This window comes from Hufsiella ginkgonis (assembly GCF_009834915.1).
Taxonomy (GTDB): Bacteria; Bacteroidota; Bacteroidia; order Sphingobacteriales; family Sphingobacteriaceae; genus Hufsiella; species Hufsiella ginkgonis.
Window position 1 is genome coordinate 806025 of the sequence record NZ_WVHS01000003.1, and the last position, 115343, is coordinate 921367.

A 115343-nucleotide genomic window follows, 5' to 3' on the forward strand; every position below is an offset into this window, starting at 1 on the left:
AACGGAACGGCAGCGCCTTGTTATACCGGTGCAAAGGCCGGCTTCCGGAAAGTGGAGATCCGCAATGCCCGGCTGCTGGTGAATGGTATGCCTATTATGGTAAAAGGCGTGAACCGCCACGAGCACGACGACATACAAGGCCACGTGCCTGTGTTGGAAACCATGCTGAAAGACATTAAGCTGATGAAGCAGTTTAACGTGAATGCCGTAAGGACCAGCCATTATCCCAACGATCCGCAATGGTATAAGCTCTGCGACCGATACGGGCTGTACCTGGTAGACGAGGCGAACATAGAAACCCACGGCATGGGCGCCGAGTTCCAGGCATGGTTCGATAAGAGCAAGCACCCCGCATACCTGCCCGAATGGGCGCCGGCGCATATGGACCGTACCGTGCGGCTGGTGGAGCGGGATAAGAACCACCCTTCGGTGATCATCTGGTCGCTGGGCAACGAATGCGGGAACGGCCCCGTATTTACGCAGACCTACCAATGGATAAAACAGCGCGACAATACCCGGATGGTGCAGTTTGAGCAGGCCGGGGAGGCTGCCAACACCGATATCGTATGCCCGATGTACCCGAGCATTACCAATATGAAAAGGTATGCCGCGGCGGAAAAAACACGGCCCTATATCATGTGCGAATATGCCCATGCCATGGGCAACAGCAACGGCAACTTCCAGGAATACTGGGACATCATTAACAGTAGCCAGCACATGCAGGGAGGCTTTATCTGGGATTGGGTGGACCAGGGCATCCGTTCGGTAAACGCAAATAAGGACCTTTACTGGGCGTACGGCGGCGACCTGGGCGCTTTTCATCTCCAGAACGACGAAAACGGCGTGGCCGACGGCCTGTTAAGCTCCGACCGTACGCCCGACCCCGGGATCTACGAGGTAAAGAAGGTCTACCAGGACGTGCTGTTTACCGCCAAAGATATCAGCAAAGGAATCTTTACTATTAAAAACCTGTTCAACTTTACCAACCTCGACCAGTTCAATTTTAAATGGGTGCTGTACCGGAACGGCGAACAGGTAAAAGAAGGCTCCTTCGCGGTAGCGCTGGCGCCGCATGAGCAGAAGGACGTTTCGCTGCAGGTCCCGCTGATGAAATCTGCAGAAGGATCCGAGTATTTCGTGATACTAAGCGCTTCGGTAAGAACGGCGACCGAAATGCTGCCGGCGGGCCACGTAATCGCCGAAGAGCAATTTAAACAGGCCGGTGATTTTTTCGCCCCGGCATCGCCGAAAGGCGCCCTGAAAATAACCAGGCAGGAGGGTAAGGTGAGTTTTACATCGGGCGACGTTTCGGGCGAGATCGATCTTCGCCAGGGTACGATAAACGCTTATAAAAAAGGCAGCCAGCAGGTACGGCAGTTCCCGGAACCCTATTTCTGGCGTGCACCTACGGATAACGATTTTGGCAACCACATGCCGCAAAATATGGGGATCTGGCGCAATGCGCATGTGAACCGGAAAGTAAAGAACGTAATGGTGGGTGAGCAGGATGAAGCCGGCCTGCCGGTGATCGTCGGTTACCAGCTGGAAGGCATTAACGTGCCTTATACGGTGACCTACCTGGTGCAGAACGACGGTTCGGTGAAGATCACCGCGGCGATAGATATGACCGGCCGCGACCTGCCCGAGCTGCCCCGCTTCGGTATGCGGATGCAGCTGCCGGGATCTTTTGATAACCTGAGTTATTATGGCCGCGGCCCCTGGGAAAATTACAGCGACCGCAATACCGCCGCCTTTGTGGGCAAGTACACCGACAAAGTAGAGAACCAGTTCTATAAAGGCTATATCCGTCCCCAGGAAAGCGGCTATAAAACGGATGTGCGATGGCTCAGCCTGCTGAACGCCCAGGGGAAAGGACTGAAAATTGAAGGAGCACAGCCGATCTGCTTCAGCGCACTGAATGTGGACACCGAAGAGCTTGATCCCGGTTTAAACAAGCGGCAGCAGCACCCTGCAGACCTTCATTACGGGAACACGGTATTTTTATCCATCGATCTGAACCAGCGCGGGGTGGGCGGGGATGATAGCTGGGGCGCATTACCCCACCTTAAATACCGGTTGCTCGACAAAAAATACAGTTATAGCTATGTATTAAGCCTTATCGATTAACGCCATGAAATTGAAATTATACGGGGTTGCGGTTAGTATGCTGGTAATCGCTTTGTTAGGCGGCCCGCTTGCTTACGGGCAGAAAAAGAAACCGGCGGTTACTGCGCCCGTACAAACCGACCGGCAGTTCTGGCTTGCGCAAATGGACAAGATGGTGCGCCCCATATTTGCGGGCCTTGCGCACGACAGCCTGCGGATATCCATGCCGGGGGTGGTTTCAAAACGCGTAGATAACCGCCAAAACCGCCTGGACGTCATGTATGTGGAGGTGCTGGGCAGAACGTTGAACGGCATCGCCCCATGGCTGCAACTGGAAGATGGTGATGTCGCAGAGGTGGCGCTGAGAAACCAGTACCGCAAGTGGGTGATAGCCGGCATGACGCACGCGCTTGACAGTAACTCGAAAGACTTTATGCGTTTTACGCTGGGCGGTCAGCAGTTGGTAGATGCGTCATTCGTGGCCTTCGCGTTCGTTCGTGCGCCCTGGCTGTGGCAAAATCTGCCGCAAAAGGAACGTGACCTGCTGGTTAAGTCTGTAACGGCTACGCGCAGGTTTCGCCCGGTGTTTTCTAACTGGCTCCTTTTTTCGGCCATGAACGAAGCTTTCCTGGCGCAATACGGTTACGAATGGGACCCCATGCGCGTTGACTATGCCATACGGCAGCTGGAACAATGGTACGTAGGCGATGGAATGTATACCGATGGCGAATCTTTCGCCTACGACTACTACAACAGCTACGTGATCCATCCTTACCTGGCTGCAATTTTAAACGTGATGGGCAAAAAGAACAATACTTATGCGGCCATTGCGGCGAAAGTAAAACAGCGGAATGAGCGGTACGCCGTGATCCAGGAGCGGCTGATCAACGCCGACGGTACTTTCCCGGCTACGGGAAGGTCTATCGTTTACCGGGGCGCCGCGTTCCAGCACCTGGCAGATATGGCTTTGCGCAAAGCGCTTCCGCGACAGCTGGCCCCGGCACAGGTACGCTGCGCGCTTACTGCCGTGATCCGCAAAACGCTGGAAAGCCCCACTACTTACCGCAATGGCTGGCTTACCATTGGCCTGTATGGCGAGCAGCCCGACCTTGCTGATGTGTACAATAACCAGGGGAGCCTGTACCTGTGCTCAAGTATTTTCTTCCCGTTAGGGCTGCCGCCCACCGATCCCTTCTGGGCCGACCCGGCGATGAAGTGGAGCGCACAGCGGATCTGGAGCGGGGAGGACTTCCCGAACGATCACGGGGTGGATTTGAGATAGGCTGCCATGGCGTCGAGCTCCGGCTTATGATACACTTTCCCGTTGGCGATCACCGAGCTGAGGTGATCGATGGCGGAGATGTCCTGGAGCGGGTTGGCGGTCAGCATGATCATGTCGGCGCATTTGCCGGCTTTGAGGCTGCCGTAAAACCGGGATACCCCGAAGAACTTCGCCCCGTTGATGGTCGCCGTGGTAAGCGCTTCGCGTGGGGTTAACCCGGCTTTCACCAGTAGTTTTATTTCTTCGTGAATGGATTGCCCGGGGTATACGAATGAGTTGGACGCGCCGCAATCCGAACCGGCCACGATGTTTACCCCTGCCGCATACATTTGCGGAACCAGGGCGGTACAGGCTTCATTAAATTTCTTTGTAAACGTAGTCGCCTCGGCTGTTTGTCTTTTTGCGCTGTTTACGCGGCCCTGGTAGGTTTCGCGGATGACGGGATCGATGTATTTAAGCAGGCTGTCTTTATTATGGTCGGTGTCCTTGATCCCGGCCAGTGTCTTGCTGATAAAAAGCGTTGGGGTAACGGTAAACTGTTTCCTTGCCAAATACTTAAACAGCTGATCAGCTTTATCCTGGCTGAATGTTTCTACTAACGATGGCAGTGCGGCAAACAACCCGATGGGACGTGTTGTATGTTCGCGTTCCCGGATGAGGGCGGTAATGCTGTCTTCTTTGGCTGAACAGGCTTTAAAAATGTAGTAGAGGTGTTCTGATCCGTCCATTCCCAGGTCGGCAGCTTCCGTTAGCTTCACCGTGAAGGGCATGTGCCCGCTTACTTTCAGGTTTCTTTTTTTTGCCTGCGCGATGATTTCCAGGTAGGCGCCTGCTGAAATCTTACTGTCGTAGATCTTTACGAAATCGGATGGGATCCGCTGCAGGGAGTCGAGTGCGGCAGCGACCTGCGCCGGCGTTTCTACTTCGATAGACCCTGCCCAGGTCGACTGTGGGCCATCCAGCTTGGGCCCGGAGGTGAAGATCCTCGGTCCGGCGAGTTCGCCCTGGCTGATCCGCTTGCGCCAGTCGAGTACTTGCGGGGTTATGTCGCCGCCGCATTCTCTTACGGTGGTAACACCATAGGCCAGGAACAGCGGCAGGAACGCCTTATTGGCGGTTACGGTGGCCGGCCCGCCACGGAAATGGATGTGCATGTCCCATAAGCCCGGCATCACATATTTTCCGGCAGCGTCAATATAACGGTCGGCCCGGTAACTGGCGGCCGTTTTTGTGTCGGCAACGACTTTGATAGTGTCACCGGATATGGCGAGCAGTTTTTTATACAATATTTTGCCGGCGGCCACATCCACGATGTTTGCATTGGTGACTACCAGGGAATATTTCTTCTTAGCAGGTTGTGCGTAAGCGCTGACGGCCATAAACAGGACCGTACAGGTAATGAAAATTTTTTGCATAAATAAAACGCAATATACAATGCTTTAAGGATATGGATAAGCTTTACCTATCTCCTGGGGGGAATAAGCGAGAAAAATAAACGCGGCGATGAGAGGTTTCCGGAATTAGCGCCCATATTGTAACTTAGCCTGCCATACGGATAGGCGTAAGTCACTATAACCGGTAATCAGCATGAATATACTCATAAAGACCCTCGCCATTATTACGGGTTATGCTATTTTTGTCGTTTCCTCGCTGGCTTTGTTCCAGCTTTCGGGGCAAAAGCCGCACGATCCGGCAACAGGCGGGTTTAGGGTGCTAACCGCTTTCTATGGCGCTTTTTTCTCGATCGTTAGCGGACTGGTGCTGCAGCTCATCGCCCGGACAAAAACGCTTACGCTCAATATCGTCCTGGCAGTTATTATCGCCGGTTTTGCCACGTTCTCGCTGCTCAAGGCAGGCGGCAGCCATTGGACGCAATGGATGGCCATCCTTATTTTCGCACCGGTGTCTATCGTTGGCGGTTTATTTTTAATCTGGAGGCGTAGCGCCGCTCGTTAATTTTGGAATGAAGTCAATATGCCGTGCCGGCGGTTTATGTATTCAACAATCCCTGTGGGGATGCGGTGTTTACCGGACGTTTCTAACGTGGGCGGACCCACACTTTCGGCGCCGGCAATGTATATTTAAAATATATTTAAGATTTTTAACTAAAATAAAAATTATTGAAATATATTGATTACCTTTGCCGGTGTAAAATATAATACAATGAAAAAAGAAGGAACAGTTAAGTTTTTTAACGGAACAAAAGGATTTGGATTTATCACCCAAAATGATGATCGCAATGATATTTTTGTTCACTCAACAGGCCTGATCGATGAGATCCGCGAAAACGATAGAGTATCGTACGACGTGGAGACCAGCCAAAAAGGTCCTAACGCGGTAAATGTACAGGTAATCTAACACCCTATAAGTTATTCGTAATGAAGCCGCCCGGAAGGAGCGGCTTTTTTTATGACCGGCGGGTAACGCTGCTCTGGTAAACCAGGGTCGATTCGCAGGGATCCGTAGTGCCTTGAACTGGCGCGGCGTCTTCCGGCCGGGGTGTGCAGGCAAGGGGAATGTGGCCGTTCCCGGCAAAAAGCCCTGAAGTAGGATCCAGGCCCAGCCAGCCTGTTCCGGGCAGGAACACTTCCGTCCACGCGTGCAGATCTACCGTATCCCCGCCGCCGCTGTCTGACAACTGTACCAGGTAGCCGGATACGAACCGGCTCGCCAGGCCGAGGTGCCTCAATAATTGTACGAGCAGCCATGCCGAATCGCGGCAGGAGCCAAGAGCTTTGGCTAAAGTTTGTTCGCTGGTCTGGATACCCGGATCTAACCGGATGGTATATGCAACTTCCCGTTTGATCATGGCGGTGATATTTACCATCATGTTTATGGTTGGGCCCTGGTAAGTACGCGCCTTTTCTACCAGCGCCGCCAGGCGCGGCCCGTATTCATTTACTTCCAGGCAGGAAAATAGGTCTTTGCAGAGCGTTTCGGGATACCCGAACGGGTAAGTGAGTGCATATTCGTCCGTAAAGAAATTAAACGGGTTAAAGTCGGGCAGCCGGGTGGAGAAGGTCACGTCGACGGACATTTCTGATGTTGGCGCCATGAAATCCACCCTTGCGGCAAAGTTGCCGAATACATCCTGCTGCCAGTGAAAGTGGATATTGGAGGGCGTAACCGTTAGCGTAAACGCTTCGGGCTGAGCCGGACTATGCCCCGAGGGCCTGAGCCTGAACAGGTGCGTAGTGAGAAATACAGGTTTGTCGTACCGGTAAGCGGTACGGTGATGGATGGTGATGTGCATGGGGTGAGGTAGCGATGTGAGGTAATATAGCATTTTTTGATCATGCAACCAGTATAAAATAGCTATAGGCGAAATAAGTGCGCGCAAAATGACCCGCCGTTTGTTATACTTGTCAATGATCTTTTAAAAGTATGTATAAAGCCCTTATTTTCGACCTCGACAATACCATTTATCCCGTAGCCTCTGTGGGCGACAAACTCTTCGCCCCGCTGTTTGAATTAATGGAACCCTACCGCGACCAGATCGGGGAGGAAGCCATGGCGGCGGCCGAAACGGAGATCATGCGCCGTCCATTCCAGAAAGTAGCCACGGCGAGCGGTTTTCCGCCGGAGCTGTTAGCGAAGGGCACCGAGCTATTGCGCAACCTCGAATATAACGGTCCCATGCAAACCTACCCTGATTACGCGCTCACCCGGGAGTTTGCGCACGACAAGTTCCTGGTAACCATGGGTTTCATGAAGTTGCAGCGCAGCAAGGTCAGGCAATTGGGTGTCGAGCTGGATTTTAAAGAAGTGATCATTGTCGACCCCGACCAGTCTGATCAAACCAAAGCCGACGTTTTTGCCGGTCTCCTGGAAAAATACGGTTACCACCACAGCGAAGTGCTGGTGATAGGGGACGACCCGGAATCAGAAATCCAGGCGGCGCGGAAGCTCAGGATCGATACCTTCCTTTACGACCCGGAAACCAGGTACCCGCATGCACAGGCTACACACCGGGGAGAAAAGTTCGGAGATCTTCAGGCGTTAATCAAAACGTCTTAGGTTATGTTTAGTCAGGTCCTGTAGTTTCCCACATTTACAACAAATTACTACTCTTAACTGTATTTTAGAGCGATATGATCGTAAACTTATATGGTGGATCCGTTACCCATAAAACTACCCCGAAATGAGTAAAGTGTTTACCATAGCAGAAGGACTGGAAAACCTGGGCGCCCTGCGAACGGGCGGGCAAGGCTCGGTATACAAAGGCAGGCGAACGGGAAGCATTTATTCGGCCATTAAGCTGATCCCAACACCGGTTGCTACGGAAGATGAGCAGGATAAGAACTACCGTAATTTCCGCAGCGAAGTAGCAAAGCTGGAGAAGGTGAATGCCGACCCGAGCCCGCACGTGGTAAAGATCCTGGGTTGGGGGATTACCGAAAGCGGCTCGTTCCCCTATATCGAGATGGAGTATATCGAAGGCCCCGACCTTTGTGAGCTCCTGCAGCCGCCCAATGCAAAGATCTTTACCCTTAAAGCGCTGATAAAGGTCGCCGAACAGCTGGCCGACGCACTGGCACACTGTCACAAAGTAGGAGTGAAGCACGGCGATATTAAAAGCAACAACGTAAAATACAACATTCATAACGGTAACTACGTGCTGCTGGATTTCGGGCTGGCCATTATGAGCGAGGAGCAGCGCAGGAGCAGCATCCGCCATGCGGGTGCCATCGAGTTTATGGCGCCTGAACAACATGAAGGAAAAATGCTGCCGCAAACAGATGTGTATAGCTATGGCGTGATCCTCTACGAGCTCTTTACCGGTTCGGTGCCTTTTCCCCTCCCGGGAAGTGGTGATAGCGGTCGCAATGCCGTAATGCTTAGCCATATGGAAGCACAGGTGCCCGATGCGATGGTAGCCCGCAAGGCAAATCTTCCCGCGGAATGGAGCGCCGAAAAACAGGTACATGAAATGCAGGTGCCGGCCTGGCTGCTTAATTTACTGTCAACCTGCCTGGCCAAATCGCCGGCAGAGCGCTATGCCGATGGAATGGAACTGCAGGAAGCGGTGGTGAACGGCAGCCTGCAGGCGGCCAATACGGATGCAGACGCCTTGCGGAACGAGAATGAACAGCTAAGAGCGGCACTGGATGTTTACCGCAATTCGGTGCAGGAAAACCAACGGAGCGAACAGTCGCACGTAATGCTTTCAAAACCGGTATTCACCGCCCTGGTCACTATGGTGGTGCTTGGCATCGCTTTCGGCGTTTTTGCCTTTTATACCAACAGGGACCGGCGCGATTTTACTTCGGCTCCGGTAGACTCCCTTAAAAGCGGGCAGGACACGCTGGCCGGTGGGGAAAACGATCAATCTTCCGGTTACCCTTATACACCCGTGCAGAAAAACGCGGACAGTACAATTGACAAGAGCCCGGGTGAGCAGGTTTTGCCACCGGAAACAGCCGAGGAAGAGACGGATACCGTGATCCGCGACGCACCACAGGATACTACGGTACACATTCCGCTGCCGCATTAACGATTGCCGGTCAGCCTGCGTAATTAAGCAAACATCAGAACGGCATTATGCGTTGAGATACCATAATTTTAACATAAGCAATGACACCCACCCCGAGTTTTTGGCAGCGTATAGGTATACAGGATTGGTTTTTAACCAATGAAAATACCGCGATCACCGGGAAAACCGCGGCGCTCACTCCCGAGGTGATCTATGACTACATCATTGAGAAGTTCCGCGAATCGGTGAATGAACTCTCCTTTGCAGGCCGCGTTGTGTTTTACCACGAATTTATTATCAGCTTTAACGCGGATGACTACCACGATTTCGTGGAAAATAAACAAGGTATCTTTGGGCTCATTGTGCAGGAATGCGTAAAGAAATTTTACGGCATCCTGAGAGAATACCGCGCGGCGGGCAAAGTAGTGGCCCCAACAGGCTCGAAATGGGTGTTCCGGCTGGTATCGCACCCGGATTATGTACGTGGCGACAAAGGGTTTATCGGTAAGCTGCTTCCCGGAAACAACGAGAAAGCAGAGAACCTGCGCGTTACGTTCATACCGCGCCAAACCGGTATCGCCCAAACTTTTGACGTAAACCAGGATATCCTGACCGGCTTTACCTATTATAGTGACGGCTATCTCGAAATACCGTACGACGATGAACTGGAAATGACCGGCGACGACAACCCGCCGGCAAAAAAACAGGCGGTGGCGCGTTTAGAGACCATCATTCCGGATAAGCAATTCGCGGGAAAAAAGGTAGAATACCTGATGCAGGCAGATGACCTGATCGTGTCAGGAAACGACGATCCCCGCGATGATGCCGGCATCTTTAAGGTCCCGTCAGACTGGGTGAACGCGCCGCACCTGCATATCCGTTATAACCGGGCGGATGGTAAATTTTACCTCGCGTCATTTGGCGAGGTGACCACGCTGAACGAAGTGGCGGTTCCCAGAAGCGATGTAAACACACCCGTGTGGACAGAGGTCCCCGTAAACTCGCGGATGCTGCTGAACGGGATCATTGGCCTTAATCTTTTCAAAGCATGACGATGCTTTCGCAGATCCTGTCTGTTTGCCTGCTGGTTACGGTGGTGGGATTAATGGCTGCTCATTTTATCGATATTAAAAACTCCCGGAGAAACAATGGCTGAGAATTATTTTGGGATGACCGACCAGGGCCGGCAGCGCAGCAATAATGAAGATACTTTTATCGCCGCGAAGATCCTGGACAACCGCTTCGTACTGGCCTGCGTGATCGATGGTGTAGGGGGGTACGAAGGTGGGGAAGTAGCGGCCGCCCTCGCCGAGCAGCAGTTTCTGGCTGCCATGTCGCACGCAGATGGCGAATTGATCCCTGCCATGATCCAGGCATTCGGGCAGGCGAATGATGCCATTTACGAGCAAAGGAAGCGGGATAAGAATCACGAAAATATGGCCTGTGTAGCCACGATGGCCGTGGCGGATGTGGCGCACAACGTGTTTTATTACGCCCATGTGGGCGATACGCGTCTGTACTTGCTGCGCGACGGATCGCTGATCAAGATCACTAAAGACCATTCTTTTGTGGGATTCCTGGAGGATTCGGGAAGGTTGTCTGAAAACGCCGCGATGACCCACATGAAACGCAACGAGATTAATAAGGCGCTCGGGTTTACCCCGAACGTAGACGATGATGAGAGCTACATCGAAACCGGGCAGTCGCCTTTTTTACCCGGCGACCTGCTATTGCTATGCAGCGACGGGCTCACCGACCTGGTAAACAAGAGCGAGATCAGCCTGGTACTTTCTTCGAACACCACCTTGGCGGCAAAGGCATCGGCATTGGTACAGGCCGCTAACGACCATGGCGGGCGTGATAACATTACCGTGGTGCTTGTGGAGAACGACAAAGCGCTGGCCAAACCCACCGTTACCCGGCCGGCCGGCGCGGCGCAGGATTACGTATTGCCGGCATCGGCCGCCCCGGTGGCTGAACCCCAAAATAGGCCTTCTGCGGGAGCGACCGCCACCGCAGCCAGGAAGAAGGCCAGTATGACCCCGGTTTTTGCTTTCCTTAGTTTGCTGTTCCTCGCGTCCACCGTTTGGCTGTTCGTTAAATGGCAGGATGCCAAAGCCGGGGAACAAACGGCCGATAGCGTATTCCCGCCACGGAATGCGCAGGAGATAAGGCTGCAGGAGGCCATTGACCGCGCATCAGGTGACACCCTTCTGCTCCCTGACTCCGTTTACAAAAGTCCCATCCTGATCAGCGACACGCTGTACGTGCAGCAGGATTCGCTGTACCTGTTATCCAAGAATGGCATGGTGCTCAAGCGGGATCCGGGGTATAACGGTCCGGCGCTTGTGCTGGCCGGCAACTGTAAATACCTGGTACTTGACAGTGTAAAGCTGGAGGGTTTCGCCACCGCAGTACATGCCAGGAGCGGAGCCCCTTTCACCCCGCATAAGCGGCAGGCACGAACCGTACGGCCAGTCTCCAAAACCCCGCACCATGCAGCCAGGTAACGCAAAAGCTGCCGGAAGGGGTACGGAAAGGTTTTTCCTGCTGCTTATCACCCTGATACTTTCCCTGCTGTTCTACCGCTTGTATACCGTGCTGCAAACACGCATGACGGATGTAGACAAGCGTCTTGCAGGCGGCACGATGGTAAACCTGAACGGCAAAGATCCGGCGGGCCGGCTCCGGCAGCTGCTCGAACGCGGATTCTATTTCGAAGATAAACGCGACATAGATCTCGTTGAGACCACCGTAGCGCAAAATATGACAAGTCGCCAGAAGATCGAGAACATCGGCGAGCTGAATAAACGCAAATATTACATCGATGCCGACGTAGCCTTCAGGCAAGGTGGCGAATCCTACAAAAGGAGGGTAACCGCATCGCGTGCGTTACTGGGTTATACCGGCGACGATTCCCTGCGGTTTAACCAGGAGCGAAGATCGCCGCCCCCGCTTACTCCTGGAATCGACGCAGCCCTGGGCAACTATCGCATCGGCGGCGTGATACTGGATACAGGTAAGCCCGTAGCCGGGGTATTGGTGCGGCTGGACCTGGTTTTGCCGCAGGATAGCATTTACAGTGACGAGCCTACCGAAGCCATCAGGCCATATACGGTAAAGCGCGCCGGGTTGGTGAGCACTTATATCCCCGACAGCGCCGGGCGGCGTACCCTGCAATCCCTAACCGCCTACGCGCGTACCGGCGACGATGGGAAATATGCCTTTAACAACCTGCCGAATGGCAAAGCGTTTAAGGTACTGCCGCTGCAGCCGGGATTCCAGTTCGGATCGTCACAGGGCATTCAATCGCTGGAAGAGGATGTTTCGTTTACTTTTAACCGGCAGCCGCATACTATCCGGCTGTTATCGACCCGCGATTTTAATATCCTGAAAAAAGAAAAATCGCTGATCATCCGAACACCGGCGGAGTTTAATTCCTGGTTTATAGTGATAGCCATTTCCTTCCTTGCGGGATTCCTGGTGCTTCACTGCCTCTTATCCTGGAAATTCAATGCAGCAGACCAGGTGATCCTGCCTGTGGTGATGACGTTAATCGGTTTGTCGCTGCTCACCTTATTAAGCTTACAAGACCCGTTACGCGACCGTTTCCTGGCCAGGGACACGTTGGTATACCTGGGCATCGGCTTTGTGCTGCTGTTCCTGGTACCGTTCCTGAATATGCGGCGGTTTAATGCCGATACCTGGATTTACCGGATGATCGTGTTTAAGAACGTACGTAGCGCTGCCAATGGATGGCCTTGGATCGTTACTGCCGTGATACTGCTGGCGCTTACCATACTCTTCGGTACCGGCCCCGAGGGAAGCGGGGTAAAAGTGAATCTTTTCGGGTTCCAGCCCAGCGAGATCGTCAAATACCTGGTGATATTCTTCCTCGCGGGATTTTTTGCGATTAACGAGAAGCTCATCAGCGAATATGCCACACTCCGTAAACGCTGGTCGTTCTTTTCTTTTGCCTTGCTGGCGATCCTGGTTACACTGATGCTGTTCCTGTTGCTGGGCGATCTCGGTCCGGCCATGGTGGTGTGTTTCACTTTTATTACGCTGTTCTCCTTTTCGAGAGGCGATTTTATGTTCATGGCCGGCGCTGTGGTAGCTTACGTACTTACTTCGTGGATCGTAAAAAACGTGTGGTTCTCTGCCCTCATCACCGGGGCGCTCGTTGCCGGCATGATGCTGTTTAAACGAAAACAGCTCAGCGAATCGGCGGTGATGGTGCTCGTGATCATGGCCGCTTTTTTAACGATCGACCAATTGCCATACCTTGATAAGCTGTTCCAGGGTCCGGTACAGCGGTTAACAGACCGCAAAGCGATATGGGAAGATACGTGGAATAACGAGGTGTTCGGCGGCGACCAGGTGGCCAACGGGCTTTGGGCCATGTCGAGCGGCGGCTTAAGCGGGCAGGGCGTGGGTGAGGGCTTTGCCAAAACCATTCCGGAAGCACATACCGATATGATCCTTCCCTCGATGGGCGAAGAATTTGGCTGGACCGGTATTGTCTGTATCTTCCTGCTGTTCCTCTTATACCTGCACCGTGCCATTATCATCGGCAGGCGGGCGGGCTCACCGTTCCTTTTTTACCTGTGTGCGGGCATCGGCATTTCTACGTTTGTCCAGTTCCTGCTCATCGCGGGCGGCTCCACGGGGGCATTGCCGCTTTCGGGGGTATCGCTGCCGTTTCAGAGTTATGGAGGGTCGTCGCTGGTGGCTAATTTCCTGGCGTCGGGATTTTTGCTGTCGGTCTCGCTGGTACGAGGTACGCCGGTACAGCTGGAGTACCTCTCCAAACAGCAGGACCGTAACCTGGTGCCGGCGCTGGTGGCCGCCTGTATGGGCATCCTGCTGCTTACGGTAAATGTTTCGCGGTACCTGTTTAACAATAAAAAATGGGTGGTACAGCCGGCGTTGGTGGCCGACAGAAGCGGTGCGCGTATGTTCAGTTATAACCCCCGCATCGCTATCCTGATGAACAGGCTGCAGGCCGGTTCATTATATGACCGTCGGGGCGTGCTTATAGCCACCAGCGACCCGGCGCTGGTCAGGAAGCAACGGGGAAAGATCCGGGAGGCAGGCGCCACCGGGTACAGCCTCGACTCGGCTATGCACAAACGCCTCGACCGGTATTATCCCTTCGCAGAACAACTGTTTTTCTGGACCGGCGATGCCAACACTGGCGTGTTTAATGGCAGCACGAACGGCTATTATGCAGAATATGAGCATGCTGCGGAACTGAGGGGATTTAAGCTCCCCACCACGAGCTATGACGTGGTTTCGCGCCGCTACCGCGAAGATCGTTTCCTGGCACGCGGCGTGCGAGAAATGACGGTAGTGAAAAAAGATTACGGTGCCCTGGCGCCGCTATTGCTTGCCGGGATTAACAGCGATGAAGTGAAGGCCTTTAAAAAACGTAACCGTGACGTGCAGCTCTCCATCGATGCCGCCCTGCAAACAAGCATCCAACGGTCGATCGCCAAGGACACCTCTTTGCTGGACAACCGTGTTTCGGTAGTAATTATGGAATCCGGTACCGGCGACGTACTCACATCGGCCGTGTACCCGCTTCCGCCTGTGCGTAACTGGGAGAAGCTGACGATGACTACCGCCGAACAAAACCAGCTGGATGGCTGGATCACCACCTCCGATCTCGGTTTTACGCATTTTACGCAGCCCGGCTCCACCGCCAAAGTGCTCACGGCTATGGCCGCCTTTAATAAGCTGGGCATGGCCGCCGCCGATAAGAAATTCCACGTAAGTGCCTGGGAGCGGATCCGCACCAAAGGAATTGAGCCCGATGAAACCGGCGTGATCAGCATGGAACGCGCGGTGGCCAAATCCAATAACGTGTACTTTATTAAACTGGCTAACGAGGAGCACCTGCAGGAGGAAATGGGCGACCTGTACCTTAAAACAGGCATGTTTCTCCATGGCGCCGGCGGTTATTATTACTCGCGGCAGGAAAACAACACCGCCCGGGAAAACAAATGGAAAGAACTGTGGCGCAAAACGGAGTTCAACACCCGCCCGCGTTACAATCCTAACAACATTCGCCGTACACGTGCCAAAGGGATTTCGGGTATGGCATGGGGGCAGGGTGAGCTGATCGCCACACCGGCCGCCGTAGCCCGTCTCGTTTCGGGCGTAGCCAACCGGGGGGTATTGTTGCAAAACAGGTTCGTGCTTAAGGTAAGCGATTCGGTGCTCCCGGTAAAACCGGGCGTTAAACTGGCCAACGACCCGCGTTACGCCGCTTTACTGCGCAACTATATGATCGCGCAAAGCGCTCCAAAGGTACCTATTCTTAAGATCGCGGTAGCCGGCAAAACCGGTACGCCGGAGCGTATCTGGAAAAAAGAACAGATCAATGACGGGTGGTACGTTTTCTTCGCGCCATCGCTGCACGGTAAGGGCAACCTGGTGGTTTGTGTGCGGGTGGAAGCTACCAAAGGCTCGTCGGATGCGGTGAGGCTTGCGGGGAATCATGTGATCCCCTTCCTGCTGAAAATGGGTTATATAACTGGCATTAAACCTCAAACAATAGAATAAAGCGGGGGTTTATGGAGTATAGTTCCGGTGCCCGCTCCCGGCTCCTTAAGTAGTTACAACAGCATGATATTTGATTTATTTAAAACGACCAGCGGCGACCATCAGCCAGATGTAAAAGGCACGAGGCATGCCCTGCTGCAATTTATTAAACAGGAGCTTCAAAAAGCCGAAGGAGGTGAGGGCGGGAACATCAGGGGCCTTTTGCTGTACCTGTCATGCGGAGACAGGGAACGGCATATCTACGAGTCGGCGGTATATGACGATGAGCCCGGCAGACTGAAAGCGGAGGTCCAGCGCATCGCCGATGATTACGCCCTGGGATTGCCCGACACCTGGACACTGGAGGTGCTGTTTGAAAAGAACGTGCCGTCAGAAGCCACCAAGGCGGCCGACCTGGATGCCGCGTTCTTTATCAAAACGAATAAACATTTTATCAGGCGCTCGGTCACAGCCTACCTGCGGGCCCTGAGCGGGGAGACCGTCCATAAAGAATACACTATCACTTCTGAAGGGGGAAAGATTAACATCGGCAGGGACCAGAAGGCGCAGGTAGACGACGGTTTTTTCCGCACCAACCACATCGCTTTCCCATCGGAGAGTGCCAGTGAAAGTAACCGGTTTATCAGCCGGCAGCACGCGCATATCGAATGGAGCGCGGAGTCGGGCAGGTTCCTGTTGTTTGCCGACGACGGCGGGATCCCGCCACGCAACAAAGTTAAGGTACGATCGGAGGAGAGCGAGCACCTGGTTAAGCTGCATTCGTCAGACATCGGCCACGAGCTAAAGGAAGGCGACCAGGTAGTACTGGGCGAATCGGCAGTGCTCGAGTTTAGTTACCGTCCTTTACACGATGAGTAAGGTATTTACCATAGCGGAAGGTTTAGAGAATCTCGGTGCGCTGCGCACAGGCGGGCAAGGTTCGGTGTACAAAGGTCGCCGCACGGGCAGTATCTATACCGCGGTGAAACTGATCCCCACGCCGGTAACCGTTGAGAACGAGGAGGATAAAAATTACCGCAACTTTCGCAGCGAAGTAGCGAAGCTGGAGAAGGTGAACGCCGATCCGAGTCCGCACGTGGTGAAAATGCTGAGCTGGGGCATCACGGAAAGCGGTTCGTTCCCCTACATTGAGATGGAATACATCGACGGACCGGATCTTTGCGACCTTCTGCAGCCGCCAAACGACGGGATTTTTACGCTGAAGGAGCTGCTGAAAGTGGCTTTACAGGTATCGGCAGCGCTGGCCCATTGTCACCGGGCGGGTGTAAAGCACGGCGACATTAAGAGTAACAACATAAAATATAACAGGCACACCGGCAACTACGTGCTGCTGGATTTTGGCCTGGCCATGATGAGCGAGGAACAGCGCCGCAGCAGTGTGCGCCACGCTGGCGCTATCGAGTTTATGGCCCCGGAACAACTTGACGGTAAAATGTTGTTTCAAACCGATATTTACAGCTTCGGGATAATGCTGTACGAGCTTTTTACCGGCACCGTACCATTCCCTTTATCGGGAAACAGCGATACAGGCAGGAATGCGGTAATGCTGAACCACCTGGAAACGGCCGTACCCGATGCCCTGGCAGTAAGACGCGCAAACCTGCCGCAGGCGTGGAGCGCAGAAAAACAGGCGCGTGAAATGCAGGCGCCGGCATGGTTTCTTTCGCTGCTCGACGTTTGCCTGGCCAAATCTCCCGATAACCGGTATAAGAACGCAATGGAGCTGCAGGACGTAGTGATAAATGGCAGTCTCTCATCAGCAGACGGCTATACCGCAGCCCTGCACAACGAAAATGAGAGCCTGCGGGCGCAATTGGAAGAGTCGCGACAGGCGAAACTGAACGAAACGATGAAGCTCGCCGGTTTACAGGCCATCGCGGCCAAAGCGGGCATCATTTACAACGAACAGCATGGCCGGTTTGAGCAGAGCCGAAGGATCATGCAAACCACCCGGCCTGTATTTATGACGGTATTGGCGTTGGCGTTAGGATCTGTTGCATTTTTGCTGTACTCATTCTTCGCGAAACCGGACCCTATGCCGGTTTCTGCAGCCTTTCCTGTCGGAATAAAATCGAACAAGCCTTATTACTCTCCCTATATCTTTATTAAATCCTATAACTATGACAGCGTGTTTAACGCCAATCGAAAGGTGGCAGCTAAGAAACCCGTTTCCCTAAAACGCGACCAACTACCTAAAAAGGACTCAGGGAAAAAGAAGAAAAGGAAGCGGTTCCTGGGCGTGTTTTAGTGTGTATGCGTAATCTCTTGATCGTTCGGATAAGTTAACTTTAAAATGATGCCAGGTAAACACGTTCCCGTTAACATGCTCGTTATGGCGCTTGAAAATCTCACAGGTGATTACACGAACAAGGTCCTTACGCGTGTGAATGACCATGTAATCCGGGTCAGTGTGATGACGAAGGAATTCTACTGGCATTATCACCCCAATTCTGACGAGACCTTCCAGGTATTGGAGGGCGGCATTCGTATAGATCTTGAAGATGAAACGATTGAACTACAACCCGGTCAATTATTTACCGTACCCAAAAATGCCGTTCATCGTACGCGGCCGGTGGGGGACAGGTCGGTAAATATTACGTTCGAAAGACAGGATATGGAAACCATAAAAGTGCGGCAGCCAGAGCGGTCTATTATTTAGCCGAGAGTTCGTTTTTTACTTCGATCACAAAATCAACTACACATTAAGCGTTTAATATTCGCGACCTGGAAAGCCGTTCACCGGTATACTCAGAACGCCGGTATCCGGTTTGGGAGTTTTCATGGAAAGACCACAATTCCTGTTATAGAATCGCGGTCCGTTCACACACCTATTTATAACAACAACACAACACGTTTCTAAAAGATTACTTCACCTTTGAGAATTTAATATTACTCACTACCGGGTTACTAAAATTCAGCCCGGTAACTCTCCCGGTTTTATCCCGCGTAAAGCGGAAAAAGATACCAGCCACCTGGAAAGTATCCCGGTCTACGGGCTTACATTCCGGGTTGTTGCCCGGTGAGTCATTGAGGCGCGCTACGAGTACGCCGTTGCCGGGAACGATTTCCAGGAAGGCGCCCAATTCGTCGCTCTGGTAATGCCCGGCAAACGATCGCAGGTCTGCTTCACTTAGCGCAGGAGCCTGTGCGCGGCGGTAGCGGGTGCTTTTTCCTTCCATCGATTTAAGCTCGAACTGGTTCGCCGAAAGAAAATTCAGTTCGAACCGGTCCTGCGACAGGAAGAAAACCGAGTTAGCCCAGCGGCGGAACCGGCCTTTAGAGATCAAGGCAAGGCCCGGACCACCGGCTACGCGGAACCTGTCGCGGTCTACGGCCAGCGTGATGGCATCGCCGGTTTTCTCATTGAAGTATAGCCCGGCATATTGGTTGGCTTCTGCGAGGGCTTCGCCCGTAAGGGTGGGAGGCGGACCGTCTTCGGCGACAGGGGCGGCCGACGATTTTGCGTACAAGGCCAGCAGCCGGTTAGCAACGGAAGTTGCGCTCATGGCGTCAGAATTACAGGTAATGGCAATAGACAGGCCCTGCGATGGAATGCGCCCAATCCAGGTGTGGTAACCCGCGGCGCCCCCGGAGTGCCATACGAGTTTGGTGTCGCGGTACGGATCGAGCGCCAGTCCGCGTGCATATCCGAGTTTCCGGCCGTTGTTGAGCGTGGCTGGTTCCTGGAGCTTTTCGGTAACAAAAGCACCGATACGCCCGCTGGTGAGGGCATCGTTCCAGGTGAGGAGGTCGGTTACGTTGCTAAAGATGGCGCCGCCGCCGCGGTCATTCCCGAGGTACATATTTACTTTCCAGCTGCCGCCGTCCCTGGCATAACCCAGGGCCCGGTTTGGAATTACCTGCTGCATATCAGATACGTAAGTAGTGGCCGTCATGCCAAGCGGTTCGAACACGCGCAAGCGGATCAGCTCAGGAAACGGGGTCCTGGTGGCTCGTTCGGCAATTTCTGTAAGCAGCACGAAGCCGCTGTTGGAATAGCTCCATTCTTCGCCGGGGGCAAAATTAACGCTGCGCTGGCGCAATATGAGGCTTAACGCAGTAGGGTCTCCGCCTGCCAGCGGAAGGAGCCCGGTCCAGTCGCGGATGCCGCTGGTATGGGTAAGCAGGTGATCGATCGTGATCTTGTGACCGTAATCAGGAAGCTCGGGAAGGTATTTATGTACATCGTCAGATAGCGATAACTTTTTATCCTGCACCAGCAGGAGGATTGTTGCTGCGATGAACTGCTTCCTGGTAGAGCCGATATCGAACGTAGTGGCCGCATTGATGGCGACGCCTCGTTCAAGGTCGGCCGATCCGTAAAAGCGGTTTGCTAACACGTTTCCGTTTTGCGAGATGGCGCAGGCACAACCCGGTGTGGCAGGTGTGGCCCAGCTAAAGATCTTATCAATATCGTTAGTCTTATCTTGCGGATACGCGAACTGAGCGGCAGCCAGGGTAAGTACCAGGAGGGAGCATAAAAATTTCATGGTGTTATTAGGTTAAAGCGTAAAGGAATTATTTAAAATATAATTTATAAAGTACTTTGTTTTGCAAAGTTAATATTATGCTTTGTTATTCAAAGTAAAATAAGAGATTTTATGGGTCGGCGGCCTTTTTGGGTGTGTCGCCGACTTCAGGAGCTGGATTTCGAGAAATTTACCGCCGGGAAATATCTTAAAGGTTGCGATCTCTCCTGCGGCCTGCCGGGAAATACCGGGTAGTTGAGAATTGATGAGCTGCCCTCCGGAATTTTTGATTAATATTGCTTTAATGAAAAAATTAACCTTTGTTCTGGTGAGCGGAGCCTTGCTTACGGCTTCCACCTACGTTTCTAAAGCGCAGCAATCGGTTCCCGCTTCTGTGGAGACAAAAAGCCCGAATTCTGATTACAAGCCCGCTTTTGCAGGCCAGACACGAATCGTCCGGGTGACTACGAAATCAGCCTATGAAAGCAAGATCGTGACCTCGTCGCTGCGGTTTCCCTGGGGAATTGCGCCACTGCCGGATGGCCGGTTCGTGGTAACGGAGAAAGAAGGTAACATGCGGATCGTATCGGCCGCAGGCCAGGTGGGCGAACCCATCAGCGGAGTTCCGCAGGTTAACAGGAACGGCCAGGGAGGTTTATTGGGCGTTTGCCTGAGCCCGGCTTTTACCAGGGACAAGATGATTTACTGGGCGTTTTCCGAGAAAAGCGAGCAGGGGAACGTAACTGCGGTAGCCAGGGGAAAGCTTTCGGCTGATGAAAAAAGCCTTGAAAGTGTTACAGTAATCTACCGGGCAACACCGGCTTATAACGGAACACTTCATTATGGAGGCCGGGTGCTGTTCTCAAAAGATGGCAGCCTGTTCCTGAGCACCGGCGAGCGTTCAGACCTGGAGACGCGTCCCCAGGCGCAAGACCTTAATTCGGGATTAGGCAAAGTGATCAGGATCACTACCGAAGGTAAACCGGCGCCCGGCAACCCTTTTATTGGAAAAGCGAACGCACGTCCTGAAATATATTCATACGGCCATCGGAATGTGCAGGGCCTTGCCTTACATCCCGTTACCGGGGATTTGTGGGAAACTGAGTTCGGCCCGATGGGCGGCGATGAGCTTAACCGGATAGTGGCAGGCAAAAATTATGGCTGGGCAACCATTACATATGGCATCGAGTACAATGGAAAGAAAGTTGGCGATGGGATCCAGCAAAAGCCTGGTCTTGAGCAACCTGTGTATTATTGGGACCCGGTGATCTCTCCGAGCGGGATTACTTTTTACAGCGGCAGCGCGATACCGGAGTGGAACAATAACTTATTTATCTCCTCACTTAGCGGCATGCATATCTGCCGGATCGTGATAAAAAACAATAAAGTAGTGGGTGAGGAGCGGCTCCTTTCGGGAGAGACCCAGCGTTTTAGGGATATTAAACAGGGCACGGATGGCGCATTGTACGCCATTACCGACCAGGGAAGGCTGTACCGGATCGGCAAAAAATAAGCGGGGGATTAAAGGATCTCCACGTAGCCTTCCGTCCCGTTTACGCGGATAGGCTGCTCGTCTTTGATCAGCGTGGTGGCGTTTTCCACGCCCACCACTGCCGGTAAACCGTATTCGCGTGCGATCACTGCACCGTGCGTCATCATCCCGCCTACCTCGGTTACCAATCCCTTGATGGAGACAAGCAAGGGTGTCCAGCTTGGATCGGTAAAGGATGTGACCAATATATCGCCCTTTTCAAGGTCGGCTTCTTCCATGTTCAAGATCACGCGTGCGCGCCCCTCTACTACCCCCGAAGAAACCGCCAGGCCCGCCATTGCGCCGGCCGGAATGTTTTCCCGCTTGTATTTCCCGGTAAAGATTTCGCCGTCAGACGTGATCACCCGCGGCGGAGTGAGCCGCTCATAATGCTTATATGCGTCTTTACGTTGTATAATATACTGGTAATCAGTATTATGTGTTCGAACCACCTCCCGGAATTCTTCGAACGTGAGGTAGTTTACGTCTTCTTTGTCAAGGATCACGCCGGCTTTTACAAGCAGCCCGGCTTCTTTCAGTAAAGCCTGCTTATACACGAAGTACCGGTTAACCTTGGCGTATTTCGGGTATTCGCGGTAGCCGGCGAACTTCCGGATCATACGGATCTTTCGCCGGGTCTCGCCGGCTTTTTGTTCACCATCGGGCAGCTGCGTTAACCGTTCGAGCAGGTCTTGCTCTTTTTTCAATGCCTCCAGTCGTCCCTGTTCAAATTTAAGGGTGCTGGCACCAGGCTCGAAGTTCCTGATGTCGCTCAGGATCATGGGGACCAATAACGTTGGTTTCTCGGTCCAGCGGATCTTAGTAATATCGATCTCGCCGACACACCGCATGCCGTATTTGTCAAGGAAGGCAGCGATGGCATCCTTGCTTTCCTGCCCACCGGTAAACTGTGCGAGTTCATTCATGAAACCATCGTCTTTTACTTGCGCCAGGTACGCAACCACCTCCGGGTACCGGCGAACCACATCTGCTACATCCATCAGCGCCAGGCCCATTTCTGAAGTGATATTATTTGGCACTGATTGGGACAGCGTGTCGGCCGCATTTTTTTCGCCTAACCACGCGTACATTTTTTCGTTAATCCAAAATGCGGCGTCCATCGCGGCGATGATCACCGCCAGGCTTCGCGGGTCGAACAAGCTTTTTTTTAGTTGCTGGAGATCCTCCAGGATGAAATCAAATACCGCGGTTCCCGATTTCGACCGGATATGTTGCTTTAACTCCGCTAAGGAAAATTCGCTGTCGCGGATCAGTTCAGCAACTATTGCCGGATCGTTTTCTATTTCTGCCTGCGGAACCTGCGAAGACAGCACAGTATTACCGTTCCCCTGGCTGTTTCCCGGAGCATCACCGGGCAGCGACGTAATAAAATCTCCCCGCCCGAGGATGGTCATCAGTGCGTCTTTTATCAGCGGATCAGATTTACCCAGCATCTCCACGATCATGGTCCTGGTGTCGGGCGAAGCGAGGTTTGAGGCGATATCGACAAATAACCGTCCTCCGGCATGGAACATGGGACGAATGCTGGTTAATTGCCACACCGACAACCCGAGCGGCTTTATAGGATCCGTCATCATTTGCTGGTGTCCCACAGATACGTACACGTGATTATCTGCATCGTTCGCCTCGGGGACGGGGAATAACGTGGTGATCGGCCGGCTCTGGACGATGTAAAAGGTATCGCCGGCAAGGCACCATTCGATGTCCTGCGGGCTGCCGAAATGTGCTTCGATCTTTCTGCCGATGTGCCCGATCTGTAAGATCTGCGCATCGGTGAGTGTTTGGCTGGCCTGTTTACCAGGTTCGATCTCCTGTTGTTCCGTTCCCCCGGTTTTTAGCGGGGATATAGCCAGTTTCTTGGTTGAGATGATCTTGCCGGTCACCTTTCCATTCTGCACTTTATAGTTATCGGTATTTACAAGGCCCGAGACCATGGCTTCACCCAACCCAAAACCGGCGTCGATGGATAACACGTTCCTGTTGCCGGAAAGGGGATCGGCCGTGAATAAGATCCCAGCCGCGGCAGGAAATACCATCTGCTGGACCACCACAGCCAGGTGGACCTTGCGGTGATCGAAGCCGTTTTGAATGCGGTAGACGATCGCTCTTTCAGTGTACAGGGAGGCCCAGCACTTGCTGATGTGTTTTAAGATAGCGTCTTTGCCGATAACGTTGAGATAAGTATCATGCTGGCCCGCAAACGAGGCCGTGGGAAGATCTTCGGCGGTAGCGCTGGAACGTACGGCAAAGGCATTTTCTTCACCCAGCGCAGACAGGTGACGGATGATCTCTTCTTGAATGTCGTAAGGAACGGCCGCTTCTTCGATGGTCTTCCGGATCGTATCGCCCAGTATGCAGATCTTATCGCGGTTTTCGGCCTTAAGCGGCGACAACTGCGCTAATAGTTCCTTAACCGGCAACGCTTCCGCAACGATCCTTTTAAAGGCTTCTGCGGTAATACAAAAACCGCCCGGTACACGGATGTCGTCGACCCGGGTAAGTTCTCCCAAGTTGGCGCCTTTGCCGCCGGCCTGGGTTTGCATTGTTTTATCGATGTCGTAAAGATCAAGCAGGAAGGGCCTCACGTTCTTATTTTTTGTGTTAAGTGAAGTCAAATATATTCATGCATTTAATGATGAAATTGGTTTTCGGACTATATTTTTCCAGACGAACTAACGATCTGATTTCTGCGTTAATCAATTAGATCTCCCTCAGCATACCGATCCAATAACTTTCTTTTTTTCTTGCAAAAGTGAGATCTTAATAACAACTTTGCAAAACAAAGTACTTTATAATATATAAAATGACATTAGACAAAAGTTTAGCACCAAGACCACTGGTTACGCCCGCTTTAGGTAAGCGCACGCTGACAGGGGCAATCATCGCGTTCGTTATGATCAGCATTTTCGTTATCCTTGGCGGTAAGGGAGACCCGGCATGGGGAGCTTACTGGCGTATCAAGCCTTTGCTGTTGACGCCTGCATTGGGAGCCCTGATCGGCGTATGCTACGATGTTACCGAACCACTGCGCCGCCTTGACGGCTGGATGGGAAAACTATTCGTAGCGTTGAGCCTGTTTGGCTATGCGATCGGGTTGTGGATGTCGCTGATACTCGGCCTCGCAGGTACGATGTGGAACTAATTGACGGCAAAAAACTGCCGCGGTGACGGTTATAAAACCCGTCCAAAATACAGCAGGTATCCGTCTGCATCCTTCACTTCAAAGCCCCGCAAGCCATCGTCGTCGTTTGCGAGCGGCCGGAAAAAGGCAACATTGCGCGAGGCGAATTCTTCGGCTAATGCATCAGGATCAGGAACATAAAGGTATGCGTCCCAACGGGCGATACCTTTTTTTATGTCGCGTGTATAGTTTGGCACAGGCTCCACGCCGATGTCTTTCAGCATAATCATAGCGGCGCCACGCTGCACGATGCCAAAGAAGATATCATCGCCAGGCCCCTGGAAGGTGATGTCGAAACCTAGGTAATCGTGGTAAAACGAGAGCGCTGCAGGCACGTTCCTGACGATGAAGAACGGTGCGATCCCGGAAATTTCCGTTTTGGTCATTTGAATCGGCGGGGGATTAGGTCATCCATTTTACAATCCCTAATTTAGCGATAAAACCAATTGATATGACCTTTAAACATGCAGTAAGCTGGTTCGAAATTCCCGTGGATGACCTCGACCGCGCCCAGAAGCTTTACGAAGCGATTTTTGATGCCGGGCTCATTCCCATGACCGTGCCCGATTTCGAAATGCGCATGTTCCCCATCATCGACCCGATGAACGTGTGCGGCACGCTGGCAAAAAGATCTTAACTAATTATTATGAGACACTTATCTACGCGCCTTTCGCTTTTGTTTGTCCTTGTTTTTGCCGCAAAAGCCGCCCGGGCGCAGCCCGCTTCCGGTGCACCGGCCACCATCACCGTGGACCTGAACAAGGAAACCGGCCCAATGAATCCTGTTTGGGCATGGTTCGGTTATGACGAGCCGAACTATACCTACATGAAGGACGGTAAGAAGCTGCTTTCCGAGATCGCGGAGCTTAGTCCCACGCCCGTTTATGTACGTACCCATAGCCTGCTGGTAACCGGCGACGGACAGGCGTCGCTAAAATGGGGTTCCACCAATGCGTATACCGAGGATGCCAACGGCAACCCGATCTATGACTGGAAGCTGGTAGACAGTATCTTCGACACCTATATAAGCCGTAAAATGAAGCCATTTGCACAGATTGGCTTTATGCCGCAGGCGCTTTCATCGCACCCGGACCCGTACCGCCATTACTGGAAACCCGGCGATAACTACAACGATATCTACACCGGTTGGGCGTATCCGCCGAAAGATTACAGCAAATGGGCGGAGCTGGTTTACCAATGGGTAAAGCACAGCGTGGCGCGGTATGGCGAAGCCGAAGTGGAAAGCTGGTACTGGGAGCTTTGGAACGAGCCCAACATCGGTTACTGGAAGGGCACCATGCCCGAATTTTTTAAGTTATACGATTACACCGCCGATGCGGTTAAACGCGCGCTCCCCACGGCCCGCGTGGGTGGCCCCGAGATCGCGGGAGCAGGCAGCGCAGGAGGCATTAAGTTCCTTACCGCGTTCCTGGAGCATTGCGCCACCGGCACCAACTACGTAACAGGCAAAACCGGATCGCCGCTCGACCTGGTTTCTTTTCACGCCAAAGGCCAGCCGAGACTGGTAAACGGCATGGTGCGTATGAACGTGGGCACGCAGCTCCGCGATATCCAATCGGGATTCAGGATCGTGGCATCTTTCCCGCAATTCAAAAACCTGCCGATTATCATCGGCGAGTCGGATCCCGAAGGTTGCGCGGCATGCGGCATGGCCACCAATCCCGAAAATGCTTACCGCAACGGCACGCTGTATTCGAGTTATACCGCCGCTTCTTTTGCGCGTAAATACGCCCTGGCGGATGAGATCGGCATCAACTTTAAAGGCGCGGTTTCCTGGTCGTTCGAGTTCGAGAACCAGCCATGGTTCTATGGCTTCCGCGACCTGGCGACCAACGGTGTGGATAAACCGGTACTGAACGTGTTCCGTATGTTCGGCAAAATGCGGGGCACACGGGCCCTGGTAAACGGTAACCGGATGTACCCGACAAAAGCGGTGGTCGATTCCAGCGTACGCCGGCCGTATACCGACGTAGGCGGCATCGCGTCGAAGGATACGAAGAGCGCCGCTGCAATGATCTGGAATTACCATGATGAAGATATCAAAACCCCCGGCGAGCCTCTCGAGGTAACTTTTAACGGACTGACCACCAGGAAGGTAAAAGTTACGCAATATATTATCGACCAGGCGCACAGCAACTCCTACGAAGTATGGAAGAAAATGGGATCGCCCCAAAATCCAACCACTGCGCAGATCGCCGCGCTCGAAAAAGCCGGTCAGCTGCACACCCTGGGCAAAACAGCCACCATGAGCGTTAAAAACGGCCGCATCCTGGTTAAAACCGCGCTATCACGTCAGGGTGTACTGCTCGTAAAATTGGATTGGAATTAAGTGTAACCTTCTATAACATGCCAATTACAGGTAACGATATAAGTGATGCGAAGCGCGAAAATTCAATGTCATTCCCCGACCGGTGAACGGCGCGCAGACAAACGGGTCTCTTAGAAATCACCGAAAGTGTCTATATTCACCTGCAGGTATTCGCTTTTGTACTGCTGGGGTGTTTGCCCCATCGTTTTCTTAAACTGTTTGTTAAAATTAGACAGCGTTTGGTAACCGCAGTCGTAAGCTACCCGGTTGATCGGCGTTTTCTCGCCATGCAGCAGCTTGCACGCGTGGTCGATGCGCATCTCCTGGAGAAAGTCTGAAAAAGACTTATTTACCCGCGATTTAAAATAACGGCTGAACGAAGTAGGTGTCATGTTGCAAAGTGCGGCTACCGCTGCCAGGTCGATCTTTTCCCGGAAATTTTTTAATACGTATTCGTACACCCCGTTCATGCGGTCGGTTTCCGCCTGTTTGCTGATGGTTACATAACGGGTATGGGTAATCGGGTGACAATCTGACGAACAGGCAAGCGTATCCAGTATAGTTAACAGCTTGATGATGCTTTTCGCGCCTTTCGATTGCAGCAGCTCTTCCATCATCTTAGCCACCACGCGGTTGGTTTTACCGGCGATCTCCAGCCCCCGGGAAGCCTTTTGAAAGAGGTGGCGGATGCCGTCCATTTCCTCCTTGCCGAGTACGGACTCGCTCAGGAAATCCTCGTTGAAGTAGATCACGATCCCTTCGGTCCCGGCCGCCTGTCCGCCCCCGGTATGTTCGGCATCGCTTCGCCATACATGCGGCAGGTTGGGGCCGGTTAACACCATATCGCCTTTGGCAAATGACTTGATGTTGTCGCCAACGAACCGCGAGCCATGTCCCTTAAGTACCAGGAATAACTGGTATTCGGGGTGAAAGTGGAAGGTCCTGTCGAAAAACGGCGCGATCGTTTTTTTTACCACGAACAATTTCGATTCAGGAATGGCCGATTTGGCGATGCTGTTGATCATCTGGCTTAACGTTAAAGGTGCGCGGTTATATCGATATCGCGCTTATAAAACAGGTGCACCCAGTTCTCCGGCGCGACTTTTGTCTCTTAGCGTTCTTTCCCTTTTCAGGATCATGGTCTGCCGGGATCGACCGCTCGATGTAATAGTCATAATTGGTGGCGAGATAGTGCTGGTAATGATCGCTTTGTACCAGCCCGGGGTAACGCGCATGCAGCTGCAGCGAAAGGGCCTTACCGCCGATAAATTTCTTTAACGCCTTAATATTTTCCCCGACGCGGCGGTTAAAGTTATATTTAAAGGACATTTCTTCGAAGAACAGGGGGTAGGCCTTGTTTCCCCGGGTGATGTTCACTTTCGCCTTTTTGCAGGCTTTAACCAGCAGATGGCCCCAGGAAACTGCGCCCAGCTGCAGCTGGTTGATCCCGTTGCCAATGAACAGGTATTTTTCGTTATCCGCATAGTGGGATGTAAGAGAACGATATTTTCTTTTCGCCATGTTCAGGTCACCGTGTTTAATTTCCTGGTCGGGGAGGATGAACCCCCGTACTAAAATACGAAGATGCGCGCAAACTTTTCGCTTAACGGGGAACGTAAAACGCATAATGTCCTACGTTTACCTACTAAAATCTGCTCGGTTACCGTGCTTATCTCCCAAGTTTTTCTTTTCTTTAGCGCATGACCGATAATACGATCAACAACCTCCGCGATGCGCTGGCGTATTCGCCTGGAAATATCCCGCTCCGGCTGCTCCTGGCAGAAGCCCTGCTCAAAATGGATCGCCTGGATGAAGCTGAAACTGAATATTCGATGGTGTTGTCTGCCGGCGATGATCACCGTGCCCGGGTAGGACTGGCACAGGTATTTTATAAAAAAGGCAATTATTCGGCCTGTAACGTGATTCTTGAAGACCTGATGGATACCGAAAGCCGTAACATAGACGTACTGGTGCTGCACGCCAAAGCCCTGCTTAAGGAAGGATCGGTGGGCAAAGCCATCGAAATCTATAAAAAAGTGCTTGTGTTGGTTCCCAATTATACGGATGACGAACTTGATAATGACCTGCGTATGACGGGTACTTCGCAGCTCCCGCATAACGGCGGGGAAGAAGACGATGAGCGTTTTCTCCAGCGCCCCACCATCAATTTCAACGACGTGGGCGGTATGGAAGCCGTAAAAAGGGAGATCGAGCTCAAAATATTGAAACCGATGCTTCATCCCGAGCTTTACAAGGCCTACGGCAAAAAGATAGGGGGCGGTATCCTCTTATACGGTCCGCCGGGATGCGGTAAGACCTTTATTGCCAAGGCCACGGCGGGGCAGGTGAACGCACGTTTCATTACGGTGGGGCTGAACGAGATCCTCGACATGTGGATCGGCAACAGCGAAAAGAACCTTCATGAAGTATTTGAGCTGGCCCGGCAGCATACACCTTGTGTATTGTTCATCGACGAGATCGATGCGCTTGGCGCGAGCCGCAGCGACATGAAGCAATCGGCCGGGCGACACCTTATTAACCAGTTCCTGCAGGAGCTCGACGGCATCAGCAACGACAACGAAGGGGTACTGGTGATCGGCGCTACCAACACGCCATGGAACCTCGATCCGGCATTTCGGCGGCCGGGCCGGTTCGACCGCATTATCTTTGTCCCGCCGCCCGACGACAATGCGCGTCAGTCGATCCTCCGCATTAAGCTGGCAGGCAAGCCCATAGAAGCGATCGATTATAAACAGCTTTCGGGAAAACTGGATAACTATTCGGGGGCCGATATCAACGCGCTGATCGATATCGCCATAGAGATGAAACTGGAAGAATCCTTCAGCCAGGGCGAGATTAAACCGATCCAGACCAAAGACCTGCTTGCCGCAGCAAAAAAACACAAGGCAAGCACCCAGGAATGGTTCACCACGGCGAAGAATTTCGCGCTGTTTGCCAATGATGGCGGATTGTACGACGAAATATTAACCTTTTTAAAGATCAAAAAGTAACCATGACCGGAAACGAGATTGCCAAAATCGAGATCCTGATCCACCAGAAAAGGCATGCGGAAGCCGAAGGGATCCTCAAAAACCTGCTCGGCCAGGATCCCGATAACGTGCATTACCTGGCATTGCTGGCGGAAGTGAACCTGCAGCGCGACGATGCGGAAACTGCCGGCAAACTGATCGACTCGGCCATTGGGCTTGCGCCCGACGAGCCCTGGCTTTTCTACATCCGGTCGCGCGTGGCGCTGCTTGCCGACCGGTACGATGATGCCGATGAAGCCATTCAGCAGGCCATTGCGCTCGACCCAGGATCGGCCGGCTATTTCGCCCTCCGGGCGATGATAAAACTAAACCGGAAACGTTACGACGAGGCCCTCAGCCTGGCCGACCATGCGCTGAGCCTCGATGCGGAGAACGTGTTGGCACTCAATACCCGCAGCACGGCGCTGGTAAAGCTCAACCGCAAGGAAGAGGCGTTTACTACCATAGAAGGGGCATTGCGCGAGGATCCGGAGAATGCCTACACCCACACCAATTACGGGTGGGGACTGCTCGAAAAAGGCGATAGCAAAAAGGCCCTGGTACATTTCCGCGAAGCGCTTAAAAGCGACCCGAATTTTCACTTCGCCAAGGCGGGCATGGCCGAAGCGCTGAAAGCTAACAACCCCTTTTACCGGCTTTTCCTGCAATATTCGTTCTGGATAGGTAACCTTACGGCCAAATATCAATGGGGCGTGATCATAGGCTTTTACCTGCTAACCAGGATACTGCGCGGCGTTGCAGAAAGCAGCGAAGCGCTGCGCCCGTACTTGCTGCCGGTGGTGCTGCTGTTTTCATTCGTGGCATTTTCTACCTGGGTGATCACCCCGTTGAGCAACCTGTTCCTTCGGCTAAATCCTTTTGGCCGGTACCTGCTTACGGCCAGGGAGATCATGAGCTCCAACTTCGTGGGCATCAGCGTGCTGGTATTTTTGACGGGGCTGTTGTTGTACCTGTTTGCAGGCGGCGACCAATACCTGGCCATCACCGCCTTCGGCTTTGTTATGATGGTGCCGCTAAGCACCATGTTTGCGCCGTCAAAACAGAAATATGCGCTGGTAATTTATGCAATTGGCATGGCGGTGGTTGGTCTTGCCGCAATCATTACGGTGATAGTAACCGGCGAATTGTTTAACCTGTACAGCGCGATCTTCCTTTTCGGGTTTATTGTGTTCCAATGGGTATCTAATTTCCTGGTGATCAGGAACCACTAAAAGGTTGTTTTGCGAAGGTGTTTTCCTGAGCTTTTTTACCTCCCGGAGGAACATCGGATAGCCTTGGGTCGTAACCGGGTAGGGGTGCTGCAGGCTGTGCGCTCGTCCTGTTCCCCGGGCCGCTGGCGCCGGTAAACGTGGAAGGTATAGCATATATGCGCGTCTTATTATTGTATTGTGGTTCGGATCCATTTTTCATTTCGCTTACGATCAGGATGTTTCCCTTATACTTGTCGGGAATTTTGTATAGCTCTTTTTCTGAAAACCTGCACGAAATAGTGCCTAACAACAATACGCTATATAATAGTACAATCTGTATATTTTTCATTTAACCACGTGTGCATTTGGATATCCAGGTGCGGTTTTTTATTTTCAAATGCTTTGTTCCATGTCTTAATAGTTTCATCGTGATTGCGTGTTAGGTTAAATCCTTTCCAAGTTTACACAAGTAAGGACGATAAATCACAACGTTTTCCACAAGATTTTTCCCACGATTTCACCATAATTCACCCCGGTTCACTATTTATTCTGCATGCTCAGGATTTTCCCTGTCGGCGTTGTTCTTGTGAACGATTGCAGTCTTTTGAAAAGGCGGATCCCGCCTATGCGGCGGCGCCCTTTTACCTGGCCGATGACGTCGCCGGCGGCACTTACTATTGGCGTGTACACGCAGTTAATTCAAAAGGGGCCGCAGAGGGGCCGGTAAGGCCTTACCGCATTCCGCCGGTATTCCCCAGGGTTTGGTAAATACTGGGCGTTCGACGGGAAAAGAACTTATTGTTGTTCAATGTTATCAGGAAAAATACGTATGATAAACAGGAAGGATATAAAACAGTCAGAATTGGATAATATACGGTGATGGTTTGTGGGTGTAATAGCGGAAAATTGTGTACCAATTATACCGACCTGAACGATGAAAAAGTTAGCAGTTCTATTAGCCGGATTAGGAACTTTCGCCATGCTTTCCAGCATGATCCTGCGTTCCGGACATCCGCAAGCGGCCGAGGCCGACGGACCCCGCCGGGCGGAGATCCTGTTCCTGGGTAATCTTTCAAAACACCACGATTCGGGCAAATACGCACCCTCGCTGGCGATCGACCTGTTTGCCCGGAACATTAACATTACGTATACCACCGACACCGCCGACCTGAACCCGGCTACGCTGGGCAAGTACGATGGCATGATCATTTACGCCAACTACGACAAGATCAACCCCTTGCAGGAAAAAGCGTTAAAAGATTTCGTGGAAGGTGGCAAAGGCCTTATCCCGCTTCACTGTGCGTCGGCTTGTTTTACCAACTCCGACTGGTACATCCAGGCGGTGGGCGGCAAGTTTAAAAGCCATGGTACCGGCGTGTTTAAAACAACCACGGTGTTAGCATCGCACCCGGTGATGAACGGGGTGAACGAGTTTGCCTCGTGGGACGAGTCGTACGTGCACGAACGGGTCAACCCCGACAAAACGGTGCTCCAGGAGCGCACCAATTCCGACGGAACCAGGGAACCCTGGACCTGGGTACGTACCCAGGGCAAAGGCCGCGTGTTTTACACCGCGGGCGGGCATAACGACAGCACCTGGACACAACCCGATTTTGTAAAGCTGATCGGCAACGGCGTGCTGTGGGCCATCGGCGATAAGGTGGCGGCAGAAGTCGCTGCATTTCACCCCCCGGTGCTGAAATACAACGATACCACCATTGTGCCCAATTACCCGCGGCCGGTGCCCTATACCAGCCTGAACGCCACTCCGGCAAGGGCGCCCCGTTACCAGTACGCCCTTTCGGCCGAAGAGTCGATGAAGACCATGCAGGTACCTTCAGGTTTCGAAGTGAAACTGTTTGCCTCAGAACCGGATATTACTAACCCCATCGCTATGCAGTGGGACGAGCACGGGCGTTTATGGATCGTAGAATCGGTAGATTACCCGAATACCTTCGTAGAAACGGACGGCGCATCCAACGACCGCATAAAGATCTGCGAAGACACCGATGGAGACGGCAAAGCCGATAAGTTCACCGTATTCGCGGATAAGCTGAATATACCCACCAGCCTGGTGTTTGCCAATGGCGGCATCATCGTATCGATGGCTCCCGGTTTTCTTTTTCTGAAGGACACCAACGGGGATGACAAAGCTGATATCCGCCAAACCATCGGCTCGGGCTGGGGGAAAGGCGATACCCATGCGGGCCCCTCTAATCTCCAGTACGGCTTCGATAATAAGATCTGGGGCGTGTTGGGTTACTCGGGCTATAGCGGCAAGATCGATGGCCCTAACAACGGTGTTCGTCCCGCGCAGGCTCTCTATCGCCTTAATCCCGACGGTACGCAGCTGGAGTTCCTGGCACAGTCTACCAATAACACCTGGGGGCTCGGCTTTACAGAAGACAACCACGTATTCGTTTCTACCGCCAACGGCGATCACAGCGACTATTTTTCGATGCCCGCCAGGTATATGCAGTACACGCTGCCGCCGGCCACCGTTACGGCGGCTGCACCAACAGGACCAGGCAACCGGCAGGGGAGATCGGCCGCTGCCACGCTTCAGCCGCTGCAGATCATCCAGGGGCACCTGGATATGCATACGCTTACCCCGAACCTGCGGCAAGTCGACGTTTGGGGTGGGTTTACCGCCGCTGCCGGTCACCATTTTTACACAGCCCGCAATTACCCGAAGGAGTACTGGAACCGCGTGGCCCTCATCAACGAGCCCACAGGCCGCTTGCTTCACCGGGGCATCATAGAGCGTAAAGGCGCCGGGTTTACCGAGAAGGACGGATGGAACCTGCTGGCAAGTAACGATGAGTGGGTAGGCCCGGTACAAGCCGAAGTGGGGCCCGATGGAAACGTTTGGGTGGCAGACTGGTATAACTATATCATCCAGCATAATCCTACGCCCGGCCCGAACGTAAGCCAGGGCAAGCAGTTTAAAACCGGGCAGGGCAACGCGTACGAAACGCCGATGCGCGACATCCAGTACGGCAGGATCTACCGCATCGTTTACAAAAACGGGAAGAGTTTTACACCCGTTAAACTTTCGAAGAACGATTTACAGGGGCTTATCAATGCGCTTAAAAGCGACAATATGTTCTGGCGCATGACCGCGCAGCGGCTATTGGTAGAAGCCAAAAATCCGGCCGCACCCGCTGAACTGTATAAAATCATTAATAACCGGTCGGTTGATGAAATCGGCCTTAACGGAGCGGCTGTCAACGCGTTATGGACGCTCAGCGGGTTAAAAGCTTTCACTGCGCCCGCAGCGGTACAAGTGGCCACCCAGGCGTTGTCTCACCCGGCGGCAGGCGTGCGCCGCGCAGCCGCGGAAGTATTGCCAAAAACACAGGCAACCGCGGCAGCCATCCTGCGTGCCGGCCTATTGACCGATAAAGACCTGAACGTGCGTATGCATGCCATGGTGGTGCTGGCCGGCCTTCCGGCATCGGCAGCCACGGGCGAGGCATTGTATAAAGCAAGTGCCGATCCGCAGAACGCCGGCGATGAATGGATCGCCAAAGCCCTGCTTGCGGCGGCAGCCAACAACAGGGCAGGTTTTATCGCAGCCCTGCCGATGGAACTGCAGATGACCGACCTGTCGTCGCTCCAGGCATTGACGCTGCCTCAGCGCGTGCTGAAAGCGCTTACCTCCGAAACATATAGCTACATGATCCTGCCGGCCGATGCGCCCGCAAGCCGGGTGATCACGCCGTTCCCCATCGATGTCCGTTCGAAAGAACTGACCATTCGTACAACCGTTGGTCCGCGTGGTTTTGGCGGGCGCAACGGAGGTCAGCAGCAACAGCAGCCCACGGCAAGCGGCCCGGTACGGGGCTTTATTATCGGGCAGGGAGGCGCTTTAAACGGCTTCGGGCTGTACCTGCAGGATGGAAAGGTGAACTTCGTGGTTAAACAAAACGGGAAAACCTACAGGGCTGTAACCACCGATCCATTGCCCGACCGGTTCGCCCTGCAGGCACGCCTGGCGACGGATGGCACCATGAGCGTACTTGTTGACCAGCAGCCGGCAGCCTCGGCTAAGGCTCCCTCGGGATTTGTGAGCGCGCTGCCCGGCCTGGTACGGTTCGGTGCGGATAAGCCTGTCGCGGCGGCCGATAAAATGGGCACCTATCCCGGCAGCTTTGATTTTACCGGTACGGCACAAGATCTTTCTATTAACCTTACCTCCAAGCTAACGCATGCAGGGCACACCATGAAGCCCTCGGCGCCTGCCAGGGTAGTGCCCGCCGCGCCGAAAGGCAAAACACTGGTACTGGAGATCAATACCGTGCCGGAGGCGATGAAGTTCGATACCAAGCTGTTCATGGTAAAAGCGGGGCAGAAGGTGATCATCAACTTTAACAACAACGATTCGCAGCTGCATAACCTGGTGATCGGTAAGCCCGGTTCGCTGAACAAGATCGGGATGGCAGCAAACGCACTCGCCGCCGACCCGAAAGGGCTGGAAAAAGGGTATGTACCGGATATCGCCGAAGTGATCGAATCTACGCCCCTGCTAAAGGGAGACGCAAACTTTACCCTCGAATTTACTGCTCCCGCCAGGCCCGGCGACTACCCGTTTATGTGCACTTTCCCCGGGCATTGGATGATGATGAACGGGATCATGCGGGTACAGCCTTAGCCGACAGTGATGATATGAGCCTCAACATTAAATTCGGCGTAAGTACCTGGTTATGGACCTCGCCATTTTCAACCGATACCATCTCCCTGTTCGGGAAGATCAGGCAAATGGGCTTCGAATGCGTGGAAATCCCTGTAGAAGACCCGGACCTCATCAACCTGGATATAGTAAAAGAAGCGTTAACCGAATTCGACCTGCGCCCGGTGATCTGCGGTGCCTTTGGCCCCACGCGCGACCTTACCCATGACGATCCTGCCTTTCACCAGGTAAGCTTCGATTACATTAACCGCTGCCTGGATATCTGCTCGGCACTGGGCGCCGGGTTTCTTGCCGGCCCGATGTATTCGGCGGTGGGCAAGGCCCGCCTGGTTTCGCCTGAGCTGAAGAAAACAGAGTGGGACAGGGCCGTGCACAATCTCCGCAAGGTATGTCACAGCGCGCAGGAACGCGGGCTGCAGATCGCCCTCGAGCCCCTCAACCGGTTTGAATCAGACCTGGTCAACACTGCCGCCGATGCCCTTAAACTCGTTGCCGACATCGGTCACCCGGCCGCGAAAGTGATGCTCGACGGCTTCCACATGAATATAGAAGAGCCTGATATAGAGCGTGCTATTACCAGTTGTGGTGATCAGTTACTTCACGTACAGGTGTCTGAAAATTACCGTGGAACGCCGGGAACCGGGCAAACACGCTGGGAGGCGTTTTATCGCGGGCTTTCGGCCATCGGTTACCAGGGCGTAGTATCCATCGAAAGCTTTACGCCGGAAGTAAAAGAGCTGGCCGGCGCTGTGTGCATCTGGAAGCCGCTGGCCGAAAGCCAGGACCGCTTTGCCGGCGACGGGCTGACATTCCTTCGCCGATGGGCAGAAGGCATTTAAAAGAGACAGTAATAACCAATTAACACATATTATGAGTCAACCCAAGTTTAATATCGCCATCGTTGGCCTCGGCTTCGGAGCCGAATTCATCCCGATCTACCAGCAGCATCCCAATGCCAACATGCTGGCCATCTGCCAGCGGAACGAACAGAAACTGAATGAAGTAGGCGACGCCTTCGGGATCCCGCGCAGGTATACCTCTTTCGGGGAGCTGCTGCAGGACCCTGATATCGATGCGGTACACATCAATACCCCTATTCAAAACCATGCGGAGCAGTCGCTGGCCGCCTTGCGCGCCGGTAAACATGTAGCCTGTACCGTACCGATGGCCACCACCGTAGAAGAATGCCGCCAGATCGTAGAAACCGTAAAAGAGACGGGTCTTACGTACATGATGATGGAAACGGTCGTTTACAGTCGCGAATTCCTTTTTGTAAAGGAGCTCTATGACAATGGCGAGCTGGGCAAAGTGCAATTCCTGCGTGCATCCCATCAGCAGGAAATGGCCGGCTGGCCGGGATATTGGGAAGGGCTGCCGCCGATGCATTACGCTACCCATTGCGTAGGACCGGTGTTGGCGCTTACAGGCGCACAGGCCGGGTATGTGTCCTGCTTCGGTTCGGGCCGCATCGACGAGCACCTGATCCCAAAATACGGCTCGCCGTTCGCCATCGAAAGTTGTCACATCAAGTTTCTCGATTCCGACCTTGCGGCGGAAGTAACGCGCTCGCTGTTCAACACGGCCCGTCAATACCGGGAAAGCTTTGATGTGTACGGCTCAAAGAAATCGTTCGAGTGGACACAGATCGAGCATGAAGACAGCGTGGTCCATACGGGCGAATCCCCGGAAAGGGTAAAGATCCCCGATTACGGCCACCTGCTGCCCCAGGAGATCCGGCATTTTACCACTGGCGGAGTGTACGATTCGAACGACAACCAGCACTTGTCATTTATCCAGGGATCGGGGCATGGCGGCTCGCATCCGCACCTGGCCAACGAGTTCCTGAACGCACTTGTTAATTCGCGTCAGCCTTACCCGAATGCGGTAGAGTCGGCCAACATTACGTGCGTGGGGATCCTCGCGCACGAATCGGCGATGAAAGGAGGGGAGCTGGTTAAGCTGCCGGATTTTACGTTGAAATAGGGGATAACTTGAAGAAAATCAACTAAAACCACCCGGGCGGTTCCTGTGATCGGCCGGTTGGTTTTTGTAGTAATTGACTTTTTAAGAAAAAGGCGCAAAGACCGCAGGAACTTGCTGGATGGTATCTCTTATGAGCTAAAATGCATAGCATTGCTAAATCGTTTTACTATCTCGTACAGCGTGTTCATGCCGGTTAATGAGTTGCTATTTATACAACTGCTAATCAGCGTATAATGTGATAGTTCTTAATAGATTATTTAAGTGTTGGTCATTGGTGATTTAGGGCATCGCCTTTATGTCCCCCTAAAAATCGGGACGCCCTGCTTGTGGAGATCACTAGGAAAATAACCATGAAACACTTAACTTGAGTGCGCAGTGCCGGCGGGAAATAATTAAGACAGCAGATTTGAACATCGATCACTTTATTAACCGGGTAGGCCGGTCGGGTTTTATCTGCCTGTTGATAACGATGGGGTTACAAGGACGTGCGCAGCCAGGCCGGGCGGATGACCAATTGACGCGCAAACTTATCACCCCTGTTCGCATCGTATGGAAGTCTGACCAGGGGAAGATCGCCAACGCTGAACGGCTACTGCAACCCGGTAACGGCCAGGCCGACCTGGGCAACCGGAACCTCTGCGTAATGCAAAGCACACGCGAAGGGAATCCGGGCATCCTCCTGGATTTCGGGAAAGAGCTGCATGGCGGTATCCAGGTGGTAACGGGTTTATGGAAGGGCAACCAACCGGTGCGCGTTCGGATCCGTTTGGGGGAGTCGGTAAGCGAAGCCATGTCGGAGATCGATACCGTGAAGGGTGCTACTAACGACCACGCCATGCGCGACTTTGAAACAAAGTTGCCCTGGCTTGGCAGGTTCGAGACCGGGAATTCAGGGTTCCGTTTTCTGCGCATCGATGTGCTCGACGGTGATGTTACCCTGCTCCTGAAAGAAGTGAGCGCCATTTCTATCTATCGCGATATCCCTTACCTGGGCTCCTTCCGATGCAGCGATACCCTGCTGAATAAGATCTGGCAAACCGGCGCGTACACGGTGCACCAGAATATGCAGGAGTTTTTATGGGATGGCATAAAGCGTGACCGCCTGGTTTGGGTGGGCGACATGCATCCCGAGGTAGCTGCTATCCACGCCGTATTCGGCCATAACGGCGTGGTGAACAAAAGCCTCGATCTTTCCAGGGACATCACACCGATTCCGGGCTGGATGAATGGCATCAGCGCTTATTCGATGTGGTGGATCCTGATCCAGCGAGACCTCTACCTGTACCAGGGTGATAAGGTTTATCTCGCCGCACAAAAAACATACCTGGCAAAACTTGCTGCTCACCTCGCGGGAAAGATAGATGCCAATGGCGCCGAAATACTCGATGGCAACCGTTTCCTCGATTGGCCCAGCAGCGAAGACCCCAAAGCGGTACATGCCGGTTTGCAGGCACTGATGGTACTTTCGTTATCCGCCGCGGCGGAATTGCTGACGACGCTGGAGGACCAGGCGGCCGCCCGGATATGCACCGAGGCGGTGACAAGACTAAAGAAAAATGTGCCTCCTGTAAATGATTCGAAACAGGCCGCAGCTTTGCTTTCACTTTCAGGCCTCATCCCGGCTGGGGAAGGCGACCGCGTGATCTCTGCAGGCGGAGCAGCCAATTTTTCGACTTTTTACGGCTACTATATGCTGCAGGCGATGGCGAAAAAGGGGAACTATACCGGCGCATTGCAGAATATCCGTGAATACTGGGGTGGGATGATCAAGCTTGGCGCTACTAGTTTTTGGGAAGATTTTAACCTCGCCTGGATTCCCGGTGCGGCGGGCATCGATGCGCCGGTACCCGCGGGAATGAAAGATATCCACGGCGACTTTGGCGCCTGGTGCTATAAAGGTTTTCGCCATAGCTTATGTCACGGCTGGGCATCTGGACCAACCCCCTGGCTAACCGAGCATGTGCTGGGGATCAAGGTGATTGCCGCCGGATGCTCGGTGATCCGAATCGAGCCGCACCTTGGCGATCTGGCGTTTGCGGAAGGTTTCTTTCCCACGCCCCACGGGTTGCTAAAGGTAAAGCACCGGAAACTGGGCAACGGTAAAATAGAATCCGTCATCCGGGCGCCCAAAGGCGTAAAGATTATCCGGGGCTAAAGCTTAAAGTTCCGGATCCTAAGTTTATATTCGATCATTACTAGCCAATTGATACATGTTTCGTTGCTGTGCCGTCTTCCTGTTCCTGGCTAACACCGCACTGGCCGCTGTGGCTGCAGATTTCGTGGTAACCACCAACGCTGCCGCCGGGGCGGGTTCTCTGCGCGAAGCGTTGACCAATGCCGCCAATAACGGCTCGGCCACTGAAGACCGCATCTTATTCAACCTCCCGGGAAATACCGTAGACGATCGAACGATCCTGGTAAACAGCCTGTTACCGGAACTCTCTTCAAACCTGGTGATCGACGGAACGTCGCAGCCCGGCAGCCCCATCGGCGATACAAACGCCAAAGTGATGATCAAGAGCCTGCACGATACCGGAAATACGATGGCCATTTTTAAAGGAACGGGTATCACCGGCCTCGGGATCTACGGTTTGTTTTTTAACGATGAAAACGACCCCGGCGGTTACCTGCCCGACCATAGCGTAAAATCAGGTATAGAGCTGCACGATTGCGAACGCATCACGATCGGGAAGAAGAACGCCGGCAACATTTTTAACGGGTATAACCTTTTTAGCCTTTATATAGACAATGGCCGCGAGATCCATGTATCTGCCAACGGTTTCGGTACCGGTGCGGTGGCGGGCAGCTACGTGTCCACAGGCTTTATTTTTATCAACAAGATCTACAACCTCTACTTCGGTGGTACCGGCGAAGGCAATGTGGTGCTCACCAACGTGGAGATCGTACTCTTTGCCGGGGCAGAAAAATCGGTCATCCGCGTAGCGGACAATAATTTCGGCACCGGCGCCGATGAGCAAAAGATAGCTGCCGCCCGGGTTTCTACCGGCTTTTTTGCGGTGCGAAGCGCAAACGGCAATAATCCAAAGCCGGTTACCGACCTGGTGCTGCACAATAACGTGTTTGCATACCGGTGTTTTCTTTCCTACCTGGCGGGAAATATCGCGGTGCATGGGAATTACTTCGCTACCAGTCGTTCGTTGAGCACCAACCTCGGCTTTACTTCCGTAGAGATCGCCGATCGTAGGCTGCTGGATGCGGGCGACCTGGATGCCGATCTTTTCCTGGGCACCAATGACCCCGGCGGCAGGAATTACTTCGCGAACAGCGACTATGGCATCCACGCGGTACGGTGCAGCCGGGTCAGGCTGGTGAACAATTCATTTACGTGCGTAACAAAGGAATACCAGTATTCGCAAAACAGGCTGCCTATGCCGGCGATAGCGCTCACCGGCGCCACCGCCTCCAGCCTGAAAGGCGTGGCTACGCCCGGTACCCTGGTAGAGATCTTCCTGTGCGATCACTGCAGCTGCTCTGCGCAAACCCTGGTGGGCAGCGTAACGGCATCGCCGGACGGCAACTGGGAGTTTCCCAAATCCGTTCCCTATACTTCGCAGCTGATCGCCATCGGCAGCCTGGGAGATCAATCATCGGGTTTTACCAAACCTTTTATGAACAGTGTCAACGTAAAGATCACGGCATCAACTTGCGGGAAAGGAGGCGCCATTTGGGGCGTCGACCTTCAAAATGCCCCAATCTTTAAATGGGTGGATGTAAATGGTAACACGGTGGGCACCTCCAGCGACCTGCGTAACGTGTCGCCGGGAAAGTACAAGCTGGTTGTTGGCGAATACTGCGCTTTCGAAAGCGAATATTTCGAGGTGAAAGATGAGCCGCCTGCATTTCCAATTTACCCGGAAATGGTTACGCCACCGCAATGCGGCCGGGATAACGGCGCCATCGAGGTGCTGATCACACCGAACGGGGTACAGCCAAGCACCATCCGGTGGGAAAACGCGGCGGGCGTGACCATCGGCAGCAGCCCGAAAATGAAAGACCTGCCGGCGGGTGAATATGCCCTGTACCTGGGCGATGCAAACGGCTGCGAAGTCTTTATAAAAAAATACACGCTGGTGCAGACCGCGCCGCTCCAGGTAGTTAACAACCAGCTGCTGGTAACCCCGGACGAGTGCGGACAGGGCAAGGGTGGTGTGAGCGGACTTTCCGTTACCGGCGGAACAGCCCCTTTTTCTTATGCCTGGAAAGACGCGCTGGGTGGTATTGCAGGCACGTCGCCGCAGCTCACCAATGCCAAAGCAGGGACGTACACCCTGGTGGTAACCGATAATGGCGGCAGTGCGTGCGGTACCGCGCGATTCACGGTAACGATTCCCGACCGCACCTCGCCTCCCGACCCGGTGGTCCCCGATATCGCGGTCTGCGCACCGGGAGCCGTACAGATACGGGTTACCAATCCCTGGCCGGGGACCTATAACCTTTATACCTCGCCGGCGGCGGTAAGCCCGGTACAGCAGAGCGCCGACGGGCTGTTCACCGTCCCGGTAACGGAAGCCGCGGATTGGTACGTGGGCTACCAACAGGGAAGCTGCGCCAGCAACCGGGTACGGGTGAGCATTACCATCGCCGACGATGCGTTAAAGCTCGCGACACTCTTCACGCCGAATGGCGACGGCATAAATGATACCTGGACCATTCATGGCATCCAGAACTATCCACGGGCCATGTTACGCATCTACAACCGCAATGGCGAAGAGATTTTTCGTTCAAAAGGCTATGCGGCGCCTTTTACCGGGAAGATTAAAGAACGCGAGCTCCCGATGGGCGTTTATTACTACCTGCTGGACCTGGGTACTGATTGTAAGCCACTCAGCGGAAGTTTGATGCTGGTGAGATGAGCTTGCTAAATCGATAAATTTGACGGGCAAGTGCACTCATTTATTTGTAATTTGCCGGCACTAAGTAATTTTACAGCCTGAACTTTTTACTAACATGAACAGAAAATTAAGAATGGGAATGATCGGCGGAGGCAAGGACGCCTTCATCGGTGCTATTCACCGGATCGCTGCGAACATGGATGGCCTTGCCGAGCTGGTATGCGGCGCATTGAGCATTAACCCCGAGATCGCAAAAGAAAGCGGCAAGATGTTGTTCCTCCCCGCAGAGCGCACCTACCTGAACTTCCAGGAGATGATCGAGAAAGAAAGCCAGCTCCCCGAAGATGTCCGTATGGATTTCGTCACCATTGTTACCCCAAATTTTGCGCATTTCGCACCTGCCATGCTGGCCCTCGAACATGGTTTCCATGTGGTGATTGAAAAGCCGATCACGCTTACGCTCGGGGAAGCCAGGCAGCTGCAGCAAAAAGTGGAAGAAACCGGTTTGCTGTTGTTGTTAACGCATACGTATTCGGGTTACCCCATGGTAAAACAGGCCCGCGAAATGATCAAAGCGAACGAGCTCGGCAAGATCCGTAAGATCTACGTCGAGTATCCGCAGGGATGGCTCAGCACCCTCACCGAACGGGAAGGGAATGCCGGGGCAGCCTGGCGCACGGATCCGAAGAAATCTGGCAAAAGCGGTTGTATGGGCGATATAGGCACCCATGCCGCCCACCTGGCAGAGCACATTTCAGGCTTAAAGATCACCGAGCTTTGCGCAAGCCTGAACATCGTTGTGCAAGGCCGCGGTCTCGACGACGATGGCAGCGTTCTTTTGAGGTTTGATAATGGCGCTACCGGCGTACTGATGGCCAGCCAGGTAGCGGCAGGCGAAGAAAACGCATTGAAGATCAGGCTGTATGGCGAGAAAGGCGGTGTGGAATGGGCGCAGCAGGAGCCTAACTCGCTGGTAGTAAAGTGGCTCGACAAACCTGCGCAAACTTACCGGGCAGGTGTAAACTATGGCGGCCTCGTATCAAGCTATGCCACGTATAACGCGCGTACGCCCGGTGGTCACCCGGAAGGGTACCTCGAAGCGTTCGGGAACTTATACCGCAACTTCCTTACCTCGCTGGCCGCACGCATAGACGGTACCGAGCCAGCCGCGGAAGCAACCGATTTCCCTTCAGTTGCCGATGGCGTTCGTGGAATGGCCTTTATCAATAACGTGGTTAAAAGTAACGAAAGCAACGAAAAGTGGACGGCATACAGCCTGGATTAACCGGCTGAGAACTATCCGCCCAGCTTAACTTTCAGGATATTGCCGGCGCCATTGCCGCCTTCATTCGAAATAAAAAGCTCGCCGGAAGGGGAAAAGGTAATCCCTTCCGGCTGCTTAAACTCCTTGCGGTTAAGCGGTACCAATGAGGTGATCCTTCCCTGCCGGTTCAGGGACAGTATTTTAGGATCAGGCCCGTCTACAACGTAAAGCTGGTCGTTTACCGGGTTTATGGCAATGGCCGAAGGGTGGACGCCTGTTTTCTTTTTTTTCTTGCCCGAGGTAAATAGTTCATCGTCCTGGTTGATGCGGTAAACCGGTTCCGGGGCCATTTTCATCGTTTGAAGACTGAACGCATAAATGCCTTTCACGTTTTTGCCGTTCGGGTCCGAATCCTTTACCGCGATCAGCAACCGGTTATTCTTACGGTCGAAACATAATCCTTCCGTATTATTGCCGGCTGTAAGCGGCGTTTTATATTGTGTGATCACGGGCGCCGCAGAACGATAGTTTTTAACCTGGAAGATCAGTCCGTCCGAACGCAGCACCCAGGCGGTTGTTCCGTTTACGGCCAGTCCCTCAAAATCGCCCGGGCCATAGAAACGGATCTTGCTCTCCACCTCCGCGGAAGCGGTATTGTAGATATAAATATGGCCCGACTCGTCCTGTACGCAGGCAAAATGCGTGGCGTCCAGGTAGGCGAGGGCAGAGATCTCGCGCAGGGCGGAAGGGAGTTCGTATTTCGCCGTCACTGCCACCGTTATACCCGCCGGTATTCTTGCCTTAAATTTGAAGGCGGCGGCAGCTACTCCTGCAAACGCCAACGTGGCAATGAAAATGAATTTTCGCATGGCAGACAAGGTAGAAAATTTACCTTAATTCTTTATCTGCCTGCATTAACGGTAACTTTACGGAAGAATACCGAGAATGCCGCCGATAACCGCCCGATTACGCCTTTTATTTCCGGGAACCCTTCTTTTGCATGGTTGTTCAGCCATGTTGCTGGTATTATTTTTACCGATTAGGATGTGGGCACAGGGTGGCAGTTCAGACTCGATCACTGTGGCTATTGAACCGGGATATAACCAGGCGAGCGGCAGTCACCGTTTTTTTCTCGGTGAGAATTATCGCGAGCTGTGGGCTACACCGGTACCACTGCGCGTAGTAAGCCTGGCTACCGAAAAAGGCGGCATGAAAATCCTGCAGGTAAATGGAGGTCACCAGACCAAATCGCTGCGGCTGGAAGATCCTTCCGGTAAACAGTGGGTATTGAGAACTATCCAGAAATATCCCGAAAAGGGCTTGCCAGCCAACCTCCGGCCTACGGTTGCCAAAGATATTTTGCAGGACCAGGTGTCGGCCGTGCATCCGTTTTCGTCGCTCACGGTACCACCCCTGGCTGCGGCGCTGGGTATTCCGCATTCGGACCCGGAGATCGTGTACCTGCGCGGTGATGCCTCGCTCGGCCAATACCGCAAGGAATTTGCAGACCAGGTTTTCCTGCTCGAAGTGCGTGAGCCGGTCGCATCCGGTAAAACCGAAAATACCCCGAAAGTACAGCGCGAGCTGCAGGAAGATAATGATAACCGCGCCGACCAGCGACTGGTGCTCCGTGCCAGGCTGCTGGATTTCCTGCTTGGCGACTGGGACCGCCACGAAGACCAATGGCGATGGGAGGAAACCGGCGATAAAAGCGATAAGTTATATAAGCCCGTGCCCCGCGATCGTGACCAGGTGTATTATAAAACGTCCGGAATTATCCCCTGGATCGTGTCACACCAATGGCTCAAGTCAAAATTCCAGGGATATAGCGGCGCCATCCGCGATGTAAAGGGGTGGAACCTGCAGGCACAAAGCTTCGACCGGTACTTCCTGAACCAGCTGGATGAACAGGATTGGAAAGAGGAGATCGCGGTGGTACAGCACACGGTCACTGACGAGCTGATCACCAGTTCGCTTAAACGGATGCCGGCGAAGATCTACCAGCTTTCCGGCAAAGAGATCGCCGAAAAGATGATCTCCCGGAGAAACCTGCTCTCTGCGCAAGCCATTGACTATTACCGTTTTCTGGCGCAGACCGTAGAGGTGCCTTTAACAGATAAACGCGACGATTTTAAGATAACCGAAGCGACGGGAGGGGAGCTGGACCTCGTGGTCCGTAAAATAAAAGCCGACGGAACATCGGGTAAGATCACTTACCGGAGAAGATTTGTCCCGGAGATTACCAAGGAGATCCGTGTATACGGCATGGGTGGCGAAGACGTGTTCCTGGTTACCGGTAAAGGGAAGTCACCGATCAGGATAAGAATGATCGGCGGAGAGGGCGCCGATAGTTTTTCGGTCGATCCCGCCTGGGCAGGGAAAGGCAAACTGTATGTTTACGACCGCCGGGATGAGGCGAATAAGCTTCCCGATCGCCGCCTGGCGAGGATCCGTACCGCCACAGACACTGTAGTGAACAGTTATCATAAAACCGGTTTTAAATATGACCGAACCGGGCCGATTTTCCTGGCTAACTACAACAACGACATTGGTTTGTTACTTATCGGCGGTTTTATGCGCGAGAAGCAGGGGTTCCGCAAGGAGCCTTACGCTTCGAGGCAGCAATTTATCGCCAATTATTCGCTGGGCAGGGAGTCTTTCCTGCTCAACTATGAAGGGCGCTGGACCGGGGCCTTCGGCAAGAACGATCTCGGGTTAAACATCCTCTCCCGCGGACCGGGAAACCTGTCGAACTTTTATGGTACGGGCAATAATTCAGTATTTGTCGACACCGACGATGATGATATCCCCGGCCACGACGATGACGATGATGTGCATGATGGCCAGGATTTTTACCGTAACCGTTATGATTACGTTACCGGCGACATCTCCCTGCATCGCCAGGTAGACAAATACCGTTTCAGCGCAGGTCTTGCCGGGCAGTTTTACCACAGTGATCCATCAAATAACCGGGGACGTTTCCTGGAAACCTACGCGGCGCAGCACCCGGGCGAAAAAGTGTACGGCAGCCAATATTATGCGGGAATAACCAGCCAGGTTGAGCGGGATACACGCGACAAGCACGTGCTGCCCAACGCGGGTACTTACTGGAGCACTACCGTGTCGGCTTTTAAAGGCATAAACGCCGGTACAGGCACGTATGCGCAAGTGCTTTCGGAATTCTCATTTTACTTTAGTCCGCTTGGCGATTCGGCCCTGGTGATCGCCAACCGCACCGGTGCGGGGACCATTGTCGGCCAGGCCGCTTATTTTCAGCAGATGAAGCTTGGCGGGGCGCAAAACTTCAGGGGTTTTCACACCAACAGGTTCACCGGTAAAAGTATCTTTTACGATAACCTCGAAATGCGGTTGAAAGTGCTTGATTTTAACTCGTATTTGCTGCCGGGTACGCTGGGGCTGATAGGCTTTACCGATATCGGGCGTGTGTGGCTGCCCGGCGAGTCTTCCGGCACGTGGCACGAAAGTTACGGAGGCGGGATCTACCTCGCGCCGGCACAACTGATCCTATTGCAGGGAGTGGTCGGGTTTTCGAAAGAAGGCGCGCTGCCGTATGTCTCTGTCGGTTTCAGGTTTTAGCTTACAACTGCGCGGGCGCGTTTGCCAGGAACGTAAAGAAAAAGGTTGCACCTTCTCCTTCCTCACTTTCGATCCATAGGCGCCCCTGGTTGGCTTTGATGAATTCCTTGCAGAGCATCAGTCCGATACCGGTCCCTTTTTCACCGCTTGTCCCGAAGGATACGTCCAGGTTCGCCTTTAAAAACAGCTCTTGCTGCACTTTGCTTATCCCCTTCCCATAATCTCTCACCGAGAAGATAATAGTACCCGGCTCGGAATCCCGGTCGGCGGCTATTTCGATCATACCGGAAGGACGACTGAACTTAATCGCGTTGGACAACAGGTTCCTGACGATAAAATCAAAGTGATTGGCGTCGCCGTATACCATCAAACCTGGCGGCGTAAGGTCTTTAACCGCAATAGATTTTGCCTCCGCCTGCCGGGAAAGCGCTTCGATGTTTTTGCGGATGCTGGTTTCGGCCTTAAACAAGGAAGGCTTAATGTGAATTCCCTTTAGCTGGGCCTCTCCCCAGTTGAGCAGCGCATTCAGGATCTCCAGGGTCACATCTCCCTGTTTTCGCATTTCAGAGACCATGGATTGGTGCTCTTCGGGGCTAAAGTGTTCTTCCTCCATAATTGCCAGCAGTTGGGTGATCCCGCCGATAGGATTGCGCAGGTCGTGGCCGATAATGGTAAATAACTTGTCTTTTACCTGGTTGGAGGCTGCAAGGAGTTTATTTAAACGGCGGGTCCTGGAGAAATAGAACGCCATCAGCAACAAAACCGTGAGCAGCACCGCAAAGGAGGCGATCCATGCGTTACGCTGGTAGGCGCTTCTCTGGCTAACGAGCTCCAGGTTCTCTATACGTGCGCGGGCTTCGGCAGCTTCGTAGCTGCTTTGCAGAACGGCGATCTTATGACCTTTGGCGGCATTTTCCAGGCTGTCTAGCAACTGGTGGTGGTGCTCCAACGCATTAAGGGCCTCAAGGTACCGGGACTGTTGCCGGTAAACGCTGGCCAGGCTGCGGTAAATTTCCGAGGACAACTCCCGGTTACCGATATCGCGGGCAATCTGAAGGGCGTTTTTCAGGTGCCCGATGCTCTGATCGGCATCTTGGTCACGGAGCGAAATGCCCACATGCAGCAACGACCGGGCTTGCTGTTCCGGCGTGCCGGAGTTCCTGGCTTCCTGCAGCCCCTGCCGGTGATAGGCCAATGCCTGCTGTTTGTTGCCGAGCGAGTCCCACGCCTTGCCGGCGCTGTGCAGGAAGTCGATATAAACTTTGCTATCTTTCAGCGATTTACTGGCGGAGATCCCGGCCTGGTAATAGGTCAGCGCTTTCTGGTGCTCGCCAAGCCGTGTATGCAGATTGCCCAGCTTCCCGATCAGTTTGAAATAGTCGTCCGTTAAAGGCGCCCCTTTATTTAATTTCTCGGCAATAACGTAATTGGCAAGCGCATCGCTGGTTTTGCCCCCCAGTTCATCCAGCTCGCCCAGCAGGGTATACGTTTTTACCATGCCCGTAGTGTCCTTTCGCTGCCGGTAACGGGTGAGGGCGCTTTTTACCAGCCGTTTGCCTGTAGAAAGATTCCCGAGCCTGCCTTCCAGCAAACCAAGGTAAGAGAGCGCCGCCGTGGCCGCCGCCGTATCAGGTAACCGCTTAACGATCGCCAGCGCTTCCCGCTGATAATTTGCAGCCAGCGCCAGGTTGCCATATTGTTCATTGATCCGGGCGAGCCGGCCCAGCATCACCGCTTCTCCCGGAAGAAAGGAGCGGCTGCGGGCGAGCTTAAGGCCTCTGCCGGCGAAATAGACCGCCGAATCGGGCCTTGTGATTTGGTAAGAGATGCTTTTTTGTTCATACAGCCTGATTTTCGCGCTGTCTATCCGCGATATCCCGGCTCCCGGATGATTCGCCTGTCCGCAAGTTGATAAAATAATAAAACACAGCAGGGCGGACGAACTGACTGATCTCATAGTTAACGTTTAATTGAATTATACGAAACTAATGGAATTAAATACAATTCTTTCAAATAATTGATAAGGAAGAAAAAACGGCGGTTGCCGGCTGTCTTATTTCTCCCTTACAGCACATGTTCCCGCCTGTTAGTTATGCTCCAGTACCATCCCTTTGCTGAACTTTTTCAGCATTTGTTTTTGCTCTTCCGTGCCGGTGTGGTAGTTTACGCTTACGCGGATGGCTTTTAACCCGCTCACGCCCTGCAGCTCTTCCAGCTCCAGGTGTTCTACCGCTCCCTCCAGCAGCTGTTGTTCGTGCAGGTAGTTGATATACTCCTCGTATTCTGCCGCTTCGGCCTGGTTAAAGTACACCAGCGCGATCTTGCCCGGCTGTGTAAGCCTTTCCGAGGTGTTCTTGACCAATACCTTATCGATTCGCTTTTTAATCACCTCGTACCGGATGTTATAGGCGCCTTCTACGTCAAAACGACGTTCGTCGTTACGGAAACTGATATCGATATGGCTGGAATGCACGAAGATCAGCTGCGTGGTTTCCAGCAGCCTGGGCATTTTTCCGGCCAGGTTGCGTGTTAGCCGCGCGATATCCACCATCGAGGTAAGTTGCCAGAGCCGGATATTTTTAAGATATAACACGTCAAACGGACGCTCTGGCGCGATAGCCTGCCCGATGTAGATGTCGTACTCGATCCCGTCCGTTCTGAATTTGCCGAAATAGCACGGGTAGGAGCGCTGTAGTTGCTGCTGTGCGTTTTCCAGGTAATGGCTCACCGAAGAGTTGATGAGCTGCATGGACGTCTCGAGGTTACGGCGGTGTTTAAAAGCAATACCGGTTTCCTCATCTATTTCGGCAAAGTAGGCGTTTACAATATCTTTTGTTTCCGGGTGGATCTCTTTAAAATGCCGCAGGAATGAATGCGCCTCTTCGTTGAGGAAGTTGGTGAGCATGATCTCGTCATTGGTGGTAATGAGGTTACCGATGCGCATCAGCCATTCTTCGCTGTTAAATATCAGCTTATCCGTTAGATTAAGCGGGATGGTTTTTTTAAGGGCGCGCAGCGTTTTAACGAGTTGTTCCAGCAGCGCTTTAAGATCGTCCTGCAGGGCGATGTTGCGTTCGGCCGTGGAATTGCGGATATCGATGGCGCCGAAGAGGGGGTACATATCTTTAAACGTTACGGTATCGATCTCTACCATTTTCTCGCCGTCGCGGGTTTTCTTCAGGTAGTTCCACGCGGTTTCGTTAAACTTCCACTGCACCGACGGCTGAAGGGACGTAAACTTATCCTTCAATACCGAGTCAAGCCGTGCATTGAACTCGTCGATGGTGTGCTTAAACAGCTGTCCCAGCAGCGGAAGGGCTGCCTGGATCCTGGAGATCAGTCGCTCATCAAATACCAGCGCTTCTTTGGAGTAAACCTCCATCAGGCCCGCCAGCTGTTTATTATGAAAAACAGGGAACAGGGCGTAAGCATACACGCCCATCTGTGCAAATACCTTCAGCAACCGCGGGTCCATTATGGTATCTGCGTTCAGTTTATTAAAGAAGATCGGTTTGGGGTTTGCCAGGTATTTTTCGAACAGGCTGCAGAAATTCTCCTCGGATAGTTCAGCTTTCATGGCCGAATCCATCAGGAAACTTTGCGAGCGGGCCTCCATTTCAAATACCAGCTCGCCGTTGATGGTGAGAAAGGGCAGCAGGCCGAACTCGATGTTCCCATTACCGGCGATCGTTTTAAACGACTGTATAACAGAAGCGAACTGCGTTTCTTCAGGCTGATGGCTCACCAGCGCGTTACGCATGGTATCGATGGCGTGCTGTACGCTTACATCGGTCAGCGTGATCACCGAAAATCCTTCGAAGGAGAAGCGCGATAGCGGCAGCAGCGTATTCAGCAGTTCCAGCTCGCTGCCCTCGCTGATCTGTGCGCCGATCACTTCAAAGTTAAGTTCCGGAAGATCGCCGTCAAAATGGATGTCTACAAACCGCGAATCGTTTTCGATGCGGTAAAATTGGGTGATGTTGGATACGGGATCGGTATACGACTTGATCATCGCGTCGTTGGTAACCGAGGTATAATTGTAAAACCGTTTCAGGATCAGGCGGTAAATAAAACGCAGCTGGTGGTTTTTAAAGGTCTCCCCGGCGCCCGGTGCTTCCTGGCCTTTCAGCCCCTCGTGGTGCTGGAAAAGCGAATGAAACGCGCTGGTGCTAAAAAAGATCTGGTCGGGTATAGGGGTGCTGAGCGCCCAGAATACTTCTTTCTCATCGGCGACGATCGGGGTAAGGATCATATAAACCAGCTCGAGCAGGTCGCGGTAGGCCTGGCTGTCTTCCTTGCGGAGACAAATATCCTGTGGCGCTTCCTTTTCAAACCGGTCGAGAACGAACCGGTAAAATTCCGCCTTAATGGCGTCTTCAGTAGCAATCCGGCTTTTCAGGTAATCGAGAAAGGGACGAAACGACAATGTGGAAGCCACCTGGCAATGGTCAGATCCATCTTTATTTATTTGGAGTAATTGTGTATGCATATCAGGGAGTTAGCGCATTAGGTGATATGTTTCTGTGAATCAGTGAACTAACGGTACAAAGTTACGGCTTATAATGATTGGTTCGTCAAATCCGTGTAATTTAGAAAAAGGGGAAGACAGCAGTCCGCAAACAAAAACGGAATCAGGTATATTTACGGGACACAACATTCCGAAATCCAGGCACCCAATGGACTACACAGCAGCGCTTGCAAAAGTTAAAGAGCACGTATCAGCCTTCTTTGATTCACATAAGAACGGTGAGCTCGATTATCATAACCAGGTACATACCGAAGCTGTAGTTGAGGCGGCGGCGCAGATCGCAAACCATTACCAGCTCGACGGGCGCGACTTCTTCGTAGTGAACGCGGCCGCGTGGTTTCACGATATCGGTTATTACATTGATTTCGTGAACCACGAAACGGTAGGAGCACAGGAAGCCGTTAAATTCCTCGCATCAATTAACATCGACGAAGAAACGGCGCAGGCGGTGGCCGATTGTGTGGTCGCTACCTCTATGCCCCAACGTCCTGGCGGCCTGCTGCAGCAGATCGTTTGCGATGCCGACTTCTATCACCTCGGCACCGACCACTTTAAAGAAAATAACCGAAATGTACGTAAAGAATTTGGCGTGTTGTGGAAGGAGAAACCCGGCAAATCCGCCTGGCGCGAAAAGACCATCCTGCTCCTGGAAAAGCACCGGTATTTTACGGAATACTGCCAGTTGCTGCTGAATGATAAGAAGCAGGAAAACCTGGATTGGCTGCTTTCGCGAAGAAAAACAGAACCTGAGGCGACCGCCGCGCCGAAGGAACTGATAACCGCTGCGCCGCCGCCGGTAACCGAAGATCCGTCATCGGGTAAAAAGGGCAGGAAAGACCGGCCCGAGCGCGGCGTAGAGACCATGTTCAGGATCAGTTCGGCCAACCACCAACGGCTCAGCGACATGGCCGATAACAAAGCTAACCTGCTGATCACGGTCAATGCGATCATTTTATCGGCTATTCTAAGCTTGCTGCTCAGGAGGTTAGAGGATTACTACTACCTCTCGATCCCTACCGTGATCATCCTCACCGTGTCGGTACTCACCGTGGTTTACGCGATCCTGGCTACCAGGCCGTCGATCCCCGGTGGGACGTTTACGCCCGAAGACCTCACTGCACGCCGGGTGAACCTGCTGTTCTTCGGTAACTTCTACAAAATGGGATACGAGGATTTCGCCGGTGGAATGGAAGCCATGATGGAAGATAAAGAGTTCCTCTATGGAAGCCTTATCCGCGACCTGTATTCGCAGGGTATCGTGCTGGGCAAAAAATACCGGCTTCTGCGTATCGCCTACAGCATTTTTATGTTCGGCATCGTCGTTGCCGTGATTGCCTTTATTATTGCCACGTTAATTCATGGAAAAGATTGATCCTAAGGCGGTTGAGGCAGTGAATTACGCCTTCTTTAACCGCGATCTCAGCTGGCTTTCGTTTAATGAGCGGGTGCTGCTGGAAGCTGCCCGTCCACAGGTGCCGGTACTGGAACGCATCAAGTTCCTTTCGATCTACTCGTCTAACCTCGATGAGTTTTATCGTGTGCGCGTACCCTCGCTCACCGCGCTCAAAAAAGTAAAGCTCGGCGAAAGCGCGTTGCCCGAAACAGATGTCGACCCTAAAGGCGTACTGGCAAGGGTAAAAGAAGTGACCGGCAGGCAGCAATCGCTGTTTGGAACTATCATCAGGGAACAGATATTGCCTTTGTTAAAGGCCGCCGACATTCATTTGTTATATAACGAAGCGTTTGATGCTGACACGGAGGCGGCGGCGACCCGCTATTTTTTTTCTACGGCCCTGGCTTTTATGCGCCCGGTAGCGCTCACCGCGGACACCTCGTTCTTCCCGGAAAATAACCAGCTCTATTTACTCAACGTGCTTGGTACCGGGGCCGACGAAGAGGAACTTGTGCTGCTTAATATTCCCGCCAACCTGCCCAGGTTTCATTCCTTTGGCGGAACGGGACAGCGCGTGGTGGTTTTCCTCGATGATGTTATCAAGGCGAACCTCGCTTTCCTGTTCCCGGGGAAAGAGCTGCTCGGCAGCTACAGCATTAAAGTGACCCGTGACGCGGAATTGGAGCTGAAAGACGAATATGAAGGCGACATCGCCGATAAAATAGAGAAGCAACTGGCCAAACGTGATTATGGCCTGGCTACCCGCGTGTTATATGATGCGAAAATTCCGGTGCTAATTCTCGAACGGTTTTCACGCTTCCTTAACCTCGGCAGTGCCGGGATGGTAGAGGGGGGCCGTTACCATAATTTAAAGGACCTGACAAGCTTCCCGGTAAACCGGGCGGACCTGTCGGAACCGTCCTGGCCTGCGTCGCCACCCGCAACGGAACCGGGCGTTCCGCTTCTTGAACAGGTAGCGAAGAATGACCTGGTGGTCCATACCCCTTACCAATCTTACGAAACGGTACTCAGGTTCTTCAATGAAGCCGCCACAGACCCTGCCGCGGAAGAGATCTATGTAACCCTTTACCGCGTGGCGAGCGATTCGCAGATCGTGCACTCCCTGATCACCGCGGCGATGAACGGGAAAAAAGTGACCGTTTTTATCGAGCTGAAGGCACGTTTCGACGAAGCAAACAACCTGAAATGGGCCAGGCGGCTGAAAAGTGCCGGCGTAAAGATCATTTACAGCATCTCATCGCTGAAAGTACACGCTAAGATCGCGCTGGTAAAACGCAGACGGGGGGAACGGATGCAGTACCTCGGGCTATTCTCCACCGGAAACCTGAACGAAAGTACGGCCCGGTTTTATACCGATCACATCCTCCTTACCGCACATAAAGAGATGCTCCGCGAAGTAGAGCTTCTTTTTATTTTCCTCGGGAAGCGCAGGAAGCCGCCAAATCCCGGTAAGATCGCCTTTAAGGAGCTGCTGGTAGCCGGCTTTAACCTTCCTCAGCGTTTTACCGCCCTCATCGACCGCGAGATCGCGGCGGCCCGGTCGGGCAACCCCTCCGGCATTACCCTGAAGATGAACAACCTGGAAGAGCAGGCACTGATCGGGAAGCTATATGAAGCCTCTAACGCAGGCGTACGGGTGAACCTGGTGATGCGCGGCATTTGTTGTCTCATTCCGGGTGTGAAGGGCATGAGCGCCAACATTACCGTAAAACGGATAGTAGACCGCTACCTGGAACATGGCCGGATCTTTATCTTTGAGAACGGCGGCGCGCCCCTGGTTTTTATGGGCTCTGCCGACTGGATGATCCGGAACATTCACCGCCGCATTGAGGTATGTTTCCCCGTATACGATCCCTCCATCAGGCAACAGGTACTCGACATGGTAGCGCTGCAATGGGCGGATAATACCCAGGCGGTGCTGCTGGATGAAGATCTCCAAAATGTGCTGCCCGAAGTGTCGGCACCCGCTGTCCGCTCACAGGAGGCGATCTATAAAATGCTGCTGATGGTGCTGGTGTTCCTCTGTTGCGGTCCCGGGCTGCGTGCGCAGGATAGCCCGGTTTATCGCATGGTCCTGATCGGCAATGCCGGAAGCGTGAACGCAGTGCAGCAGCAGGTGATAAAGCATGCCGCGGCGAACGTGCTTCCAAATAGCACATCGGTACTATATCTTGGCGATAACGTTTATCCGCGCGGCGTCGCCCTTCCGGGGCAACCCGGTGAAAAGGAGACGCACGAGGTATTGATATCGCAGTTTGCACCGATGCGTAAAGCAAATGCGCCTGTTTTTTTTATCGCCGGTGAGCATGATTGGGACAACGCCGGGCCGCTGGGCCTGCAAAAGGTGCAGCAGCAATGGCAGTTCCTGGCCGACCGGCAGGATAACGGGCTGCGCATGATACCGGCTAACGGCTGCCCGGATCCCGTAGAGATCGCAGTAACCGACCAGCTAACTATCATCGCGTTCGATAGTGAATGGTGGCTCCATACTTTTCCCGCAGGCAATGCCGAGAATGAATGCAGTTGCAGGACCAGGAACGACGTGACCGCGCAATTGGAGGAACTGCTTTATAAAAACAGGTTCAAGGTGGTGATGCTGGCCTCGCACCACCCGTTTAAAACATATGGACGGCATGGGAGCAGCTTCTCGCTGGCTTCTCTTTTTGCCTCGCCGCAGGATGCCGGGCACCCCCTGTACAAAGCGATGACCACAAAATTGGGTAAGCTGCTGGAAGGCTACCCGAATGTTGTGCAGGTATCCGCTCATGACCACGGGCAGCAACTGATCGGGACTAAGACATTACAGGTGGTAACCGGCGGCGGCGCCGCGGAAGGCCGGGTAAAGAAAGGCAAAAATACCCTGTTTGCCGATAATAGCGCCGGCTACGTGACCATAGACCTGTTAAAAGACCAAGCCCTGAGATTTAACTTTTACGCGCTGGGCAGCAATGGCATAGTAAGCGTATTCTCCTATAAAAAGCCGTTCGGGCAGGTGGATTACCGGCAGGAAGCCGGGTATACGGCAATCACCGCTGATAGCCTGGTGCGTGCGGTTCATCCTGCTTATAACGACGTTAGCGGTCTGCACCGTGCCATATTTGGCGAGAACTACCGGGAAGAGTGGGCTGCCCCGACCCGGTTCCCCGTGATCCATATTTCGAAAATACACGGCGGGTTAAAGCCGCTGAGCCGCGGAGGGGGATTTCAGTCCAAATCGCTGCGGCTGGCTGACCCTACCGGGAAAGAATGGGTGATCAGGACCGTAGAGAAGAGCGCTGAAATGCTGCTGCCGGAGCCGTTGCGCGAGACATTTGCGCGCGACGTGTTCGACGATGCGATGAGCGCCCAGCATCCGTTCTCGGCGCTGGTGGTTCCGCCGATCGCGGATGCGGCGCACGTGAAACATGCTAACCCGGTGATCGGCGTGATCGCCCCCGATCCTAACCTGGGCGTATACGAGAAGGCGTTTGCGAATACCGTCTGCCTGCTGGAGGAGCGTGAGCCCGCCGGCGACTCAGACAACTCTTTGAAAATGCTCGCCAACCTCCGGAAAGACAATGACAACAGTTACCTGGCCGGGGAGTTCCTGCGGGCGCGGCTGCTCGACCTGTTGATAGGCGACTGGGACCGCCACGAGGACCAGTGGCGCTGGCGCGACGTAAAGGACGGCAGCGGTAAGCTATATGCGCCAGTGCCCCGCGACCGCGACCAGGCGTTGTACCTGAACGAGGGGCTGGTGCCCTGGATCACCGCCCGCAGCTGGATCTACCCGACTTTGCAGGGTTTTGGCGAAGAGATCCCGAGCCCGAGGTTTTCGCTGGTTAAAACAAGGTTCCTGAACGCACACCCGGCCGCCCAGCTGAGTCACGAGACCTGGGTACGCATCACCCGGGAGTTTATTGCCGCCGTAAGCGACGAGGTGCTTGCCGCAGGCATCGCACGCTTACCGGCGTCGACCACGCCAGAAAGGCGTAAGGACCTGTTAAATAAGCTGATCGCCCGCCGTGCCCGGATTCCCGGAGCCATGGAAGATTATTACCGGCTGGTAAATAAAGTGGTCGATATCCGCGCAAGCGATAAGAACGAGCGGCTAACGATAACCGATGCCGGGGATGGCGGAGTAACGGTCGCCATTCATAAACTGAGCAAGGAGGGCGCATTGAAGGAGGCGCTTTCTGAGAAAACTTTTGATCCCGTTATTACCCGCGAGATCCGGCTTTATACCGGCAAAGGTAACGACCAGGTAATGATTGATGACGCCGGTTCGCAGATCAGGCTGCGGGTGATAGGCGACGACGGACAAAAAACGGTAAACGTGGTAAATGCCGCTAACAGGACCGACTTGTATACACCTGCGCAGCACCTTACCCTGCAAGGTAACAGCGGGAAGGTAAAAAAACACTTCTCGGCGGATAGTTCAAATACCGCCTTTGTGCCGGTAAACCTTTATAACATCACCATGCCGCTGTTCTCGCTGGCCATGAATGCCGACGATGGGTTGCTGCTTTCGCTGGGCTTTAAGCATACGCACCAGGAGGGATTCCGCAAATCGCCGTATGCCGCTACGCACCAGCTGATGGGGACGCATTCTTTTTCTACGCGCGCCTATAAGCTGCAATATGACGGCGAATGGATCCGCGCTGCCGGAAAAGCCGACTTTACGTTGAACGCCCGCATTAATGCTCCCGATAATACCATCAATTTCTTCGGCCGCGGCAATGAAACCCCGCTGGTAAAAGAGGGCGATTACAAACGTTTCTACCGGGCAAGGTTTGGCTATTACCGCCTCGATCCGGCGTTCCGGTGGCGGAACGGACGGGGATCCATTATCAGTGCCGGTCCGTCACTCCAGTATTACCTATTGGATAAAGACGACAACATAGGCAGATCTATCGCAGATGCGGCGACCAGGACCGGCGCCGACAGCCTGACGATCGGGGAGAGCAAACTGCATGGCGGAGCGTCTTTTAGCTACACGTTAGATAAACGGGGCCGTTTGCCATTTACTGCCTGGGGATCCTTTTTCGACGTAAAAGTGCTCGCTTATAAAGGGCTGAGCAAGGCTGCGGATTCTTACCTTCAGCTGGTTCCGCGGCTGGCGCTCTTTAAAAGCCTCAACAACCGGGCGACGATCGTACTCGCAGAAAGGATTGGCGGAACTGTGACTCTGGGTAAAACGGCCTTTTATCAATCGGCATTCCTGGGCGAGAACGGCAACCTGCTGGGTTACCACCAGTATCGCTTTGCGGGACAGCACAGCCTGTATAACAACCTCGAGCTGCGTGTAAAGGCGGGTACGTTCAGCGGGTATATTTTCCCCGGGCAGTTCGGTTTTACAGGGTTTTATGATACCGGGCGTGTCTGGGAAAAAGGCGAAAAGTCCGGCGCCTGGCACCATTCCGCCGGGGGAGGGGTATTTGTGTCGCCCGCCGGGTTCGCCGTGGTGCAGCTACTGGCCGGTTATTCTAAAGAAGGATGGTATCCGTATTTTACCATGCGGTTCAGGTATTGAAGATCACCCGGTTATTCGGACGATCCATTTATTATATTCGGTATAAAATCAATATCGCTTTTAATTAAAATGCCTATCTCGGTTTAACCGGAAGAATGAATGCCACCGGGCAATCTCATAGACACTCCTGGTAACAGCCGTTTTAGCGTTAAATTTTTATTTCTATGTTACCTGGTAATATCGACCCTGGGCTGCAGATCACACTTTATGTGCTGGCATATATCATTGGCGCGTGGATTACTTCAGTGATCGTTATCAGGGCTACCCGCAAGCGAAACAAGTATGTGGCGATCACCATCCGTTCATTTTGTTATGCGTTCATTTTTGGCCCTGGACTGATCGTAACGGGTAACGCCGACCTCGACCTGCCGGTACCCGCGCCAATTCCCCTGGCCGTCGCGTTGATGTACCGGCTTAACCCGGATGACGCGTTCGGTAATATTGGGTACGGTATTGTCTGGTGGATCATTATATTTTCTTATATGCTGATAAGGTACTGGATAGCGGGCCGGAAACCCGGGAAAGCAGCGCCGGCAGGTGCCGCACACGTGGCAGAAAGCAGGGAACCAACAGCATGAATATCGGTGCGGGCAGTCAGTAAGATCGCGGAAAAAAAACTTTATTTTAGAAATGATCTAAACTGTAAGTGGTCTTGCCTTTTTCCGCAATTTACCTCACCAGTACGTAACTTTACCGCTACAATCACCGTGCTTAATCCCAGCCGTCATGGAAGTAGAGATCCTCGCCCGCGTCCAGTTCGCTTTTACCATCGCCTTTCATTATATCTATCCGCCGCTTAGTATCGGGCTAGGGCTGGTTATGGTGGCTATGGAAGGTTTGTACCTAAAAACAGGGAATGTGCTGTACGAAAAGATGACGCGTTTTTATACCAGGATCTTTGCGCTCATTTTCGGTATCGGGGTGGCCACCGGCATCGTAATGGAATTCGAGTTCGGCACCAACTGGGCGACCTATTCGCGGTACGTAGGCGATGTATTCGGCTCCGCGCTGGCAGCGGAAGGGATCTTCGCCTTTGCGCTCGAGTCGGGCTTCCTGGGCGTGCTGCTGTTTGGCTGGAACAAGGTGAGCCCGCGCGTACATTTCTTTTCTACCGTGATGGTGACGCTGGGCTCCATGTTTTCGGCGATCTGGATAGTGGTGGCCAACTCATGGCAGCAAACACCTGCGGGCTACCACATTGTGGGAACCGGGCTGAATGCACGTGCCGAGATCACCGATTTCTGGGCGATGGTATTTAACCCTTCGTCTGTGGACCGGGTGATCCATGTATGGATAGGCTCTTTTCTTGCCGGCGCTTTCCTGGTGCTAAGCATCAGTGCGTATTATATCCTTAAAGGGAAGTTCCAGGATTTCGCGCGTGCGTCTTTTAAGATCGCGCTGGTGCTGGCTACGGTTTCGGGACTGGCACAGTTATTTGCCGGTCATCGCTCCGCGGATATCGTGGCAAAATACCAGCCCGCCAAGCTTGCCGCGCTGGAAGGCCATTTCGACAGCCTCGGGACGGGCGATATGTACCTGGTGGGCTACATCGATAAGAAGGCACAGAAAACACATGGGATCCGTATTCCCGGCGGACTCAGCTTTTTAACTCACGGTGATTTTAAGGCGCCTATACGCGGGTTAAGAAGCTTTAAGCCTGACGACAGGCCGAAAGCGCTGAACGTCACCTTCCAGAGTTATCATATCATGATCGCCTGCGGTATGGCCATGATTGCGCTCACCCTCTATGCTTGCTGGCTCTGGTACAAGAGGAAATTGTTCGACAAGCGCTGGCTGCTGTTGTTGTTCGCATGGGCGGTGATCCTGCCGCAAGTTGCCAACCAGGCAGGTTGGTACGCTGCAGAAACCGGGAGGCAGCCCTGGGTGGTATATGGCTTGCTGCGAACATCAGATGCACTTTCTAAGTCGGTTACCGCTAACCAGGTAATATTTTCGCTGGTACTGTTCAGCCTGGTGTATACTTTGCTGTTCATCCTGTTTATTTACCTGCTTAACAAAAAGATTAAACATGGCCCGTATAGTACGGGCGACATTGACCATAGCCCGCGTCATAAAACCATGGCCGGCGAATTTGAGGGGATATAATATGGAGCAGTTTTTAGGTATCGATTACGCCAGTTGGTGGTTTATGATCATCGGTGCAGTTTTTACAGGCTATGCCATCCTCGACGGGTTCGACCTGGGAGCCGGCGCGTTACATTTGTTCTTTAATAAAGAGGAAAGCCGCCGGATCGCGCTCAATGCCATCGGCCCGGTGTGGGATGGCAACGAAGTATGGCTGGTGATAGGCGGCGGCGCTTTGTTTGCCGGCTTCCCGAAGGTATATGCGGCGGTATTTTCGGCCTTTTATGTGCCGTTTATGCTGTTTCTTACCGTGCTCATCTTCCGTGCCATCTCTATCGAGTTTCGGAGCAAAGAGCCTATGCTGTGGTGGCGCAAAATGTGGGATGTGGCGTATTGCCTGTCGAGCTCTGCAATTGCATTCCTGCTGGGGGTGGTATTGGGCAATATCCTGCTGGGGATCCCCGTGGACCGTGACGGCAACTTTACGGGCGATCTCCTGTATTTCCTGAACCCGTATGCGCTGATGGTAGGCATAACTACTTTGGCGCTGTTTATGATGCACGGGGCCATTTACCTGGTAATGAAAACGGAAGACCGCCTTTATGCCAAGCTCACCATTATGGTGCGTGATACCACGATTTTTTTCTCCATCTCTGTGCTGCTGCTCAGTTTCTATACGTTGCTGTATGTGCCGCATTTAACCAACAACATCCGGCAGAACCCGTGGATGTTCCTCATCCCCGTAATTATGGTGTTTAACATCGCCCATATTACGCGGCAGGTGGCTAAACGGAAATATTTGCTGGCGTTTATTTCGTCGTGCATTACAGTGAGCCTGCTGCTGATCATTGTAGCCATCGAGCTTTATCCCAACATGCTGATCTCCACGCTCGATCCGGCGTACAGTATTACCGTGCACAACGGGTCATCATCTTCCAAATCACTCGGAATCATGCTCACGGTGGCTGCCATCGGGGTACCGCTGGTGGTTGCCTATACCACGTTTGTGTTCTGGACTTTTAAGGGAAAGGTAAAACTGGACGAAACGAGTTATTAGAACCTGCAGGGAGGGTTAGTTAGACGACGGCTGCCAGGCGTTTTGTCTGGTGGTCTGCCAGCTTTTGCAGCGGTCCTGATGCAAGCATCTTCATCATCATGTTCAGGTCGGCGGAAATGGTGTGGGTAACGGCGGTGGTGCCGCCACCATTATCGGCCAGCGTCCATTTTAGCTCTACCGCGAACGGCGCTTCTTCCGAAGGCACGATCACGATCTGTTGATTTTCTGTGCGCGAAGCCACCTTAACGGCCAGTTTCGCCATGTTTTGGATGGTAAAACGGGCTTCATCGCGGGTTGCCGACCAGTTATAAATATTTTCCGGCATCAGCTGCTGGTGATTGGTCAGGTCTGAAAGGAACGCGAATACCTCGTTGACGGGTTTATTTACGGTAGCTTTGCTTTCGATAATGGTCATAGGGAGATAAGTTGGGTGCTCAGGCAGCGGTGTTCCAGCCTGAAGGATTGTTACGCCATTCGCGCAGCAGGTTTAGGTCGTCATTATTGATCAGCGCGTTTGCGGCTGCGTATTCGATCAGCGTATTATAATTTGAAAGTGTTGAGAAACGGCACTTAGCTGCTTTAAAGTTCTCGGTAGCTACATCAAATCCGTAGCTGAAAATGGCTACCAGGCCGGCTACATCGCAACCGGCTTCGCGGAGCGCTTCTACGGCCTGGATGCTGCTTTTGCCGGTAGAAATGAGGTCTTCTACCACTACGACGCGTTGTCCGTTAGAGATATTCCCTTCGATAAGGCTGCCCGTGCCGTGTTCTTTGGCTTTACTGCGCACATAAGCGAATGGCAGCCCAAGTTCCTGCGCCACAAGCGCTCCCTGCGGAATGCCCGCAGTGGCTACGCCGGCGATCAGGCTTACGGAACCGAACTCTTCCTGTATGAGCGCGGTTAAATTCTGGCGGATATACGTCCGGATGGCGGGGTACGAAAGCGTAACGCGGTTGTCACAATAGATTGGCGATCTCCACCCCGATGCCCATGTGAACGGTTTGTTTGGTTGTAATTTAATTGCTTTAATTTGCAGCAGGAATTCGGCAACTTTTTGTTCGACCTCACTTTTATTCGTCATGGCGCAAATATATAGGATTTATATTAACGAAACACTTGTGTTGATAACGCAGTCCATACCTGTTGATAATTCAAATTACCAGGAACTTGATACTGAGAATTTTAATTTTTTGACGTTCTACCGGAAAGTAAAGAATGCCCCTGTCCCCAAATCTTATTTCCTGCTGACAGCCGATGCGCGGAAGTTGTTTAAAAGCATAAAAAAAACGCTCCAGCTGGTCGGCGCAGCCGGCGGCCTGGTAAGAAATGAAGAGAATAAATACCTGTTTATATTCCGCAAAGGGAAGTGGGACCTCCCAAAGGGGAAAATTGATAGCGGGGAACGCACGCGGGATGCTGCTGTACGCGAGGTGGAAGAGGAGTGCGGCATAAAAGTAAACAAGCTGGGCGAAAAGATCTGCAAGACCTGGCATGTGTACGAAATGGGCGGGTCAGTAGTGCTCAAGAAAACGTCCTGGTACCACATGGTCGCTAAGAACCAGCCTCACCTGATCCCGCAGCTGGAAGAGGGGATCACCGATGCAAGATGGATCTCTCCAGGCGACTTCGGCATAGTAAGGGCGAATACATATGGGTTGGTACTGGATATTTTGGGGACGGTAGAGTAGGGCGGACGTTATGCATCTCCTGACCGGGGATTACCAGCTCCGGGTATGCGCCCGGACGTAACGTCAAACGTACGAAATAAACTCCAGCGCCGCCGGCGGCACAAACTGGCTTACATCGCCTTTAAAGCGAAGTATTTCGCGTACAATGGTTGAGCTGATCGACGAATACCCCGGTTTGCTGACGATAAAGATGCTTTCGATCTCGGGAGCGAGGGAATGGTTCATCTGCGCGATGGCCTTTTCGTACTCGAAATCCGACACGGTACGGATTCCCCGGATCATATAACCGGCGCCCGCTTTGCGGCAATAATCCACCGTTAGCCCCTCGTAGGTTTGCACCTCGATGCGCGGCTCCGAGGCAAAAACCGCGAGCAGCATTTTCTTGCGGGTCTCGGCATCCAGAAAGGGTTGTTTGGTACTGTTCATGCCGATCCCGATGATCACCTTGTCAAACAGCGGTACGGAACGGTGAAGAATGTCGACATGTGCTTTGGTGATGGGATCAAAAGAACCTGGAAAGAGGGCGATTTTCATGGCGATTATCAGTGATCAGTGGTCAGTGGTTGCTCCAAGGTACCAAAAAAACTAAAAGAGGAATACCCATATTTACGTTGTTCGAGAAACTCTTGATAATGGTCCAGCCGGATGGTGGAAGGATGCTCCATAATGAGTAAACCACCAGGCCGAACCAGCTTCTTCTCAAACACCATACCCGGGATCAGGGGAAGCCTGGAGTTGCCGAATGGCGCATCGGCGAATACCAGGTCGTAATTTAGCTGGCCGGTTTGCTGCTGCAGGTATTTAAATACATCGGCTTTAAATACGGACACCGCCTCAAGACCGTGTTTTTGGGCCATACTCCTGAGATACTGCACACATCCATAGCTCACATCTACGGCGGTAACCGCTTCCGCACCGCGTGATGCGAACTCCAGCGAAATATTGCCGGTACCACTAAAGAGATCGAGCACATGCAGCCCATCAAAATCGAGCCGGTTGTTCAGGATGTTGAACAGGGCTTCTTTAGATTGGTCGGTGGTAGGGCGTACCGGCAAGTTAGCGGGAGGGCCCAGGCGCAACCCTTTTAACCGGCCGCCGATTATTCGCATATGTTTTGACTAAGAACGGAATAATACCGGTGTCCGCGCAGTTCCCCGAACTCGTCAGAGATCTTCATCAGTTTAGCGGTATCAGTAAACCCGATCGTTTTAAAGTACTTGGCCAGGCGGCGGTAGCGTTCGTCATCGCGGGTAATTTCCCCGGTAAGCAATACAGGCGTTTCGGCAGCGTTGATAGCCGCCTGGCCCATCAGCGTAAGCAGGAAATAGTTAAACTCATCAGCGCTCTGGTTGTCGAAGATGTTATAGAAAAGCACCTTTTTGCCGTCCATGTAAAGGGCTTCGAAAGTGTTGCCGTTTAACTGGATCGCCAGTCGGAGACCTGTTTCCTGGTAGTAAAACTTCAGCAGCGATTCGATCAGCACGTCGGCCTGGCCAAAAAACAGCGGGTTAATAAACGTGTGGATCGCCGCGTCCCGTACCTGCTTACTAAGGCCGATCAGGTTTTTGAGCCGGGCCTTCCGCAGATGCGTGAGCCGTACTTCTTCACCTTCGCGGATGTTGAGGAATGCGCTGTAAGAAGTCAGCATGTCGTCGCTGTAAACATCCGAAGGGATAAACGTAAACTTACGTGTTTCCGGGACTACTTTTACGCGGCGGTAGTGGAACTTAAATAAAGGGTCCGTTTCCGAAAGCATCTGCAGGTGTTCTGCCGGTCCCTGGTCTAGCGGCGCGTCATAAAAAGCCTTCAGCTGATCCTGGAGCTGGTCTACGATCGCATACGATACCCTGTTGCTGCTCAGCCTGATCAGGAGGTCACATTTTGCCGCGTGCTGCGATTGAAAATGAGAATCGTACAGGTGTACCGGGGCGCTTTCATTCATAACAACAAAACTAAAATTTTTTCACGAATAGACATCACCGCCGGGGAATGTGCATTTTTGTGGCAATGAACGTCGCCGCGCTTCTTAAACAGCATTTTGGACTTATACCGTCGCCGCAGCAAGAGGAGGCGTTCTTAAAGCTGCACCGTTTCCTGGAGACAACCGGTGGCGACGAATGTTTCCTCCTTCGCGGCTATGCAGGTACCGGCAAGACCACCATCGTAAGCGCGCTGGTAAAAGTGCTCCCGAAGGTCCGTCTGAAAACCGTATTGCTGGCGCCTACCGGCAGGGCGGCAAAAGTGATCTCCTCGTATTCGGGAAGGCAGGCATTCACCATCCACAAGCGTATTTACCGGAAGAAGAACGCCATGAGCCCGGATGGCGGTTTTATTGCGGCGCAGAACATTGCCGAAAATACCATATTTATTGTTGACGAGGCTTCCATGATCAGCGATGACCGAAGCGATTTCAGCACCCACAGCCTGCTGTTCGACCTCGTTAGCTATGTGTATAACGGCAAGAACTGCCGGTTGATGCTGGTAGGAGATACGGCCCAGCTTCCGCCGGTAAATTCTGCCGACAGCCCGGCACTAAACCGTAAGCTGCTGGAAGATAAATTCGGACTGAACGTGTTCGAGTACGAGCTTACTGACGTGGTGCGGCAGCAAAAAACTTCCGGCATCCTGTTCAATGCCACCCGGATCCGGATGAAAATGAACGACGAGAAAGGATTCCCGGAACTAAAGGTAAAAGGCTTCCGCGATGTGTTCCGCATGACGGGAGAAAAGCTCCCCGACGGTTTGCACTATGCCTACGATAAGTACGGCATCGAGAATACGCTCGTGGTATGCCGTTCCAACAAAAGCGCCAACAACTATAACCAGCAGATCCGCAACCGCATCCTGTACCGCGAAGAAGAGCTTACGGGCGGCGACTACATCATGGTGGTGCGCAATAACTATTTCTGGCTGCAGGACCCTGAAAAGAGCAATGTGTTTATCGCCAACGGCGACATCGCCAAAGTACGCAAGGTGCGCACCGAAACCACCATGTATGGCTTCCGCTTTGCGGACGTGGTGCTCGAGTTCCCCGATTACCCCGACGAAGAGCCGCTGAGCTGTAAATTGATGCTCGACACGCTCTATATGGATAGCCCCAATCTTCCGCAAAGCGATAATAAACGTTTTTTTGATGCCGTAATGGAGGATTATGCGCACCTGCCTGCCAAACGTGAGCGCTACCTGGCTATGAAAACCGATCCTTTTTATAATGCGCTCCAGGTGAAGTTCGCATTTGCGGTTACCTGTCATAAGGCGCAGGGCGGGCAATGGGAGGCGGTTTTTGTAGACCAGGGCTTCCTGACGGAGGACATGGTAGACACCGACTTCCTGAGATGGCTGTATACCGCCATCACCCGTTCGGTAAAAGAATTATTCCTGGTAAATTTCAGCAGCCAGTTCTTCGAAGAAGGAAGCCAGGAGGCAATGTAGCTACACGATCCGGTACTGGATAGCATACCTCATCAGCGCTGCGGTATTTTTGGTGCCTGTTTTATGAAGTAACTTAAAACGGTGCCCTTCAATGGTGCGCCGGCTGGTAAAAAGCCGGTCGGCGATCTCGTTATTGGTAAGCCCTTCGGCTACCAGCTTAAGCACTTCAAGCTCGCGCGCTGAAAGTCCCGCCGGCTCTTTAAACGACATTTCGCGGTTCTTCTCCAGTTTGTTTAACAGTTTTATCGCCATTTCCGAGCATAGATACTGTTTGCCGGAGGAAACATGCCTGATAGCGAACAACATTTCTTCGTTGCTGATGTTTTTAAGCAGGTAGCCGCTTGCGCCCGCATCAAAAGCCTTTTGTGCATATTGCTCCTGGTCGAGCATGGTGAGAATGATCACCTTAACCGGCGAATGGCCACGCAAAGCGGCGGTTAGCTGGATGCCGTCGAGCTCTGGCATGTTAATGTCGGTAATGAGTACATCTGCGGCAGCTGACTGGCTGATGATCAGTTCTTTAGCTATTTGACCGTTGGTGGCCTCACCGGTAACTTTTAAATCTGGTTCTTTTTCAAGGAGAGACCGAATACCATTTCTAACAATACTGTGGTCCTCTGCTAAAACGATGTTTATCAAGTTCGTGTTGGTTAACTTTCAAGCAAATTTCTCTTTTATTATTTTACCCTCGCATGCGTATTATTACGTAAATTTAAACGTAAAAATACCTGTATTGAAGAAGCGTTAGCCGGTTACCTTTCGCTAACCAGGCAATATCATGTACTGAACAGGTTAATACAGAAATCCCCGATCGCTGGCGTATGTTCTGCACCGGCTGGTATTGGCACCCGGCGGAGGTAGTGCGCACAAAATTTTTACATCTGCCCACGCTGGCTGATCCGTCTAATTGTAAAAAAAAATGTAAAAAACTTTAAATCCAGTGATTGACATCGCCGATGACGTGGATTGCCTGATCCTTACGAATTGGCGGATAACAGGATGGTGGGGTATAAGTTTGAAGAGTTATTGCATCAGCTCAATCACTTCCAGCACATGGAGAGCCTCGCCGAGAGAATGGCTAAAGTTCTCGAATTCGTCGCCGGCAAAGCTGAAACGGACGTCTTCGCTGGGTGTCCTCAGTACGATGCGCAGCTCGCCATCGGGAAAAGGCAGCGCAAGATCGTCGAAATCCATCGCCTGTACGGATCTTTTAAATGCGGTAAAATCCTCCCTGCGACTAAATGAGAGGAGGATATTGTTATGCCAGATCGAAAATTCCCGGCAGTCGATGCACTGGCTGATCATCGTTTGAGCGTTCCAGCTTAAGACTCTCGTTTTACACATAGCGGCTGTTCATCAATGCCTCAAAATTATATTATTTAGAATAGTTCTAAACAATCAAATCCTAAATGACAAATCAATGACAATACAGGCTTTAGAACGATTCTAGATAGTTGTTGCATGTAAGTGTAAATTATCTTTTCTTTGTCGCTGTTTATAATTAATCTAAATAAAGATAATATGATAATGAAAGGTTTACCACTCATAGCTCTGCTGGCAGTGGCAGGCATGGTACAGGCGCAGGACACCACCAGGGTAACGGGAAAGACAACGGCGGATACCACTGCGCATTTAAGGGAGATCGAGTTAAAATCGCAATCGAAAAAATACAAAATCGACGAACCGTCGCCTTCCCTGCGTCTCACTTCGCCGTTGATCGGGATCCCGCAGAATATCCAGGTGATTTCGTCCGGCGTATTGTCTGATCAGCAGGTGATCAGCATGAGCGATAACCTGATCAGGAACGTAAGCGGCGCCACCCGTCTCGAGCATTGGGGAGATATGTACACCAATATTACCATGCGCGGTTCGCAGATCCAGGCATTCAGGAACGGCTTTAACGTGGTAAACTCTTATTGGGGCCCGTTAACCGAGGACATGAGTTTTGTAGACCACATTGAATTTGTAAAAGGCCCGGCAGGTTTCATGCTTTCTAACGGCGATCCAAGCGGGTTGTATAACGTGGTAACCAAAAAGCCGACCGGGCAGGCCAAAGGTGAAGCGAGCCTGACGGTAGGTAGTTTCGACCTGTACCGCGCTACCCTCGACCTTGACGGTAAGCTGAGCAAGGATGGCAGGCTGCTGTACCGCTTAAACCTGGCAGGTCAGAACAAGAACTCTTTTCGTGCCTACGAGTACAATAACCGCTACAGCTTTGCACCGGTAATTTCATACCAGCTGGACGGGAAGACCAGGTTAACGGCAGAATATACGTACCAGGCGGCCCGCATGTCGGACGTAGGCTCGTTCTACGTGTTCGGTACCAACGGCTACGGCACGCTGCCGGTCGGTTTTACGCAGATAGCGCCGGGCCTGGAGCCGACAAAGATCAACGATCACAGCAGCTTTCTTACCCTCGATCACCAGCTAAACGCCGACTGGAAACTAACCGCACAGGCTTCTTACTTCAATTACCAGCAGCAAGGAAGCTCGTTATGGCCAAACGAGGTAAATGCAGACGGCACCCAGATCCGTTCGGTGGGTATCTGGGATGCGAAAAGCGAAATGACGCTGGCACAGGCTTTTGTAAACGGTAATTTTAACACGGGCGGCGTTGGCCATCGCATATTGGGCGGGCTGGATGTAGGTAACAAAAACTACATGGCGGATTGGGGACAAAGTCACGCACTTGATAAAGCCGGAGCCCTGTTCGACGACCAAAACCCGAACTACGGCGCGCCATCTAACGGGTACCCCACCTGGGACCGTACTACCCCGCTTGAAGCACGTGCAGTGGCCGCGGGCGGTTTGATGGACCAGCGTTATACAGGTGTTTACCTGCAGGACGACCTGGGCTTTATCAACAACAAGGTAAGGCTTACGCTGGCCGGGCGTTATACCTATGTTTCGCAATCTGCCTGGGGAGGCGCCCCGGTATCGGCTAAACATGTAACCCCGCGTATCGGGCTCAGCGTTTCCGTAACCCCGCATACTTCGCTGTATGCGTTGCATGACCAGGCGTTTGTTCCGCAAAGCGGGAAGCTGGCTAGTGGCAACGATGTTAAGCCGATCACCGGAAGCAATACCGAGCTTGGTTTAAAGAGGGACTGGTTCGGCGGCAATTGGAATACTACGTTTTCTGTATACCGCATCATGAAAAACAACGAGCTTACCGCCGACCCGAACAGCCCGCCGACTTCAGGCTTGAGCGTCGTTATGGGTAAGAAAAGGGCGCAAGGTATCGAGTTCGACTTGCGCGGGCAGTTGTTCCGTGGCCTTAATCTTACCGCGAACTATGCTTATACCGATGGAAGGGTGACCGAGGTTGCACCCGGCGTTACAGGGGTAGAAGCAGGCGACGTAGTGCCTGGCTTTTCAAAGCACATTATGAACACCTGGCTTAATTATAAATTGCAATCGGGCGTGTTAAAAGGGACCGGCCTATCCGCAGGCTTTTCTTACCAGGCGGGCCGTACCACGGATAGCTGGAGCGAATCGGATGTGCGTATGCCCGACTATTTCCGGCTCGACGGCGGCGTATTCTGGTCTAAAGACCGCATGAACATCACCGCAAACGCGTTTAACCTCCTCGACAAATACCTGTACAGCGGTTCTTACTACGCGTACCTGAACGCTTTTTACTGGCAAACAGAAGCGCCGCGGAGTTTCAGGTTAAGCGTTGGCTATAAATTCTAAGCATGACCTTTAAGAAGATCATCGGAAAGATACACCTTTGGCTCGGACTTTCGTCCGGGCTAATCGTTTTATTCCTGGCTGTCACGGGTTGTATCCTGGCTTTCGAGCGCGAAATAGAAGATGCCACGCAATCCTATCGCTTCGCGGAAGCGCAGGATAAATTACCCCTGGCCCCATCGGTGATCAAACAGATCGCCGACCGACAATTGCCAGGAAAAGCGGTCCATAGCATTGGTTACGAAACCGGCCGCTCCACCATTGCGGTATATTTCGGCAGCGAGCCGGAAGCGTACTACTATCTTGTTTTCCTGGACCCGTACGCTGGTAAAGTCCTGAAAGTAAAGGATATGTCGGTCGATTTTTTCCGTGTGGTTATCATGGGGCATTATTACCTGTGGCTGCCTCCGGCCATCGGTCAGCCCATCGTCGCTTCGGCCACGCTGATCTTCTTTTTGCTGATGATAACGGGGCTGATCCTTTGGTGGCCGAGGCATAAAGCAGCCTTAAAACAACGCTTTTCGGTTAAATGGAACGCCAGGTGGCGAAGGGTGAACTATGATATGCACAACGTATTTGGCTTTTACATGACCTGGGTTGCCGTGTTTATCGCGGTTACCGGGCTTATCATGGGTTTCCAATGGTTCTCCAAATCGGTGTACTGGGTGGCATCGGGCGGCAAGCAGGTAGTGGAGTACCACGAAGTGTTTTCTGACACTGCGAAAATAGCGGCATGGAAGGGAGCGCCGGCCATCGATCAGCTCTGGCTGAAGACCCGCCAGGATAATCCCCGCTTCGGCGGAAGCGTGGAGATGCACCCGCCAGCCAATGACAAAGGTGTGATAGAGGTGGCTATTAACCCCGATACCGAAACTTACTGGCGTGCGGATTACCGTTACTATGATCAGCATACGCTGGAGGAGATCACCGTAAACCACCTGTACGGACGGTACCGCAACACCTCGGTGGCCGATAAGATCATCCGCATGAACTATGATGTGCACGTGGGCGCGATCGGGGGAATTCCTGGTAAGTCGCTCGCTTTTTGTGCAAGCCTGGTGGCCGCGAGCCTCCCGGTTACGGGTTTTTTAATCTGGCGGGGAAGAAACAAGAAAAAGGGAAGAGCTTAACGCTACTTCCCTTGTACGATCTTGTATAAGGCGCCCTTGTTGGTTTCAAGCATCATGGTAAGCAAATAGATCTCGCCCGACCGGTCTTCGCCGAAACTATAGATATGCCAGTATCCTGCTGCATGTGATATCGATAACTTTTCCCGGTTCCACCGTTCTTTTTTTGTATCGGTTAACGTCCATACCGGCCCGGTCCAGTCGGCGAACACGTATTTTCCAACCAATGCCGGGATCTGCTTTCCGCGATAGACAAAGCCGCCTGTTACACTGATGCCCTCCGGGTGCGGGTATTCCGTAATGGGATTCAGCCAGTTGCCCGGATCCGGGTCAGCCGGGTATTTTTCATGCAAGCCTTCCCGTTTGCGCCAGCCATAGTTGCCACCCCTGGTAACGAGGTTCACTTCTTCATAATTGTCCTGGCCAACATCGCCGGAAAACAGTTTGCCCGTCTGTTTATCGAAACTTATCCGCCATGGATTGCGAAAGCCGTAGGCAAAGATTTCCGGGCTTATGCCTTGCTTGCCCGCAAACGGGTTGTCTTTGGGGATGCCATAAGGCGATTGGTTGATGTCGATCCGCAGGATCTTGCCAAGGAAATTACCCAGGTCCTGCGCATTGCCGAACTGGCCGTGTTTGTCGTTTTGTCCGCCGCCGTCGCCCGCCGCGATATATAAAAACCCATCGGGACCGAATTTAATATCGCCGCCATTGTGGTTCGACTGCGGTTCGTTAAACGTGAGCACCGTTTTCATGGTGGTTTTGTCTGCCGCATCGGCGTCTTTCGACACCGCGTACTCCCTGATCACGCTTTTATGGTCCACGCCCGGCACTTTAGGTACTACCGGGATGCTGCAATACACGTAGAACTTGCCATTTTTGGCGAAGTCGGGATGAAAGGCCAGCCCGAGCAAGCCGCGTTCTTCGTAGCCTTCTTTTTTTATTACCTCACCGGTGATGTCGAGGAATGGCACGGGCAGCAGCGTTCCGTTTTTTATGATCCGGATGCGGCCTTCCTGCTCGCAAACAAAAAGCCTGCCCGATTTATCGTCCGGCTCCGCAAATGCGGTAGGATGGGTAAGCTGATCCGTCAACAGTTTCACCTCCAGCTTAAGCGGGGAGTCGGGTACCTGGGCATTACCGATAGCGCTTTCTAATACTAGCGCAACGAATAAGACTCCTAAAAAATATTTGGGTTTCATGGGTGTAAGATAGGAAATAAAGGCGGACCCGGCCGAGCTTAGTACCCGGCAACCGGCTGAAGCCATTTATCCTGTATGAATTTGGTGCGGGCGCTGATTTCGGGATTTACCGTAAGCTGTGCTTTCTTCGTCGCATCTTCGGTGAACTTAATGCCTCCCAGGCCGAAGTAATAATCATATGGGATCGGCTCGTTGCCCGATACGTATCGCTGCAGGAATGTTTTTACTTGCGGGTAGGTTAGCTCCCCGATCACGTCAAACAACTCGTTATCGTTAAAGAACTTCCTGCGGCCATAGCGCACACCGAGATCGTGCTTAAGGTCTTTAAATCCGTAGTTCCCGTCAGACAGATCGAGCAGCAGCAAATCAAGGCATGCGCCGATCAATGCGCCTTTTTCGTAAACGTTGCCATATTGTTTTTCGTAAGTGGTGGCTGCCAGCTTGCTTAATTTAGTGAAAGCCAGGGTATCGTTATACGACTTTCTTGAGCGTGTGATCTTCGAAGCCATCACATCCAGGAATTCCTTTGGTGTTTTTAAGCCGTATTTCACTTGCACATGGTGTGCGGTGTACTCCGTGCTGCCTTCATATAACCAGAGGTGTTCTGAAAGCACTTCCTCGTTAAAGTTAAATTCCTTGATCTCGCGCGAAGCGATGGTTAAGGGCGTGATAATATGGAAAAACTCGTGTGAGGCGATATCCACAATCTGTGCAGGCGGGATGGTGTTAGGCAGGTAGTAGAACGATGAAGTGGTGTGTTCGAGGGCGCCGCCAAGCCCGGCGGGGAAGGAGTGCTTCATCTCGCGGGTGCGGAAATAGAACAGGAACGCATATTTATCGGCCGGGAGCTTGCCGCCAAGGTAGTTTTTGGCCGCGTTTAACAGCGATGATAATCCGGCGGCGATCTGTTTGGCCTGCGGGGTTTTGGTGGGCGAGTACACGGAAACCAGTACCTGGCAGTTGCCGACTTTCATTGAAACGGTATCGGGCTCGCTGTACATGACGGGAGAATCGTACAGGTCGTCGAGGTTATCTGCTTTAAATACGTCGGTGGTGGAAGAGCTGATCACCGGGATCATGGCGGTAGAGCCATAAAAACCGGCGGGTTTTTCGACGCTGATCTCGAACGGGAGTTTTGACATGCCATCTATGTAACCGAAGATTCCCGGCGTGTGGATCACGTAATTCTTTTTTTCTTCGAAGTTGGTGGCCGCCATCGGGTACTGGTTATGCTTGATCTCCGTATCGAACGCATCCTCCACCATATAGGTGATCTTGCGGATCTTTTGAGGGCTTTTAAGCTTCCACTGGTTGTCGTTGATCTTCTGGACCCTGATTTCTTTTCCCCGGGCATCGAAGGCTTTTACTTCGGAAATGAATTTCCCGTAATCGCTGATGTTATACGTTCCCGGGATGATGCGCGGAAAGGCGAAAATGCCGTTGTTTTTAGAAAGCTTTGGGTTAACCAGCGTAACGGGCAGTTTATCGCCCGTAAGGGCATTCAGGTTAACGGAATATCGATAGGCGCTTTGCGCGAAACCGGTAGCAGCGGCAACGAACAATAGGAACGAAGAGAGTAAAAGTTTTATCATTTTCTGGTGGATATGGAAGTGCAAATTAATTAAAAATGCACCATACCGAAAAATGGGAATAGGTGCCGGTCACCTTTTACTTTGTGGTAATTCCTGCTTTATCGTCGACCCGCGGATAATGAGCTCGGTGTCTAACGTTTTGGTAACCGCCCGCCATTGCGCGGTATCTTTGTCGATCAGGCCGAGGAGGAGCGTCATCGCCGTTTTCCCGATCTCTTTTACGGGTTGGTTCACCGTGGTTAATCCCGGCTCGATAAAGTCGGAGCCATAATTGTTGCCGAATCCCACGATGGCAATATCCTCGGGAATTCGCAGTCCAAGTTCTTTGATCACGCGCATGGATTCGATCGCAGTAGGGTCATTTACCGCAAACAGGGCGTCCGGCGGATTTTCGAGGCCCATAAGGTGCTTAATATAAATCTTTACCTTCGAGAGGTTCAGGTCATAAGGAATCACCAGGTCGTCGGATACCGGGATCTGGTGCTTCTTTAACGCATCTATGTACCCGTTCAGCCTTTTGCGGCTGATGGCCAGCACCTCCGGCCCCGCCAGGTGCGCGATCCGCTTTCTTCCCGACAGGACCAGGTGCTCAACGGCATGGTAGGCAGCGTCATAATCGTCGATCACTACCTTGGGTACCGCCATCTCGTCGCACACCCGGTTAAAGAATACAATCGGGATACCCTTTCGCTGGAAGATCTTCAGGTGATCGAAGTTGCGGGTTTCTTTGCTGATCGATACCATAATCCCATCCACGCGGTTGGCCAGCATCACCTTGGTATTGGCTACCTCGGTGGCGTAGTCGTCGTTCGATTGGCTCACCAGCACGTTGTAACCGGCTTTGGCGGCTTCTTCCTGTGCGCCTACCACCACCTGCGGGAAAAAGGAGGTGATAAACTCGGGTACCACGATCCCGATCGTATAGCTTTTGTTGGTGATCAGGCTGATCGACATCATGTTACGTTGGTAGTCGAGCTGCTCCGCCAGCTCCAGGATCGCTTTCCGCGTTTCTGATTTTACGCTGGGGTGCCCGGTGAGTGCTCTTGAAACCGTCGATTTCGAGATATTCAGCTCCCTGGCAATGTCTTTGATGGTGATCTGGTGGTTTTTCACGTCGTATGCAATAGGATTTTTACCCCCCGTTCGGGCATAAATGGGAGCGTTCCCATAATATTGGGAATATTCCCAGTGTTGCAAATATGGTAATTTATTTTATTCCTGCGGTCATGCAAGCTTTTGCTCAACACAAACGTTTCCGTAACTTTTGTAAAGATTAGCACGATTTAGCTGAATTGCTTTTTTACCTTTAAAATCAAAATTTGCAAGCAATGGAACATACAGATCGCCGTCATTTTCTTAAAACTTCACTCGTGGCAGGCGCTGCCACCCTGATCCTTCCGCGCTCGCTTTTTGCCGGGAAAGCCGGCAGCCTGGTACAGATAGCCCAGATCGGCTGCGGACGGATGGGTACCGGCGATTACCAGGGTACGATGGAGCAATACGATCTCTGCCGCATCGTTGCCGTATGCGACCTCGACTCCAAACGTGCAGGTATCGCAAAGAATTCTATTACACAGTTTTATCAAAAGAAAGGGGAGAGCCAGGTCGACATCAAGGTGTACCACGACTATAAGGAAGTACTTGCCCGCCCGGATATCGATGCCGTGATCGTGAGCGTTCCGGATCATCAGCACGCCGTGGTCGCCATTTCGGCCATTCTTGCCGGCAAAGATGTGTACGTGCAAAAACCGATGACCTACACCATCGAAGAGGCGAAAGCGCTTCGCACGGTAGTGCGCGCCAAGAACCGCATCCTGCAAACGGGCAGCCAGCAGCGTTCAGAAAACCCGTTTCCTAATTTTCGCATTGCGAGCGAGGCGGTCAGGAACGGGCGCATAGGTGAACTTAAAACCGTGAAGATCGGGATAGGCCTCGATAAACTGAAGGGCGTGAAGCCTGTCGCCCAGACGCCGCCCTCCACGTTTGATTACGATCGCTGGCTTGGCCCGGCGCCCGAACAGCCTTATATTGAGGACCGTGTGCACCCGCAGGACAGTATTTCCGGTCGCCCGGGATGGATCACCACCGAGGATTTCGGTCTCGGCATGATCACCAACTGGGGAGCGCATCACATCGACATCGCCCAATGGGCCATGGGCATGGAGCTGAGCGGCCCGGTGAGCATCGATGCGAAGGCAGGTTTTATGAAAGACGATGTATGGACCGTGCACGATACCTACCACGTAGAGCTGATCTATCCCAATAAGGTGCAGGTGATCCTGGATGAGAAATTCCCTAACGGGATCAGTTTCGAAGGCACCGAAGGACAGGTTTTCTGCTCACGCGGAGCGGCAAAAGTAACCGCCAGCGATGGAAACGGGAAAGCCGGTGACGAAATTAAGGCACTTTCGGCAAGTAAGGAAAGCATCCTGAGCAGCCGCATCGGGCCTGAAGGAAAAATATGGATGCCTAGCCCTAACCACTACCGCAACTGGCTCGAAAGTATCATCAGCCGCAAAGACCCGATCGCCCCCGTTGACCAGGGCGCACGCAGCATGACCACTTGCGGCCTCTCGTGGATCGGTATGAAACTGAACCGTAAGCTGCGGTGGGATCCTGTAAAAGAGCAGTTTATCAACGATTCGGAGGCAAACGCCATGCGCTGGCGTAAAGCCCGCAAACCGGAATACGATGTTCACCAGATCATGAAAAATGCCGGCTTTAAATACAAAGCATAAACATTACCTTAACTGGCCCGCTTTTTGTACCTTTGTATTCCCGCAATAACTATTTGATATTTGCGGGGACGTAACATACTACGTAAACGCATAACATCAATCATTACCGGGCCCGACCGGAATTGACAGGATGGCGATACAGTTGTAAGCATGCAGCGCGTTGTGAGACTAGCGCTTTAATCTGAACTCTCAACTTTCAAACGGCGAAAATAACTACGCCTTAGCTGCTTAATTTAGAATTAAGTAAGCTTTTGTCCCGCTGGTCTTCTGTTCGGTCAGGCCAGCAACCGGGGCATCGAACGACGGAACTGGCCAGGGCGCAGGGTGTGTCCGCCCGGTAAGACAATCACCTAAGGAAAACGGTACAGGCGCTCGGCTGGCCTTCCCTTTCCCGACAACTAAATAGCCGATAAGCATGTAGAAAGCTTCATGTGTACCATGTTTGGACGAGAGTTCGAATCTCTCCGGGTCCACTTTTAAACAGTTGATCGTCAGTAAGTTATCAAAACTTACTGACGTCACAACTGACGAAAACTTAAAGAAATTACTACCTGTGAAACCAAAATGGGAAGGCCCCTTCCTGTATGAACCCCCTAACGGAGATCTTAAAAAGGACTGGTTTGTCTGGCTAAACTATCAGCATCCGATCACCGGCAAAATGGAGCGCGCCGGCAGGTATAATGTCGGATTTAACCAGTACAAAACAAAAGCGGAGCGCCGGCAGCATGGTAAAGCATTGATCATAGTCCTCGATGAGCTGCTTAAGGACGGCTGGACACCTTACGAAGAGTACAGCGTTTTTACCGCGCAGCGTAACACAAGCCTTGTCGGTCTTATTGATGACTATCTTGAACACTGCAAAAGTTCTGTTCCAGATAGCCTAAGCGACAATACTTACCAGAAATACCAACAGCAACTTAATCTCTTCAAAGATTGGGTACTCAGTTCAGGCTATGGCAATGTTGATATCGGTGACGTAAAGAAAGCCTTAGTCACGAGTTTTATGGAACACCATAGGGCAAAACGGGGTTGGTCTGGAAAGACTTACAATGACTACCTCAACAACATAACGACCTTTTTCAATTACTACCACAATAACTACGACGATCTTGTCGATAAGGTGCCAACCAGGAGCCTTTCCAGGAAGAAGGTTCACCACCCCGGGAACAAAGCCTGGAACGATTGGCAGTTTAAGCGCTTGAAGGAGATGATGCTCGACAATGGAGACCGGTTGCTATACACGTTCTGCAGCTTTATCTACTACGCTGCGCTAAGGAACGAGGCGGAAGCCATCTATCTTCGTGCCGGGGATTTTAATTTCCGCACAAAAACTTTGGTCATCGATTCTGGGACTGCCAAAAACAGAACGACGGAGTATATCCCGCTTTATCCCGATTTCCTGGACCTGCTGTATGAGCTTGGTATCGATAAGATGCCACCCGAGTATTACATATTCGGCAAGCCCCGGGATATTCGTAACCTTTCGGCAACGGAATTTAGGATCGGCGCACCGTACCCACTCGGTCAGGACTATTTCGCCGGTAAGTTCCGGCCTTACAAGGTAGCAATGGGCATACCGCCGACAGAGCATGGTATCTATCGTTACAAACATACCAGGGCGCAGCACCTCGGGGAAGATGGCGAGGACCTTTATAAGATCATGAAGTTACTTCGGCACAGGGATCTTGCTACTACCATGATTTACATGCGAGGGCTGGGAGTAGATACTCAAAACACTGATTACAAGAAAGGTCGTAATTTTAACGATTAGCCTGCCTGAAAAGTCCGGAATAAAGAATTGCCGAAATCAAACCATATGAGGATGCTACATAATTTGCTAACTTTGTTAGTAAATTATGATTATATGATCCCATTCGTGGTTTGGCAACGAAAGATCGCTTTTAAATGGAGAGGTCGCTGGTATGTTCGTTACGTTTATAAGAGCAATAGCAGTGGAATTTTCAGCTGGACCCTTGTAACAGTAAAAGGAAGATACATTTTTCATCGTGCCCCTTCCGGCGATTGGGGTCAAACTGGCGGACAGCTACTACCTGATGATTTCGTAGTAGCTGTTACTTTGGAAATCGAACGGATCGAGGTGAGACTACATCTGTTGAAATAAGCGACATATCGAACCCAGTCTGAATTACCGGTCGAGACTCATTTGACTGAACAAACTCATGTGCGGGCGCAAAGTAAATTCGCCCATCATCTAACCCTATCTGAATCGTTGACAATCTACCAGAGGGAGTATATTCCTTTAAAAAGGTCCCCGTTTGTCCTGTTAACACGTGACGCAATCTCATTCACAAATATATTAAAAACGAACGAGATCAACTCGTGTTTGCAGGCCCGGCCGCCATTCCTGTTCCTGGAAATTGTACTGGTAACTTCCCTGAAAGCTGAATCTTTTAAAATCGAATTGGATGCCCGGGCCAGCGGAGGTGGCGCCAGTCGTTAAATTGTAACCGGTAACCCCTTGGACCCGAAGACCGAAGCGGGGCTCATTCTGAACGACTGATAGCCGCTTGACACCGTTCACAGTCGTCCTTGGGTCGTTACTGTAGATATCGATGAAGCTCTTTTTTGCTCCAAGAAACCACCGGCGCTTCCAGTATTGGGTAATGTTAAGATCGGCGTTGTATTTGAAATCAAAGGATCCCCGGTCCGCGCTGTCAGTGGGATTTCCAGGCCGGTAGGCAAGATCAAGGTATTTATCGGAGTACGAATAAACTGGTCTTTTTTTTTCATCCAGTTCCATTTTCGCGCGCAGGTTATCTGCCTTCAGGGTGGTATTGATCAGCGTGAGATTTTCGATTTGCTTTTTAAGTATGCCAATGGCCATTGCTGTCGTGTCCAATATTCCGACGCTAACTGCGGTAGTGCTTGCATGGCTGGCAGAGATAATATTTTCGGCCGCAGCTATCGTCACATGCTCGAGGCCCTCTTTATCGACTTTGCGGGCGATGATGGTGGCTTCGGCTTGCACAGTTTTCTTTTGTGCCAGCAACGCTTCCTCCTGTTGGTCACGAAGTGACTTCTCATGAAAAGCATAAATTATGGCTCCGACCGCCAGCAGTAAGCAGGCGATCACGGTTGCGAGTGTCCAGTGTTTCATCATCGTTTTATTATTTGTTTGGCCTCATTGCCTACCCGGTTCCTTACTAGGCTGTCAGTGTTTCTTTTGATCTCATTTATTATTCCGTTCTTCACGAGTAGCGCCTGCACCAGATCGTCCTTCTCCTGCCGAACAGTTGCAAGGTCAGACCTCAGCTGCGCTTTTTCAGCCTCGCAGTTTATATTAACCTGGTCAGAGGCCCCGCCGAACTTGTAGACGAAGAACCACATCAGGGACACGGCGATGATCAGCATGTAGGTACCCGGATATTTCGCGACCTGCAAAAAGGTTATTTTCGGTATATGATTTTGCATGGCCCATTACTTTTTTGTTAAATCAACCCGGCTGAACCAACTCACTGCAAACGCTTCCTGACTGGGCGCCTTCTCCATGATTTCGATGTATCGGGATCCCTGCATTACGTTTAGGATTTTGTAAAGCAAAGCTTTATCCGGGTGACTGTTCAGGGCGTTGATCGTATAAGCTCCGATCTTACCGTCAATCACAAGATCGGGATATAGCCTTTGGTTCTTATTTGTGACATTCAGCGCGCGCTGGAGGTACCTAGCTGCTTGACCGGTACCCTGATTTACCCCGGTATCGAAAAGCTCATTCGCGATAGCTTGATCATTGATATCATTGAGCCGGTTAATCTGCCAATAGGAACTGTAATAAATAGCTTTTGCACCCTCGAGAATGAAATTATCAGCATTGATCTTTGCCACTGCGGCCGGCATCCCATGGTTTTTCTTGTGCTGATCAACCGCGTGCCATATTGAAGAATTGGGATGGTCGCGCCTGGTGATACCAAAGACGGTCTCTCCACCGGTGTCCAGCGGATTATTCGCATAGCCGCCTTCATGACCAATTGTTACCTGGAATGCTTTGTTGAAATCTGCCATTGCTTTTGTTTTGTTCAAAGTTCATGCTGGAAAGGCCCTTCCGATAATTTAAGGGTGAACCATCGGTCAATGATCACAACATATCCTCCGGCGAAATATTTTTGATAACAATTGTCCTATGTTGGAAATAAAAAATAATTAGATATATATTTAAAGAAATTATCTAAATGAACGTTATTACTCGAATATTCAACAACAAAACATTTCTCGGTGCCGTTCCATGGATATCCTTTATAACTGGTTTGCTGCTTTTTCTCTTTGGAACCTTCGCAAACTTCGACGATGACCATTTCGCAGAATTATGGTCAGGGTTAGGAAAAACGATGCTTGCCGGGGCGTTATTCGCCTTAATGCTGAAGAGTATTCAGTTTATGGGAGTATTCAAGGAAGAGTTAATAGAAATAATTTATGACGTAAAATACTTAAGAAACCGGGTTGATCTGCCAGAATACTGGGAGAAAATCACTAAGGAGCTCTTGAAAAATAAATTTCCTGCAATTAGCCAAAAGGTCACAAAAGACGTCAAGGAAATTTATCTTCCAACCACATCCGTGCAATACTATGACAATTATAAGCAACATGTTAGTATAAAAGTCGTTGATGATGCAGAGGACATTGTTGAAGTTATACAAAAGACGAGGTTTACGATTATACCTGTTGAGCCGAATGAAACTTTTGTGCACCAATTTGAAAATACGATTCATTGCGGGGATTGCCCCGAGCTAGTGAACTTCGAAATATTGAAGTTTAAAGTAAATGAAAAAGAACAGCATGTATCCCACCAGTCCAGTTTTGAAAACAAGCGACTAAAAACGCGGTATGAAGTAACCTTATCCGGCAAATCGGGGTATAACATTGAAATGGTTGTAAAAAAACGTTACCCTTTACGTTGTGATAATATAATTGGTGCGATAAGTTCTTATATTAGGCATAACTTTATGGTGCAGTTCCTACATGCCGGATTAACACTCGATTTTATCGACATTGGTACCCTGCAGAAATTTAAAACAAACAACGAATCGCAGGGGTTCTTAGAGAAAGAATATCAGGGCATATTGTACCCAAAACAAGGATATATCGCGATAATAAAAAAGATAAAATAATTACTACTTTTGAAATATTAAACCAAACACTATGGCCATCAGTGAAAAATTCCAGAATTTGTTATCAGATATTGATACCGGAGGATAAGATATCCCCCCAATAATTTTAAGGTCACCAATTGGTGACCTTTTTTTTTGCAGCTTATCATAATACCCTGCGTGGCTTTAGCTAAAGCCATCGGTCAATGATCACTTTTTAGCTGCGAAAGATATCTTAGAATTGCATCCTTTACGCAGACTATAAACGGGCAGGTGTCAGCGGACACCAACACCTCCAGCTGCTTGATTTGGATTTCACTAAGCTCGGCAGGATCATTTGCGTGAATGGACTGGGCAATTGGTAGCCAATCGAGCGTACGCGCGTGCTGGTAGATAAAATTTCCTATGGATTTGTTAAGGTCCGATACGTTAAGTGTTCTACCGGCTAAATCCATGATTACGATTTCTTTTGGGTCAAATTTCATATTATGATACTCCTACTAATATTCCTTTGGTAAAATTGAGTGTCGGGTTTGAAGAGGTGAAAACGATCCCACTATATCCAGTATCAACTCCTATATGGAGGGTGCCTGGGTTTAAATAAATATCAGGACTCGAAAGCTGGATATAATCACCAATTTCCGTGGCTGAAATCTGAATACGGCCGCCGTTTGTTTCTAAGGCAAAATTATTATCGGCACCTTTTGCACTTAAATAAAGGGCGTGGTTTTGGCTGGGGCTTCCGCTACTGGTGATATATGGCCTGTGGTTGATCAGCCTGGCGAGCTCGCTGTTAAGATCTCCAGAAATGTGATCTTCCAGTTCATTGCCGAAAGCCGCTTCCTGATAGCCGATCACGGTTCCACCGCTGTTTTGGTACTCGATGTACCCGCGAATGAGAACATGCGGATTTCCGCTTATAACAACGCCATCCTTTATGACACTTTCCGCCGTCAACGCGCTTGCTTCAATGGTCCAACCCCCGATAGTGCCGGTAACAAAATCCAAATCCAAGCCGGAAATGTAATCTGTGGTGATCACCGTTGACTTGATCCATTCCGCATCTATCAGGGTAGTTTTAATGTAACCACCGTCGATTATCGTTGAATCCAATTGAGCTGCGCCAATCAGATCTTCAAAAGCCAGGCCCCCTAAAGATCCCGAAAGGTCGGAAAGGTCTGATGCTACGCCTCCGGCGGCGTTGTATGCAGCAAGTGCGTCTGCTATGGCATTGGCGGCACTTGCTTGTGCTGTGTTAATTCTACCGTCTGCCAGGTCCGATATTTTCTTCAGTAAAAGGACCTTTTTGTCGTAGTAGTTTTTAAAAGCCGCCCTAAAATCGGCGGAAACGATCGTTTCGGTGGTAGTTAAACTGGTGAGTTTCGGACTTATGTAGGCATCTAGTGCATCGTAGGCCGTATCATATGCCGTTTTTTCGGTGGTAATGGAATATACTGTCGCTTGGCCGTCGATCGTTGGTTTTTCGGCCTGAATGATTTCCCACTCTTTTTTAACCGCTTTTTTCTCTACGGGTGTAAGTTTGGCATCATTGGCGATATCGGCCAACAATGCGTTTGCTGTGGCAGCTGATGATGCAGCTGCAGCGGCGGCAGTACCGGCATTATCAGCTATCAGTTTAGCTTTATCGGCTAACGCCTTCAGCAGCAATTGCCGTTTTTCGTAATAGTCGGCGAACTTGGCTCGGAAGTCGGCGGCCGTAATGGTTTCGGTACCGCTTGTGCTCAAATTGAGCGTACCCAAATATGTGTATAGGGTATTATAGGCAGTGGTATAAGCCGTTTTTTCAGTGGTGATAAGGTAATTATCTGCCTGGGCTTCAATCGCAGCCTTTTCCGCGGTAATGGAATCAAATTCACCCTTTGTAGCGTGCTTTTCACCGGGTGTAAGTTTTCCATCGTTGGCAATATCAGCCAGCTGGGCATTTGCAATTCCGGCGGCCGCGGCTGCGTTACCGGCGGCAAGAACAGCAGCTTCCGCGACCGTATCGTCGGTATACTTTGATGCTTTTATCCAGTCCCCAGCCATGTAGATGCCGCTGGTTCTGGCTGTCTGGCAACGCATAATGTCGCCGCTGAACCCCTGTACCCAAAGGTCGCCTACATCGTAAGGCGTTGTGGGTGTGGCAACGAAAACACGCCGTTTGCCGTCCGCTGTATCTAGGGCTTCACCGGCAAGGGCCAAAGCCTGTTCTGTAGCGGTATCCGCGATGGGAACCCAACCCCAAACACCAGATACCAGCACCCAACGCCATGAGGCCCCGGTATCGGTATTAGTAAACGTGTCATTAGCATGTTGGGCCTTCAATTCGGGCGTTGTCCAGTCAATCGCCGGCGCGTTAGATGTGGTAGGATCGTGCTGCTCGAAAAAGCTGATAAGTTGCCCATCAATTTGATCCTGTAAATCAGCTATAAGCAAGTCGACATACTCCGCGTCTATGTAGCTGGAAAGATCCGGCTTATCTGCAATGTTGTCGTACCCGGTGGTGCCGGATGCGAACGCGATTTTACCGCCAATAACGCCCGCGTCAAGATCGAAGTATGTGAGGCCGTCCGTGCTAAAAATCGCTCCGGTTGTGATAAACTTTCCGTTAATTGCGGTCTGCCCGTATGTTAGGGATATTCCTCGTACCGACCCCACAGGAGAATGCACCACGCCGATCAGAAAATAATAATCTGTGGGATCCTGGTCAACGGTCATTTGACTGATGGAAAGTACTATTGTGCCTGCTATCCCCACTTTGGAGCACTTCGCATAAATGTAGTATGCAGTGGCCGGAGCCAACGTGTCACTGCTGAAAGCAGATATATTCCATGTCTTGATTTCCTCCGAAATACTAAAATGATCCAATTTACCGGCCGAAGAACGGAACTTCGCCGAATCCCCTAAATAGTTAGGTTGGAAGATGATTTCAGAAAGAACGAACTGCTGTGACTTAGCTGCTACGGAAATCATCGTCGTTTCAATGCTAAGCGGCTTAATGCTTTCGCTGAAGTAATAGCCATCAGGATCGAAAACCAAATTCTTCAGCTCTTGAGAGGTTCTCCAATTTAGCCTGGCTCGGTTAACGTCGAATAGGCGACTTTGCCTGATTGCTTTTTCAATATTTTCCTGTGCATTGGCCTGTTTGGTGTAGCGGTTGATCTCAACCTGTTCGGACAGGTTGAGATTCGTAATTTTTGACGGGTCCTGTAAGTCTTGGCTGAACCCCAGTACCCGAATTGCATCACTAAATCCGAAATCATCATCTGTAAGCGTTATATAGCTTCCCAATGTGAGGCTGTAATTGTATTGCTTGAAAAGGATGTTGTCGCAGGTGACCTGGTAGATTTTGCGCGCATCTGAATTAAGATTCAGATAATTTTGAGCAGCTGTCTGCAATTCGAGTTCGGCGGCTAGAATATATGCATTTGGCATGATAATGTCGCTGATGATATATTTGTCGCCCACCGCAGGCTTAAAAGCAGACGAAGGCATGACCAGATCTCTTTCTTGGTTGACAAGCAGTCGCATTGTTTTACTCGAATAGTCAAAACTCCCCGCTTCAATTTCGAATTTATTCCCGGCCAAGTATCCAGTTTGAAACTCTACCTTCGCGCTCACCTTGTCAATCAGCTGCAAATTTAGGTCGAAGTCGATCCCCGTGTCAGTGAAGGTGAATTCATCACCAACTGCTGTCACAATTCCGATCCGTTTAGGGTAGATTTCAGGAAATACGATCGTATCTTCCCGGGCGCCGTATTGGGAAACGTTCCTCTCAAGAAAAAGCAGAGGGGATGGCAGTCGCAATCGCGAAGAAAAACCGCGGTAGTCAGCAGGAATGTTTTTTTCGCCGCCCTCAGCATACAATACTGTTACGAGCTGCTTATCCTGCTGCTGAATCCTCTCAATATTATAAAGGCCGTTACCCCGGCCATACTGAAGTTCCAAAGGTACCAGGTTCCCCCGTTTGGTCAGATGGATCGTTTGACCCTCGATCCAAAACTCGGTTTTAAATTCCTCGGCCAAGCGTGAAAGTACAGTAAGACAGTTTTCATTATTGAATGTCAGCATCCGAGTGTCAGTCACATCCACAGTGCCCTTTATCCAACCGGTCTGCCGGCGGGCCACATTCAAAAGCAACAGGTCGATAAACGTTTCAGCGTTTCCCATGAGAGAGAATTCGGACTTGGTAAGGACATTCTCACTGTTGTAAAAAAAGTACTTCGATCGTATAAGGTCATATAAAACAACCTCCAGCTTCAAAGAATAAATGAACTTGATAGAGCTTTCCTTTTTTACATCCGGCTCGGTGTTTATGTAATAATTCTGTCCCTGTATTACGACATGATCGCCCACACGGAAATGAATCAAGCTGCTAAGCTCAAAAGTCATGTTTGCGATATTAGGACCCATTATCGCCCTTTCAATACTGCCAGAAGGGGAGACAGTAGCAATTAAGCTACTGCCCCTTAAAATGTCGTAATTCATCGATTTATTTTAGTTGGGTACCAGGCCCTTGCCTTTTGGTTTGTTGATGTAGGCATGCGCTGAACCAGAAAATGCAAAGAAGCGCAGATAAAGGTTACCTGACGGCCGCGGACAGGTATTAGTTACCCCATCATTTGCGGCGGTTAGATCAATCCAGGTAGCAGTATCCGGATCCGAGCCGACATTTAAAGTATACTGGAATTTTACGGTGGATGAAAGTAGTAAGATCCGCATTCGAAATGTTGCAGACCCTGTCTGATCCGCTGTATTGTAAAAGTTGTAAGGATAAGTGGTGCCTCCTGCGTGTGTATTGCTGTAATTCTTTCCTGATACTCTTCCGTTGGTCAGGTTTCCGTTGATCTCTAGTGGCGTTCCTTCATTTGCTGGTTGAGCTGTACCGTCTGGAACAGTATCAAGAATCATCGATGCTGTACCTGTTTGTTCCATACCCATCATTACATAGCCCTGTACCCCTGAAGGAATATGTAAAGTGGTGCGAGCACGACCAAACACGCCACCGGTTGTAACGAAATCTACGCCATCATCAGAGACCGTAGCATGTTCGAGGGGTAACCCGGTTACATAATCACCAGTCAAAACGGTATAAATAGGGGCTACAAGCGGCGGACCAACAAGTTCACTCGCATCCAAGGCAAATTCCGGATCATCTACCATAATGAAAATGTAAGTTTCGCCGGCAACAGCTGACGTAATTGCATTGTTCGGGCGACCGGGCTCCCAACTGCCATAGGTTCGATCAATTTCCTCATCTGTTTCTTCGTCGAAATTGATAACTACGCCGTAGATCCTTAAACAATCGGGTGTATCGAAAATGCTTCCTTCAAATTCGAAATCGACCAAGGCCTGCCGGCCATTTGGTCCTTTAAAAATATTATCTGCCATCTTTTAAAAAATTAAATTGTGTTGTTAACTGCTGCACCCCAATAAGCGGGTAGTTTTCTTGATGAATCTGCAACGGAGCGCACGTCCCCGGTTTGCATTGAATAGTATAGCTTGACCGATTCGCCAGCGACCACGTTAGAACCGAGTACAAGCCGCCAGGACGTGCCGGACCCCTCCAAGCCTGTAACGGTATGGGTGGATGGTAAAGCCTGATTTTCTACCGTATCGGCGATCCTAAAGGCTGAAAACACCGACATTAAGACGGGTTCGCTTAGCGTTAAATTGATCTTGTTTGCCGATCCTGTAACAATATTTGCAGCTAGTATTTCGGGCGGATCAACTTCCAGCGACGGGTCAGCAAAGGATGTGATTTCCCGGATTATATTTACGATGCCCGTATCTACGTCCTTTTCGATCCTAGCCCCTCCGGTTTGCGTAATGCCAGCTATAGTCTTATTTGCGGTCAGCTTCAGCGTAATGTCTTGCCAGCGGTAATGAGCCGGTACGCCGGTATAGTCCAGCTGCACGGTCAGGGTCCCGTCTTCGTTGATAGTTTCGGTTTTAATTACCTTCCTGGTTACCTGCATATATTCGCAAGTCTCTTGGGTGGAGGCAAAGCAAATCTTATCCCCCAGTAACGTAAATACCTTGTTCATATAAGCCTTCCAGGTATTCCATTCGGTAGGATCACCGGAAACGTATGTAGGTCCGTGACTTCCGCACCTGATAATAAACCGCTGGTCCGGGTGCGCCGCCATTTCGCCGGCCAGGCCGTCCACTGCATCACTGGCAAGCGTTAGCGAGTTTTCCCAAAACACACGGGCCAGTAAAATAGGATCTCCGTTGTCTATGGCATCGTAAACCTTTTGAAGGTTTCCGAACCCCGGCGGCTTGCCGCTGTCTGCCATGTACTGAATCGGGTAGCCATCATTTGCATAAGTCCCGAAGCCTTGGGAAGACATCCCTGCGAAATCCTTGATATGTGCCCAAACGCTTACATAACCAGGGTCATTGTTGGGAACGACACCGGCGTTAACGCGAACGTCAACACCGCGACTTTTCATTTCGTCATAGATCAGTTCCAGGTTTTTTTCCACCTGCTGATAGCGATTTTCGTAACCGCCGAAAACAGCGGTTCCGCCCCATTGATGATCACTGATAGACCAACCCTTCTCGTACATCTCTACCAATTGCGGCCAGGTAATATAAACGGGATTGCTTCCACCTACCAACGGATTTCCGTTCGTAGCTACCGTAAAGATCGCATGTGTGCAACGGGGAAGCACAAAGTTACCGCAACCGTCCGTTAGTATTTCGCGCTTGCCTGGGTACTGCTGACCGTCTCCTGCTGGTACTCCATCGTGCATAGTTCCCAGCAGAAATTTAAAAGCCAGTTCGTACATAGTCCTTTGGCTGTCGTCAGCCTCCCAATTATAAAAGGCGTGCATGCCATACTTAACGCGCTCAAATTCCGCAGTCGCCTCCAGTTCACCCTCCTCTTCTTCGAATGTGAAAAGTAGGTTAACTATCGATTGTAGTTCCTCGAACGGTGGCTCGAAATAGCTGCTGACGTCCATTTCAGACAGTGACACAATCATATAAACCTCGCCCGGAACAGTGGTATCAAAAAAATTTACAGACCGATTCGGCTTCCAGCTGGAGTAATTTCGCTCACCGGTCATAGGATGTACAGAGATAGCGTACACGACGCCGCAGTTCGACGCGTTGAAAATCGTCGATAAGGACACTGCCTGGGTAGCGCGTCTGCCGTTAGGCCCAGTTTTTAGGTTGTTCGGCATGCTTAATAAAATAGTGCTGAAAGATCCATTTCAGCCGTAGCAATCACCAGATAGCTGACATCAATTTCGAGTTCCTCGATAGCGTTGTTGGGACGCCCGGGCTTCCATGAATCATAACTACCTTCAAGGCGATAGATAAAAGCAAGGTTGTCGTCATCGAAAACCTCCGCGAGTTCTGCTGTGGCCTTCGCTATCAATAGGTTAGGACCGGGTTTAATGTTAATAGCCATTTTTATACATTTATTATTGTAAAAGTTAAATTCAGTTCGACGACTACTTTGTTAGCGTTGATCTTTGTGTATTTTTTGCCGGAGGATTTGCTGTAAAACACTTGATAGGTGGTGCCCAAATCGGCGACCATCAGATCAAGTTGTCCAGGAGCCTTTAATGCATTCCATAGTGCGGCGCGCTTGATATTGTAATCGGTCCTGCTGGAAGCATGAAGGGTTCCGCCAATCGTCACCTGCCGGTTCATAAAAACAGGTGTTGTAAGATCATACTCTATTCCGTCTTCGTCGCCCCAGTCATGAGAAGGTGGATCCTTTCGTTCCGGAAACGGAACGAAATCGTCGCTGCCGGATAGGGGAGCCCATCCGTAGGTAAGCCACATATCCAAGCCCTCCAAAAAGTATAAACCCTTAGCGTTCATCGGTTACCATTTAATGCGATGAACAGTTCCGTCTACGCGATCGTCCTTGTAAGTAATGATCAGGAACTTACCTTCAGACAGCTTTTCCAGCGTATTTTTTGACAATTCATGTTTAACATCCAAATAGAATCCGCCGCACTCAACTATCGCTTTGATCCGGTCGAAAATTGCTACGCTTCCATTTTCGTTTACTGCCAGGGCCGCCTTGCGTGCCTGATCAGCCGTTGTTATATTATTTTTTGCCATGATATTCGTTTAAGGAATTCGCCCACCAGACCTTAATGCGTCGACGGGTATATCCATTTTTTTATTTATTGAAACCAGCGCTGTTTCAATGTTTGCCAGCCTGTCAGTATTGGTAGCTGTCCTGCCTGTATAAATTTCAATTTGAAGGATCGAGGCTAATTTTTGTCTGCCGATCGCCAGCATATCAATTTGAATCAGGCGGTTGGAAGCCATGTATCCGGATAGCACGTCTATGCTTTCCTGGGATGCAGATGCGAGCGCGCCTTTCAAGCTGTTCTTGTTCGCCGAGTTATCTGTAACTTTCCCCAGGGAGATCCCGGTCGCCTTCTGCAGCTGATCAGCAAAGAGCGCGGCATCGGTGATCGTTTTGTTGATGCCTGCAGTAAATGCCGCGATCTCGGAAGCGTCCAACGCACCGCCACTTTCGGCGTCTTTCGCGAACTGCTCGTATAGTTTTTTGATAGGCCCCTCGAGCGCCTGGTATTTCAGAGCGTTTAAAAGGGCCTTGCGAATAATGTCCTCGGTGCTGGCGGCAAAGTCCTCGACTTTCGTAAATCCGTTTGCAAATCCGTCCGCGATCGTGTCGGTAATCGCCTCTGCCGTCGTGCCGGTAAAAATTTCCGCTGCTTTGGCAGCCACGGATGCCAAAGCTTCAGTGACGTCGCCACCCTCTTCTTTCAGTTTTTGTAGTTGCTCGAAAAGCACCTTCGCTCCATTCGTCAATTTGCCTTCAGTGAAAAGCTTCTCTATTTCTTCATAGGTCAGGCCTGACAGCCCCGCCATATTTTGGGTAACTTTCGCTTTTCGGAACCAGGTGCCGTGTTGGTAGTCGACACTGGCCACGTACTGCTGCTTCTGTAGTTTATTGAAAAGCTCCTGGTACTTTCTATCGATGTCCGATGTTTGCGTAGCAAGAAGGACGCGCTGCTTTTGAATGTTGGAAAGCGTACCTTTTTCCTGGGCGGCAAGCTCCCGGGCTCGCTCGCGAAGCAATGCCAAATATTGAACTTCGCCTTTGTAAGCCGTATCGTAATAGGCTTGGACCTCTGCACGGGCTGCAGCGTTCATTTCCTTTACCCTCTTATTGATACTCATAATTCCGGCGATGCCGGAAGTAATTGCACCAAACAGATCGCCAGCTGCCAGCTTTCCGGCCACATTCGACACCACACCGGTGATCCGCGAAATAGTTGAAAGTGTGAACGCGAGCTCGTCGTTGACACCCTCGAAGGCGCCGGATAATTCAGCGAAATCCTGCGACGCCATCCCGAAGGATTTGGAAATCTTATCCAATGCTTCCTTGATCGCGACGGCTTCAGGGAAAAGTGCCTCCAAACCCGTACCGCCTGACGATTTCAACAGGTTTTGAGCTTGGTTTAAAGCATTCTTGCCGGCCTCTTTTTGGGCAGGGGTAAGGGATTTATCTTTAAGGTCGTTCTTTAAATTCCTGATCTGCTCTTTGAGTTGCTCCCGCGTCATAAAGAACAGGTTTTTTGCCATATCCTGGGCGATCTTCGTCTCCTCAAACGCCATTATTCGCACGCCGTCTAGCTCTATGGCACGATTCCGCTCAAGCTGCTTTTTCCTTGCTTCGAATTCCTCACCTTTGAATTTCGTACGAAGAATTGACAGATCCTTTTCGAATTTTGCTTCGATCCGCGCCTCCTCAACTTTCGCCGTCCGGGTTTCGTCCAGTACCCTTTTTAGGTTCGCCATGTTATAGTCGAACTCCTTATTTGCCTGCTCTTTCTTGGCTTTTGGTAGTTCCTTATCCAGGTACTCCTTTAACTTTTTAGCGCGTACCGATAAATCACCCTCAACAGGCGTCAGCGATTCGAGATACTTGACATACGTTTCATAGCCTCGCAACTCTTCAGCAAAACGCTGGTCGGCATTTTTTGCGCCGTATTCCAGTTTGTAAGCCTCATAGTCATTGAAAAGCTGCTTCTGTTCCTCAATAATCGTTTTGGTCCGCTCGACCTCTTGGAGACCTGTTTCATCATTGATGGCCTTTTGAAGAGCGGGGGCAAGATTGAGATTTAGCGCGCCCGCTTTGTTTTTTTTGCTCTTATTTAGTTTATCAATTTCTGCCTGTAAAGCAGCAAAGTCACCCTTAATCTCAGCGAGCTTTTGCTTTTCCTGGGATTCGGTGGCAACGCTATATTTTTCATTCAGCGCAGCCAATTTTGCAATCAATTCAGCCTTCTTTTCCAGCGATTTATTGTATTCCTTTGACGCTTTTGTAGCGATACCAGTAATACGAGCCTTCTCACGTTCGAGAGCGTTTATTTCAGCTTCGACTCGTTTATACTCAGCATTATTTGTGGTTTTTGCCAGTTCAGCCTTTTTACTCGCTATGTCAGCATCAATTGAAGCGATATCCCGCCTAACCTTTTCAGTTACTTTACTTGTTTCTTCGTCAACCTCCTCGGTGAGCTTCTTGATCTGATCCTTTACCTTCTGCTGCTCAAGCGCGTTATTGATAGTCGAATTCAGTGCAAACGCGTTCACGCCCCCGGTTGTGCCATTGAAGACAAGATCCAGCATCTTCGTGCCGAACCCGGGTCCCTCGTTTTCCTGGTTGATCAGGTCTTCGAGCTTTTTGTTCAGAATTTTTAACCGGATCGATTTTTCAAGCGACTTGACATAATTGTCAAGTGCTTTTTTCGCGTCATCGGTTTTTAGGGTTTCAAGGTTAAGGTTTCCCAGGTACTCCGGGCTCAGCTTATTGAGATCCTTGATTGCCCTCTCCCTGGCCTTTTTCGAAAGATTTTCATTATTGGCGACATCCAGCAGCTGCTGCAGTTTATTGCGTTCAATATCAAGCTGTGAATTCGCCTCCTTCGTAGCTTCACCTACGGCATCGAGGCTGTCCGAGTACACGTAGAAGGCTGTCGCAAGCGCAACAATGGCGGTAGCGGCCAAGACATAGGGGTTTGCAGATATCGTGGCGTTCAATGCCTTCATAACCTTGTCAAGTCGTGCGCTCATCACCTCGAGCAAACTGGTCGCAGTCATTTGCGCTTCCATCAAGGCAATATGGATGTACTGGGCCGCCCGGTAAGCGCCGTAGGTCACGATAAGTACCTTGATGATGTCAATAACATCCTGGTAATGTTCTACCAGGTAGATCGCCGACTGGATCCCTGCATTGAAAACCCCCTCATTGCTTTCACCCATGTCATTGAGCATCCGATCCCAAGCATCTGAAAGATTGGAGAGCTGCCCTGTGAGCGTTTTCGATTGCTCGCGCATCAGGTTGTAGAATATCCCGGCAGATCCGGTCATATTCTTGAATGCCTCCTCGATCTGTGGGAAACCGACTTTACCAGCTTCCACCAAGCCACGCACTTCGCCTTCGGTTACTTTAAATACCTTGGCGAGCTCTGCGATGATAGGAATACCCCGCCCTGTGAATTGGTTAATATCCTGTTGGTAGGCGCGTCCCTGTGTGCGGAGGGTGCCGTACAGATAAGCAATATCGCCGATCGGCGCCGAGACACCGGCCGCGACGTTACCGAGTCGCTCGAGCGTGCTGGTCACTTCGCCAGCCCCTACACCATACGCAAGGAGCTGCTTGGTGCTGGATGCGACTTCCGTGAGAGTAAAGGGCGTAACCGCTGCAAGCTTTACGGTTTCGGCCATCAGCGCATCGGCCTTTGACTTGCTTTTTAGTATGGTCCGATAGGCAACCTCCAGCTGCTGAAATTCGCCGCGGACCGCCACCATCGATGTGACGAAACTCGTAATAGAACTTATCGAGAAATAGCCGGTAACAGCTTGCGCAGCCTTTTTTGCGAAATTATCAAACTGCGTACCTTGTTGCTGGATGGTTTGGGACAAATGCAGGAACCGCTGCTCAATTCTTTCGGCAGTCTGCTGCAGCGGATCGTCGTCGAGCGACGCCGTCCAGTTCATACTTCCATTCTGCCGAAATCTTACAGCCATTTCAAATTCCCTTTAGCAGCTTTTCAAAATCCTCAGCGATCACTGTATTTTTACTTGTGGCTTTGGCTCTCTTTTTAGTTTTCTTGCTGATCTGTTCGTTTAATTCTGATGACTTATCCTGTTCGTCGGTTTCGGTATCGAAATCCTGATCAGGAATAGTGGCCGACAGCATCTGAAAATTCTGATAACTCATCTTCCACAATATTTGGTCATAGGTGTATCGGAAATATTTAATATTGGATCCGATAGTCCCCCATAGGCTATTTTCCCCTATGTACTCGCCGGGCTCGCTTCGTCTTCCAGAATCTTTATGTTTCCTTTGATCAAAGCGATAGAGGCTGTAAAAGCCGACACGTCCATCTTGTCGACTATCACACGAAAAGCGGACAGGATCTCCTTCGCCTCGTAATTTTGAAGAACGAAATCGATGTCTGCCCGGGAAACCTTTTTTTTGTTGTTCTTGATGGCGAGGACTATCACGCGCGCCACATCTTCGCCGTGTTTGTCAAGCAACTGGTACCCGGTGGAGAGCAAGTTCTTTACATCTACCTCTTTTAAGTCAACTGCGAGTAGTATCCGCGCAATCCTGATCATTGGTCCCAGGCATAGTGGCTTGAGGTAAAATTTCTTTACCGGTTTTTTAAGCTTCAGCTTAATTAGCACGCTTTCAAAAAACTCAGGCGATGTCAAACCAACCTCAATTTCAGTTTTCTCCTGCGTGATCGCAGCACCCAGGTTATTAAGAACGTCTAGTCTTTCCATAAGAAAAAAAATAGGCAGGCAGGAGTGTTCCGTGCCTGCCTATGTTAATGGTATTCGGGTTGATTATTCAGATTCAGGCATAACGGTAAGGACAACGTCGCCTTCGGCAAAAATGCCGTAGTATTCGATCCCGTCCGCTGCAGTGAATGAGAAATATTCACCAGCGTATTCTGCCGTAAACGAAATTGTTCCAACGTTTGAAGATGCAATGAAGATCTCCATGTCTTTCGGAAGTCCGACGTGAGGATTGATTACGTTGAATTTGAACGCCTTATCGGGATCCGCGCCGCCACTGGTTGCCGCTGAAATACCTCCGCCTGATGCGTTGCCGCTCGAAGCGAATGTAAGGGTAGTATCCCAGGAAGTCGGTATGGACCCGCCAGCATTAAGGTATTTAAGTTTCCAGGGTGGAAGCGCTACGCCATTTGCATCAGTAGGTGTCAATATTTTAGCAATAACACCCATTGAAACCACGCCGCTCCGGGTGAAGTTTCCGCTAAAGTTATAGGCTAAACTGGTAAGGAAGAACGTGAATTGGGCTTTTTTGCCCTTCAGCGGCTTTGTTGTTAGGCGAACTGCCTTTTCCACGATAACTGTATCCGCCGGTGGGGTGAATTCATCATCAACTTCGACATAACTACCACCGGAAACAGTAGCAATTTTGGAACCTTCGGCGTTAATGGTGCCGAGATTCAATGTAGCAGCTTCTGTATCAGATGGAAGCGACAACCGGATACCTGGTTTGTCTTCTACCCGGATGTCATTGGTGGTTTGCTCCGGTATCGTCAGTGAAACCGAATCATCTGTGATATCCTCAAATCTGACCCAACCGGTAGGTGCAGCACCGTTTACGCCGGGGGTGCCTAACTCAACAGTTTCGACTCCCCATAAAAATTTCTCCGCCATTTTTTTACTTATTAAGTGTTCTAAAATTTAATCTGATGTTTTGATAGTGCTCGAAAATGTCTCTCTCTTCGAATGTTGTTACCTGATCAATCTCAATGTTATAATCATCGCCCCAGTAGTCCTTCAGCGGCTCGATCACCATTTTTGTCAACTGATTAAGACGAACGAAATCTACCTGAGATCGATCGACATTAGCTCCGTCAACTGACAGGACTAGGTTAGGCACGTGTATGTTTATGTTCACTAAGCAGTATTGAACTGCTTCATTTGATGCACCTAAACAATTGATGACCACATCTTCAAGATGTGATCCATCGATGCGCTTAAGCTTATAAACGGATCCAGAAATGATCGACGCAACTTGGCTCTCACGAGTGATATCGTAAACGATTTGAACGATTTCTAAATTCGTCTTCATGCTTGGAAGTTCCTCAACAATGATTCAAGCTGTTGCTTTAGCATCGACTCCGCTCTATCCGAGCTATTTGTGAGCACATCGTAACCTTTGCTTTCAACAGCCGCTGCGTAGTTCATACCAGCTACGACAATTAAGATGTAACCCTTCCTGTCAGCAGAGGGGATTTCGTTGAATGCGTCCCTTGCAGCCTTAAGTCCGTCAGGTACAGCTCCGGGAAAGCTTATTGCTCTTTTACTCCCGTCTTTGTAAATAATGTACCCTATAGACTGGCGCAGATTGCCGGTTCGGTCGATGTAGGTGCCATTCGTTCGCGCGTTAGCAACAAACGACTCGCCTACATAATGGAAAAGCCTAAAAATTGCATCATCCAGGAGGCCAAGCTTTCGCTTTATTTCCTTTTTGATATCGGCTGCTGTGAAATTTGGCTTTATACCCATGCTCTGCAATTCAATTGGCCAGATGAAAATCTCGTTATCGTTCCCTTGCCAAACTCACCGTCTCGGCCAAGCAATGTAACCTCCACACCAACTCGGATCTCCCCTGTGCCTTTAGGGAAAAATATCGCCCAATCGAAAACTATTTGCTTCCCGTCGGCTCCATTGATCACCGCGCCCTTGCCGTTTGGTTCTGCGCGGCAAGGAACATTAACAGATTCGCCTGGCAAGGGTGTGATCCAATCACCCTTACCATCCCGAGAACTGTTTCCAGTTCCTGGTTGAAATGAGATGATATGAGGATACTGAGTTATCATAACCTGCATAACCGAAAGGTTATATCACCAGGGACTCGCGGTCCCAATTTTGTCGTTATTCCCCAGGTCAGCCGTATCAGGCGCGCCCCATTTCTTCAAAAGCAGTTTCCGGAAATTGAGAAAGTCGTCTCGCTGGCCGATGCTTAAACTATACCCGCCTTCTGTCACGGAGGATGGATGCAGGATGACGCTTAATAAAAGCCTTGCAAGGCTCAGGTCTACCGACTTTTCATCATCTTTCGTGTAAATGGCGTTACCATCGACCGACTGGTCAATGAGCGCTTTATCCACCGCTAAATCCGACACCGGTATCTCAATTTGTCCTCGCAAGGCCTCTTTAACTGTCATGCTTCAAAGAACTATGCGCCGATTACTCGGCAGATGAATGCTCCTGGATAACGCCCTGGTTAAGCAAAATCTTAAGGCGGTCAGAGTTCAGTCCGGTCACGTGATCACCAGAATTAAACTGTCGATCCTTTTCCTTATCTACGAAGCCTTTGCCGTCGGATACAACGTACTTTGCTCTGGCCTTTACTTCCAACTCCGTGCGTTTAATCGTTTCCTGAGCGATATCTCCCGAGCCGGCCTTAGCGGAATTGGTAAACTCCTTGACCAACTCGTGTATAAACTCTCCAGAATGCTCCTTAAAGCTTTCGATTGCCGCGATTACTTTCTCGTTGGAATCGACTACGGCCTGATTTGACTGTAGAATCTGGTCCACCCAGTCCGGTGTTTCAGAAACCAGCAAGGTCCCTGTGTTTTCGGCAGTGGTAGTCTGTTCGCCGTTTTCTGCTCCGGCGGCAGGAGCCGCACCTGGTGCGGTCTCCTTGGCTTGGTTCTGCTCAGGCTTCATTATACAGTGGCGATATTTGATTGTAAAATAAAGATTCCGTCAATCGCTTCAAGCGCCGGGAAGGCGTTCAGTTCTGCCGCGGTATATTCCCTCCACGGATCATTATCATGCCATTTGGACACGATGGTGCGATCGTACTTCGCGTAGTTGATACCAGCGACCTTTTCCCATTCCTCGATCGAGATCGCATTATGAACGATCCCGAGCTTTCCTTCAGGGATGAACACAACATTTTCCTTTTTGAAGGGATTGATGGTATCCACTTTGCCGTCCTTTTCGATGCCCCTACGCTCATTAATGAGTTTGATCATCGGCAGCCCGTTGGCTACCAGGAATTCGTTAACGGTATTGAGCGTCACGAGGAACTTCGCATTGCTGCCCGGGTTCTGGTAACCGGAGATCGCCGCCTTAACGTTCGTGAGGTTTTGGATCGTGAACCAGAGTTCCTGATCAATCCATATCTCTTTGAACTTGCGGCCACTCAGCGCAGCGTAGCGAACCACATCGCGAATGTCCTTAAAGGGATCGGCCGCGTTGTCGGTCCACACCGTGGTGACGGTCCTTTTCTGATCCGCCTTGGCCAGTAAATCTACTGTGCCAAAAACAACGCCGTCAGGATTGTTGGTGATGGTGACATCCACCTGGAAAGTTGATACGGCTTGGAGGAACATGATATCGAGCCGGCGATCGGTGGAAGTTGCAGCGTTCTGCACGTCATTCCAAAGTTTCGCAATAAGCTGGTTCAATTTTTCCCTGTCCGAAATCGGCAAGGTTTGAAGCACGCGAAGCTTCCGATAGTCATCTTGGTTCAGGCTGAATTTTTCCTTCATCGTCGGGATCTTACCATCGAGTTTCTCGAGGGCGGCCCGGCTGCGAAGCGGTGCCGAAGAATCCGGATCAACGATTGATGCAGCCGCTTCAATGCGGGACCTGCCAATGGCGGTAGCGAATGTAAGGTCGGTCTGTGGTAAGCCCCAATCAAGATACTGGCGCCAGATAGACTGCGTGTAAAGTGCGTCGACCGAGTTGTCGATCAGCGCCTGGAGATTCTGGCTCTGAGCCAGGTCTCCGAATAATGATGCTACAATAGCCATTTCTTAATACGATTGAGAGTAAATGATTCTCGGCAGTGCCGCTTCCAGATCGACCGAGTATGGCACCCTGCGGGCGTAAATTGTTCCGCGGATGATCACCGTTACACTTTCGCCAGTTTCAACTTTGGTGTCTTTCCATAACAGGCCGTTGACACCTCCAAACGAAGAGTTGTTTGCGCCGGTCGTACTTGAGGCGAACACGAAATCGTTGGCAGAAACGGCGCCGATCGTGGTACCTACAGTCACCAGATCATAGTTCGCATTCGAAGTATCGATCACAGTGATAGGGTAAGCCTTATTGGCTGTTCGTGCTCCGAAGTTGTCCCCAACTTTAAAGCGGCTACCTTTCGCGATTTTGTAGTCGGTCGCCGAGCCACCGGCGTTTTCATAGACGACGCCGGTGGTGATCGCCTTTGCGGTGCGGGTCGCCTCATTGAAGATCATCGGCGTGCCGGCTTTCAGGATCGCGCCGGCGACCAGACCGGTAGTGTCCAGGAGAAATCCCCCCTGGGCGGTCTGGAGATCTTCTCCTTTTCCTTGCCATACCGGGATGTCACCGGTAGAGAAGGCTCTTTTGTATCCTAATCCCATAAATTTATTTTTAAGCAGTTTTTTTGGTCGCGGCTTCAGCTTGTTTTTTTGCGAATGCAACGACATCTGGGTTAACTTTTGCATCACCACTGTTGTTGCCACCGGAACCGGCCGGAGGTTGTCCCAACCCGCCAAGCGGATTGCTTACAACGCCAGACCCTTTAAGCTCTGACCAGTCAGCTTCGATTTCCTGAAGAACAGTATCAATGTCCTCTTCTTTCTCGGGAACGCGCCCCTTCAGTAACGCTGCCGGAATTTGTTTCTCCTTCAGCTTAGCTTCAAGTTGCGACTTGATGGTCAATGTTTGTTTCTCCTTGACAATGCCGGTAACCACAGTGCCCAAACCCTCGACGGATTTTACAAGCGCTTTGGCCCATGATGGCATGTCAGGATCTTCGGCTACCGGCTTAGTAGCACTGCCTTCTTCTGTAGTTTCTTGCGCAGGCTCTTTCTTTGGAGCCTTAAGCGCCAAAGTAGCCCGGCGATCTCCTTCTTTTGCAGCATCCTGGATCAGATCATCGAGTTCCGCAACTTGGCCCTCAATTTCCGATTCTTCAGTAATTTTTGCGTCAATTCTGGCAGCGAGTGCTTCTAAATAAGTGTTAGAAAGGCCCTTACCCTTGTATTTAAGTTTAAGGAACGCCAATACTTTATCCTTCATGGTTTATTAGGTGATTAAAGCCCAAAAGTATCGCGAACCAGGGGAGATGCTTCTGTAGGCGGCTCGCTAAAATGTCACCATTGGCAAATGGTCTGATTTTAACAAAAATCCCCGACAGATGGCCGGGGATTACGCACGAAGTGTGACAGGTTTACCTTAAGAATGGCTCATCACCGGTAATAGCGAAATAGCAATTCTGGAATTCGTGAACATGTTCAATATGACTCAGATCGATCTCAACGACATCAGATTCAGTTTCCCGCTCGTAATACAAACCAGTTTTGGAATTCCATCGGAAGTTACCCAACGCCAGGTCGTGGCTAGTTGTTATTTTAGAGAATCCAAGCTTTGTTAACCACTTTTCAGTAAGAGGCAGGCCCTGAAAAAAGTCAGACCCGCTATTCCATTTGCTGACGAACCGGCCCTGAGTATTATTATTGGTACCTGTAATTCTGGTCTTGGTGATACTTTCGATAATACAGTATTCTACTTCTTCATTAAGACTTTTGACGATATTTCCAATTCTTACATCTGTCGCTTTCATAATTTCGGTTTATTTTTTATGGCCGTGTTCATTCCCGGGTGATATTTTTCAATGTAGTCGTTTAACGCAACTGTAAGTGATATCCATCGGCTGTGCGGCTCATGATCCTTCCAACGCCTGGTTATTTCCGCATTAGGGAGCACAAATGGTTCGGTGTATGTGTCGTAAAGCCAATTAATTTCTTTTTCGAGCCTGATGACTTCGGGATCAGCCTTATAAGCCGAAACTATCGTTATCATTTCCTGTATTGATAGGTGATTGTCGTCTTGCATGCCTCAAAAATCGCGAAAATACTCGTATTGTACCAATATTCTAAAGCTTATCAATCCCCAAATCTTTTTTCATTTCTGAGATTATCGACCTCTCCAAATCCTTCAATAGCGTTGATCCCTGCAACTTATTTTTGGCTTCAACGTAGGCCGCCTCGTATTTCCCGGAATTGCTCGGATCATTTGTTAGCATGCTACTGTACCTGAATATAGCTTCAAAGCATTCTTGTAGTTCCTTTTGAAGTGTTTTAAATTTCTCAACGAGCGTGACACTTATAAACGGTTCATTTATCGAAAAATGCTCAATCATTTCGTTAAATGCTTGTCTAATTTCCGCAGGGGACGCGTCGTTTAAAAATGTTTGGTAAACATACAGCTTGTAACTTAGCGAATGGCTAAGCTTCAAAAACGCTCGATAAACTTCAATCTTTTCTTTGAATATTCCGTTAAACACTGTTTTGTACCGTTCTATCTTATTATCAATACGGCCCTTGATTATGAGATAAAATATTATGTTGCCGACAACGGTAATAACGGCGGGCAAAATATGTAAGTACCATTTCATAATTGCAAGATATCATAAAACCAGAAATTATTTTTGTTATTCGTAATATTGTAAATGGCCAAGAAAGCTGATCAACATTCTGAAGAAAAAACCGCAACGGAAAATCCGAAGCTGGATGATTGTTTCATTATCACGCCAATTGGGGAAGTAAACTCGGATGTTTGGAACAAAACGAAGGGCCTCATCGCCTCGGTAGTCGAACCTGTTTTAGCAAAGTTCAATTTTATTGCTGTTCCGGCGCATTACATCGCGACGCCTGGTTCGATCCCGAAGCAAATAATACGACATATCGTCGAGGACAAATTGGTTATAGCAAATCTTACTGGCCTAAACCCTAATGTGATGTATGAATTGGCCGTAAGACACGCTGTCAAGCTGCCGTTGGTTACCCTCGCAGAAAAGGGTACAAAGTTGCCATTTGATATCGTCGATCAGCGAACAATCTTTTATGAAGATACTTTCAATGGGGTAGAGGATTGCAAAATTGCGTTAGCTGAGGCTATTGAGATGGCGTTGAGGCCGGACGCAACGGTAGAAAACCCCATATATGACGCTATCCAAGCTAAAAACATTATCCAAAGCACTGACCCGGAAAGTGCAAACGAGTACTTTATGCAGCGTCTTGATAGAATTGAGGATTTAATTTCACAAACTCGGTTTAATGATTTTTATCCGCGAGTCGAACAATCGGCCGCTGTAAAGGGCAGCTGCAAATTTACTGTAGTCGGCCACATGGACACGATCGCAATAGATGAATTTATGCTAAAAAATGCTGGCCGACAAAACATAAAACGATGGAGCGTTAGTTTAGTTAGTGAGAATGTCGTTGTTGTTGATATCCCACTGATTTCTGATGTAGCTTATGAAAGTACTTTGCAATTGTTCAAACGTAGGTTCGGAAGCAAAGTAGATGGGGCATTTTCATTTGATTTTTAATTGCAATGGAAACGATTTTTGACTACGACCCGACGGAAAAGGAACTCACGCTGATAAGCATCAACTATCCGGATCTCGGCGTGCGGGTCACCCGGGAAGAATACGAGCGAGATGCTGCAAAGCCTGGTGCAGAAAATTCCCTGCTCTTGGATCTCTGTCGGCTATTCAATGCTCGAGGCGAAAAAGCCAAAGCCAGGGAATACTGGAACAAGATTGATCCGGAGTGGGAAACCATGAAGTACTTCCGAATGAATGATCTGTCTATTTGATGTCATTGAGGGCATCGATGAACTGAGATTCATTCATGTTGTAGATACCCTTCGCCAGCCTTACTGATTCGATAAATGACAAACCCGTCATATCTTTCACGATCTTGAATAACTCGTTTTCAATGTTTCCGTAAGGTTTTTCGAGTAGGATAGGGCGCAGCTTTACCAGTATATCGCTTTCATCAGCTCCGGTTTTCTTAATGATATCGCGGAATCGGCTGATCCATCCCCGATATCCGTACCCTTTGTCCAGGATGGCCGACTGGTTAATCGCTGTGCCGCCGATCCGATCAATAAATCTAGCGTAATCATGCCTGGCTACAAATTGGTTTGCTATTTCCATCGCCGTTCTTTTGAAGCTTGCGGCGTGGCTTGGCAGGTGTTCTAGGCCTTTGGCTTTGTTGTGAAGGATCTCATGATATAGGCCTTCGATCGCGTACTCCTCGTTAAAGGTGAGATCAACCTTATTTTTGATTTTGTTGAATGCAGAAATGAGATCCTGATAGGGGTTAATGACATTACCTTCTACTTTGAAAGTCCGGTCATTAACTCTGATCCGCCCGCTACCGTCTGTTTCTAGTAAGTAGCTTTGGTTTGGCGATCGGGTGAAGCTCTTAAATCCGCGGGCGAAGTCTTCCGGATATATGGCCGAATAATCTTTCAGCACCGCGTGAACATCGGATGCTGACTTTATGGGCCTGTTTATCTTTATGGCCTTTTCTTTATTCGGCTGGGTCGCAAATTTCAGATCATCGCTAATTTTACCTTTTTTGAAATTGTCTTTCACCCAGTACGGGGTGCTTTTGTATTTGGCGACCTGGTCTTTATGTTCATCTACCCATTGCTTGAATCCATCGGGAACATCGGTGACCAGGTTATCCGATTTCGGGGCCGGCTTGCCATCCAGTGTTGCGTTTTCAAGTTCGTCGAATTCACCTTCATTCATCAGGATGGGGACCGAATGGCAGCGACATTGTGGGTGCCATCCTCTGAACACGAAGCTTTTCGGATATTTTCCAGCGCATTCATCACAGATATCATAAACCGGGTGATTGTTAGACAGCCTGATCTCATATCCCAACACAAAGTCCAGGTTTTGGTATCGATCCATGTCGGCCATTCGGTAAGCCATATTAGTTTCAGTGCGCGTAACCCTCATTGAATTTTTGAACGAGGACTTGTAAACACCGCGACCGGGATGGCGATTGGCCATTGCTTTCGACGGAAGCAGCTCGTTATGCTCATTGCGCACCCGTCGGTAAAGCCCGTCGGGATCCTTGAGATACCTGGTAAGGTCTCGGGCCATTTCAGCCGCAGGTTTGCCGTTTGCCACGCCCAACTTCAACCCTGTTTCGAGTTCTTGCCGGTATGGCTGCACGCTGCTCCATACCCGATCCGATAAAGTCTTGGAATCTTCCTTCCTGGTGATAAATTTCCGTAAAGCTGCTTCATTGGAGTCGATTTCCATGTCGTATTTGCCGGAATCAATGAAGGTTTTATAGTTCTTGTCGATGATCATCTGCCATTTTTCATCGTTAAGAAGCCAGCTTTTATTTATCGAATTGACGGTTGCCGTATAGATGTTCCCGTTCAGGTCCCCGAGCAATTCGTCCACCAAGTTTGAAACGATAGGAGGGAGCTTGCCGCCGGCAGCGGATGTGCCGTATGCAGCGGCGGTTTGGGCTGCTTTTCGGATAGCCTCTTTATACATCTCCTCGATCCTTTTGGAAAGATCGTTGATGTTCTGCAGATGCCTGCGTTCATACTGGTCGTCGACTGGTGGCATGGTTCTAAATTGTGGCTTTCAGCTTCGTTAGGTACTGATCAAGCCTGGCCAGTTCTTCATCGTTTAGGTTTCGTCCGATCGAAAAGAGAAAGTCGCTAATATTGATTTTCAGGTTGGTGCTTTTCCAGTAAAACTTATCAAGCAGCACCTTCGTGAGGTCATTCTTTTGTTTATGTAAAAAAGGTGCCTGTTTGATCATCACCAGATCATAGCCCCGGACGTATAATAGCCCAGCGTAAGGCGGACATTCATCCTTTGAAATCATACCTTCGGGAACGGCGTAGTAGAATTTGTTCGGTAGTTTGTCTGCAGGAGTGCAAAACCATACTACAGACGATTCGCCATTCCGCGGCGATCTACCTTCGGGATAGCCCTTCCATGGATGAGTGCGTTCAACGATTGCCGGTTTCAAGTGATTACAGAACAGATTGTGTTTACCAGTTTTGCACTTGAAATCATTTCGAAAGTCTCCACGGCTCACCTTGATCTCTACTTCAATGGCATACCCGGATTTCGAAACGCAGAAGAAATCACTTTCCCAGCCGTACACAAATGAGTTAAACAATCGGTAGTTGTAATCACCAAAATGGGAATTTAACAGCCGTTGTATTGATTGTTCTGTCATAACCTTGATAACGGATCGGTTATATGTCGGGACCTAAAATTGTTCTTCGAGGCTTCCGGCACCTTCCTTGCCGATCAGGTCCATTTCTTCATCTACGTCGGTAACAAACGGGTTGAGTTTAACAGCGGTGCGCTGGCTCATTATTGGTTTGCCGCCAGCCGCCACAGAAAGGATCTCGATCTCTTCTTTCTCGTTATTTGGGGTGAACAAGCCGAATTTTGGAATGATACTCATACTTAATGCTTTCTTGGTGGCCGGGTTTATCTTCGATAATGCGACCTTCAAGAAATTGATGCGACGCTGAATGCACTCACCAAAAACATCGTCCTGCTTGTCGGCTGCCTTCAGGTGAGCATCCATGAACAATAGCTTTATGGCAACTCCAGACAGCTGACCCAGCCCTTTCATTTCCTTGAAGGTGATATTGGGCGTTTGCGTGACTGTATAAATAATGTCGAACAGCGTTTCGATCTCCAGCTTAATTGATTCCGGGGCAGATTCCCAAGTGAGATATTTAATATCTGCCTCTTTTTCGCCGGTAATGATCTTACCCTGCTCGCCTTTGGAAGCGAAGCCGGTTATGGTGCCCTTCGCGAAAATCATCGGTGATCCGAAATAATCATTGGTATCCGCAAAGTTAGAAAGCAGTGTCTCGAGGCGCTCGATAGCACGCTGCACGTCAGCCCATTCAGCGGCTTCCTGGGAGTAGTATATAACCGGGATCTTTCCGATCGGGTTAGCTATCTCACCGTTTTCCACGACCTTCCACTCACCTGATGTCTGGGAAGTGTAATAGATTTTGTCATCAGTGTATAGGTCAAAACGCTGTGCGGTTCTGCCTTCGACCTTTACCTCATATCCGCGCCCAAAAGCGACAAGGTTACCCATCATGTCGAAAACCGGATAAAGTTTATCCCCCTTTTTCGGGCTAAGTACGGATATGCGCATCCGGTACCTTTCGACACCTTTAATCCCCCAATATTCTAATGGATCGACCTCGTCGACGTACCATATCTCGGCGCATTCGGTATATGCCATCATATGCTTTGCCAGAAATTTTGATTTGAAGTTCAGTTTATTGTCCTCCCAGGTTTTCTCAAGCATTGCTAAGAGGGTTTTCTGGTCCTCATCCGCCGGCAGACATTGCAGTTCGATAGGTGCTCCCACAAGAAAAGAGGCCGCGCGGTTTACGATCAGCTTTTGCAATGCAACGGTAATCCGGTTCACTTCCTCCAGCATGGTGATGTCGTCCTTTTTTACCTTCTTTTTCGGGCGTGCCTGTTCATCGGTGACCTTATGCCGTTCCGGCTCGTACTGTTTAATCACCTCTTCGCATCTGTTATCTTGCTTCTGTAGGATGATCTTTTGGATGGCCGTACCTATACCGGCTGCAATGCTGTTTTGTAATTCCTGTCTTTCCATTACCGTAATGCTGATAGTGCTGAGATTCCTGCTTGTGTGATTTTCTTGCCCGGGTAAAAAGTAGTCGATAGGGAGTCGAATTTATCCGGTGAACGACCGATCCTTTTCTTGATCTCGTCCTTTTCCTCGATTTGTATTTTTCCGTTCGATCTGAATTTGTACCTGGTTGTACTTAGCTCCTGGGTGAGCTCGTCATCGGGAGGAAGTGCTGCGTTTTGTTTATTGGCCGGATTGAGCCAATCGCGTACGCACCACATCATGTATGCCCTCATATTCAGAAACTCGTAAACGTTCGTTACATCCTTCAATCCATCAGCGCCTTCTGAGCCCTTCACCGAGTGTGCATTTTCAAACTCTAATTCCTTTAGCCGCGAGTAGACGCCGGCACCTTCGCCAATTGTATCGATGAATGATTTGGTTTTTGGATCTCGGGTCAAGTTTGCAGTGCGACCAGAAATTTCCATGTGGTTAGCTTCACCACCGCTGAACATCTGTTCAAATTTTGTGACCACATTGCCGTATCGGTGGCAATAAACTGTGCTGTCTCGGCCCATGCCGGCAACGTCTACGCCCAACTTGAGCGGTTCCTGAATCTTGAACTTGTTCTCCTGCCATTCTTTCCAGCGGTTATTGGCAAGGAAGATCCACTCGATAGGAATTAAAGTGTCCTCGGAAACTTTAGGAAACATGCCTAGAATTTTAACCCGGAAAAGGTCATTCGGGCGCCATAGTTCTCCTTCCCATTCAAAGTCTCCCTCACCCTCGTTGAACTCGTTGCCGGCGATCCGACTACACCAGGTATGAACCTTATCGTTGACCCATTCCCAATCGACCTGGCCAGTGATCAGTAACTTCTTCGCCTTAACGTTCGGGGCGGTCATGCTGTTCAGCCGTATCTTGGTGAAACGGGATGATCTTTGTGATTCGGCAGCGTAACCGATCGAAATATTGGGATTAAATATAATGAGCAGCCGGGAATTGCCTTGTAAGTTACCTTCGATCGCGTGGAAAATACGATCCGGTATACCCGTTGCTTCCGTGATCACGAACATCGTATTCGCGGCGTGAAATCCGGTCCAAGCCTCGTCGTTATGCTCATCAGCCTTGAACCCGGTTAGAAACCACTCGGTATAAGGTGTCCTGATATCATATCCAGTCAATCTGCCCGGCAGGCAGCCTGCTCGGTTGAACATTCTGGAGATTTCCGGCAGCATTACGTTCTTAACCTGGCGATCGGTAGGAGCGGTGAGAGCCACCTTGGTATTTCTGTAAAGATCTCCTGCCTCATTCCATTGTGGTGTGAGGTACATGAAGCACATCGCGCATGCAGCTGCAACATAGTCCTTCCCGCGGGCGGTGCCGCTGGACACTGAGACCATCGGGTTCATTTGAACGGCCCTCACAACTTCTTCTTGTTCAGGGTCGAGGTTGATACGAAGTACTTCCTGGCAAAACAACGGCCAGCCCTTATCGGGATCAGCGGACCGGTAGTCCAGGATCTTGTTCACGCCTTTTTCAACCAGATGCCGGTTCATGTATTATAACAGGGATTTGATATAATTATTGATCGCCTTCTTGGCGCTTTCTCCTTGCTTGAGATCCTGAATATTATGCTTCTCGATCCATGGTTCGAACAGTACTCCGGAGACAACGTCATACTGCATGTTTGTCTTTAGCACGAAGTAATGACGAACGTCCTTTTCTAAATCGTCGGCGAATTGCTGGTTCCAGGAAATACCCTTCCCTTGACAGATTATCCTATCAATCACCTGCGTTTTGCAGAAATAAAGCAGCTGTGAGGGCTGTAGAGTCTCAACCTCTATCGGCACCAGCTTAGGCTTGTTCTTTAAAAATTTCATTTTGCAGCTTTCAGTATCTCGAGAAATGTGTTGTCGGTAACTTCTACCTTCTGGATCATCACGCCGTCGAGCTGCGCCATGGAATCCAGGATTTTGTTAATGGTTCGGGCCCCTTGAGGCGTTTTCTTCATATCAGGATCCATATCGCGAATGAGCTTCCGTTTGCTCGATATGTAGAACGCTTTCTTTTGCTCGAGGGTGATATCGTTGTCCTTCACGAATACCTTCAGGGATTCGGCGTAGTACCTGGCCGCCTGCCGGCTGGTAATCGCCCAATCTGTGACGGCCCGGTGTATGATGTACGACCAAGTTTGTCCCTCCATGATCCATTCCTGGACTTGGCGGAGCCTTTTTTCTACCTCAAGAGCTGATGACCGTGCCATATTCTATTTTTTTGGTCCCATCTCAAGGTTCTCCCACATTCTGCCTTGATCGCTGCTGATCATGCGATAAGTCCTAACGGTGGCAAACGTAATAATGCTCACCTTCACATCGTTCATCCCGTAATCGATTTCGCTGATGCGTTTGTTGGCATATTCCTGGATGGCAGAAGGTGAGCAATTGACGAGCTCACGTGTGTTGACGTATTCGCTGATATAACCCATGACCATCGATCCCAATGTGATCTCCGGATGAAACATGGTGTTATAGAGCTTCTCCACATCGCCAATGCTGTAGGATACTGCCGATTGAATCGTGATTGTTTTGCCATCAGTGGTCGACATATCCTGGACCGGCATATTTATCATGCGTGACCTGGTTGTTTGGATGTAAACGGAGTCGAGAAACGGGATCCTGAAGTAGAAGCCGGCGCCAAGTAATCTGGTGTTTTTTCCAGCCCTTATGAAAATGGCTTGTTCCCACGGCATAACGAGAAACCACCAGCTAAATAACCTGTTCAAAAATGCTGCTACTGAGTTGAGAATTTCCATTATTGCTTGTTTTGAATCTGATCACAAATCGATGAATACGTTTCATTCACCAGGTCTGAAAAGGATTTGTAGGCGACCATGTGAACTTTGACATTTCCGAACATCCTGGAAACACAGGATTTCGGGGAGCATAGCACTTTTGAGAGCTCCAACCTCAGTCCTTTCTTGATATATTGGCTTCGTAATATCAGCGACTCTGGGTCGTACACTTTCACCGCGACCGCCATGAAGATCATCTTATCCCCACGGCAGTACTGGTAAATCATCGGCAACTTGGTTAGATCCTCGCTGATAGGTTGCAGCCGCTCAATGCGATTTTGCAGCATCGTGGCCAGTTCAGGATTTTCAATACTAAGCAGCCTACCGATCTTGGTAAACTTTGCTGGACTCATTCGGGGGACTAAAATACAAAAAATAACGTCCATCACCGAATGGTGATATTTTATGTCACGCGTTGTCACAGTTTTCTGAAATATTTGTGACATAATGAGCGTTTTCCACACCCTCGGCTAGTGAAGCAATATGACAGTTTCTGATCATTACCATCGTTTCATCGGTCATCATCTGCTGAGGCGTCCGCCTGATCACCGTCCATCCCAGCAGCGCGGCTGCGTTGTACTTCTCCATATCCGCGACATAACCAGCGCCGCGGGTGTGCCTGCCGCCGGACCATACGCCGCCTTCCTGCTCGATCGCTAACTTAATCTCTTCGTTGGCATAGTCGAATCGCCACTGCCGTTTTTCATCGAAACGAAATTCCATTACGAGGTGAACGCCGGCTGACTGTCGCACGAGCATGCAAAATGGATCCTGTTTGTCCGAATGTTTTTTGGCCGGGCCGCGCTTCTTCTTCTTCGGTTTCTCCTGATGGATGTTCATGGCAGCAGCTTGCGCCGGCGTGTAAATTACGTCGCCTTTCTGAATCCACCCCCGGTCAGTGCATGATTTGATGAGCGCTGCGGCTTCTTTCGGTCTCACTTACTTAATTCAAAAGGTCTTTAATCGTTACCTCAAGTCCAATCAGTTCGCTGTAAAAGTCGTTCAAGGCTTCCTTTTTACCAGCTACCCTGGCTTTTACTGCGCTGTCGGAATTGTTGAGCTTGTTGTCTTCGATCGTCTTGAGTAGGGAAGTTTTCATGTCAGTTGGCTCGCAAGTCCTGGCATTAATCTTCTTGATCCCTATCGCAAAATAGTGGTCAGTTTTGCCGGCGAGAAATTTCAAGAATTCCGGAACCTTCAGCGTTTTTTCGAGGGCATTATACGCAGAATTTCCGAAGTCTTCGTAGTAGCCTTTCCTTGAAAACTCTTCGAATGACGCAATCACTGAAGTTTTTGCTAGTTCCAATTTTTTGGCTTCGTCCGGCTCGACCGATGGATCAGATCGTTGCTGCTGGCCCTGTGAGGGACTTTCTTTTTTCAGATCGCCGGGCTTTTGAAATTCTGCATCGGTGGTTATCCATTTTTCGGCAGCTTTTTGCCATGACGTCATTTTTGTATTGCTTTTACCAACGACCCAGTTTACGCTGCCATACCTCCCCACGAATTTTTCGGCTTCCGTTTTACATTTTTTCAACGACCAGGATGTATCTGGTATTTTCTCTTTAAAAAATTCAAAAACGTGGGCGGGGGCGGGGGGAACGAAAGTGACTCCCTCCCTCTCTTTTCTTCTCTTTTCTTCTCCTTTCTTTTCTTCTCCTCTCCTTTGTGGCACTTCTTCCCGGGAACTATCTGTATTTTCCCGGGAATTATCGCTTTCTTCCCGGGAAGAATCATTTTTTAATGAAATGTAGGCGATTCGATCACCATTTTTTACAAAATCGATCACCCAATATTCCTTAAAAAGCTTCAGCATGTAACCCTTTTTTATGAGCTCTTTTTTTGCCTCGAGATAGTTTTCCTGTACCCGATCGTTGGTCAAAACGCCGAACATATCAAACACGGTCTTATCAAAAAGATTACGCCTGACACACCCTTTGATCACTTCATCCACCAATGACACCGGCTTTTTGCAGACATCAGAGGCAAACAAGATCATGTTATCCCTGTCGGTTGTATCGAAAAAATATCCCTTATCCCTGGCAATTTCGCACAGCAGGCACTGATAAATCCAGTAGCCATGGCTGTCGAATTCAGTGACTAAAAGCTTCACCTTTTTATTGCTTACGTGGTCACTATCCATGGGGTAGTACCTTATTCCGGCATCTGCTTTCCTGGCCATATTACGCTGATTGTAATGTTTAACTTTAAAATTTACTCCGCTTTATACCGAGTTTAAAAGCCCTGAATTTGACGGTACTTGGACCTCTTCCGATGCGTCGCCCTATTTCTGTAGGGCTTAGGTATTTCCAATTATTTATTATGACCTGGTCTTCTTCAAAACCTACCCTGGAACCTTTCTCCCGGGGTTTCATTAAATTGTCTCGGATAGCTGCGGTCATGTCTGGCTCAAAATCAGCCACTCTATCAGGCGTGTAAAGACCCTTTGCCATCAGTCTTTTCCGAGCAGCGTTAAACTCGAAGGAGTCGAACCATTCAAATGATTCGCAAATTATCATGTCGATCAGATTCTGGCGGCCGCCGGCAATGAGGATGATATTCTCCAACCAAGGAATTTTCTGTTTGGAAGTATCTACATTGTCGCTACGCTCAATTGAAGTCTGGATCAAATCCATAGTGCTTGGCATTACATCTCCTTTGTCTAAAATCAATCCCCGAAATTTATGATCGGTTGAATAGATCCATCTGCATAAACTGTATCCATAAGCACGTCACCGGTAGGTTCAGTGCCATCCCACTTGTTTGGCCAAACATTCTGCTTCCAGCAGTTCTGGATAAAGTCCTGCTCTTCCTGATTTAACAACGTAACCGTTGGCTTCCCTTGAATAATAGCTTCACGGTTAATTTCTTCCTGTATGGCCATGATGGCATTGTAAGCGTAGCGTCTTGCTTCCATTGTAAGAGGGCCAAGTCGCTGCTTATTTTTATCTGTAGTTGTGTCCTTTCCAGTCTTCCTGAGCCTGTTCTGCGGAAGTCTCATTTCTCGCCATATCGGTTTCAACCGCTTCAACGGCGACAGGTATGCCCATGTTGGACGTTTTACTAAATTATCCAATGCCGTGTCCTTTGATGCTAGTGGACATGCTATGCAACCAGTGCGAGCATTGATTTCTTCCGCTTCATCCCCACCGTAAGCGTCTGCCACCATAGCGGTTGAAAAGTCACCGTATTCTGGCAGCGGCGCCCAGTGTTTTAACCATTCCCAGACATGGCAAACTCGCCAATGAAGGATAGGCGCCAGTGTGTCACAAAGTGCCTCCGGCATCGTTTCCTGGTACCATCCTTGGCCGCACTCGGCTCCGTCTTTACCACAGCTCATCATAATTCGTTGGTCACGAATAGCACTTTCTCCTTGTCGAACGCCCGTGAGCATGAGCACTTTCTCGCCACGGTCTCTAAATAGCCGTTCTAACTCCATCCTCATCGGATCGATTTTGATCTGACGCGTACACCAACGGAAAGTATTGTTGTTCGGTGGTGGAACCCCACGGCCGAGGATGTAGGTCATGAACCTTTTTTCCAATGGGGCCATTACAGTCCTCACTTCGATAAACAACTCACGAAGCTCTTCCATGATTTCTTGAGCCGCGAAGAATAGAGGCGTAAGTTCTAGCCGAGTGTCGGCATACATTACGGTAAGTGTCTGCGGTGCCGGTATACGTCCAGATTTAATTAGCCAAACGATCAACGTAACAAGAGTTGTGCTATCCTTTCCGCCGGACCAGGCCATACACCAGTGTTTGTAACGCGGGCCATACGCGAGAATTGATTGGATAGTCAGCTCTATACTGTCGTTCATTTGTAGCCGCGGCGATCCTTCAAATAAATTAGTTTGTGTCGCCTTCATGTTCGATGTGTTTCTTTTCAATCATTAGTAATTTTTGTTCTCTCTCTCGACCTCTCAGATCTAATTTTACACGACACCATTCGGGAAAGACCGGTGTACAGTGCTTTACGAACGTGCCACATCTTCCTCGGTGCTGGTGATAGGTATCCTTCAGTGTAACCCGGTCACCTGGTTTGAATTCAACTGTTTCCATTATGCGAGACTTTCTACTAAACGTTCAACTAGCCACTCCATCGCCGGTGGCGTCACGGCGCCGCCGTTATACTTCTCGGCGACATTCCGTATTCCCTGGCTGCTGCCGCCGGCCCCGCAGAATAAGTCCGTGAATGTTATATGGGAACTCTTCATGCTTTACCTCCTTTCAATGCCTCTAGAATGGCGCCTGTTTTTTCCGGTAAGGGGTTGTCTCCTGTAGCGGGTCCTTTTATCCGGTAGTTTTTTACATTGAGGTATTCCGACGCGATTAGTTCTGTATCAAACCATTTAAATACCATCCTCGAAACGCGGGCTATCGTGCGCTTGCCAGTCTCAGTACGCGCCATAAGATAGACAGCCGATCCATTTGATGCCATCCAATGCTCAATCCAAATTGCGCCTAATTTGTCGATAGCTATTATTCCGTTCACCCAATCGATGGTTTGTTTTTTGTCGTAACGTATCATACAGCAGCCTCCATTTCTTCCAGATCGAACAGCGTCGGTATATTTTGCTTTAATTCCGCAGCTTTCAGATATGACGCCCCATCAAGGAAGTAAACAGGGTTCAATTCTATTCCGTACCCTTTTCGACCTTTCATAATGGCCCGCAGCGGGACGGTACCGAGCCCACCGAAATAATCCAGCACGATATCACCTGGATTACTCATCTGTTCAATTACTCGATCGGCGATATCGAACTGCATAGGGCAAACGTGATTCTCCCGGCCATTGCTCCATTGTGAGCCGTTAAGAGTAAGCATTCGTGTAATGTCCGTCCATACGTCGGGGTGCCAGCTTTGCGGCTGAAGCAACATAAATCCCGGCGGCAGCTTGCCTGCGGCTTCAACTGTCTCAGCGATCTTTACCACCTGCTCGAAATTCCACACTTCATTTAATGAGTGAGTTTTGAACAGCTTGAAAATAGCATCGGATTCTAGCCGGGTTACTTCTTCCGGATTAAGCAGTCGATCCCCACAGCTCCGCGTGAAACCGTGTGCATCCATCTGCCAACGGGCACGTGAATAGCCGTTGTTGCTATATTGGCCGGTGGACTTATCGTACATCCTTTTTTCTTTCACGACAGGTATATCGGAGTATGCGTTCGAGTTATCGCTCGGCGGCTTTCTGAACAGGAGTAAGTATTCGGGCATTCCTACACCCATTTTTGACCCATCCTTACATTGCTCGGTCCAACCGAGTCGGTAA

At 50.8% G+C, this 115343-nt stretch carries 95 protein-coding genes and 1 other RNA gene (2 of these 96 cut by a window edge); 41 read left to right on the plus strand and 55 right to left on the minus strand.

Features of this window, described 5'->3' with window-relative positions; translation table 11 throughout:
- Positions 1 to 2127, plus strand: the 3' portion of a protein-coding gene (gene lacZ, locus GS398_RS15760) for a beta-galactosidase, LacZ type (RefSeq protein WP_202406088.1). The gene continues 984 nt to the left of window position 1, outside the view; only the last 2127 of its 3111 coding nucleotides appear in the window; the start codon falls outside the window, past its left edge; its stop codon occupies positions 2125 to 2127.
- 4 nt (positions 2128 to 2131) lie between these two features.
- Positions 2132 to 3388, plus strand: a complete 1257-nt coding sequence (locus tag GS398_RS15765) for a DUF2264 domain-containing protein (protein WP_160907736.1) — start codon at positions 2132 to 2134, stop codon at positions 3386 to 3388.
- On the opposite strand, the gene GS398_RS15770 is transcribed toward GS398_RS15765, so the two are convergent.
- Complete coding sequence (locus GS398_RS15770; RefSeq protein ID WP_160907737.1) at positions 3367 to 4803, minus strand: amidohydrolase family protein; 1437 nt, start codon at positions 4801 to 4803, stop codon at positions 3367 to 3369. The two genes, GS398_RS15765 and GS398_RS15770, sit on opposite strands and share 22 nt — an antisense overlap.
- A gap of 172 nt (positions 4804 to 4975) precedes the next feature.
- On the opposite strand from GS398_RS15770, the gene GS398_RS15775 reads away from it, so the two are divergent.
- Both GS398_RS15775 and GS398_RS15780 read left to right on the plus strand, forming a co-directional pair.
- Positions 4976 to 5344 carry a hypothetical protein gene (locus tag GS398_RS15775; protein WP_160907738.1) on the plus strand — a complete coding sequence of 123 codons (369 nt, stop codon included), beginning with the start codon at positions 4976 to 4978 and terminating at the stop codon, positions 5342 to 5344.
- A gap of 207 nt (positions 5345 to 5551) precedes the next feature.
- Complete coding sequence (locus tag GS398_RS15780) at positions 5552 to 5746, plus strand: cold-shock protein (RefSeq protein WP_160907739.1); 195 nt, start codon at positions 5552 to 5554, stop codon at positions 5744 to 5746.
- A gap of 49 nt (positions 5747 to 5795) precedes the next feature.
- Here the strand turns inward: GS398_RS15780 and GS398_RS15785 are convergent, their stop codons facing one another.
- Positions 5796 to 6641, minus strand: coding sequence for a transglutaminase family protein (locus GS398_RS15785; RefSeq protein ID WP_160907740.1), 846 nt, complete (start codon positions 6639 to 6641; stop codon positions 5796 to 5798).
- A 131-nt stretch (positions 6642 to 6772) separates the two neighbouring features.
- Here GS398_RS15785 and GS398_RS15790 point away from each other — a divergent pair, with 131 nt between their 5' ends.
- The 8 genes from GS398_RS15790 to GS398_RS15825 all read left to right on the plus strand — a co-directional run bounded on the left by GS398_RS15790 (position 6773) and on the right by GS398_RS15825 (position 18087).
- Positions 6773 to 7405: an HAD family hydrolase gene (locus tag GS398_RS15790; RefSeq protein WP_160907741.1), complete on the plus strand. Its 633-nt coding sequence runs from the start codon at positions 6773 to 6775 to the stop codon at positions 7403 to 7405.
- Between the two features lie 124 nt (positions 7406 to 7529).
- Entirely contained in the window at positions 7530 to 8882 is a 1353-nt protein-coding gene (locus GS398_RS15795; RefSeq protein WP_160907742.1) for a serine/threonine protein kinase, read from the plus strand.
- Positions 8883 to 8962: 80 nt separating this feature from the next.
- Positions 8963 to 9913, plus strand: coding sequence for a hypothetical protein (locus GS398_RS15800; RefSeq protein WP_160907743.1), 951 nt, complete (start codon positions 8963 to 8965; stop codon positions 9911 to 9913).
- A 96-nt stretch (positions 9914 to 10009) separates the two neighbouring features.
- Positions 10010 to 11371, plus strand: coding sequence for a protein phosphatase 2C domain-containing protein (locus GS398_RS15805; protein WP_160907744.1), 1362 nt, complete (start codon positions 10010 to 10012; stop codon positions 11369 to 11371).
- Positions 11358 to 15428: an FtsW/RodA/SpoVE family cell cycle protein gene (locus GS398_RS15810; RefSeq protein WP_160907745.1), complete on the plus strand. Its 4071-nt coding sequence runs from the start codon at positions 11358 to 11360 to the stop codon at positions 15426 to 15428. The genes GS398_RS15805 and GS398_RS15810 overlap by 14 nt, the downstream gene beginning before the upstream one ends.
- A 63-nt stretch (positions 15429 to 15491) precedes the next feature.
- Positions 15492 to 16286: an FHA domain-containing protein gene (locus GS398_RS15815; protein WP_160907746.1), complete on the plus strand. Its 795-nt coding sequence runs from the start codon at positions 15492 to 15494 to the stop codon at positions 16284 to 16286.
- On the plus strand, positions 16279 to 17676 hold the full coding sequence (locus GS398_RS15820; RefSeq protein WP_160907747.1) for a serine/threonine protein kinase: 1398 nt from the start codon (positions 16279 to 16281) through the stop codon (positions 17674 to 17676). Before GS398_RS15815 ends, GS398_RS15820 begins: the two co-directional genes overlap by 8 nt.
- 45 nt (positions 17677 to 17721) lie before the next feature.
- Entirely contained in the window at positions 17722 to 18087 is a 366-nt protein-coding gene (locus tag GS398_RS15825; RefSeq protein ID WP_237488213.1) for a cupin domain-containing protein, read from the plus strand.
- A gap of 205 nt (positions 18088 to 18292) precedes the next feature.
- Here GS398_RS15825 and GS398_RS15830 read toward each other — a convergent pair whose 3' ends face one another.
- Complete coding sequence (locus tag GS398_RS15830) at positions 18293 to 19918, minus strand: serine hydrolase domain-containing protein (protein ID WP_160907748.1); 1626 nt, start codon at positions 19916 to 19918, stop codon at positions 18293 to 18295.
- A 283-nt stretch (positions 19919 to 20201) separates the two neighbouring features.
- Between GS398_RS15830 and GS398_RS15835 the strand changes: the two genes are divergently transcribed.
- On the plus strand, positions 20202 to 21410 hold the full coding sequence (locus GS398_RS15835) for a PQQ-dependent sugar dehydrogenase (RefSeq protein WP_160907749.1): 1209 nt from the start codon (positions 20202 to 20204) through the stop codon (positions 21408 to 21410).
- Between the two features lie 8 nt (positions 21411 to 21418).
- Here GS398_RS15835 and ppsA read toward each other — a convergent pair whose 3' ends face one another.
- Positions 21419 to 24034, minus strand: a complete 2616-nt coding sequence (ppsA, locus tag GS398_RS15840) for a phosphoenolpyruvate synthase (RefSeq protein WP_160907750.1) — start codon at positions 24032 to 24034, stop codon at positions 21419 to 21421.
- Positions 24035 to 24252: 218 nt separating this feature from the next.
- Here ppsA and GS398_RS15845 point away from each other — a divergent pair, with 218 nt between their 5' ends.
- Positions 24253 to 24591 (plus strand): potassium transporter KefB, encoded by a 339-nt coding sequence (locus tag GS398_RS15845; protein WP_160907751.1) that lies wholly within the window; start codon positions 24253 to 24255, stop codon positions 24589 to 24591.
- Between the two features lie 29 nt (positions 24592 to 24620).
- On the opposite strand, the gene GS398_RS15850 is transcribed toward GS398_RS15845, so the two are convergent.
- The gene (locus tag GS398_RS15850) at positions 24621 to 25016 is read right to left on the minus strand and encodes a VOC family protein (protein WP_160907752.1); all 396 of its coding nucleotides are present in this window, start codon (positions 25014 to 25016) and stop codon (positions 24621 to 24623) included.
- Between the two features lie 65 nt (positions 25017 to 25081).
- On the opposite strand from GS398_RS15850, the gene GS398_RS15855 reads away from it, so the two are divergent.
- Both GS398_RS15855 and GS398_RS15860 read left to right on the plus strand, forming a co-directional pair.
- Complete coding sequence (locus tag GS398_RS15855; RefSeq protein WP_160907753.1) at positions 25082 to 25267, plus strand: VOC family protein; 186 nt, start codon at positions 25082 to 25084, stop codon at positions 25265 to 25267.
- 9 nt (positions 25268 to 25276) lie between these two features.
- Positions 25277 to 26980 (plus strand): GH39 family glycosyl hydrolase, encoded by a 1704-nt coding sequence (locus GS398_RS15860; protein ID WP_160907754.1) that lies wholly within the window; start codon positions 25277 to 25279, stop codon positions 26978 to 26980.
- A 110-nt stretch (positions 26981 to 27090) separates the two neighbouring features.
- Here GS398_RS15860 and GS398_RS15865 read toward each other — a convergent pair whose 3' ends face one another.
- Positions 27091 to 27984: an AraC family transcriptional regulator gene (locus GS398_RS15865; protein ID WP_160907755.1), complete on the minus strand. Its 894-nt coding sequence runs from the start codon at positions 27982 to 27984 to the stop codon at positions 27091 to 27093.
- Positions 27985 to 28009: 25 nt separating this feature from the next.
- Positions 28010 to 28585, minus strand: a complete 576-nt coding sequence (locus GS398_RS15870; RefSeq protein ID WP_160907756.1) for a hypothetical protein — start codon at positions 28583 to 28585, stop codon at positions 28010 to 28012.
- A 74-nt stretch (positions 28586 to 28659) separates the two neighbouring features.
- Between GS398_RS15870 and GS398_RS15875 the strand changes: the two genes are divergently transcribed.
- The 9 genes from GS398_RS15875 (at position 28660) to GS398_RS15915 (ending at position 44013) form a co-directional block, all read left to right on the plus strand.
- Entirely contained in the window at positions 28660 to 29970 is a 1311-nt protein-coding gene (locus GS398_RS15875; RefSeq protein WP_160907757.1) for an ATP-binding protein, read from the plus strand.
- 2 nt (positions 29971 to 29972) lie between these two features.
- A complete protein-coding gene (locus tag GS398_RS15880) occupies positions 29973 to 31220 on the plus strand; it encodes a tetratricopeptide repeat protein (protein ID WP_160907758.1) in 1248 nt (415 codons plus the stop codon).
- A 573-nt stretch (positions 31221 to 31793) separates the two neighbouring features.
- Positions 31794 to 31967, plus strand: coding sequence for a hypothetical protein (locus tag GS398_RS15885; RefSeq protein WP_160907759.1), 174 nt, complete (start codon positions 31794 to 31796; stop codon positions 31965 to 31967).
- Positions 31968 to 32133: 166 nt separating this feature from the next.
- Complete coding sequence (locus GS398_RS15890) at positions 32134 to 35853, plus strand: PVC-type heme-binding CxxCH protein (RefSeq protein WP_160907760.1); 3720 nt, start codon at positions 32134 to 32136, stop codon at positions 35851 to 35853.
- A gap of 14 nt (positions 35854 to 35867) precedes the next feature.
- The gene (locus GS398_RS15895; protein WP_160907761.1) at positions 35868 to 36731 is read left to right on the plus strand and encodes a sugar phosphate isomerase/epimerase family protein; all 864 of its coding nucleotides are present in this window, start codon (positions 35868 to 35870) and stop codon (positions 36729 to 36731) included.
- 31 nt (positions 36732 to 36762) lie between these two features.
- Positions 36763 to 37875, plus strand: a complete 1113-nt coding sequence (locus GS398_RS15900; RefSeq protein WP_160907762.1) for a Gfo/Idh/MocA family protein — start codon at positions 36763 to 36765, stop codon at positions 37873 to 37875.
- Positions 37876 to 38281: 406 nt separating this feature from the next.
- Positions 38282 to 40030 (plus strand): alpha-L-rhamnosidase-related protein, encoded by a 1749-nt coding sequence (locus GS398_RS15905; protein WP_237488214.1) that lies wholly within the window; start codon positions 38282 to 38284, stop codon positions 40028 to 40030.
- 55 nt (positions 40031 to 40085) lie between these two features.
- Positions 40086 to 42749, plus strand: a complete 2664-nt coding sequence (locus GS398_RS15910) for a T9SS type B sorting domain-containing protein (protein ID WP_160907763.1) — start codon at positions 40086 to 40088, stop codon at positions 42747 to 42749.
- 94 nt (positions 42750 to 42843) lie between these two features.
- Positions 42844 to 44013, plus strand: a complete 1170-nt coding sequence (locus GS398_RS15915) for a Gfo/Idh/MocA family protein (RefSeq protein ID WP_160907764.1) — start codon at positions 42844 to 42846, stop codon at positions 44011 to 44013.
- A gap of 11 nt (positions 44014 to 44024) precedes the next feature.
- Here the strand turns inward: GS398_RS15915 and GS398_RS15920 are convergent, their stop codons facing one another.
- Entirely contained in the window at positions 44025 to 44861 is an 837-nt protein-coding gene (locus GS398_RS15920) for an SdiA-regulated domain-containing protein (protein ID WP_160907765.1), read from the minus strand.
- A 175-nt stretch (positions 44862 to 45036) separates the two neighbouring features.
- Between GS398_RS15920 and GS398_RS15925 the strand changes: the two genes are divergently transcribed.
- Positions 45037 to 47589: a BamA/TamA family outer membrane protein gene (locus tag GS398_RS15925; protein WP_237488215.1), complete on the plus strand. Its 2553-nt coding sequence runs from the start codon at positions 45037 to 45039 to the stop codon at positions 47587 to 47589.
- 1 nt (position 47590) lies between these two features.
- Here the strand turns inward: GS398_RS15925 and GS398_RS15930 are convergent, their stop codons facing one another.
- Complete coding sequence (locus GS398_RS15930) at positions 47591 to 49546, minus strand: tetratricopeptide repeat-containing sensor histidine kinase (RefSeq protein WP_160907767.1); 1956 nt, start codon at positions 49544 to 49546, stop codon at positions 47591 to 47593.
- A gap of 129 nt (positions 49547 to 49675) precedes the next feature.
- Complete coding sequence (locus GS398_RS15935; protein WP_160907768.1) at positions 49676 to 52078, minus strand: GAF domain-containing protein; 2403 nt, start codon at positions 52076 to 52078, stop codon at positions 49676 to 49678.
- Positions 52079 to 52265: 187 nt separating this feature from the next.
- On the opposite strand from GS398_RS15935, the gene GS398_RS15940 reads away from it, so the two are divergent.
- The 5 genes from GS398_RS15940 to cydB all read left to right on the plus strand — a co-directional run bounded on the left by GS398_RS15940 (position 52266) and on the right by cydB (position 62185).
- On the plus strand, positions 52266 to 53489 hold the full coding sequence (locus GS398_RS15940) for a Pycsar system effector family protein (RefSeq protein WP_160907769.1): 1224 nt from the start codon (positions 52266 to 52268) through the stop codon (positions 53487 to 53489).
- The gene (ppk1, locus tag GS398_RS15945) at positions 53476 to 59043 is read left to right on the plus strand and encodes a polyphosphate kinase 1 (protein WP_160907770.1); all 5568 of its coding nucleotides are present in this window, start codon (positions 53476 to 53478) and stop codon (positions 59041 to 59043) included. The genes GS398_RS15940 and ppk1 overlap by 14 nt, the downstream gene beginning before the upstream one ends.
- Positions 59044 to 59207: 164 nt before the next feature.
- Complete coding sequence (locus tag GS398_RS15950; protein ID WP_160907771.1) at positions 59208 to 59621, plus strand: hypothetical protein; 414 nt, start codon at positions 59208 to 59210, stop codon at positions 59619 to 59621.
- Positions 59622 to 59769: 148 nt separating this feature from the next.
- Positions 59770 to 61149 carry a cytochrome ubiquinol oxidase subunit I gene (locus tag GS398_RS15955; protein ID WP_160907772.1) on the plus strand — a complete coding sequence of 460 codons (1380 nt, stop codon included), beginning with the start codon at positions 59770 to 59772 and terminating at the stop codon, positions 61147 to 61149.
- 1 nt (position 61150) lies between these two features.
- Positions 61151 to 62185 carry a cytochrome d ubiquinol oxidase subunit II gene (gene cydB, locus GS398_RS15960; RefSeq protein WP_160907773.1) on the plus strand — a complete coding sequence of 345 codons (1035 nt, stop codon included), beginning with the start codon at positions 61151 to 61153 and terminating at the stop codon, positions 62183 to 62185.
- Positions 62186 to 62204: 19 nt separating this feature from the next.
- Here cydB and GS398_RS15965 read toward each other — a convergent pair whose 3' ends face one another.
- Complete coding sequence (locus tag GS398_RS15965; protein WP_160907774.1) at positions 62205 to 62600, minus strand: SRPBCC family protein; 396 nt, start codon at positions 62598 to 62600, stop codon at positions 62205 to 62207.
- A 19-nt stretch (positions 62601 to 62619) separates the two neighbouring features.
- Positions 62620 to 63267 (minus strand): orotate phosphoribosyltransferase, encoded by a 648-nt coding sequence (pyrE, locus tag GS398_RS15970; RefSeq protein WP_160907775.1) that lies wholly within the window; start codon positions 63265 to 63267, stop codon positions 62620 to 62622.
- Positions 63268 to 63304: 37 nt separating this feature from the next.
- Here pyrE and GS398_RS15975 point away from each other — a divergent pair, with 37 nt between their 5' ends.
- Entirely contained in the window at positions 63305 to 63874 is a 570-nt protein-coding gene (locus GS398_RS15975) for an NUDIX hydrolase (protein ID WP_369410265.1), read from the plus strand.
- 63 nt (positions 63875 to 63937) lie between these two features.
- On the opposite strand, the gene coaD is transcribed toward GS398_RS15975, so the two are convergent.
- From coaD to GS398_RS15990, 3 genes are read right to left on the minus strand one after another with little or no spacing between them, the layout of a single operon-like run.
- Positions 63938 to 64408: a pantetheine-phosphate adenylyltransferase gene (coaD, locus tag GS398_RS15980; protein WP_160907777.1), complete on the minus strand. Its 471-nt coding sequence runs from the start codon at positions 64406 to 64408 to the stop codon at positions 63938 to 63940.
- A gap of 8 nt (positions 64409 to 64416) precedes the next feature.
- The gene (locus tag GS398_RS15985; RefSeq protein ID WP_160907778.1) at positions 64417 to 64983 is read right to left on the minus strand and encodes an RsmD family RNA methyltransferase; all 567 of its coding nucleotides are present in this window, start codon (positions 64981 to 64983) and stop codon (positions 64417 to 64419) included.
- Positions 64974 to 65816 carry a DUF3822 family protein gene (locus tag GS398_RS15990; RefSeq protein ID WP_160907779.1) on the minus strand — a complete coding sequence of 281 codons (843 nt, stop codon included), beginning with the start codon at positions 65814 to 65816 and terminating at the stop codon, positions 64974 to 64976. Before GS398_RS15990 ends, GS398_RS15985 begins: the two co-directional genes overlap by 10 nt.
- A 65-nt stretch (positions 65817 to 65881) precedes the next feature.
- Here GS398_RS15990 and GS398_RS15995 point away from each other — a divergent pair, with 65 nt between their 5' ends.
- Complete coding sequence (locus tag GS398_RS15995; RefSeq protein ID WP_160907780.1) at positions 65882 to 67306, plus strand: ATP-dependent DNA helicase; 1425 nt, start codon at positions 65882 to 65884, stop codon at positions 67304 to 67306.
- Here the strand turns inward: GS398_RS15995 and GS398_RS16000 are convergent, their stop codons facing one another.
- Together GS398_RS16000 and GS398_RS16005 are read right to left on the minus strand one after the other, a co-directional pair.
- Positions 67307 to 67945: a response regulator gene (locus tag GS398_RS16000; RefSeq protein ID WP_160907781.1), complete on the minus strand. Its 639-nt coding sequence runs from the start codon at positions 67943 to 67945 to the stop codon at positions 67307 to 67309.
- Positions 67946 to 68329: 384 nt separating this feature from the next.
- On the minus strand, positions 68330 to 68650 hold the full coding sequence (locus GS398_RS16005) for a DUF6686 family protein (RefSeq protein ID WP_160907782.1): 321 nt from the start codon (positions 68648 to 68650) through the stop codon (positions 68330 to 68332).
- A 183-nt stretch (positions 68651 to 68833) separates the two neighbouring features.
- Between GS398_RS16005 and GS398_RS16010 the strand changes: the two genes are divergently transcribed.
- Positions 68834 to 71002, plus strand: coding sequence for a TonB-dependent siderophore receptor (locus tag GS398_RS16010; protein ID WP_237488216.1), 2169 nt, complete (start codon positions 68834 to 68836; stop codon positions 71000 to 71002).
- A 2-nt stretch (positions 71003 to 71004) separates the two neighbouring features.
- Positions 71005 to 72129, plus strand: a complete 1125-nt coding sequence (locus GS398_RS16015; protein ID WP_160907784.1) for a PepSY-associated TM helix domain-containing protein — start codon at positions 71005 to 71007, stop codon at positions 72127 to 72129.
- Positions 72130 to 72131: 2 nt separating this feature from the next.
- Here the strand turns inward: GS398_RS16015 and GS398_RS16020 are convergent, their stop codons facing one another.
- From GS398_RS16020 to GS398_RS16030, 3 genes are all read right to left on the minus strand, one after another.
- Positions 72132 to 73328 carry a PQQ-dependent sugar dehydrogenase gene (locus GS398_RS16020; RefSeq protein WP_160907785.1) on the minus strand — a complete coding sequence of 399 codons (1197 nt, stop codon included), beginning with the start codon at positions 73326 to 73328 and terminating at the stop codon, positions 72132 to 72134.
- Positions 73329 to 73366: 38 nt separating this feature from the next.
- Entirely contained in the window at positions 73367 to 74920 is a 1554-nt protein-coding gene (locus GS398_RS16025; RefSeq protein WP_160907786.1) for a M61 family metallopeptidase, read from the minus strand.
- Positions 74921 to 74989: 69 nt separating this feature from the next.
- The gene (locus tag GS398_RS16030) at positions 74990 to 76033 is read right to left on the minus strand and encodes a LacI family DNA-binding transcriptional regulator (RefSeq protein ID WP_160907787.1); all 1044 of its coding nucleotides are present in this window, start codon (positions 76031 to 76033) and stop codon (positions 74990 to 74992) included.
- 215 nt (positions 76034 to 76248) lie between these two features.
- Here GS398_RS16030 and GS398_RS16035 point away from each other — a divergent pair, with 215 nt between their 5' ends.
- From GS398_RS16035 to GS398_RS16045, 3 genes are all read left to right on the plus strand, one after another.
- Positions 76249 to 77658, plus strand: a complete 1410-nt coding sequence (locus GS398_RS16035) for a Gfo/Idh/MocA family oxidoreductase (RefSeq protein WP_160907788.1) — start codon at positions 76249 to 76251, stop codon at positions 77656 to 77658.
- Between the two features lie 108 nt (positions 77659 to 77766).
- Positions 77767 to 78134: a transfer-messenger RNA gene (gene ssrA, locus GS398_RS16040) on the plus strand.
- 77 nt (positions 78135 to 78211) lie between these two features.
- Positions 78212 to 79429, plus strand: a complete 1218-nt coding sequence (locus tag GS398_RS16045; RefSeq protein WP_160907789.1) for a tyrosine-type recombinase/integrase — start codon at positions 78212 to 78214, stop codon at positions 79427 to 79429.
- A gap of 546 nt (positions 79430 to 79975) precedes the next feature.
- On the opposite strand, the gene GS398_RS16050 is transcribed toward GS398_RS16045, so the two are convergent.
- The 3 genes from GS398_RS16050 to GS398_RS16060 form a co-directional block, all read right to left on the minus strand.
- On the minus strand, positions 79976 to 80779 hold the full coding sequence (locus tag GS398_RS16050) for a hypothetical protein (protein WP_160907790.1): 804 nt from the start codon (positions 80777 to 80779) through the stop codon (positions 79976 to 79978).
- Entirely contained in the window at positions 80776 to 81030 is a 255-nt protein-coding gene (locus GS398_RS16055; protein ID WP_160907791.1) for a hypothetical protein, read from the minus strand. Before GS398_RS16055 ends, GS398_RS16050 begins: the two co-directional genes overlap by 4 nt.
- A gap of 66 nt (positions 81031 to 81096) precedes the next feature.
- The gene (locus GS398_RS16060) at positions 81097 to 81678 is read right to left on the minus strand and encodes a glycoside hydrolase family 108 protein (protein ID WP_160907792.1); all 582 of its coding nucleotides are present in this window, start codon (positions 81676 to 81678) and stop codon (positions 81097 to 81099) included.
- A 167-nt stretch (positions 81679 to 81845) separates the two neighbouring features.
- On the opposite strand from GS398_RS16060, the gene GS398_RS16065 reads away from it, so the two are divergent.
- Positions 81846 to 82781: a hypothetical protein gene (locus tag GS398_RS16065; RefSeq protein ID WP_160907793.1), complete on the plus strand. Its 936-nt coding sequence runs from the start codon at positions 81846 to 81848 to the stop codon at positions 82779 to 82781.
- Between the two features lie 465 nt (positions 82782 to 83246).
- Here GS398_RS16065 and GS398_RS16070 read toward each other — a convergent pair whose 3' ends face one another.
- The 19 genes from GS398_RS16070 to GS398_RS16160 all read right to left on the minus strand — a co-directional run bounded on the left by GS398_RS16070 (position 83247) and on the right by GS398_RS16160 (position 102207).
- On the minus strand, positions 83247 to 87248 hold the full coding sequence (locus tag GS398_RS16070) for a phage tail family protein (protein ID WP_160907794.1): 4002 nt from the start codon (positions 87246 to 87248) through the stop codon (positions 83247 to 83249).
- A gap of 9 nt (positions 87249 to 87257) precedes the next feature.
- Entirely contained in the window at positions 87258 to 88151 is an 894-nt protein-coding gene (locus tag GS398_RS16075; protein ID WP_160907795.1) for a hypothetical protein, read from the minus strand.
- A gap of 11 nt (positions 88152 to 88162) precedes the next feature.
- On the minus strand, positions 88163 to 89743 hold the full coding sequence (locus tag GS398_RS16080) for a hypothetical protein (protein ID WP_160907796.1): 1581 nt from the start codon (positions 89741 to 89743) through the stop codon (positions 88163 to 88165).
- Between the two features lie 209 nt (positions 89744 to 89952).
- Positions 89953 to 90180, minus strand: coding sequence for a hypothetical protein (locus tag GS398_RS16085; protein WP_160907797.1), 228 nt, complete (start codon positions 90178 to 90180; stop codon positions 89953 to 89955).
- A gap of 2 nt (positions 90181 to 90182) precedes the next feature.
- A complete protein-coding gene (locus GS398_RS16090; RefSeq protein ID WP_160907798.1) occupies positions 90183 to 90599 on the minus strand; it encodes a hypothetical protein in 417 nt (138 codons plus the stop codon).
- 3 nt (positions 90600 to 90602) lie between these two features.
- Complete coding sequence (locus GS398_RS16095) at positions 90603 to 90845, minus strand: hypothetical protein (RefSeq protein WP_160907799.1); 243 nt, start codon at positions 90843 to 90845, stop codon at positions 90603 to 90605.
- Positions 90846 to 90854: 9 nt separating this feature from the next.
- Positions 90855 to 94793, minus strand: coding sequence for a tape measure protein (locus GS398_RS16100; RefSeq protein WP_160907800.1), 3939 nt, complete (start codon positions 94791 to 94793; stop codon positions 90855 to 90857).
- A gap of 1 nt (position 94794) precedes the next feature.
- Complete coding sequence (locus GS398_RS16105; RefSeq protein ID WP_160907801.1) at positions 94795 to 94986, minus strand: hypothetical protein; 192 nt, start codon at positions 94984 to 94986, stop codon at positions 94795 to 94797.
- A 77-nt stretch (positions 94987 to 95063) separates the two neighbouring features.
- Positions 95064 to 95555 (minus strand): hypothetical protein, encoded by a 492-nt coding sequence (locus tag GS398_RS16110; protein WP_160907802.1) that lies wholly within the window; start codon positions 95553 to 95555, stop codon positions 95064 to 95066.
- Between the two features lie 63 nt (positions 95556 to 95618).
- On the minus strand, positions 95619 to 96461 hold the full coding sequence (locus GS398_RS16115; protein ID WP_160907803.1) for a hypothetical protein: 843 nt from the start codon (positions 96459 to 96461) through the stop codon (positions 95619 to 95621).
- Positions 96462 to 96465: 4 nt separating this feature from the next.
- Complete coding sequence (locus GS398_RS16120) at positions 96466 to 96879, minus strand: hypothetical protein (protein ID WP_160907804.1); 414 nt, start codon at positions 96877 to 96879, stop codon at positions 96466 to 96468.
- Positions 96876 to 97316, minus strand: coding sequence for a hypothetical protein (locus GS398_RS16125; RefSeq protein ID WP_160907805.1), 441 nt, complete (start codon positions 97314 to 97316; stop codon positions 96876 to 96878). Before GS398_RS16125 ends, GS398_RS16120 begins: the two co-directional genes overlap by 4 nt.
- A 338-nt stretch (positions 97317 to 97654) precedes the next feature.
- Entirely contained in the window at positions 97655 to 97978 is a 324-nt protein-coding gene (locus tag GS398_RS16130; protein WP_369410266.1) for a DUF6706 family protein, read from the minus strand.
- A gap of 22 nt (positions 97979 to 98000) precedes the next feature.
- Complete coding sequence (locus GS398_RS16135; RefSeq protein WP_160907807.1) at positions 98001 to 98483, minus strand: hypothetical protein; 483 nt, start codon at positions 98481 to 98483, stop codon at positions 98001 to 98003.
- The gene (locus GS398_RS16140) at positions 98483 to 99577 is read right to left on the minus strand and encodes a major capsid protein (protein WP_160907808.1); all 1095 of its coding nucleotides are present in this window, start codon (positions 99575 to 99577) and stop codon (positions 98483 to 98485) included. Before GS398_RS16140 ends, GS398_RS16135 begins: the two co-directional genes overlap by 1 nt.
- 3 nt (positions 99578 to 99580) lie before the next feature.
- Positions 99581 to 100168: a hypothetical protein gene (locus tag GS398_RS16145; RefSeq protein WP_160907809.1), complete on the minus strand. Its 588-nt coding sequence runs from the start codon at positions 100166 to 100168 to the stop codon at positions 99581 to 99583.
- A gap of 10 nt (positions 100169 to 100178) precedes the next feature.
- Complete coding sequence (locus GS398_RS16150) at positions 100179 to 100829, minus strand: hypothetical protein (protein WP_160907810.1); 651 nt, start codon at positions 100827 to 100829, stop codon at positions 100179 to 100181.
- A 151-nt stretch (positions 100830 to 100980) separates the two neighbouring features.
- Positions 100981 to 101373: a hypothetical protein gene (locus GS398_RS16155; protein ID WP_160907811.1), complete on the minus strand. Its 393-nt coding sequence runs from the start codon at positions 101371 to 101373 to the stop codon at positions 100981 to 100983.
- Between the two features lie 312 nt (positions 101374 to 101685).
- A complete protein-coding gene (locus GS398_RS16160; RefSeq protein ID WP_160907812.1) occupies positions 101686 to 102207 on the minus strand; it encodes a hypothetical protein in 522 nt (173 codons plus the stop codon).
- Between the two features lie 54 nt (positions 102208 to 102261).
- Between GS398_RS16160 and GS398_RS16165 the strand changes: the two genes are divergently transcribed.
- Entirely contained in the window at positions 102262 to 103143 is an 882-nt protein-coding gene (locus GS398_RS16165) for a hypothetical protein (RefSeq protein WP_160907813.1), read from the plus strand.
- A 5-nt stretch (positions 103144 to 103148) separates the two neighbouring features.
- Positions 103149 to 103412 (plus strand): hypothetical protein, encoded by a 264-nt coding sequence (locus GS398_RS16170; RefSeq protein ID WP_160907814.1) that lies wholly within the window; start codon positions 103149 to 103151, stop codon positions 103410 to 103412.
- Here GS398_RS16170 and GS398_RS16175 read toward each other — a convergent pair.
- The 13 genes from GS398_RS16175 to GS398_RS16235 all read right to left on the minus strand — a co-directional run.
- Positions 103405 to 105123, minus strand: a complete 1719-nt coding sequence (locus tag GS398_RS16175) for a putative phage head morphogenesis protein (protein WP_160907815.1) — start codon at positions 105121 to 105123, stop codon at positions 103405 to 103407. The two genes, GS398_RS16170 and GS398_RS16175, sit on opposite strands and share 8 nt — an antisense overlap.
- A gap of 79 nt (positions 105124 to 105202) precedes the next feature.
- Positions 105203 to 105823: a hypothetical protein gene (locus GS398_RS16180; protein WP_160907816.1), complete on the minus strand. Its 621-nt coding sequence runs from the start codon at positions 105821 to 105823 to the stop codon at positions 105203 to 105205.
- A gap of 33 nt (positions 105824 to 105856) precedes the next feature.
- Positions 105857 to 107245 (minus strand): phage portal protein, encoded by a 1389-nt coding sequence (locus GS398_RS16185; protein ID WP_160907817.1) that lies wholly within the window; start codon positions 107243 to 107245, stop codon positions 105857 to 105859.
- Positions 107245 to 108780: a hypothetical protein gene (locus GS398_RS16190; RefSeq protein ID WP_202406090.1), complete on the minus strand. Its 1536-nt coding sequence runs from the start codon at positions 108778 to 108780 to the stop codon at positions 107245 to 107247. The genes GS398_RS16185 and GS398_RS16190 overlap by 1 nt, the downstream gene beginning before the upstream one ends.
- 320 nt (positions 108781 to 109100) lie before the next feature.
- Positions 109101 to 109487 (minus strand): hypothetical protein, encoded by a 387-nt coding sequence (locus GS398_RS16195; RefSeq protein ID WP_160907818.1) that lies wholly within the window; start codon positions 109485 to 109487, stop codon positions 109101 to 109103.
- A gap of 3 nt (positions 109488 to 109490) precedes the next feature.
- Positions 109491 to 110036 (minus strand): SPFH domain-containing protein, encoded by a 546-nt coding sequence (locus GS398_RS16200; protein WP_160907819.1) that lies wholly within the window; start codon positions 110034 to 110036, stop codon positions 109491 to 109493.
- Positions 110036 to 110428 (minus strand): hypothetical protein, encoded by a 393-nt coding sequence (locus GS398_RS16205; RefSeq protein WP_160907820.1) that lies wholly within the window; start codon positions 110426 to 110428, stop codon positions 110036 to 110038. The genes GS398_RS16200 and GS398_RS16205 overlap by 1 nt, the downstream gene beginning before the upstream one ends.
- A gap of 55 nt (positions 110429 to 110483) precedes the next feature.
- Positions 110484 to 111014, minus strand: coding sequence for a putative endonuclease domain-containing protein (locus tag GS398_RS22325; RefSeq protein ID WP_202406091.1), 531 nt, complete (start codon positions 111012 to 111014; stop codon positions 110484 to 110486).
- A gap of 4 nt (positions 111015 to 111018) precedes the next feature.
- Positions 111019 to 112254: a DUF4373 domain-containing protein gene (locus tag GS398_RS16215; RefSeq protein WP_160907821.1), complete on the minus strand. Its 1236-nt coding sequence runs from the start codon at positions 112252 to 112254 to the stop codon at positions 111019 to 111021.
- 25 nt (positions 112255 to 112279) lie between these two features.
- On the minus strand, positions 112280 to 112708 hold the full coding sequence (locus GS398_RS16220) for a hypothetical protein (RefSeq protein WP_160907822.1): 429 nt from the start codon (positions 112706 to 112708) through the stop codon (positions 112280 to 112282).
- A 32-nt stretch (positions 112709 to 112740) separates the two neighbouring features.
- The gene (locus tag GS398_RS16225) at positions 112741 to 113940 is read right to left on the minus strand and encodes a phosphoadenosine phosphosulfate reductase domain-containing protein (RefSeq protein ID WP_160907823.1); all 1200 of its coding nucleotides are present in this window, start codon (positions 113938 to 113940) and stop codon (positions 112741 to 112743) included.
- Between the two features lie 344 nt (positions 113941 to 114284).
- On the minus strand, positions 114285 to 114602 hold the full coding sequence (locus GS398_RS16230; protein ID WP_160907824.1) for a hypothetical protein: 318 nt from the start codon (positions 114600 to 114602) through the stop codon (positions 114285 to 114287).
- Positions 114599 to 115343: the 3' portion of a DNA methyltransferase gene (locus GS398_RS16235; RefSeq protein WP_160907825.1), read on the minus strand. It continues 1847 nt past the right edge of the window; the window shows 745 of its 2592 coding nt (coding positions 1848-2592); the start codon falls outside the window, past its right edge — the gene reads right to left on this strand; its stop codon occupies positions 114599 to 114601. Before GS398_RS16235 ends, GS398_RS16230 begins: the two co-directional genes overlap by 4 nt.

Coding starts and splice junctions, on each gene's coding strand:
- GS398_RS15765 (WP_160907736.1), top strand. CDS start 2,132: ATGAAATTGAAATTATACGGGGTTGCGGTTAGTATGCTGGTAATCGCT.
- GS398_RS15770 (WP_160907737.1), bottom strand. CDS start 4,803: ATGCAAAAAATTTTCATTACCTGTACGGTCCTGTTTATGGCCGTCAGC.
- GS398_RS15775 (WP_160907738.1), top strand. CDS start 4,976: ATGAATATACTCATAAAGACCCTCGCCATTATTACGGGTTATGCTATT.
- GS398_RS15780 (WP_160907739.1), top strand. CDS start 5,552: ATGAAAAAAGAAGGAACAGTTAAGTTTTTTAACGGAACAAAAGGATTT.
- GS398_RS15785 (WP_160907740.1), bottom strand. CDS start 6,641: ATGCACATCACCATCCATCACCGTACCGCTTACCGGTACGACAAACCT.
- GS398_RS15790 (WP_160907741.1), top strand. CDS start 6,773: ATGTATAAAGCCCTTATTTTCGACCTCGACAATACCATTTATCCCGTA.
- GS398_RS15795 (WP_160907742.1), top strand. CDS start 7,530: ATGAGTAAAGTGTTTACCATAGCAGAAGGACTGGAAAACCTGGGCGCC.
- GS398_RS15800 (WP_160907743.1), top strand. CDS start 8,963: ATGACACCCACCCCGAGTTTTTGGCAGCGTATAGGTATACAGGATTGG.
- GS398_RS15805 (WP_160907744.1), top strand. CDS start 10,010: ATGGCTGAGAATTATTTTGGGATGACCGACCAGGGCCGGCAGCGCAGC.
- GS398_RS15810 (WP_160907745.1), top strand. CDS start 11,358: ATGCAGCCAGGTAACGCAAAAGCTGCCGGAAGGGGTACGGAAAGGTTT.
- GS398_RS15815 (WP_160907746.1), top strand. CDS start 15,492: ATGATATTTGATTTATTTAAAACGACCAGCGGCGACCATCAGCCAGAT.
- GS398_RS15820 (WP_160907747.1), top strand. CDS start 16,279: ATGAGTAAGGTATTTACCATAGCGGAAGGTTTAGAGAATCTCGGTGCG.
- GS398_RS15825 (WP_237488213.1), top strand. CDS start 17,722: ATGATGCCAGGTAAACACGTTCCCGTTAACATGCTCGTTATGGCGCTT.
- GS398_RS15830 (WP_160907748.1), bottom strand. CDS start 19,918: ATGAAATTTTTATGCTCCCTCCTGGTACTTACCCTGGCTGCCGCTCAG.
- GS398_RS15835 (WP_160907749.1), top strand. CDS start 20,202: ATGAAAAAATTAACCTTTGTTCTGGTGAGCGGAGCCTTGCTTACGGCT.
- GS398_RS15845 (WP_160907751.1), top strand. CDS start 24,253: ATGACATTAGACAAAAGTTTAGCACCAAGACCACTGGTTACGCCCGCT.
- GS398_RS15850 (WP_160907752.1), bottom strand. CDS start 25,016: ATGACCAAAACGGAAATTTCCGGGATCGCACCGTTCTTCATCGTCAGG.
- GS398_RS15855 (WP_160907753.1), top strand. CDS start 25,082: ATGACCTTTAAACATGCAGTAAGCTGGTTCGAAATTCCCGTGGATGAC.
- GS398_RS15860 (WP_160907754.1), top strand. CDS start 25,277: ATGAGACACTTATCTACGCGCCTTTCGCTTTTGTTTGTCCTTGTTTTT.
- GS398_RS15865 (WP_160907755.1), bottom strand. CDS start 27,984: ATGATCAACAGCATCGCCAAATCGGCCATTCCTGAATCGAAATTGTTC.
- GS398_RS15870 (WP_160907756.1), bottom strand. CDS start 28,585: ATGCGTTTTACGTTCCCCGTTAAGCGAAAAGTTTGCGCGCATCTTCGT.
- GS398_RS15875 (WP_160907757.1), top strand. CDS start 28,660: ATGACCGATAATACGATCAACAACCTCCGCGATGCGCTGGCGTATTCG.
- GS398_RS15880 (WP_160907758.1), top strand. CDS start 29,973: ATGACCGGAAACGAGATTGCCAAAATCGAGATCCTGATCCACCAGAAA.
- GS398_RS15890 (WP_160907760.1), top strand. CDS start 32,134: ATGAAAAAGTTAGCAGTTCTATTAGCCGGATTAGGAACTTTCGCCATG.
- GS398_RS15895 (WP_160907761.1), top strand. CDS start 35,868: ATGAGCCTCAACATTAAATTCGGCGTAAGTACCTGGTTATGGACCTCG.
- GS398_RS15900 (WP_160907762.1), top strand. CDS start 36,763: ATGAGTCAACCCAAGTTTAATATCGCCATCGTTGGCCTCGGCTTCGGA.
- GS398_RS15910 (WP_160907763.1), top strand. CDS start 40,086: ATGTTTCGTTGCTGTGCCGTCTTCCTGTTCCTGGCTAACACCGCACTG.
- GS398_RS15915 (WP_160907764.1), top strand. CDS start 42,844: ATGAACAGAAAATTAAGAATGGGAATGATCGGCGGAGGCAAGGACGCC.
- GS398_RS15920 (WP_160907765.1), bottom strand. CDS start 44,861: ATGCGAAAATTCATTTTCATTGCCACGTTGGCGTTTGCAGGAGTAGCT.
- GS398_RS15925 (WP_237488215.1), top strand. CDS start 45,037: ATGTGGGCACAGGGTGGCAGTTCAGACTCGATCACTGTGGCTATTGAA.
- GS398_RS15930 (WP_160907767.1), bottom strand. CDS start 49,546: ATGAGATCAGTCAGTTCGTCCGCCCTGCTGTGTTTTATTATTTTATCA.
- GS398_RS15935 (WP_160907768.1), bottom strand. CDS start 52,078: ATGCATACACAATTACTCCAAATAAATAAAGATGGATCTGACCATTGC.
- GS398_RS15940 (WP_160907769.1), top strand. CDS start 52,266: ATGGACTACACAGCAGCGCTTGCAAAAGTTAAAGAGCACGTATCAGCC.
- ppk1 (WP_160907770.1), top strand. CDS start 53,476: ATGGAAAAGATTGATCCTAAGGCGGTTGAGGCAGTGAATTACGCCTTC.
- GS398_RS15950 (WP_160907771.1), top strand. CDS start 59,208: ATGTTACCTGGTAATATCGACCCTGGGCTGCAGATCACACTTTATGTG.
- GS398_RS15955 (WP_160907772.1), top strand. CDS start 59,770: ATGGAAGTAGAGATCCTCGCCCGCGTCCAGTTCGCTTTTACCATCGCC.
- cydB (WP_160907773.1), top strand. CDS start 61,151: ATGGAGCAGTTTTTAGGTATCGATTACGCCAGTTGGTGGTTTATGATC.
- GS398_RS15965 (WP_160907774.1), bottom strand. CDS start 62,600: ATGACCATTATCGAAAGCAAAGCTACCGTAAATAAACCCGTCAACGAG.
- pyrE (WP_160907775.1), bottom strand. CDS start 63,267: ATGACGAATAAAAGTGAGGTCGAACAAAAAGTTGCCGAATTCCTGCTG.
- coaD (WP_160907777.1), bottom strand. CDS start 64,408: ATGAAAATCGCCCTCTTTCCAGGTTCTTTTGATCCCATCACCAAAGCA.
- GS398_RS15985 (WP_160907778.1), bottom strand. CDS start 64,983: ATGCGAATAATCGGCGGCCGGTTAAAAGGGTTGCGCCTGGGCCCTCCC.
- GS398_RS15990 (WP_160907779.1), bottom strand. CDS start 65,816: ATGAATGAAAGCGCCCCGGTACACCTGTACGATTCTCATTTTCAATCG.
- GS398_RS15995 (WP_160907780.1), top strand. CDS start 65,882: ATGAACGTCGCCGCGCTTCTTAAACAGCATTTTGGACTTATACCGTCG.
- GS398_RS16005 (WP_160907782.1), bottom strand. CDS start 68,650: ATGTGTAAAACGAGAGTCTTAAGCTGGAACGCTCAAACGATGATCAGC.
- GS398_RS16010 (WP_237488216.1), top strand. CDS start 68,834: ATGAAAGGTTTACCACTCATAGCTCTGCTGGCAGTGGCAGGCATGGTA.
- GS398_RS16015 (WP_160907784.1), top strand. CDS start 71,005: ATGACCTTTAAGAAGATCATCGGAAAGATACACCTTTGGCTCGGACTT.
- GS398_RS16020 (WP_160907785.1), bottom strand. CDS start 73,328: ATGAAACCCAAATATTTTTTAGGAGTCTTATTCGTTGCGCTAGTATTA.
- GS398_RS16025 (WP_160907786.1), bottom strand. CDS start 74,920: ATGATAAAACTTTTACTCTCTTCGTTCCTATTGTTCGTTGCCGCTGCT.
- GS398_RS16035 (WP_160907788.1), top strand. CDS start 76,249: ATGGAACATACAGATCGCCGTCATTTTCTTAAAACTTCACTCGTGGCA.
- GS398_RS16050 (WP_160907790.1), bottom strand. CDS start 80,779: ATGATGAAACACTGGACACTCGCAACCGTGATCGCCTGCTTACTGCTG.
- GS398_RS16055 (WP_160907791.1), bottom strand. CDS start 81,030: ATGCTGATCATCGCCGTGTCCCTGATGTGGTTCTTCGTCTACAAGTTC.
- GS398_RS16060 (WP_160907792.1), bottom strand. CDS start 81,678: ATGGCAGATTTCAACAAAGCATTCCAGGTAACAATTGGTCATGAAGGC.
- GS398_RS16065 (WP_160907793.1), top strand. CDS start 81,846: ATGAACGTTATTACTCGAATATTCAACAACAAAACATTTCTCGGTGCC.
- GS398_RS16070 (WP_160907794.1), bottom strand. CDS start 87,248: ATGAATTACGACATTTTAAGGGGCAGTAGCTTAATTGCTACTGTCTCC.
- GS398_RS16075 (WP_160907795.1), bottom strand. CDS start 88,151: ATGGCAGATAATATTTTTAAAGGACCAAATGGCCGGCAGGCCTTGGTC.
- GS398_RS16085 (WP_160907797.1), bottom strand. CDS start 90,180: ATGGCTATTAACATTAAACCCGGTCCTAACCTATTGATAGCGAAGGCC.
- GS398_RS16090 (WP_160907798.1), bottom strand. CDS start 90,599: ATGAACGCTAAGGGTTTATACTTTTTGGAGGGCTTGGATATGTGGCTT.
- GS398_RS16095 (WP_160907799.1), bottom strand. CDS start 90,845: ATGGCAAAAAATAATATAACAACGGCTGATCAGGCACGCAAGGCGGCC.
- GS398_RS16100 (WP_160907800.1), bottom strand. CDS start 94,793: ATGGCTGTAAGATTTCGGCAGAATGGAAGTATGAACTGGACGGCGTCG.
- GS398_RS16105 (WP_160907801.1), bottom strand. CDS start 94,986: ATGAGTTATCAGAATTTTCAGATGCTGTCGGCCACTATTCCTGATCAG.
- GS398_RS16110 (WP_160907802.1), bottom strand. CDS start 95,555: ATGGAAAGACTAGACGTTCTTAATAACCTGGGTGCTGCGATCACGCAG.
- GS398_RS16115 (WP_160907803.1), bottom strand. CDS start 96,461: ATGGCGGAGAAATTTTTATGGGGAGTCGAAACTGTTGAGTTAGGCACC.
- GS398_RS16120 (WP_160907804.1), bottom strand. CDS start 96,879: ATGAAGACGAATTTAGAAATCGTTCAAATCGTTTACGATATCACTCGT.
- GS398_RS16125 (WP_160907805.1), bottom strand. CDS start 97,316: ATGGGTATAAAGCCAAATTTCACAGCAGCCGATATCAAAAAGGAAATA.
- GS398_RS16130 (WP_369410266.1), bottom strand. CDS start 97,978: ATGACAGTTAAAGAGGCCTTGCGAGGACAAATTGAGATACCGGTGTCG.
- GS398_RS16135 (WP_160907807.1), bottom strand. CDS start 98,483: ATGAAGCCTGAGCAGAACCAAGCCAAGGAGACCGCACCAGGTGCGGCT.
- GS398_RS16140 (WP_160907808.1), bottom strand. CDS start 99,577: ATGGCTATTGTAGCATCATTATTCGGAGACCTGGCTCAGAGCCAGAAT.
- GS398_RS16145 (WP_160907809.1), bottom strand. CDS start 100,168: ATGGGATTAGGATACAAAAGAGCCTTCTCTACCGGTGACATCCCGGTA.
- GS398_RS16150 (WP_160907810.1), bottom strand. CDS start 100,829: ATGAAGGATAAAGTATTGGCGTTCCTTAAACTTAAATACAAGGGTAAG.
- GS398_RS16155 (WP_160907811.1), bottom strand. CDS start 101,373: ATGAAAGCGACAGATGTAAGAATTGGAAATATCGTCAAAAGTCTTAAT.
- GS398_RS16160 (WP_160907812.1), bottom strand. CDS start 102,207: ATGAAATGGTACTTACATATTTTGCCCGCCGTTATTACCGTTGTCGGC.
- GS398_RS16165 (WP_160907813.1), top strand. CDS start 102,262: ATGGCCAAGAAAGCTGATCAACATTCTGAAGAAAAAACCGCAACGGAA.
- GS398_RS16170 (WP_160907814.1), top strand. CDS start 103,149: ATGGAAACGATTTTTGACTACGACCCGACGGAAAAGGAACTCACGCTG.
- GS398_RS16175 (WP_160907815.1), bottom strand. CDS start 105,123: ATGTATAAAGAGGCTATCCGAAAAGCAGCCCAAACCGCCGCTGCATAC.
- GS398_RS16180 (WP_160907816.1), bottom strand. CDS start 105,823: ATGACAGAACAATCAATACAACGGCTGTTAAATTCCCATTTTGGTGAT.
- GS398_RS16185 (WP_160907817.1), bottom strand. CDS start 107,245: ATGGAAAGACAGGAATTACAAAACAGCATTGCAGCCGGTATAGGTACG.
- GS398_RS16190 (WP_202406090.1), bottom strand. CDS start 108,780: ATGAACCGGCATCTGGTTGAAAAAGGCGTGAACAAGATCCTGGACTAC.
- GS398_RS16195 (WP_160907818.1), bottom strand. CDS start 109,487: ATGGCACGGTCATCAGCTCTTGAGGTAGAAAAAAGGCTCCGCCAAGTC.
- GS398_RS16200 (WP_160907819.1), bottom strand. CDS start 110,036: ATGGAAATTCTCAACTCAGTAGCAGCATTTTTGAACAGGTTATTTAGC.
- GS398_RS16205 (WP_160907820.1), bottom strand. CDS start 110,428: ATGAGTCCAGCAAAGTTTACCAAGATCGGTAGGCTGCTTAGTATTGAA.
- GS398_RS16215 (WP_160907821.1), bottom strand. CDS start 112,254: ATGGCCAGGAAAGCAGATGCCGGAATAAGGTACTACCCCATGGATAGT.
- GS398_RS16220 (WP_160907822.1), bottom strand. CDS start 112,708: ATGGATTTGATCCAGACTTCAATTGAGCGTAGCGACAATGTAGATACT.
- GS398_RS16225 (WP_160907823.1), bottom strand. CDS start 113,940: ATGAAGGCGACACAAACTAATTTATTTGAAGGATCGCCGCGGCTACAA.
- GS398_RS16230 (WP_160907824.1), bottom strand. CDS start 114,602: ATGATACGTTACGACAAAAAACAAACCATCGATTGGGTGAACGGAATA.